The sequence below is a fragment of the Palaeococcus pacificus DY20341 genome, assembly GCF_000725425.1.
Taxonomy (GTDB): domain Archaea; phylum Methanobacteriota_B; class Thermococci; order Thermococcales; family Thermococcaceae; genus Palaeococcus; species Palaeococcus pacificus.
In genome coordinates this window covers 57,672-169,074 of the sequence record NZ_CP006019.1, presented here as the reverse complement: position 1 = coordinate 169,074, position 111,403 = coordinate 57,672, and the positions used below count along the sequence as shown (strand labels likewise).

121 protein-coding genes and 1 tRNA gene (2 of these 122 only partly in view) are annotated in these 111,403 nt (G+C 43.2%); 61 read left to right on the top strand and 61 right to left on the bottom strand.

Annotated elements, in window-relative coordinates; translation table 11 throughout:
* Positions 1-615 carry the 5' end (the start) of a metallophosphoesterase family protein gene (locus PAP_RS00910; RefSeq protein WP_048164147.1) on the bottom strand. 1,104 nt of this gene lie to the left of the window's left edge, so only the first 615 of its 1,719 coding nucleotides appear in the window; its start codon is at positions 613-615; its stop codon lies off the left edge, out of view.
* Between the two features lie 111 nt (positions 616-726).
* Here PAP_RS00910 and PAP_RS00905 point away from each other — a divergent pair, with 111 nt between their 5' ends.
* From PAP_RS00905 to PAP_RS00890, 4 genes are all read left to right on the top strand, one after another.
* Positions 727-1,119, top strand: a complete 393-nt coding sequence (locus PAP_RS00905) for a cupin domain-containing protein (protein WP_048164146.1) — start codon at positions 727-729, stop codon at positions 1,117-1,119.
* 409 nt (positions 1,120-1,528) lie between these two features.
* Positions 1,529-2,812 (top strand): uracil-xanthine permease family protein, encoded by a 1,284-nt coding sequence (locus tag PAP_RS00900; protein ID WP_048165886.1) that lies wholly within the window; start codon positions 1,529-1,531, stop codon positions 2,810-2,812.
* Positions 2,813-2,817: 5 nt separating this feature from the next.
* Complete coding sequence (upp, locus tag PAP_RS00895) at positions 2,818-3,516, top strand: uracil phosphoribosyltransferase (protein ID WP_048164145.1); 699 nt, start codon at positions 2,818-2,820, stop codon at positions 3,514-3,516.
* A gap of 62 nt (positions 3,517-3,578) precedes the next feature.
* On the top strand, positions 3,579-4,082 hold the full coding sequence (locus tag PAP_RS00890; RefSeq protein ID WP_048164144.1) for an Lrp/AsnC family transcriptional regulator: 504 nt from the start codon (positions 3,579-3,581) through the stop codon (positions 4,080-4,082).
* Here PAP_RS00890 and PAP_RS00885 read toward each other — a convergent pair.
* On the bottom strand, positions 4,079-5,155 hold the full coding sequence (locus PAP_RS00885; RefSeq protein ID WP_048164143.1) for a thiamine ABC transporter substrate-binding protein: 1,077 nt from the start codon (positions 5,153-5,155) through the stop codon (positions 4,079-4,081). The two genes, PAP_RS00890 and PAP_RS00885, sit on opposite strands and share 4 nt — an antisense overlap.
* A gap of 145 nt (positions 5,156-5,300) precedes the next feature.
* Between PAP_RS00885 and PAP_RS00880 the strand changes: the two genes are divergently transcribed.
* Both PAP_RS00880 and PAP_RS00875 read left to right on the top strand, forming a co-directional pair.
* Positions 5,301-5,672 (top strand): hypothetical protein, encoded by a 372-nt coding sequence (locus PAP_RS00880; protein ID WP_048164142.1) that lies wholly within the window; start codon positions 5,301-5,303, stop codon positions 5,670-5,672.
* A gap of 47 nt (positions 5,673-5,719) precedes the next feature.
* A complete protein-coding gene (locus PAP_RS00875) occupies positions 5,720-6,367 on the top strand; it encodes a hypothetical protein (RefSeq protein ID WP_236626997.1) in 648 nt (215 codons plus the stop codon).
* Here the strand turns inward: PAP_RS00875 and PAP_RS00870 are convergent.
* From PAP_RS00870 to PAP_RS00855, 4 genes are all read right to left on the bottom strand, one after another.
* Positions 6,364-7,122 (bottom strand): energy-coupling factor transporter transmembrane component T family protein, encoded by a 759-nt coding sequence (locus tag PAP_RS00870; protein WP_048164139.1) that lies wholly within the window; start codon positions 7,120-7,122, stop codon positions 6,364-6,366. The genes PAP_RS00875 and PAP_RS00870 overlap by 4 nt on opposite strands.
* On the bottom strand, positions 7,112-7,900 hold the full coding sequence (locus PAP_RS00865) for an energy-coupling factor ABC transporter ATP-binding protein (protein ID WP_048164138.1): 789 nt from the start codon (positions 7,898-7,900) through the stop codon (positions 7,112-7,114). The genes PAP_RS00870 and PAP_RS00865 overlap by 11 nt, the downstream gene beginning before the upstream one ends.
* 96 nt (positions 7,901-7,996) lie before the next feature.
* Positions 7,997-9,016 carry a hypothetical protein gene (locus PAP_RS00860; protein WP_048164137.1) on the bottom strand — a complete coding sequence of 340 codons (1,020 nt, stop codon included), beginning with the start codon at positions 9,014-9,016 and terminating at the stop codon, positions 7,997-7,999.
* Positions 9,017-9,239: 223 nt separating this feature from the next.
* Entirely contained in the window at positions 9,240-9,977 is a 738-nt protein-coding gene (locus PAP_RS00855; RefSeq protein ID WP_048164136.1) for a biotin--[acetyl-CoA-carboxylase] ligase, read from the bottom strand.
* Positions 9,978-10,079: 102 nt separating this feature from the next.
* On the opposite strand from PAP_RS00855, the gene PAP_RS00850 reads away from it, so the two are divergent.
* Positions 10,080-10,592, top strand: coding sequence for a biotin transporter BioY (locus PAP_RS00850; RefSeq protein ID WP_048164134.1), 513 nt, complete (start codon positions 10,080-10,082; stop codon positions 10,590-10,592).
* Positions 10,593-10,601: 9 nt separating this feature from the next.
* Here the strand turns inward: PAP_RS00850 and mobA are convergent, their stop codons facing one another.
* The gene (gene mobA / locus PAP_RS00845; protein WP_048164133.1) at positions 10,602-11,192 is read right to left on the bottom strand and encodes a molybdenum cofactor guanylyltransferase; all 591 of its coding nucleotides are present in this window, start codon (positions 11,190-11,192) and stop codon (positions 10,602-10,604) included.
* Positions 11,193-11,308: 116 nt separating this feature from the next.
* On the opposite strand from mobA, the gene ppcA reads away from it, so the two are divergent.
* The gene (gene ppcA, locus PAP_RS00840; protein ID WP_048164131.1) at positions 11,309-12,739 is read left to right on the top strand and encodes a phosphoenolpyruvate carboxylase; all 1,431 of its coding nucleotides are present in this window, start codon (positions 11,309-11,311) and stop codon (positions 12,737-12,739) included.
* A 115-nt stretch (positions 12,740-12,854) separates the two neighbouring features.
* Here the strand turns inward: ppcA and PAP_RS00835 are convergent, their stop codons facing one another.
* The 3 genes from PAP_RS00835 to PAP_RS00825 all read right to left on the bottom strand — a co-directional run bounded on the left by PAP_RS00835 (position 12,855) and on the right by PAP_RS00825 (position 16,913).
* The gene (locus PAP_RS00835) at positions 12,855-14,351 is read right to left on the bottom strand and encodes an HD domain-containing protein (RefSeq protein ID WP_048164129.1); all 1,497 of its coding nucleotides are present in this window, start codon (positions 14,349-14,351) and stop codon (positions 12,855-12,857) included.
* A 40-nt stretch (positions 14,352-14,391) separates the two neighbouring features.
* On the bottom strand, positions 14,392-14,871 hold the full coding sequence (locus tag PAP_RS00830) for a hypothetical protein (protein WP_048164127.1): 480 nt from the start codon (positions 14,869-14,871) through the stop codon (positions 14,392-14,394).
* A 128-nt stretch (positions 14,872-14,999) separates the two neighbouring features.
* Complete coding sequence (locus tag PAP_RS00825) at positions 15,000-16,913, bottom strand: S9 family peptidase (RefSeq protein ID WP_048164126.1); 1,914 nt, start codon at positions 16,911-16,913, stop codon at positions 15,000-15,002.
* Positions 16,914-17,146: 233 nt separating this feature from the next.
* Between PAP_RS00825 and PAP_RS00820 the strand changes: the two genes are divergently transcribed.
* The 12 genes from PAP_RS00820 (at position 17,147) to PAP_RS00765 (ending at position 25,441) form a co-directional block, all read left to right on the top strand.
* Entirely contained in the window at positions 17,147-19,600 is a 2,454-nt protein-coding gene (locus PAP_RS00820; RefSeq protein ID WP_048164124.1) for a tRNA(Met) cytidine acetyltransferase TmcA, read from the top strand.
* Positions 19,601-19,672: 72 nt separating this feature from the next.
* Positions 19,673-20,182: a TIGR00288 family NYN domain-containing protein gene (locus tag PAP_RS00815; RefSeq protein ID WP_048164122.1), complete on the top strand. Its 510-nt coding sequence runs from the start codon at positions 19,673-19,675 to the stop codon at positions 20,180-20,182.
* Positions 20,179-20,718 carry a TIGR00288 family NYN domain-containing protein gene (locus tag PAP_RS00810; RefSeq protein ID WP_048164120.1) on the top strand — a complete coding sequence of 180 codons (540 nt, stop codon included), beginning with the start codon at positions 20,179-20,181 and terminating at the stop codon, positions 20,716-20,718. Before PAP_RS00815 ends, PAP_RS00810 begins: the two co-directional genes overlap by 4 nt.
* Before the next feature lie 39 nt (positions 20,719-20,757).
* On the top strand, positions 20,758-21,669 hold the full coding sequence (locus tag PAP_RS00805) for a calcium/sodium antiporter (protein WP_048164118.1): 912 nt from the start codon (positions 20,758-20,760) through the stop codon (positions 21,667-21,669).
* 96 nt (positions 21,670-21,765) lie between these two features.
* On the top strand, positions 21,766-22,296 hold the full coding sequence (locus PAP_RS00800) for an inorganic diphosphatase (protein ID WP_048164116.1): 531 nt from the start codon (positions 21,766-21,768) through the stop codon (positions 22,294-22,296).
* A 33-nt stretch (positions 22,297-22,329) separates the two neighbouring features.
* Positions 22,330-22,899 (top strand): DNA-directed RNA polymerase, encoded by a 570-nt coding sequence (locus PAP_RS00795; RefSeq protein WP_048164114.1) that lies wholly within the window; start codon positions 22,330-22,332, stop codon positions 22,897-22,899.
* The gene (spt4, locus tag PAP_RS00790) at positions 22,896-23,078 is read left to right on the top strand and encodes a transcription elongation factor subunit Spt4 (RefSeq protein WP_048164113.1); all 183 of its coding nucleotides are present in this window, start codon (positions 22,896-22,898) and stop codon (positions 23,076-23,078) included. Before PAP_RS00795 ends, spt4 begins: the two co-directional genes overlap by 4 nt.
* A 44-nt stretch (positions 23,079-23,122) precedes the next feature.
* The gene (locus PAP_RS00785; protein ID WP_236626996.1) at positions 23,123-23,629 is read left to right on the top strand and encodes a GTP-dependent dephospho-CoA kinase family protein; all 507 of its coding nucleotides are present in this window, start codon (positions 23,123-23,125) and stop codon (positions 23,627-23,629) included.
* Positions 23,619-23,915, top strand: a complete 297-nt coding sequence (locus PAP_RS00780; RefSeq protein WP_048164109.1) for a 30S ribosomal protein S24e — start codon at positions 23,619-23,621, stop codon at positions 23,913-23,915. The genes PAP_RS00785 and PAP_RS00780 overlap by 11 nt, the downstream gene beginning before the upstream one ends.
* Before the next feature lie 5 nt (positions 23,916-23,920).
* Positions 23,921-24,094, top strand: a complete 174-nt coding sequence (locus PAP_RS00775) for a 30S ribosomal protein S27ae (RefSeq protein ID WP_048164107.1) — start codon at positions 23,921-23,923, stop codon at positions 24,092-24,094.
* A 212-nt stretch (positions 24,095-24,306) separates the two neighbouring features.
* Complete coding sequence (locus PAP_RS00770; protein WP_048164105.1) at positions 24,307-24,825, top strand: flavin reductase family protein; 519 nt, start codon at positions 24,307-24,309, stop codon at positions 24,823-24,825.
* Positions 24,826-24,856: 31 nt separating this feature from the next.
* A complete protein-coding gene (locus tag PAP_RS00765) occupies positions 24,857-25,441 on the top strand; it encodes a HemK2/MTQ2 family protein methyltransferase (RefSeq protein WP_048164103.1) in 585 nt (194 codons plus the stop codon).
* Here the strand turns inward: PAP_RS00765 and PAP_RS10320 are convergent.
* The gene (locus PAP_RS10320; protein WP_169738668.1) at positions 25,429-25,569 is read right to left on the bottom strand and encodes a hypothetical protein; all 141 of its coding nucleotides are present in this window, start codon (positions 25,567-25,569) and stop codon (positions 25,429-25,431) included. The genes PAP_RS00765 and PAP_RS10320 overlap by 13 nt on opposite strands.
* Positions 25,570-25,835: 266 nt before the next feature.
* On the opposite strand from PAP_RS10320, the gene twy1 reads away from it, so the two are divergent.
* The 11 genes from twy1 (at position 25,836) to PAP_RS00705 (ending at position 39,160) form a co-directional block, all read left to right on the top strand.
* Positions 25,836-26,816, top strand: coding sequence for a 4-demethylwyosine synthase TYW1 (gene twy1, locus PAP_RS00755; RefSeq protein ID WP_048164099.1), 981 nt, complete (start codon positions 25,836-25,838; stop codon positions 26,814-26,816).
* Positions 26,817-26,924: 108 nt separating this feature from the next.
* Positions 26,925-29,174 carry a prenyltransferase/squalene oxidase repeat-containing protein gene (locus PAP_RS00750; protein ID WP_052649021.1) on the top strand — a complete coding sequence of 750 codons (2,250 nt, stop codon included), beginning with the start codon at positions 26,925-26,927 and terminating at the stop codon, positions 29,172-29,174.
* A gap of 8 nt (positions 29,175-29,182) precedes the next feature.
* Positions 29,183-30,274, top strand: a complete 1,092-nt coding sequence (locus tag PAP_RS00745; RefSeq protein ID WP_048164097.1) for an FtsZ/tubulin family protein — start codon at positions 29,183-29,185, stop codon at positions 30,272-30,274.
* Positions 30,271-30,888, top strand: a complete 618-nt coding sequence (locus PAP_RS00740) for a hypothetical protein (protein WP_048164095.1) — start codon at positions 30,271-30,273, stop codon at positions 30,886-30,888. Before PAP_RS00745 ends, PAP_RS00740 begins: the two co-directional genes overlap by 4 nt.
* 49 nt (positions 30,889-30,937) lie before the next feature.
* Entirely contained in the window at positions 30,938-31,534 is a 597-nt protein-coding gene (locus PAP_RS00735; RefSeq protein ID WP_048164093.1) for a class III signal peptide-containing protein, read from the top strand.
* 1 nt (position 31,535) lies between these two features.
* Positions 31,536-31,973 (top strand): hypothetical protein, encoded by a 438-nt coding sequence (locus tag PAP_RS00730; RefSeq protein WP_048164091.1) that lies wholly within the window; start codon positions 31,536-31,538, stop codon positions 31,971-31,973.
* Positions 31,954-32,424 carry a hypothetical protein gene (locus tag PAP_RS00725; protein ID WP_048164089.1) on the top strand — a complete coding sequence of 157 codons (471 nt, stop codon included), beginning with the start codon at positions 31,954-31,956 and terminating at the stop codon, positions 32,422-32,424. The genes PAP_RS00730 and PAP_RS00725 overlap by 20 nt, the downstream gene beginning before the upstream one ends.
* Positions 32,421-33,818, top strand: a complete 1,398-nt coding sequence (locus PAP_RS00720; RefSeq protein WP_048164087.1) for a hypothetical protein — start codon at positions 32,421-32,423, stop codon at positions 33,816-33,818. Before PAP_RS00725 ends, PAP_RS00720 begins: the two co-directional genes overlap by 4 nt.
* On the top strand, positions 33,815-36,016 hold the full coding sequence (locus PAP_RS00715; RefSeq protein ID WP_048164085.1) for a hypothetical protein: 2,202 nt from the start codon (positions 33,815-33,817) through the stop codon (positions 36,014-36,016). Before PAP_RS00720 ends, PAP_RS00715 begins: the two co-directional genes overlap by 4 nt.
* Positions 36,016-38,391: a DUF2341 domain-containing protein gene (locus PAP_RS00710; RefSeq protein WP_048164083.1), complete on the top strand. Its 2,376-nt coding sequence runs from the start codon at positions 36,016-36,018 to the stop codon at positions 38,389-38,391. The genes PAP_RS00715 and PAP_RS00710 overlap by 1 nt, the downstream gene beginning before the upstream one ends.
* Positions 38,392-38,395: 4 nt before the next feature.
* Positions 38,396-39,160 carry a DUF2101 family protein gene (locus tag PAP_RS00705; protein WP_048164081.1) on the top strand — a complete coding sequence of 255 codons (765 nt, stop codon included), beginning with the start codon at positions 38,396-38,398 and terminating at the stop codon, positions 39,158-39,160.
* Here PAP_RS00705 and PAP_RS00700 read toward each other — a convergent pair.
* The 6 genes from PAP_RS00700 to pdxS all read right to left on the bottom strand — a co-directional run bounded on the left by PAP_RS00700 (position 39,085) and on the right by pdxS (position 43,698).
* Positions 39,085-39,375, bottom strand: a complete 291-nt coding sequence (locus PAP_RS00700) for a hypothetical protein (RefSeq protein ID WP_048164079.1) — start codon at positions 39,373-39,375, stop codon at positions 39,085-39,087. The two genes, PAP_RS00705 and PAP_RS00700, sit on opposite strands and share 76 nt — an antisense overlap.
* Positions 39,376-39,475: 100 nt before the next feature.
* Complete coding sequence (locus tag PAP_RS00695; RefSeq protein ID WP_048164077.1) at positions 39,476-40,045, bottom strand: GMP synthase subunit A; 570 nt, start codon at positions 40,043-40,045, stop codon at positions 39,476-39,478.
* Positions 40,046-40,055: 10 nt separating this feature from the next.
* The gene (gene guaA, locus PAP_RS00690; protein ID WP_048164075.1) at positions 40,056-40,979 is read right to left on the bottom strand and encodes a glutamine-hydrolyzing GMP synthase; all 924 of its coding nucleotides are present in this window, start codon (positions 40,977-40,979) and stop codon (positions 40,056-40,058) included.
* Positions 40,980-41,040: 61 nt separating this feature from the next.
* Entirely contained in the window at positions 41,041-42,042 is a 1,002-nt protein-coding gene (locus PAP_RS00685; protein WP_048164073.1) for a formate--phosphoribosylaminoimidazolecarboxamide ligase, read from the bottom strand.
* 67 nt (positions 42,043-42,109) lie between these two features.
* Positions 42,110-42,697, bottom strand: coding sequence for a pyridoxal 5'-phosphate synthase glutaminase subunit PdxT (pdxT, locus tag PAP_RS00680; RefSeq protein ID WP_048164072.1), 588 nt, complete (start codon positions 42,695-42,697; stop codon positions 42,110-42,112).
* Positions 42,694-43,698 carry a pyridoxal 5'-phosphate synthase lyase subunit PdxS gene (gene pdxS, locus PAP_RS00675; protein WP_048164070.1) on the bottom strand — a complete coding sequence of 335 codons (1,005 nt, stop codon included), beginning with the start codon at positions 43,696-43,698 and terminating at the stop codon, positions 42,694-42,696. The genes pdxT and pdxS overlap by 4 nt, the downstream gene beginning before the upstream one ends.
* Positions 43,699-43,823: 125 nt before the next feature.
* Between pdxS and thiC the strand changes: the two genes are divergently transcribed.
* The 4 genes from thiC to PAP_RS00655 are packed head-to-tail and all read left to right on the top strand — an operon-like array spanning position 43,824 to position 47,294.
* Entirely contained in the window at positions 43,824-45,101 is a 1,278-nt protein-coding gene (thiC, locus tag PAP_RS00670) for a phosphomethylpyrimidine synthase ThiC (RefSeq protein ID WP_048164068.1), read from the top strand.
* A gap of 5 nt (positions 45,102-45,106) precedes the next feature.
* Positions 45,107-45,763, top strand: coding sequence for a phosphoribosylaminoimidazolesuccinocarboxamide synthase (locus PAP_RS00665; RefSeq protein ID WP_048164067.1), 657 nt, complete (start codon positions 45,107-45,109; stop codon positions 45,761-45,763).
* Complete coding sequence (locus PAP_RS00660; RefSeq protein WP_048164065.1) at positions 45,760-46,689, top strand: formate--phosphoribosylaminoimidazolecarboxamide ligase; 930 nt, start codon at positions 45,760-45,762, stop codon at positions 46,687-46,689. Before PAP_RS00665 ends, PAP_RS00660 begins: the two co-directional genes overlap by 4 nt.
* Positions 46,686-47,294 (top strand): IMP cyclohydrolase, encoded by a 609-nt coding sequence (locus tag PAP_RS00655; RefSeq protein WP_048164063.1) that lies wholly within the window; start codon positions 46,686-46,688, stop codon positions 47,292-47,294. The genes PAP_RS00660 and PAP_RS00655 overlap by 4 nt, the downstream gene beginning before the upstream one ends.
* Here the strand turns inward: PAP_RS00655 and ribH are convergent.
* From ribH to ribD, 4 genes are read right to left on the bottom strand one after another with little or no spacing between them, the layout of a single operon-like run.
* Positions 47,291-47,752: a 6,7-dimethyl-8-ribityllumazine synthase gene (ribH, locus tag PAP_RS00650; protein WP_048164061.1), complete on the bottom strand. Its 462-nt coding sequence runs from the start codon at positions 47,750-47,752 to the stop codon at positions 47,291-47,293. The genes PAP_RS00655 and ribH overlap by 4 nt on opposite strands.
* Positions 47,749-48,918 carry a bifunctional 3,4-dihydroxy-2-butanone-4-phosphate synthase/GTP cyclohydrolase II gene (locus tag PAP_RS00645; protein ID WP_048164059.1) on the bottom strand — a complete coding sequence of 390 codons (1,170 nt, stop codon included), beginning with the start codon at positions 48,916-48,918 and terminating at the stop codon, positions 47,749-47,751. Before PAP_RS00645 ends, ribH begins: the two co-directional genes overlap by 4 nt.
* Positions 48,899-49,468 (bottom strand): riboflavin synthase, encoded by a 570-nt coding sequence (locus PAP_RS00640; RefSeq protein WP_048164058.1) that lies wholly within the window; start codon positions 49,466-49,468, stop codon positions 48,899-48,901. Before PAP_RS00640 ends, PAP_RS00645 begins: the two co-directional genes overlap by 20 nt.
* Positions 49,453-50,493, bottom strand: coding sequence for a bifunctional diaminohydroxyphosphoribosylaminopyrimidine deaminase/5-amino-6-(5-phosphoribosylamino)uracil reductase RibD (gene ribD / locus PAP_RS00635; protein WP_048164056.1), 1,041 nt, complete (start codon positions 50,491-50,493; stop codon positions 49,453-49,455). The genes PAP_RS00640 and ribD overlap by 16 nt, the downstream gene beginning before the upstream one ends.
* Before the next feature lie 101 nt (positions 50,494-50,594).
* Between ribD and PAP_RS00630 the strand changes: the two genes are divergently transcribed.
* Positions 50,595-51,746, top strand: coding sequence for an MFS transporter (locus PAP_RS00630; protein ID WP_048164054.1), 1,152 nt, complete (start codon positions 50,595-50,597; stop codon positions 51,744-51,746).
* Here the strand turns inward: PAP_RS00630 and nadC are convergent.
* The 4 genes from nadC to purF form a co-directional block, all read right to left on the bottom strand.
* On the bottom strand, positions 51,743-52,570 hold the full coding sequence (gene nadC, locus PAP_RS00625) for a carboxylating nicotinate-nucleotide diphosphorylase (protein ID WP_048164052.1): 828 nt from the start codon (positions 52,568-52,570) through the stop codon (positions 51,743-51,745). The two genes, PAP_RS00630 and nadC, sit on opposite strands and share 4 nt — an antisense overlap.
* 61 nt (positions 52,571-52,631) lie before the next feature.
* Positions 52,632-53,534: a quinolinate synthase NadA gene (nadA, locus tag PAP_RS00620; RefSeq protein ID WP_048164051.1), complete on the bottom strand. Its 903-nt coding sequence runs from the start codon at positions 53,532-53,534 to the stop codon at positions 52,632-52,634.
* A 79-nt stretch (positions 53,535-53,613) separates the two neighbouring features.
* Positions 53,614-55,008, bottom strand: a complete 1,395-nt coding sequence (locus PAP_RS00615) for an L-aspartate oxidase (protein WP_048164050.1) — start codon at positions 55,006-55,008, stop codon at positions 53,614-53,616.
* A 46-nt stretch (positions 55,009-55,054) separates the two neighbouring features.
* Complete coding sequence (gene purF, locus PAP_RS00610; RefSeq protein ID WP_048164049.1) at positions 55,055-56,386, bottom strand: amidophosphoribosyltransferase; 1,332 nt, start codon at positions 56,384-56,386, stop codon at positions 55,055-55,057.
* A 170-nt stretch (positions 56,387-56,556) separates the two neighbouring features.
* On the opposite strand from purF, the gene purC reads away from it, so the two are divergent.
* Entirely contained in the window at positions 56,557-57,243 is a 687-nt protein-coding gene (purC, locus tag PAP_RS00605) for a phosphoribosylaminoimidazolesuccinocarboxamide synthase (protein ID WP_048164048.1), read from the top strand.
* Here purC and PAP_RS10315 read toward each other — a convergent pair.
* The 3 genes from PAP_RS10315 to purM all read right to left on the bottom strand — a co-directional run bounded on the left by PAP_RS10315 (position 57,240) and on the right by purM (position 59,546).
* Positions 57,240-57,392 carry a hypothetical protein gene (locus PAP_RS10315; RefSeq protein WP_169738666.1) on the bottom strand — a complete coding sequence of 51 codons (153 nt, stop codon included), beginning with the start codon at positions 57,390-57,392 and terminating at the stop codon, positions 57,240-57,242. The two genes, purC and PAP_RS10315, sit on opposite strands and share 4 nt — an antisense overlap.
* Before the next feature lie 2 nt (positions 57,393-57,394).
* Positions 57,395-58,480, bottom strand: a complete 1,086-nt coding sequence (locus PAP_RS00600) for a DUF835 domain-containing protein (protein WP_158442497.1) — start codon at positions 58,478-58,480, stop codon at positions 57,395-57,397.
* A 61-nt stretch (positions 58,481-58,541) separates the two neighbouring features.
* Positions 58,542-59,546, bottom strand: coding sequence for a phosphoribosylformylglycinamidine cyclo-ligase (gene purM, locus PAP_RS00595; protein ID WP_048164047.1), 1,005 nt, complete (start codon positions 59,544-59,546; stop codon positions 58,542-58,544).
* 118 nt (positions 59,547-59,664) lie between these two features.
* Between purM and purT the strand changes: the two genes are divergently transcribed.
* Positions 59,665-60,954, top strand: coding sequence for a phosphoribosylglycinamide formyltransferase 2 (gene purT, locus PAP_RS00590; RefSeq protein WP_048164046.1), 1,290 nt, complete (start codon positions 59,665-59,667; stop codon positions 60,952-60,954).
* Between the two features lie 87 nt (positions 60,955-61,041).
* Here the strand turns inward: purT and purE are convergent, their stop codons facing one another.
* The 3 genes from purE to PAP_RS00575 form a co-directional block, all read right to left on the bottom strand.
* Positions 61,042-61,473 (bottom strand): 5-(carboxyamino)imidazole ribonucleotide mutase, encoded by a 432-nt coding sequence (gene purE, locus PAP_RS00585; protein WP_048164044.1) that lies wholly within the window; start codon positions 61,471-61,473, stop codon positions 61,042-61,044.
* Between the two features lie 69 nt (positions 61,474-61,542).
* Positions 61,543-62,298, bottom strand: a complete 756-nt coding sequence (locus PAP_RS00580; RefSeq protein WP_048164042.1) for a hypothetical protein — start codon at positions 62,296-62,298, stop codon at positions 61,543-61,545.
* 2 nt (positions 62,299-62,300) lie between these two features.
* Complete coding sequence (locus PAP_RS00575; protein ID WP_048164041.1) at positions 62,301-62,960, bottom strand: hypothetical protein; 660 nt, start codon at positions 62,958-62,960, stop codon at positions 62,301-62,303.
* A gap of 134 nt (positions 62,961-63,094) precedes the next feature.
* Between PAP_RS00575 and purD the strand changes: the two genes are divergently transcribed.
* The 5 genes from purD to purL are packed head-to-tail and all read left to right on the top strand — an operon-like array spanning position 63,095 to position 68,610.
* A complete protein-coding gene (gene purD / locus PAP_RS00570; protein WP_048164039.1) occupies positions 63,095-64,393 on the top strand; it encodes a phosphoribosylamine--glycine ligase in 1,299 nt (432 codons plus the stop codon).
* 1 nt (position 64,394) lies between these two features.
* Positions 64,395-65,534, top strand: a complete 1,140-nt coding sequence (locus tag PAP_RS00565) for a formate--phosphoribosylaminoimidazolecarboxamide ligase family protein (protein WP_048164038.1) — start codon at positions 64,395-64,397, stop codon at positions 65,532-65,534.
* A 10-nt stretch (positions 65,535-65,544) separates the two neighbouring features.
* Positions 65,545-65,790, top strand: a complete 246-nt coding sequence (gene purS / locus PAP_RS00560) for a phosphoribosylformylglycinamidine synthase subunit PurS (protein ID WP_048164036.1) — start codon at positions 65,545-65,547, stop codon at positions 65,788-65,790.
* A 1-nt stretch (position 65,791) separates the two neighbouring features.
* Entirely contained in the window at positions 65,792-66,463 is a 672-nt protein-coding gene (gene purQ, locus PAP_RS00555) for a phosphoribosylformylglycinamidine synthase I (protein ID WP_048164034.1), read from the top strand.
* 5 nt (positions 66,464-66,468) lie between these two features.
* Positions 66,469-68,610: a phosphoribosylformylglycinamidine synthase subunit PurL gene (purL, locus tag PAP_RS00550; protein ID WP_048164033.1), complete on the top strand. Its 2,142-nt coding sequence runs from the start codon at positions 66,469-66,471 to the stop codon at positions 68,608-68,610.
* A 42-nt stretch (positions 68,611-68,652) separates the two neighbouring features.
* Here the strand turns inward: purL and guaB are convergent, their stop codons facing one another.
* Positions 68,653-70,110 (bottom strand): IMP dehydrogenase, encoded by a 1,458-nt coding sequence (gene guaB / locus PAP_RS00545; RefSeq protein ID WP_048164031.1) that lies wholly within the window; start codon positions 70,108-70,110, stop codon positions 68,653-68,655.
* Between the two features lie 264 nt (positions 70,111-70,374).
* Between guaB and PAP_RS00540 the strand changes: the two genes are divergently transcribed.
* Both PAP_RS00540 and PAP_RS00535 read left to right on the top strand, forming a co-directional pair.
* Positions 70,375-70,665 carry a hypothetical protein gene (locus tag PAP_RS00540; protein WP_084177516.1) on the top strand — a complete coding sequence of 97 codons (291 nt, stop codon included), beginning with the start codon at positions 70,375-70,377 and terminating at the stop codon, positions 70,663-70,665.
* A gap of 255 nt (positions 70,666-70,920) precedes the next feature.
* Positions 70,921-71,691: an ATPase domain-containing protein gene (locus PAP_RS00535; RefSeq protein ID WP_048164029.1), complete on the top strand. Its 771-nt coding sequence runs from the start codon at positions 70,921-70,923 to the stop codon at positions 71,689-71,691.
* 248 nt (positions 71,692-71,939) lie between these two features.
* Here the strand turns inward: PAP_RS00535 and thsB are convergent, their stop codons facing one another.
* Complete coding sequence (gene thsB, locus PAP_RS00530; RefSeq protein WP_048164028.1) at positions 71,940-73,568, bottom strand: thermosome subunit beta; 1,629 nt, start codon at positions 73,566-73,568, stop codon at positions 71,940-71,942.
* 174 nt (positions 73,569-73,742) lie between these two features.
* Between thsB and PAP_RS00525 the strand changes: the two genes are divergently transcribed.
* Positions 73,743-74,762 carry a tetratricopeptide repeat protein gene (locus PAP_RS00525; RefSeq protein ID WP_048164026.1) on the top strand — a complete coding sequence of 340 codons (1,020 nt, stop codon included), beginning with the start codon at positions 73,743-73,745 and terminating at the stop codon, positions 74,760-74,762.
* Between the two features lie 42 nt (positions 74,763-74,804).
* On the opposite strand, the gene PAP_RS00520 is transcribed toward PAP_RS00525, so the two are convergent.
* The 3 genes from PAP_RS00520 to taw3 all read right to left on the bottom strand — a co-directional run bounded on the left by PAP_RS00520 (position 74,805) and on the right by taw3 (position 75,960).
* A complete protein-coding gene (locus PAP_RS00520) occupies positions 74,805-75,080 on the bottom strand; it encodes an elongation factor 1-beta (protein WP_048164024.1) in 276 nt (91 codons plus the stop codon).
* A 10-nt stretch (positions 75,081-75,090) separates the two neighbouring features.
* Positions 75,091-75,270, bottom strand: a complete 180-nt coding sequence (locus tag PAP_RS00515) for a zinc finger domain-containing protein (RefSeq protein WP_048164023.1) — start codon at positions 75,268-75,270, stop codon at positions 75,091-75,093.
* A gap of 93 nt (positions 75,271-75,363) precedes the next feature.
* The gene (gene taw3 / locus PAP_RS00510) at positions 75,364-75,960 is read right to left on the bottom strand and encodes a tRNA(Phe) 7-((3-amino-3-carboxypropyl)-4-demethylwyosine(37)-N(4))-methyltransferase Taw3 (protein ID WP_048164022.1); all 597 of its coding nucleotides are present in this window, start codon (positions 75,958-75,960) and stop codon (positions 75,364-75,366) included.
* A gap of 89 nt (positions 75,961-76,049) precedes the next feature.
* Between taw3 and PAP_RS00505 the strand changes: the two genes are divergently transcribed.
* Positions 76,050-76,137 (top strand) — tRNA-Leu (locus PAP_RS00505).
* Between the two features lie 84 nt (positions 76,138-76,221).
* On the opposite strand, the gene PAP_RS00500 is transcribed toward PAP_RS00505, so the two are convergent.
* The gene (locus PAP_RS00500) at positions 76,222-77,541 is read right to left on the bottom strand and encodes an acetate--CoA ligase family protein (RefSeq protein WP_048164021.1); all 1,320 of its coding nucleotides are present in this window, start codon (positions 77,539-77,541) and stop codon (positions 76,222-76,224) included.
* Positions 77,542-77,545: 4 nt separating this feature from the next.
* Complete coding sequence (locus tag PAP_RS00495; RefSeq protein WP_048164019.1) at positions 77,546-78,640, bottom strand: CGP-CTERM sorting domain-containing protein; 1,095 nt, start codon at positions 78,638-78,640, stop codon at positions 77,546-77,548.
* Positions 78,641-78,718: 78 nt separating this feature from the next.
* On the opposite strand from PAP_RS00495, the gene coaD reads away from it, so the two are divergent.
* Positions 78,719-79,192: a phosphopantetheine adenylyltransferase gene (gene coaD / locus PAP_RS00490; RefSeq protein WP_048164018.1), complete on the top strand. Its 474-nt coding sequence runs from the start codon at positions 78,719-78,721 to the stop codon at positions 79,190-79,192.
* Between the two features lie 57 nt (positions 79,193-79,249).
* On the top strand, positions 79,250-80,515 hold the full coding sequence (locus tag PAP_RS00485; protein ID WP_048164017.1) for a phytoene desaturase family protein: 1,266 nt from the start codon (positions 79,250-79,252) through the stop codon (positions 80,513-80,515).
* A 43-nt stretch (positions 80,516-80,558) separates the two neighbouring features.
* Here PAP_RS00485 and PAP_RS00480 read toward each other — a convergent pair whose 3' ends face one another.
* From PAP_RS00480 to PAP_RS10080, 7 genes are read right to left on the bottom strand one after another with little or no spacing between them, the layout of a single operon-like run.
* Positions 80,559-81,473: a D-2-hydroxyacid dehydrogenase gene (locus tag PAP_RS00480; RefSeq protein WP_048164015.1), complete on the bottom strand. Its 915-nt coding sequence runs from the start codon at positions 81,471-81,473 to the stop codon at positions 80,559-80,561.
* Between the two features lies 1 nt (position 81,474).
* On the bottom strand, positions 81,475-82,122 hold the full coding sequence (locus tag PAP_RS00475) for a TIGR00153 family protein (RefSeq protein ID WP_048164014.1): 648 nt from the start codon (positions 82,120-82,122) through the stop codon (positions 81,475-81,477).
* A 33-nt stretch (positions 82,123-82,155) separates the two neighbouring features.
* Positions 82,156-82,581, bottom strand: coding sequence for a hypothetical protein (locus PAP_RS00470; RefSeq protein WP_048164013.1), 426 nt, complete (start codon positions 82,579-82,581; stop codon positions 82,156-82,158).
* Positions 82,578-83,810: a DUF58 domain-containing protein gene (locus PAP_RS00465; RefSeq protein WP_144367975.1), complete on the bottom strand. Its 1,233-nt coding sequence runs from the start codon at positions 83,808-83,810 to the stop codon at positions 82,578-82,580. The genes PAP_RS00470 and PAP_RS00465 overlap by 4 nt, the downstream gene beginning before the upstream one ends.
* Before the next feature lie 5 nt (positions 83,811-83,815).
* On the bottom strand, positions 83,816-84,769 hold the full coding sequence (locus tag PAP_RS00460; RefSeq protein ID WP_048164012.1) for an AAA family ATPase: 954 nt from the start codon (positions 84,767-84,769) through the stop codon (positions 83,816-83,818).
* Positions 84,766-85,206, bottom strand: a complete 441-nt coding sequence (locus PAP_RS00455; RefSeq protein ID WP_048164010.1) for a hypothetical protein — start codon at positions 85,204-85,206, stop codon at positions 84,766-84,768. The genes PAP_RS00460 and PAP_RS00455 overlap by 4 nt, the downstream gene beginning before the upstream one ends.
* Positions 85,193-86,023: a DUF4129 domain-containing protein gene (locus PAP_RS10080; RefSeq protein WP_052649017.1), complete on the bottom strand. Its 831-nt coding sequence runs from the start codon at positions 86,021-86,023 to the stop codon at positions 85,193-85,195. Before PAP_RS10080 ends, PAP_RS00455 begins: the two co-directional genes overlap by 14 nt.
* A 180-nt stretch (positions 86,024-86,203) precedes the next feature.
* Here PAP_RS10080 and PAP_RS00445 point away from each other — a divergent pair, with 180 nt between their 5' ends.
* The gene (locus tag PAP_RS00445) at positions 86,204-86,698 is read left to right on the top strand and encodes a DUF2118 family protein (RefSeq protein ID WP_048164009.1); all 495 of its coding nucleotides are present in this window, start codon (positions 86,204-86,206) and stop codon (positions 86,696-86,698) included.
* Position 86,699: 1 nt separating this feature from the next.
* Here PAP_RS00445 and PAP_RS00440 read toward each other — a convergent pair whose 3' ends face one another.
* A complete protein-coding gene (locus PAP_RS00440) occupies positions 86,700-86,993 on the bottom strand; it encodes a hypothetical protein (protein WP_048164008.1) in 294 nt (97 codons plus the stop codon).
* Between the two features lie 130 nt (positions 86,994-87,123).
* On the opposite strand from PAP_RS00440, the gene PAP_RS00435 reads away from it, so the two are divergent.
* Positions 87,124-87,600: an FKBP-type peptidyl-prolyl cis-trans isomerase gene (locus tag PAP_RS00435; protein ID WP_048164007.1), complete on the top strand. Its 477-nt coding sequence runs from the start codon at positions 87,124-87,126 to the stop codon at positions 87,598-87,600.
* An 18-nt stretch (positions 87,601-87,618) separates the two neighbouring features.
* Here PAP_RS00435 and PAP_RS00430 read toward each other — a convergent pair whose 3' ends face one another.
* The 5 genes from PAP_RS00430 to PAP_RS00410 are packed head-to-tail and all read right to left on the bottom strand — an operon-like array spanning position 87,619 to position 93,890.
* On the bottom strand, positions 87,619-88,527 hold the full coding sequence (locus tag PAP_RS00430) for a type II secretion system F family protein (RefSeq protein WP_048164006.1): 909 nt from the start codon (positions 88,525-88,527) through the stop codon (positions 87,619-87,621).
* A 6-nt stretch (positions 88,528-88,533) separates the two neighbouring features.
* Entirely contained in the window at positions 88,534-89,598 is a 1,065-nt protein-coding gene (locus PAP_RS00425; RefSeq protein WP_048164004.1) for a type II secretion system F family protein, read from the bottom strand.
* A gap of 9 nt (positions 89,599-89,607) precedes the next feature.
* The gene (locus PAP_RS00420) at positions 89,608-91,440 is read right to left on the bottom strand and encodes a CpaF family protein (RefSeq protein WP_048164003.1); all 1,833 of its coding nucleotides are present in this window, start codon (positions 91,438-91,440) and stop codon (positions 89,608-89,610) included.
* A complete protein-coding gene (locus PAP_RS00415) occupies positions 91,379-92,443 on the bottom strand; it encodes a hypothetical protein (protein WP_048164002.1) in 1,065 nt (354 codons plus the stop codon). Before PAP_RS00415 ends, PAP_RS00420 begins: the two co-directional genes overlap by 62 nt.
* 10 nt (positions 92,444-92,453) lie before the next feature.
* The gene (locus tag PAP_RS00410; protein WP_048164000.1) at positions 92,454-93,890 is read right to left on the bottom strand and encodes a DUF515 domain-containing protein; all 1,437 of its coding nucleotides are present in this window, start codon (positions 93,888-93,890) and stop codon (positions 92,454-92,456) included.
* A 101-nt stretch (positions 93,891-93,991) separates the two neighbouring features.
* Between PAP_RS00410 and PAP_RS00405 the strand changes: the two genes are divergently transcribed.
* The 6 genes from PAP_RS00405 to trm14 all read left to right on the top strand — a co-directional run bounded on the left by PAP_RS00405 (position 93,992) and on the right by trm14 (position 99,038).
* Positions 93,992-94,333, top strand: a complete 342-nt coding sequence (locus PAP_RS00405) for a TIGR04076 family protein (protein ID WP_048163999.1) — start codon at positions 93,992-93,994, stop codon at positions 94,331-94,333.
* Positions 94,287-95,360 carry a GTPase gene (locus PAP_RS00400; protein ID WP_048163997.1) on the top strand — a complete coding sequence of 358 codons (1,074 nt, stop codon included), beginning with the start codon at positions 94,287-94,289 and terminating at the stop codon, positions 95,358-95,360. The genes PAP_RS00405 and PAP_RS00400 overlap by 47 nt, the downstream gene beginning before the upstream one ends.
* 61 nt (positions 95,361-95,421) lie before the next feature.
* The gene (locus tag PAP_RS00395) at positions 95,422-96,468 is read left to right on the top strand and encodes a substrate-binding domain-containing protein (protein ID WP_236626995.1); all 1,047 of its coding nucleotides are present in this window, start codon (positions 95,422-95,424) and stop codon (positions 96,466-96,468) included.
* Between the two features lie 38 nt (positions 96,469-96,506).
* Entirely contained in the window at positions 96,507-97,214 is a 708-nt protein-coding gene (locus PAP_RS00390; RefSeq protein WP_048163995.1) for an ABC transporter permease, read from the top strand.
* Positions 97,211-97,927 carry an ABC transporter ATP-binding protein gene (locus tag PAP_RS00385; protein WP_048163994.1) on the top strand — a complete coding sequence of 239 codons (717 nt, stop codon included), beginning with the start codon at positions 97,211-97,213 and terminating at the stop codon, positions 97,925-97,927. Before PAP_RS00390 ends, PAP_RS00385 begins: the two co-directional genes overlap by 4 nt.
* Before the next feature lie 37 nt (positions 97,928-97,964).
* A complete protein-coding gene (trm14, locus tag PAP_RS00380) occupies positions 97,965-99,038 on the top strand; it encodes a tRNA (guanine(6)-N2)-methyltransferase (protein ID WP_048163993.1) in 1,074 nt (357 codons plus the stop codon).
* On the opposite strand, the gene PAP_RS00375 is transcribed toward trm14, so the two are convergent.
* From PAP_RS00375 to PAP_RS00355, 6 genes are all read right to left on the bottom strand, one after another.
* Positions 99,035-99,712, bottom strand: a complete 678-nt coding sequence (locus PAP_RS00375) for a fumarylacetoacetate hydrolase family protein (RefSeq protein ID WP_048163991.1) — start codon at positions 99,710-99,712, stop codon at positions 99,035-99,037. The genes trm14 and PAP_RS00375 overlap by 4 nt on opposite strands.
* Positions 99,713-99,779: 67 nt before the next feature.
* Positions 99,780-100,157 (bottom strand): aromatic amino acid transport family protein, encoded by a 378-nt coding sequence (locus PAP_RS10390; protein ID WP_144367973.1) that lies wholly within the window; start codon positions 100,155-100,157, stop codon positions 99,780-99,782.
* A complete protein-coding gene (locus tag PAP_RS00370; protein WP_052649013.1) occupies positions 100,114-100,836 on the bottom strand; it encodes an aromatic amino acid transport family protein in 723 nt (240 codons plus the stop codon). Before PAP_RS00370 ends, PAP_RS10390 begins: the two co-directional genes overlap by 44 nt.
* Positions 100,837-101,017: 181 nt before the next feature.
* On the bottom strand, positions 101,018-102,403 hold the full coding sequence (locus PAP_RS00365) for a hypothetical protein (protein WP_048163990.1): 1,386 nt from the start codon (positions 102,401-102,403) through the stop codon (positions 101,018-101,020).
* A complete protein-coding gene (locus PAP_RS10070) occupies positions 102,400-103,575 on the bottom strand; it encodes a M1 family aminopeptidase (RefSeq protein WP_144367971.1) in 1,176 nt (391 codons plus the stop codon). Before PAP_RS10070 ends, PAP_RS00365 begins: the two co-directional genes overlap by 4 nt.
* A gap of 674 nt (positions 103,576-104,249) precedes the next feature.
* Positions 104,250-105,401 carry a tryptophan--tRNA ligase gene (locus tag PAP_RS00355; RefSeq protein WP_048163988.1) on the bottom strand — a complete coding sequence of 384 codons (1,152 nt, stop codon included), beginning with the start codon at positions 105,399-105,401 and terminating at the stop codon, positions 104,250-104,252.
* Positions 105,402-105,585: 184 nt separating this feature from the next.
* On the opposite strand from PAP_RS00355, the gene PAP_RS00350 reads away from it, so the two are divergent.
* Positions 105,586-106,005: a Tfx family DNA-binding protein gene (locus tag PAP_RS00350; protein WP_048163987.1), complete on the top strand. Its 420-nt coding sequence runs from the start codon at positions 105,586-105,588 to the stop codon at positions 106,003-106,005.
* Here PAP_RS00350 and PAP_RS00345 read toward each other — a convergent pair.
* The 4 genes from PAP_RS00345 to tes are packed head-to-tail and all read right to left on the bottom strand — an operon-like array spanning position 105,985 to position 109,079.
* On the bottom strand, positions 105,985-106,659 hold the full coding sequence (locus PAP_RS00345) for a CidB/LrgB family autolysis modulator (RefSeq protein WP_048163986.1): 675 nt from the start codon (positions 106,657-106,659) through the stop codon (positions 105,985-105,987). The genes PAP_RS00350 and PAP_RS00345 overlap by 21 nt on opposite strands.
* A complete protein-coding gene (locus tag PAP_RS00340) occupies positions 106,656-106,997 on the bottom strand; it encodes a CidA/LrgA family protein (RefSeq protein WP_048163985.1) in 342 nt (113 codons plus the stop codon). The genes PAP_RS00345 and PAP_RS00340 overlap by 4 nt, the downstream gene beginning before the upstream one ends.
* A 41-nt stretch (positions 106,998-107,038) precedes the next feature.
* Positions 107,039-107,317, bottom strand: coding sequence for a DUF3213 domain-containing protein (locus PAP_RS00335; protein WP_048163983.1), 279 nt, complete (start codon positions 107,315-107,317; stop codon positions 107,039-107,041).
* Positions 107,318-107,327: 10 nt separating this feature from the next.
* The gene (tes, locus tag PAP_RS00330) at positions 107,328-109,079 is read right to left on the bottom strand and encodes a tetraether lipid synthase Tes (protein ID WP_048163981.1); all 1,752 of its coding nucleotides are present in this window, start codon (positions 109,077-109,079) and stop codon (positions 107,328-107,330) included.
* A gap of 196 nt (positions 109,080-109,275) precedes the next feature.
* Between tes and PAP_RS00325 the strand changes: the two genes are divergently transcribed.
* From PAP_RS00325 to PAP_RS00315, 3 genes are all read left to right on the top strand, one after another.
* Positions 109,276-109,665: a hypothetical protein gene (locus tag PAP_RS00325; protein WP_048163980.1), complete on the top strand. Its 390-nt coding sequence runs from the start codon at positions 109,276-109,278 to the stop codon at positions 109,663-109,665.
* On the top strand, positions 109,634-110,221 hold the full coding sequence (gene udg, locus PAP_RS00320; protein ID WP_048163978.1) for a type-4 uracil-DNA glycosylase: 588 nt from the start codon (positions 109,634-109,636) through the stop codon (positions 110,219-110,221). Before PAP_RS00325 ends, udg begins: the two co-directional genes overlap by 32 nt.
* Positions 110,222-110,574: 353 nt before the next feature.
* Positions 110,575-111,403: the 5' portion of a Na+/H+ antiporter NhaC family protein gene (locus PAP_RS00315; protein ID WP_048165879.1), read on the top strand. 782 nt of this gene lie beyond the right edge of the window; 829 of the gene's 1,611 nt are visible here — the first part of the coding sequence; the start codon lies at positions 110,575-110,577; its stop codon lies off the right edge, out of view.

Here is a 111,403-nt window from a genome sequence, read left to right as displayed (position 1 = left end):
CTTTCCTTCCTTGATATCCATAGCGTATTTCAAAGCCGCTCCAATTCCAGCTTTTCCATTCCCTGTAAAGATAAGCCTATCATTCCCGTCTTCTTTGTAAGCTATAATCATTCCTATGTCTTCTCCAATGAACTTGTAGCCAACTTTGTATGCGATGTAGCCAAAGTAACTGTTGATGGTGATAAGCATGGGCTTACCCCTCAAGAGCGCCCTGGCCTCTCCGGGGCTCAAAATGGCTACACCTCCGCTGAACTCATGAGAAGGCCTTATCTCGGCGTTTGGGAAGTAGTGTTTAGCTAAATCGACCAAATCAGCGCTGACATAAATTGTACCTGTGTCAAAAAGCTCATCCCAATTCCCTACTATCTCTCCCCTCTTGGCCTTTTTGAAGTCGATAGGGGCGTAGGTTTTAGTTGGTGTTGTTGTCATGGTTGTAATTGTTGTAGTTGGCGTTGAAGTGGTCGAAGTAGTAATTTCGGTTGTGCTGGTTGATGTTTGGGAAGTTGGGGTCGTAGATTCCTCTGTTGAGGTAGGAGTTGTCTCTTGGGTTTGGCTCACACATCCCGCTGAAAGGAGAATCAACCCAATTAAAAGGAGCGCAAGAATCTTCCTCATTTGGTTCACCTAAAAGTAGTATTGTCCAACATTCTTAAAGAGCTTTTGGAATAGAAAGCAATTGAAGATACATTTAAAAATTTCTTCAACCTAAATGGTACGGTGATGAAAGTGTACGTAAACCACTACTTGGATGTTGAAGAAAAGGAAGTTATAATGGAAGGTGCTAAGGACGTCACAATAAGATGGCTTGTAACACCAAAATTTGGGGCAGAAAACTTCGCTATGCGCTATTTTGTGGTTAAAAAAGGCGGTCACACTCCACTACACACTCACAACTACGAGCACGAGATATTCGTTGTTAAGGGCGAAGGCTACTTAACGGACGGAAAGAGAAAGATCAAGCTCGTACAGGGAAGCTTTGCATATGTTAAACCAAATGAGCTCCACCAATTCGTTAACGAAGACGCAGAGACTTTCGAATTCCTGTGCTTAATCCCAAACAAAAAATACAACATACCCGAAGAGGAGAGAGGAGCCTCAGACGAAGGGCACACCTGCTGATGCTTTGCTTCTTTTTAATTTCGTTTCATACTTCTGCTGGGAGCGTTATTCTGCTTTCTTCCTAGCATCTTTCGGCCTCCCTTTTACCCTTTTACTGCAAGATGTCAGAATAGAGGTTAACGTAAGGGGCACGAAGGAACGCTGAAAACTAACAGAAAAATGCCCCTCCACTGGGAGCATTGTTCTGTTTTCTTTCTGTCATCATTCAGAGCTCTCCAAGTTCCCCTCTCACCTCACACTCTCTCAGAACAATAGGAAATAACTGGAAATATGTATTCAGAGTACCCTGAAAGAACGCTGAATATGGAGGTAACTTAGGGGGCACGAGAGATGTCAGAAAAATAACAGAACCGTGCCCCCAGATGGAAAGGTTTTTAAACCAAAGTTGACACAGCTTGAGCGGGCTTTAATGAGCAATGGAATGAGAGTTGGAATCGAAGAGAAGGTTGAAATTAAAAAAGCTGTTCTTTTAGGACTTCAACACGTTTTAGCAATGTTTGGAGCAACAGTAACAGTGCCTCTCGTTGTTGGAACTGCGATAGGACTTCAAATGCACGAGATAGCGCTTTTAATACAAGTGGTGCTTTTAGCGATGGGCATTGCGACGCTCCTGCAGACTACAATAGGCTCCCGCTATCCTATAGTCCAAGGTTCGAGCTTTGCATTCATTCCCGGTCTGATAAGCATAGGCTCAAGCTTGGGGTTAGCAGCGGTAGAAGGGGCGCTAATAGTTGGCGGAATTATTGAGGCACTAATCGGCGGGCTTGGGATAATTGGGAAGGTTAAAAAGCTCTTTTCGCCGCTAGTTACTGGGGTTACAATAATGCTCATCGGATTCAGCCTAGCACATGTGGCTGTGAAATACACGTTCAACTTCTTCGCCGACCCAAGCGGGGCCAGCATTCCAAAAGCAACGCTAATAGCACTGATAACCTTTGCAACAACAATATACGTGGCTTTAAAAGGAAAAGGGACTTTAAGGGCAATGCCTGTCGTGGTCGGAGCGTTTGTGGGTTATGTAGTAAGCTTGGCACTTGGAATGGCAGATCTAAGCTTGGTTAAGGAGTTACCTCTTTTCAACTTACCCAAGCCATTGCCATGGGGAAGACCTGTCTTCGACGCAACTGCCGTGGTGACACTCCTCTTCGCATTTATAGTGAGCATTATTGAGAGCGTTGGTGATTATCACGCGATTTCAGCGATAAGCGAAGCCCCAATAACAAACCAAAATATCAACAGGGGAATCTTTAGCGAGGGGCTTTCATGTTCGATAGCCGGCCTTTTAGGGGCATGCGGCACAACGAGCTACTCCGAGAACATTGGACTGGTAGCACTCACAAAAGTAGCCAGCAGGCAGGTGGTTCAAATAGGCGGGATAGTTTTGGTGCTCTTTTCATTAATTCCAAAGTTTTCAGGGGTGTTAGCATCCATACCCGCACCGGTTTTAGGTGGGCTCACGATAGCCTTATATGGTATGATAAGCCTCACAGGGCTTAGGCTAATAAAGGATAAGGTAGAACTAAACGACAGAAACACTTTAATAATCGCAAGCGCTCTAATCCTCGGTCTGGGAGCACCTCAGCTGCCGCCAGAGTTTTTGGCGCAATTCCCCAAAATAGTGGGAAGCATTTTGGAATCTGGAATGGCGGTTGGGGCATTAACGGCTATAATCCTGGATCAAGTTTTGAGGTGAGGGAGATGATGGAAGATAAGAGGTGGAAAGGTGTTTACTCCTTTGAGGATTCGCCATTTATTATGGAAGTCTTGACAGAGCTCAGGGATAAAGAGACGGACAGCATATCATTTAGGAAAGGCCTAGTGAAGCTTGGAAGATACATGGGTTATGAGCTCACGAAAACTATGGAAGTTGAAAAGATTAAGGTCGAGACTCCACTAGAAGAAACTGAGGGTGTCGTAGTTAAAGACAGGAGAAACGTGGTAATAATAACGGTTTTGAGGGCAGCTATTCCTTTAATGGAAGGTCTCATAAAAGTGCTCGAGCATGCGCGCGTAGGAATAATCTCTGCCTCAAGAGGAAAAGCTCCGAAGTTCGAGATCGAGATGAACTACGTTAAAGTCCCACAAGTAAAGCCAGAAGACACCGTTATAATCACGGATCCAATGATAGCCACAGGCTCAACGTTGATCAAAGTCATTGAAGAGGTCAAGAAGTACGGAAGTCCAAAGAGGCTCATAGTGCTTGGAGTCCTGGCTGCTCCAGAAGGTATCTCAAGGATTAAGGAAGCTCATCCCGAAGTGGAGATATTCGTTACAAAAATCGATAGAGAGCTCAATGAAAAGGGATACATCCTTCCAGGGCTCGGGGATGCCGGAGACAGGGCTTTTGGAGCACCAATAAAGGTTTCAACGCTCCCACAGATGCACACTCTTGAGTGATTCTTTTTATTTTTTATAGCGAAGGATTTATTAGAGTTTAAAGCTCATCTTTTTTGAAGGATATGCCGGGGATAGACGAAATCGACGAGGCAATTTTGAAGGAGCTAAGAAAAAACGGTAGAGCTACTTTAACCGAGCTAGGGCAAAAGCTAGGGCTAACCCCCGCAAGCATCAAAAATAGGATGGAAAAACTGAAGAAGCTTGGAGCTATAAAAGGCTACACTGCAATAGTTGATCCGACGTTTTTGGATGAGTTTGTTCAAGCGATTATAGAGGTTGAAGTAACGAGCGAAGCCAATTTGGACAAGGCATTGGTTTCGTTAAGCATGAAAGACAACGTTTTAAGCGTCTACAGGAAGACGGGAGAATACCAAATCCTCATAAGAGCCAACTTCAAGAGCATGAAAGAGCTCAAGAACTTCATCAACATGCTGGCCTACAACGTTTTTAGGGCTAACATGCGGCGCTATAGAGTTTCCATAGTCCTGGATCAAATCAAAGATAGCGGTGTAATGGTCAAAAGAGTTCCAATGAAAGAAGAAAGAAGATATAGGAGAAGACGCTAACCCCTGCTATTAATTATCTCCTCGGCGCTCTTGCCTTCCACCATCAAAGCGGTCCACTCTTTTATCCACCTGTCAAAGTTCTCCGCTATGTACTTTGGATCGGGGTTGGCACTCTTCTCAGGCTTTGTGGCATACTCAAAGACCTCAGGAAGCTTAACGTTTGGATTAGCGGGATACATCCACTGGTTGGTTGGAATTGCGCTTTGGAACTCCTCCGTAAGCATAAATTCGATGAACTTCTTCGCGAGCTCTTTGTGCTTTGCACCCTTAATTATTCCCGCACCCTCAATCTGCATGTAGTTGCCTTCTGAGAAAGCTAAAGCTCCAAACATGGTCTTGTTCTCATAGTAAACTGCCGCCGCTGGGCTTGTTGCATAGCTCAACACGAGTGGGAATTCTCCAGCTGTAAAGGCATTCCATGCCTCTGTCCATCCCTTAACAATCTGCACATCGTTTTGCTTAAGCTTCTCCCAATAGTAGAGATACCCATCGTCACCGTAAACGGCAATTGTCCAAAGAAGGAACGCCGCTCCTGGAGAAGAAGTTCTTGGGTCCTCTATAACGAGCTTCCCTTTCCACTCGGGCTTTGTTAAGTCCTCAAGGCTCTGCGGTGGGTTTTGAACCATGTCCTTGCGGTAGTTTATGGCTATGTAGCCGTAATCATAGGGAATCAGGTGATATGTTGGGTCAAATAAAAGCTCCTTTGGAACTAAATCGATGTTGCTCGGTTTGTATGGCTCTAAGATGTCAGCGTCTATTGCTTTGGCTAAAAGGCTGTTGTCAATACCAACAACCACATCAGCCTGTGGGTTGTCCTTCTCCAAGATTAAACGGTTTAAAACTTCTCCGGCATCGCCTATCAAAACGAGCTCGACTTTAACGCCGTACTTCTCTTCGAACTTGGGTATGACTTCTTTTGCCAGGTACTCAAAGCTGTCGTAGGAATAAACGACAAGCTCGTTTTCTTCAGCCAAAGTTGATGTTTGTGTTGGAGTTTGCTCCTTTTGAGATATGCAGCCCAAAGCAGGAACTACAAGGAGCATTAAAGCCAACAATAATGGTAACTTTTTCATGCTCTCACCTCATAACTAATTTTTAAAGTTCCAAAATTAAGTTCTACGCTGGCTTTTAAAAGTTTACTGGACAGAGCTGACCCAAAGAAGGACAACATCAAAAAATATAAGTAGTTTCTAAGTAAAAAAGAATAGGGGTGATGCTATGCCACCTGAGCCCTTTGGCATGTTTGCCGCATTTGGGGCCATGGCAATTGTGATGTTTTTAGTGATGATAGCAGTAGATGCAGTGTTTCTTTGGCTCGGCGCAAGGTTCGCAAAAATTGAAGACGCGACCTTTGGGAAGGCTTTCATCGCAACGTTAGGAGGCTTAATTATATCCGCCATATTGGGAAGCATAATTCCCATCATAGGCGGAATACTTGGCTTAGCAGCATACCTATGGATCGTCAAAACGGTGTTCAACACGGATTGGGGAAAAGCAGTGATAGCATGGCTCTTCGCAATAGTGATAGCAATAGTCCTGATGGTGATCATTGGGATTATCGTGGGAATCTCCGTAATGGCTGCCCCTTGAACTTTTCTTTTTTCGTAAATTATAAATATCAAAATGGTTAAGTTTAGATGATGCGTATGTTCTTTAAACCAGTCCCCAAAGAGGAAGTTAAAATCGGATTGGTAGATGAGCTCTCCCCCTTAGTCGGTGAGCTAGAAAGCGGGAGTTTAGCCGCTGTAATAACGACAGACCTATTTTCTCAAGCCATAATTCAATATTCATCCATCTCAAACGCCCTTTCTCTAGAAAAGCCTGCTTATTATTTGGAGCCGACGAATGGATTTTCCCTCGAGCTTTTGAATAAATTTGGGGGAAAAGGAGACGTTCTTTTGGGTAAAATCTACACATTAGATGAGCTCTTGGATGCGTTTGAAGTCGTTGAAGATGAATCCTTTGTCTTTGTGTCAAATTTTGGAGTTTTGGAAGGCTTAGAAAAGGAAAAGCTTATTGACCTGAGAAAGCTTGTGGATAGGAAAGGGCTCTACGCGGTAATATCGCACAGCACTTTGGAGATAAACGAACTCAACTTAAATGCCGAGTTTAAGCACTTATTTTTGGTTCCAGAAATTTTTGAGTATTTGCTTGTCCTGAGAACTTCATCCTACCGTGGACACCACCGCCTAAACGTGAGTGTTCTAAAAGCTCCTCCTCTCTTCATAAAGAACCTCGGAGAGCACAGCATACCGATAGATAAGAAGGCGAAGCTCATCCTCTAATAAATTTTAATGTAGCCTATACCAAACTTATACCTAAAAATTACAGCCACCGCGAAGAGTAGGAGCACTAAGAGCAGTGCGATATAGTCCTTCTTTCCCATGCGAATCTCGTAGAGAAAAGTTCTCTTTTTTCCAGCCCCAAAAGCCCGGCTTTCAAGCGCTATGCTGAGCTCATGGGCAGTTTTTATAGAAGATATTATAAGCGGAACAAGAACCGGGACTGTGTTTTTAGCACGCTTTAGGAAGCTGCCCTTCTCTAGTTCCAAACCCCTCGACTTTTGGGCATCCATTATTGTCAGCGTGAGCGCGTAAAGTGTCGGGATATACCTTAGAGCTATCGTTAAAGTCAGACCAATCTCATAGGGCATTTTAAGCTTTATGAATCCCAAAATTAAATCCCTCTGCTTTGTTGTGAGCAAGAGGGAGAAAGTTATCAGTGCAAGCGAGCCGAGCCTCAGTGCATAGCCCAAGCCCACAAAAAGGCCAAAGAGAGGAGGCTTTAAAATGAAGGGCCATATTACCATCGTTATAACCATGAGGGGTGTGAGGGGCTTTAAGACCTTCCACTGCTCATTTAGGGTTATTTTGGCCAAGAATCGAAGAGAAATAACCAAGGAAAGGAATATTACAAGCAACGCAGATGGGCTGTTAAACAAGACCACTGCTACTATCCCCAAGAGGGAGGAGAATATTTTAACCCTCGGATCGAGTCTGTGCATTAGAGAATCGCGCTCAATGTACAGGTTATACATCATCGAGAACCACCCTCAAAAATTCTTCCACGTTCCTCACAAAGCCCACCTCGAGTGGCTTTGAAATTTTAAGAAGAGATGGCGTATCGAGAGAGTACTCCCTCAAAGGAAGTTCGAAGAACTCCTGAACACTTCCATCAAAAGCCTTCTCTCCGCTGTAAAGGAGGACTACACGGTCGGCAAGCTCTAAAACGAGCTCCATTTCATGGGTAATGAGCAAAATCCCATGACCCTTTTTGTAAAGGTTATTTATAATTCGTTTAACGCTCTCCGCGCTCTTTTCGTCCAATCCAGTAGTAGGCTCATCCAAAATTAAATACTTGGGCTTCATTGCCAGCATGCACGCAATAGCCACACGTTGCTTCTCACCGCCGCTGAGAGAGTATGGATGCCTCTCATCATAACCTTCTAAGTTCACTTGTTTTAGAGCCCATCTAACCCTCTTTTCAACCTCTTCCTCACTTAAGCCCAAATTTTTTGGCCCAAAAGCGACTTCATTAAAAACATTCTCCTCAAAGAACATGTTTTCAGGATTTTGAAAAACGTAACCAACTAATCGTGAAAGTTCAGCGACGCTATGCTCTTTTGTATTTTTTCCATCAACGATTACTTCACCCTTAGTTGGCTTTAAGAGACCGTTTAAATGCTTAGCTAGTGTTGTTTTTCCAGAGCCATTAGGGCCAACTAACGCCACTATTTCATTTCCCAGGGTTAGGTTTACACCCTTAAGGGCTACTTTCCTTCCTTCGTAGATATGCCAAAGGTTCCTGACCTCTATCATCGCTTTGAACTTCAAGTTTAAGCTTTAAAAAAGTGATGGAACAAAAAAGAAAAGATGCTAAGGAGCAATTCGCACTTCATAGTTTTTTGCTATTACTCATGTTCCCTCCAATATCTTAACTGCCTGTTTCAAGTGCATAACCGATTTTCTTAGAGCCATAAAGATAGTTATTCTTTGAAGGTTCGCTATTATTGGCCCATATTGCCCCGCCTGCTCATAGTATTCCTCAGCAATCATCTTATGATGCATTGCATCTTCCAGTGTCTCGTTGCTTATCCCGAGGTTTTCTGAATCCGCGTACATGGCGTTAAATTTCTCCATCGTCTTATTGTACTGCCTGTAATAGAAGAAGTTGAGCGCTATGAAGTTAACCCCTCTTTTCTCCACTGCAGGTGCGGGCTCTGGAGTGGTGTACTCTAAGTTTTCTACCAACAGCGATATGAAAAATGCCTTCCATTCTGGCCCTCTTCTCTTGACACTGTATTCTATGGTGAGGCCCGTCGCAAGAACCCTGCCCTTTCCAAAGGCATAAGCGATTGTGCTTGGCTTATTGTAGTCTGGAGTAACACTATCGCCTTGGACTGTTATGACCTCCGCTCCGGAAGGCACATTTATGAGGTAGCCGTGGCTCGCATAGGTGCTGTACAGCCATGTGGCGTTCTTCACTATATAATCATAGGCCGAATAACTCCGAACTATCTCCACCCCTCCAGGTAGAGCAGTCTTCCAACGTCCCCCATGCCATCCCCAGTTTGCTGCATGAACCTGCAGGACTTTTCCTGCTTTAATAAACTCCTCTATCTTGGCCATCTGTGGCTCCAGCTCGTCATAGAACGTTTGATCTTGGTCACTTGCAATCAATATCATATCATACGTACTTATAAGGTCTGAAGCGCTTAAAGAGCTGAACTGAGAAGAGGTCATGACCTCATAGGGCACACCCAATTCGCTTAACACTTCCTCATTGGACGTTGAACTCCATGCATCAACATTTTTAAGGATAAGGACCTTTTTGTCGGCATAACTACTCTGAGCCGAGACGAATCCAAAATTCCCTGTTCCAATAATACTAAATAAGAACAGGGAAGTTATAAAGAGACTTAAGATTTTCTTCATTTTTTAACCTCCAATTTTCGAAAAGTGCCCTAAAATAATAAACTTACAAGTAAGGGCACCATCATGGCAGCGAATATACATCTGTCATAGATGTACTCTCTGCGTCCTGATATATAGGAAATTCTAGCTTACCTTTGAGTAATGTGAAATTACTTTGATTTTTTACCTAACAGAAACAATAAACCCAGCTAAACCTGTCGGGCCCTCCTCATAGACGTTCATATCATCCCAGCCATCTCATCAGTGCATCAAACAGCGTTTTCGAAAACTTAAGGAGGCTCACTTCTTGGTTCAGTTCATTTTTAATGGACGTCGCAGCCACTCCTTTAGGGGGCGCGTTATTAACATTAACTCCGATACCCATAATGACAAAATCAACCAAATCCAGCTCACCCTCCGCCTCAACCAGTATCCCCGCGATTTTATTTTTGCCTATAAATACATCACCACGATGTACCTCCGCAGATAAGCCATACTCTTTGAGCGTCTCAGCTATTGCCTGTGAAGCGGGCTCCAAAAGTCCCCGCACTTCACTTAAGCTTATTTCAGGCCTTAAAATCACCGAAAAATATAGACCTCCTTTTTGGGACTCCCAGGAACGCTTTAACCTTCCTCTCCCATGTGTTTGCTCTTCCGCAATTATAAAAGTCCACTCTTCCTCCCCTTTTTCAGCAAGCTCTTTAGCAACGTTCATTGTGGAGTCAACCTTCAAGAAATAGTAAGCCTTAACATTTAGTTCCCATGGATAAGGTTTGTTTGGTTCTTTTAAAAGTTTATAGCCCTTTGGTGTTGATTCTATTTCATAACCAAGCCCAATAAGCTCTTTCACATGCTTCCACACAGCAACCCTCGAAATGCTTAGCTTTGATGCTATTGCATCGCCTGAAACTACTTCTCTTTCGCGGAGGGTTTTTAGGATTTCACGCTTTACTTTGCTGTCTTTTAGTGAACCTTTCAACATGTTTCTGACTCTGACTTTTAGAGGTTAAAGCTTTTCGTTAACCACAAAAATTTTAAAGTTAACCAAACACTAACAGATGTCCAAATAACTGGAGGTGCTGAAATGAGAGCAAAAGATATAGCTTACCCAGCTTTATTTGCCGCCTTAACAGCAGTTGGTGCCCAAATAAGCATTCCAATTGGAGAAGTCCCCATAACACTGCAGGTGCTCTTCATTCTGCTTAGTGGGTTAATTTTAGGCTCTCGTTTGGGATTTTTGAGCCAGATAATTTACCTCCTGATGGGTGCTATAGGACTACCAGTGTTTGCAGGCTTTAAAGGCGGCTTTGTCTACCTTTATGGGCCTACAGGGGGCTACTTAATAGCATTTCCAATAGCGGCCTTCTTGGTGGGCCTAATAAGTGAAAAGAAAGAAAACATAACGGGCTATGCAATCGCTTCGCTCGTTGGAATCTTAGCAATCTACCTCTTAGGCTGGTTCAGGCTGGGACTGTTTATGCACGACTTTGGAAAGGCCTTTAAAGTTGGTGTTGCACCGTTTATAGTCATTGACCTCCTAAAGGCAGTAATAGCGGTAGTTGTTGCAGATAGGGTGAAGAGAGCGGTAAGGATTTAACCTTTTATTTCAAATTTTTCTCAATGACTCTTCAGCAAACCTCAAATCAAAGGAGTTTCTAACTTTAAAGAAGCTCAGCGTTACCTTTGGGTTTTTGGAAGAGAGAGCTTCAATGCTCACCTTTTCGTAGTCGAGGTGCTTTGCTATGCAGCTAAGCTTTTTCTCGTTCTCAGCCAAACAGGTTTCCAGCGCTCTCTTTAAGGGCTTTACTTCATAAAAGGCATGTGTTACTTCAAGAGTTCCGTCGCGCCACGAAGGTATGAGTGCTTCGCTATCACTCTCTAAAAATAGGGTCGAGAGGTAATTCACTAAGAAGGGCATTATTAAAGGCATGTTGCCCTCCACCAAAAAGACCTCACCAGAGCTTGGAAGAGCTTTGTAGAGGGCCTCAAGCTTGTTTTTTGCTTTAACTTCAACGGGGTTCGATATGTGAAGTGAGTATCTTTTCAGCTGGCCCTTCTTAATTATTGTGAAAACATCGTCTATACGCTTTGCTTCCAAAAGCCTCCGCTCGACTATCCTTACCATCGGCTCTTCATCTACCGGCAAGAGGTAGTTTTCCCATCTCTTCTCTGGAAAGGCTAAAATAAACGCGAACATGAACTAGCATATAACAAGGAGAATTTAAAAAGCTTTTCAAAATATATTGTCATTTGTTCAAAAATTTTTCCAAAAAATTTAAATTATGCCATTTAATTTACTCTAGATTGGGACATATGATACCAAGAACAATGAGTACTCAACATCCTGACAACGTGTTTATTCCCTTCTTCGCTCAAGAACCCACCCTTGGTGGAGAGGATGAAGTAACGGAGGCATTTTATGCCTTCAGCGTCTTGGGGATAGAGGAGCAGATGTGGGACTTTGAGGGCAAAGAGGTGGACGAGTTTGTCGTCAAAAAGCTCCTCGAGAAGCACGGCTACTTTTTCAAAGAACGCAGACTTGGAAAGAGTTTTAGACTAACGCCGAGAGTACCAAATCCAAGTGTTGAAAAAACCGAAGCAAAGCTTTTGCTTGAAACTTTGGAGAGCATTCCACGTTCAGCGGATTATGCGAAGATCTTCTATGGTGAAGAGGTAATTCCGATATTTGAAGTTATTCTGCCTATGACCACATCTTCCGAGGAGATTGAGCGGGTTTATGAGCTCTACAAGCGCTACATCGCAGGAAAGCAGTACAAGAGAGTCTACGACGTGAAGATATACGAGTGGATAGGAGAGTTTTTTCCCAAAGAGATAAGCGTGATTCCTCTTTTCGAGACGAAGGAGGCCATCTTAAACGCTCACGAAATCCTCGAGGAGTACATAACGGGAAAGGACATTGAATACCAGCGCGTTTTCCTAGCGAGGAGCGATCCGGCTATGAACTACGGCCTAATAAGTGCAGTTCTTTATGACAAATATGCTCTATTTAAGCTCCAAGAGCTTGAAGAAGAGATGGGGATTGAGATATATCCTATCATTGGAGTTGGGGGAGCACCTTTTAGGGGGCACTTCACACCCGGGAACGTTAAAGGGGTTTTGGAGGAGTATAAAAGCGCCCAGACTTTCACCGTCCAGAGCTCATTTAAGTACGACAACACTCCAAAAGATGTCATAAAAGCCGTGGAAAAAATAAAATCCTCCAAGAGAGGAAAAGCTGAGGCAATAGGTGAGGAGATGTTTGAACTCCTTCCAAAATACGAGAGGGCGTATTCAGCGGAGCTCAGAGCTTTAGCGCCGCTTATAAGGGAGGTGGCAAAATACGTTCCTTCAAGGAGAAGAAGAAAGCTCCACATCGGCCTTTTTGGATACTCAAGAGAGGTTAACGGCATGGCTCTACCTAGGGCTATAAAGTTCACCGCATCGCTCTATTCAATTGGCGTTCCACCAGAGCTCTTAGGGCTGAGTGCTTTAAGTGAAAGCGAGCTTGAGAAGGTTAGCGAGTACTATAAAGGTCTTTACAGAGACCTGAGCTCTGCCCTGATGTATTTCAACCCAAGAGCGGCAGAGAAGTTCAAGTTCTTAAAACCTATCACCGATCTTCAAAAGGAGCTTGGAGTCGAACCTATGGAAGAGCACGAGGCGATAACCACGAGGATACTAAGCGGAGAGTTCGATGAGGGCTTAATCGTCGAAGCAGCGGGTTTGAGAGGGTTTTTGGGTTGATAGCCTATCACTGAGTCCATCTACCCAGAAATTAGGAATGTCTACCTGGAGCACATCGAGGAAGCGAAGTAAGTTTGGTATTGACAATGCTATCACTAAGAACAGTTTAGTAGCATTATTGCCTAGAGAACTCACTATCTAAGTGTTCCTCAATTTCTTTTTTTAGGTTTTCGTTAGTGTTTTTTGGGGCAAATATTTCCAAATAGAAACCAGGTTCGTTGTATTTATCAAGCTCTTCATTTACATCAACATCTTCATATCCTTTGAGTAGTCGGTCTATGGAAAAACCTAGATACTCAGCTAAGGGGATCTCTTTTCCCCTTCTATTTATTACTCGAATGCTTGCTTGGACATCTTTTGTGAATACTGGAGGCAATATATCTCTAGTAATTATAAAACTTAACTCGACATTTTTATTGTGTTCAATATCTTCCAATACCTTACGTATCCGGATAATTGTTTTTTTATCAATTTTAACAATCCCAAATTGCTCTAGGAGAATTTTATGGTATCTCTTGTGGAGTTCTCTTTTAAGGAACTTCTCTATCAGGGGCTTAACATTTAAGTTAAAATCTTTGGTGAAATGTCCTTCTTCTATTTCCGTTAATATTTTGAGAAACTGGTTATCCGTCCAGAATGCAAAACGTAATAATGTCTCTTCATCTTGCAGATTTGTACCACCAAATGGCAATACCAACCGTAAATTTTCCTTATCTAATATATCAAAAGAGTTTGCGAGAATCTTAATCAACAATGCATCAGTGATATTTCTCACATGATGCTTATACACATTCTTGTACATTTTATATCTTGCAAACCTTAGACTCCATGCCTCAATAGCCCCCTTTGGAGAAACTCCCAAGGTATAATCACTAGTAATACGAACATGTCTCCACAGTCTCTCTAGACCATAATTTCCATAGGTAACTCCACAGTGATAGGAATCTCTTAGCACATAGTCTCCTTTATCTACATCTATGACATTATCAATAATTGTTCTTAATATCTTTTGGATGGGAGATAGCTCACTTAAAGATATACTTTTGTTCAAAACAGCAAGTACGGTTTTGGCGACATCTTCTCGAAATCCTTCATCTTTTCCTCGGGTTCCTTTTGTATAATTCTTTAATATATGCTCAGATATCTTAAATCCAACTATCTCGTGATTGTACTCTATATCTTTTTGAGTATATTTAGTGGCATCCTCAAGTGTGTGGCTAAATGGTGCATGCCCAACATCGTGTAATAATCCCACTAATCCAGCTACTGTAACAAAGAACTTCCCCAATTTTTTAGATGGAATATGAGTCGTATTAGCATCGTCTTTGATTGCAGAGTAAATTCTCTTCTTGGAGATACCATCCTGCAGTAACGTTATTGCAGTTAGCATTGAAAGATACATTGTACCAAGGGAATGTTCAAACCTAGAATGCTGAGCTGAGGGATATACAAGCTGTTCTAGTGGAAGCTGACTTACCCATCTCAATCTTTGAAAGAGTTTATTGTCTATTACTGGTAAGAATTCAACAGGAACTTCAATAAAGCCATATATTGGGTCTCTAACTAATTTTAACCCGTCTAATAAAGAAAAATATTTAGAGATTGTGTGCACTCAGCACGCCCCCATTTGCATGTCCCTACAGACGCTTTGATTAAGATAAATCCCTAATTTCTTTCTGTAGTGTTCTTAGTTCCTGAAGTCGGTATTCAATAAGTCCATCTTTTCTAATGAGCTCGTCCCAACCAAGAGATATACTTTTTCTTTTTACTCTTTCTATATCACCTTTTGTATTCGTTAATAGAAAGTGCACCTTAGCTAACTGTGACAAGTGCGTTGTTGTTATTTTTTCGTCGTTTATAAATCTGATTAACTTATCAATTGCTTCTTTTATCTTAGCGTCATCCATTTCTTTCTCCCATATAAGAATATAAGAAGGATTATCTTCAAGATATTGAACTACCCTTTGAATTCCAGCACTATATGGACCGTAAAGATACGGAACAAACAATTCATTTCTCATCTCATTGGGGAGTGCAAAATATAAAATCTTCTGAACAAAGGTTCTTCTGTAAAGACCAGACTCTCTCAGCTTTTTAACAGTATATGCAATTACTCCTCTTAGCCCATTCATATACGTCCCCCCTAAGGAATAGACACCAGCAATTGCATCTTAGATCAACAAAATACTGCTTTAATCTATATTTTTCATCATGTGGTTATCGTATATAATCTTTTTTCATCTTACATTATTACATTAAATCATCCCTTCAACCACCTCTCCATCCACCCTGCTATGAGCTCCAACCTCTTAACCCTGTGCTTTGGCTTTCCGCTCCTCGAGAGATCATGGTTTTCACCCGGGAACAACGCGAGCTCAACTTCTTTGCCTAAATATTTGAGTGCTGTGTAGAACTGCAGGGCCTCCGGGAGCCAGCAGCGGTAGTCTTCTATTGAGTGTATTATGAGTAAAGGCGTTTCAACATTTGGCGCGTATTTGAGGGGGCTCTTCTCCCAGTAGCCATCGAGATTGCTCCATGGGTCTTTTCCAATTTGGTCTGGCGCAAAGAAGTAGCCTATATCCGTCGTTCCAAAGAAGCTTACCCAATTGGAGATTGATCTCTGGGTTACTGCAGCTTTAAACCTCTTAGTATGCCCTACAATCCAGTTCGTCATGAAGCCCCCGTAAGAACCTCCGGTAACGCCGATTCTTTCTTCATCAATGAAATCAAACCTCTTCAAAGCTTCATCAACGACCTCCATCAGGTCCTGATAGTCCCTCTCGCCGTAGTGCTCCCTAATGTCGGCGAACTCCTCCCCATAGCCGTCGCTTCCCCTCGGGTTGGAGAATATTACCACAAAGCCCTTAGCCGTTAAAACATGGAATTCGTGCATGAATGAGTAGCCATAAGCGGTCTTAGGTCCTCCGTGAATCTCAAGGATAGCGGGATACTTCTTTCCTTCCTTGAAGTCAAGGGGTTTCATTATCCAAGCGTCAATTTCCACGCCATCGGAAGCTTTAACCTTGAAGTGCTCAGGTTTTGAGAGCTTATACTCTTTAATCCAACCGTTGAAGTCGCTAACTTTCCTCTCTTTCCCGTCCCTGAAAACGTAGAGCTCCGTTGGGGTCGTGGCATCTTGAGCTATGAAGACTAAATAACTACCAATGCCAAATGTCTCAACGCTCCTATCTCCACCAATAACGCGCTCAATCTTACCTTCGAGGTTTACTCTAAAGAGGTTCGCCCTCGGACCGTCGGTGGCTATGTAGTATACCCAGCCATCTTTGTATATGAGCGGATTCCTCGATTTTCCTCTAACGTCGCAGTTGAGAGAATTGTAAGCACTCCTATCGAGTTCTGCGGTGAGCTTTTTAATTTCCTTCGTCTCGGCGTTAAAGAGGTAGATGTGAGTGTTCGTTGGAATTCCCCTCTCAAGAGTGCTCATTCTTAAAATAAATGTTGTTTCGTCGAGGACTACAAAGTCAGAGATGCGCCATTTGGATTCGGTAAGCTTCTCAATTTTCCTACTCTTTAAGTCCAAAACGAAGAGGTCGCTTATCATGGGCTCCTTTTCCTTGTTCTCTTCAGCTATGAAGTAGATTTTATCTCCACTGGAGCTCCATTTGAGTGTTTGAACATTAAGCTTGCCCTTCGTTAATTTTCGCTTTCTACCACTCTCGAGGTTTACGAGAAAGATGTGGCTCCTTTTTCCGTAAATCCAGCCGATACCATTGAACCAGAAGGGAATCTCTTTGATTAAGTGAACGTCTTCATCTTTCTTCTTCCTTCTTTCAATCTCTACAGGGGCTATTACCACCAATTGCTTCCCATCAGGAGAAAATTCATAGTCACTAATGCCAAACTTAAACTTCCTTAAAAGCCTAGCTTCTCCACCCGTTGTTGGAATTAGGTAAAGCTCAGCTTCCTTGCTCTCCTTATCGCGCTTTGATGTAAAAGCTATTAGCTTTCCGTCGGGAGAGAACTTTGGATTTGAGTCCTTTGGGCCGGATGTAAAGGGCTTAACCTTTCGCCCATCATAGAGGTAGATCTTTGAAAAATAGTCGTCCTTCTCGAGACTTATCTCCGCAACTGTAAAGGCCGTCTTGTTTTTGTAAACATCCAACCCTCCAAGGAGTCTAAACTTGCCGAGGTCTTTAATGTCGAGCTTCTTCATGGTATCACCGAACCAATTCGGCTTTTTTCATATAAAAGCTTAGCGTTCAGATGAATGTTTTAATGCCATCAACAAAGGTTTAAGCAACTTGGTGCTTAAGGTCAATAGAACTAGATATGAGATTCACCTAGTTTTTGACTGGTGATAAATCGAAGACACCAAAGGAAATTTGATTTTCACAAGAGATGACTTTTTAAATTCTCCCCACATTTTCTCTTACAGGGGGTGGAGAGATGACCGTAAAAGTGCGATTCAGCAAAGATGTGAGAGAGTACGCAAAGGGCGAGGGGGTTAAGGATAATCTCTTAAAGCTCACAGAGAGAGCCCTAAGCGAGGCATTAGAGAGCTTCCACAGAAGGATGATTGTTCTCCAAGGAGAGGGAATGGAAAAAGCAGCGTTAGCAGGAATTTTAGGGGGTGCTTCTGCTAGCATTCTCTCCTCAATCGTGAGCAAGCTTATAGAGAAAAAACTTAGAGATGAGAGTGAAGATAAAATCGAAGTTCTCTACGCCACGGATGCTTTAGGGCCCGAAACTTTTGGGAGAAAGAGGTATGAGGAATTTAGGAAGCACTTCGATATTTTAGCGGGAGAAAATGTTAACGTCACAGCTGTTCCCTTCAAATACACCAAAGACATTCTTGGAAGGACTTTTGATATGCTCATTCTGGATTTGAGCTACGACTTCTCTCCAAACGATTTAGGAAGGATTATAGAGACCATCAGAGGCGGAGGGTTAATTTTTGTCCTGACAAACCCATTCAAAAAGTGGAAAAAGATGTGGACAGGCTTTCACAAGAGCCTTGTTACCCCTCCATACACAATCGATGACGTGAAGAAGCGCTTTAATAGACGTCTTATTAGGAAGTTTGAGGAGCATAACGGCATTTACATAATAAAAGCAGAGAATCAAAAAGTGCTTAGGAAGCCAAAAAACAGCAAAGACCAAGCAAAGCTGCCGGATAGGGAAAAAGTGATAATGCCAGAGGAAGTCAAGTTCCCTAAGGAGCTCTATGAGTTGTGCTTAACCAAGGGTCAAGCTGAGGTTTTGAAGAGCATTGAAGAGCTCGCAGATAAAGATGGGATGGTCGTTTTGACAGCAGATAGAGGAAGAGGAAAGAGTGTGAGCGTTGGAATAAGCGTTATAGGGCTCGCAAAAGTTAGTGGAAAGAAGAAGTTTAGAGTCGTGGTGACTGCTCCAGAGCTGGAAAACGTTCAAAGCCTTTTCCGCTTCGCAAAGAAGAGCCTCGAAAAGCTCGGTTATAAAGTGAAAGTGGTTGAAGAAAAGGGATTAATCAAAGAGCTCTATGCAAAGGGAATAGGTTTGAGATATTATCCGCCAACCGAAGGCTACAAAAAGAAGGCGGACGTTTATGTTTTGGATGAAGCAGCAGGAATTCACGTACCGATTCTTCACAAATACTTGAACAAGCCCAAAGTAATTTACTCCTCAACTATCCACGGTTATGAAGGAGCTGGAAGAGGATTTTCTGTCAAGTTCTTAAAGAAGGCTAAAGAGAAGAGGGAGTTTAAGGAGATACACCTTTCAACGCCGATTAGATATGCCAGCGGAGACCCTATAGAAAACTGGCTCTTTGATATCCTCCTCCTCGATGCAGAGCCCACTGACCTAACAAAAGAAGACTATGAGCTCATAAAGCGCAAGGAAGTTAAGTTTGAAGAGCCGGATTTGGATGAGTGGTTCGAAGGAAAAGGCGAAGACGAGCTAAGGAACTTCGTTGGAATTTATGTTTTAGCACACTACAAGAACAGACCGAGCGATGTAGCACTTTTAGCAGACGCTCCCCACCATGAAGCTAGAGTTTTACGCTTGAGCAACGGCAAAATCGTTACAGCGGTCCAAATAGCAAAAGAGGGCGGAATTCCAAAGAAGGTAATTGATAAAATGGCCCAAGGATACAAACCGCGTGGTAATATAATCCCGGACATGATGGTCAAACACCACTATGCCAAGGAGTTTGCTAAGCTCAAAGGTTACCGTGTCGTTAGAATAGCGACGCACCCAGATGCAATGGATCGCGGTTTGGGAAGCAAAGCACTTGAGCTTTTAATTAAAGAGGCTCAAGAAAAGGGCTACGATTGGGTTGGTTCAGGTTTTGGAGCAAGCGAGGAATTAATTAGGTTCTGGGTGAGAAATGGATTTGCTCCCGTTCACTTGAGCCCCTCAAGAAACCCGGTTAGTGGTGAGTATACCGCCATAGTGATTAAGCCCATAAGTGAAAAAGCGAAAAAAATTGTAAAAGAGGCAAATGCAGAATTTAGGATTCGTCTATTGGAGTGGCTTGGAGATACTCATAAAGATTTAGAGCCAGAAATTGCAAGGTGGCTCCTTGAAAGCCCATTTGAAGAGGCAGTTGATTATCCAATACACCTGACAAAAGTACAAAAGAAGCGCTTAGAACTATTCACTGGCAAAGTGCTAACATATGATACCGTTTTAGATGCAGTTAAACCAATAGTAAAGCTCTACTTCCTCGACGGCTGGATGAAACCATATTTAGATGAGAGGCAGATACACCTGTTGATACACCGCGTTCTTCAAGCACACACGTGGGAAGAGAGCGCTGAATATATCGGGCGTTCCTTAACATTTACGATGATAGAGGTAAGGGACATAACACGCGGCCTTTGGTACTACTACAAGCACATCCTCAACAGCAAACGCTGACTGGCGAACCTTTTTATATTTTCAAGTCAAAAACTGAATTAGGCATTTCAATGATTAACTGCGGTGGTTATCATGCCCAGTAATTGGGAGAAGATTATGTCGATGACAAAAGAAGGAGTCAAGAGTATAGCAACCATAAAAAGCAGAATGCAGAGGGGTAAAAAAATAGCCCTTCTCATAGACGGTCCGAACATACTTAGGAAAGAATTTAACATACACCTTGAAGATATCGTCGAAGCACTGGAAAAAATAGGGAATATAAGAGTAGCAAAGGTTATTTTGAACCAATACGCACCTCAAGGCCTCATAGAAGCCGTGGCAAATCAAGGTTTTGAGCCTATAATCGTGCCCGGCGAAACAGGGGTTAAATTAGTGGTTGAAGCAATGAGGGAGATATACAACCCAAATATAGATATAATAGCTCTTGCAACGAGAAATGCCGAGTTTTTGCCATTAATCTTAAAGGCTAAGGAAAAAGGAAAAGAAACCGTAGTTATAGGTGCAGAACCCGGCTTCAGCTCTGCATTAAAACATGGTGCTGACTATGTAATACTCCTAACTCCTGAAGGTGAGAACATATGAAAAGGCGGCTGTTTAAGATATTTGGCAAGGAGATAGAAAAGGAAGAAAAGAAGGTAGAAAAAGAAGAAACACGCAAAAAAGAGAAAGTAGAGAAGAAAAAATCTATTGGTTTGATTATAGACGGTCCGAACATACTTAGGAAAGAGTTTGGACTTCATTTAGAGGATATAAAAGCAGCTCTCGAAAAAATTGGAAAATTGAGGGTTGCAAAGGTCGTTTTAAATCAATACGCACCCCAAGGCCTCATAGAGGCAATAGTAAACCAAGGCTTTGAGCCCATAATCGTAGCTGGAGATACAGATGTTAGAGTTGCCATAGAGGCTATGGAACTGATTTACAATTCAGATATGGAAGTAATAGCTCTTGCAACGAGAGATGCGGATTTTCTACCAATTATAAGTGAGGCAAAGAGAGTTGGAAAAGAAATGGTAATCATTGGAGTTGATCCCGGTTTTAGCATTGCCCTCCAAAATGCCGCCGACTATGTCATAAAGATGGAAGGCAAAAAAGGAAAACAAGAAGGATATGAGGATTAGATTTTTAAAGAGAAGTCCCCAAGGCTACAAGGGATGACCATGATAATCCAGATTGCAGCGTTCGTAGTGGGACTGATACTGCTAATCAAAGGGAGCGATAAGTTCGTTGAGTCCGCTTCTAGAGTGGCTAAAGGGTTTGGAGTCAGCGAGTTTTTAATAGCTCTTGTTTTGGCAAGCATTGCCACCACGCTCCCCGAAGTTACCGTTTCTGCTCTGGCCGCATTTGAAGGAAGGAGCGATATGGCCTTAGGAAATGCCGTGGGAAGCGCTTTGGCCAACATAGCGCTTATTCTGGGGATATGCTCCTTCATAATGCCTCTGAATGTTGATAAAGTCGCATGGAGAAACTCAACCTTCATGGTTTTTGTAACCGCCTATGCCTGGCTCTTGATGAGGGATGGGGTAATATCGAGGCTCGATGGGGCTAGTTTAATCATGATATATTTCGGCTTCCTTTACTACCTCTACAAAAAGCATATGATTCTCGAAGAGCCTCCTGAGGGAGGAGGGAACCCAAAGAGAGAAATTCTTATAATGCTCGCGAGCGGCTTGATAGTTGTTTTAGGAGCCAGGCTGGTGGTTGATAGCGCTGTTAGCCTCGCAAGGACATTTGGAGTTTCCGAAGTGGTAATAGCACTAACACTGGTCTCAATAGGAACCTCACTCCCAGAGTTCGCCAATGCCCTAACGGCAACCCTCAAAAAGATACCCAACATAAGCGTCGGCAATATAATAGGCGCAAATATCCTGGACATCCTTATGGTTATTGGAGTGGCATCCCTCATAAGACCCATAAAAGTTGATACTGGCATATTCCAAACCACCATGCCATTAACGCTCTTAGTAATGTTTGTTTTAACCATTTCCCTTCGCCTGAACAACCGCGTTGGAAGAAAGACGAGCATTACGCTGCTAGCGCTTTACGCATACTTCCTCTACACCCAGATGTGAGCTGAAGAGAGCAAAACTTTAAAAAGAAACGCCTAAATTTTGATGCAGAGTTAAGTTTATATCCTTCCTTTTTAAAAAGGCTATGAGGTGATTGAGATGAATCCGTTCCACGAATTGGAGCCAGGACCAGAAGTCCCAGAGGTTGTTTACGCATTGATTGAAATACCAAAGGGAAGCAGAAACAAGTATGAGCTCGATAAAAAGAGCGGCTTGATAAAGCTCGATAGAGTATTATACAGCCCATTCTTCTATCCAGTAGACTATGGAATTATTCCACAAACCTGGTACGACGATGATGACCCCTTTGATATTATGGTGATCATGAGGGAGCCAGTATATCCCGGAGTGCTCATTGAAGCAAGGCCAATAGGCCTCTTTAAGATGGTTGACAGCGGCGACAGGGACTACAAGATTTTAGCTGTCCCAGTGGAGGACCCATACTTCGACGACGTCAAGGACATAAGCGACGTTCCAAAGGCATTCCTCGACGAGATTGCCCACTTCTTCAGGAGGTATAAGGAACTACAGGGCAAGGAAGTCACCGTTGAGGGATGGGAAGGCGCTGACGTCGCCAAGAAGGAGATTCTCAGGGCCATAGAGCTCTACAAAGAGAAGTTTAAGAAATGATTTTCCTTTTCAAAAATTTTTGGAGGTAAAGACATGTACAAGCTGTTGACGGTTAAAGACGTAGTGAGAATTCCCCCAACAAAGTTCACAATGGATCCAAAGGAAGCAGCGAGAGAAGAGCTCAAGCTCATATATGAGGGCATCTACGATAAAGATGAAGGCGTGGTTTTGGCTGTATTGGATATAAAGGAGATTAGCGAAGGGATTATCGTCCCTGGGGATGGTGCCACATACCATGAGGCCATTTTTGACGTTCTGGTGTGGAAGCCCGAGCTCCACGAGGTCGTTGAGGGAGAGGTAGTTGATATAACCCAATACGGTGCTTTCATTAGGATTGGGCCTTTAGACGGTTTAGTTCACATCTCACAGTTAATGGACGATTACGTGGTTTATGATGAGAAGAACAAACAGTTTGTTGGAAAGGAGAGCAAGAACATATTAAAGCTCGGTGATAAAGCGAGAGCCAGGATAATCGCAATAAGCGCAAAGAGCAAAGTCGTTAGAGAGAACAAGATAGGCCTAACCATGAGGCAGCCAGGCCTTGGAAAGTTCGAGTGGATAGCGAAGCAAAAGAGAAAGCAAAGTGAGGGTGAGGCTCAATGATAAGAGCATGCAGACACTGCCACCACATAACAACAGAAGACCAGTGTCCTGTGTGTGGAAGTAGGGACTTGAGCAATGAGTGGTTTGATTTAGTGATAATCCTAGATCCGGAGAAGTCTAGGATAGCTGAAAGCCTGAAAGTGAGCGTGGAAGGAAAATACGCTATTAGGGTCAGGTGAAAATGGGCAAGTGCAAAGATTTTTATCTTAAACTCCCAATTTGGATGAGAGAAGAACTTAAAGAGCCTCTTGGCGAGCTTATTAAAGGTGAGATTCCTCAACCATATTTGGAATCCCTTGAGAAGTTTAAGTCAGCTCCCTATTTAATCACAGTTGGTGATGTAGTGACGGAAAACGTTGTAAACCTCGGTTTAGAACCGAACGTGGCAATTTATGATTATAAAACCGAAAGAGAAGCATATATGCCCAAAGTTGAAGGTAAGGCCATTGCAATGACAGTTCACAATCCCCCAGCAACAATAACGAAAGCTTTATTAAATGCCATTAAAAAATCAGTTGAGCTGATTAAAAGAGGGAGAGAAGTACACATAAAAGTTTGTGGAGAAGAAGATTTGGCTACAATTCCAGCTGTAATTTACGCTCCCCTCGGTTCATTGGTGATTTATGGACAGCCCAATGAAGGGGTAGTGCTTATAAAGGTCACACCCGAAAAAAAGCTTAGGTTCGCAAAGCTGCTTAGAAGGATGGAGGTGGTTTACGATGGAGATTAGGATTATTGAAACCAAGGAAAATCCACTCTTAGGAAGAAAGGAGATATACTTTGAGGTCATTCACGAAGGAGAACCAACACCCTCAAGGAAAGACGTCAAGGGTAAGCTCGTTGCTATGCTCGACTTAAACCCAGAGACAACTGTCATACAGTACATTCGCTCATACTTCGGTAGCAAAGTTTCAAAGGGCTACGCTAAGGCCTATGAGAGCAAGGAGAGGATGATGTACATCGAGCCTGAGTACATCTTAAAGAGAGACGGCCTAATACAAGAGCAGGAGGAGTGATGTAGATGGCTGGTAAAAAGAAGGCTACCCAAAAGTGGAAGTACTATGAGGTCAAGGGCGACAAGGTCGAGAGAAAGAAGAAGTTCTGCCCAAGGTGCGGCCCCGGAATATTTATGGCCGAACACAAGGATCGCTGGAGCTGCGGACGCTGCGGCTACACAGAGTGGAAGAGGAAGTGATTAAAGGAGGCATTTTTCTGTTTTATTTCTGACATCCTTCGTGCCTCCCTTTACCCTCCTTGTTCAGCAACTGTTCTGAGTTAGGATTATCCATCCAGATTGGTTTCATTTGTTGAACCATATTTAGCAAAGCACATTTTTTAAATCAAATTTTGCTGTGCAAAGTTTGCACGCAACCCTTTTAATGAATGTCGCCTCACCAATTATTGGTGATGCTCATGCATCGCTTGATGTATCCTATGCGTACTTACCTAATTGTGTCGGGCAAGGGAGAAGAGACCAATGTTATGGCAGCCGATTGGGTTACAATACTCTCTCACGACCCGCTGATGATTGGAGTAGCTGTTTCACCAAGACGCTATACCCACCGCTTAATTACCAAGTATAATGAGTTTGTTGTAAGCGTTCCAAGCTTAGACATGCTCCGAGATGTGTGGATAGCCGGAACAAAGAGCGGTCCAGCAAAGCTAAAAGAAATGAGCATAACTCTGGTTCCTTCAATGAAAATAGAAACGCCAAGCATACACGAAGCCCTCGCAAACATAGAGTGCAGAGTTGTGGATAACAAAGAATATGGAGACCACACGTTTTTTGTTGGCGAAGTCGTTGGCTGGAGCCACAAAAGAGAAGCGTTTAAGGATGGGAAGCCCAACTTAAAGGCCAAGTTTTTGGCACATGCAGCATGGACGGATTTTGTTACGTTTGAGGACAAGATCTATAAAACTGAGTAAAGCATTTAAGCCCTCGCCTCCTTCTTTCTTTATGCCCTACATAACCTACGAAGGACTTAAGATTAAGCTTCACCCTCAAGTTTACGAGCCTTTAGAGGACAGCTTTCTGTTAGCGAGAAATTTGAAGGTAAAAGAAGGGGATTTGGCTTTAGATGTTGGCACAGGCACTGGGATAATAGCTCTCATCATGGCAAAAAAAGCAGAGTTCGTTTTAGGTGTTGATGTTAATCCAATAGCCGTTGAGCTCGCTAGGGAAAATGCTAAGCTTAATGACATAAAAAACGTTGAGTTTAGGCAGAGTGACCTCTTTGAGGAGGTTGAAGGCAAATTTAACATAATCACATTTAATGCCCCCTATTTACCAGGAGAACCAGAAGAAGCCATAGATTTGGCTTTAGTCGGGGGAGCTAGCGGGAGAGAAGTTTTGGATAGGTTCATCGAAGAGGTAAAGGAATACTTAAAGCCAAAGGGCATAGTTCAGATAGTTCAGTCCTCAATAACTGGAATCGAAGAAACGCTTGAAAAGCTCAAATCTAAAGGCTTCAATGTAGAAATAACCGCCAGAGAACATTATTTTTTTGAGGATATTGTGGTTATAAGCGGTTATGCCAAGTGAACCCGCTTAATCTCCTGGACGAAGCGAACTTTTGGTCTTTCCTCAAATTCATCTTCCTCAAATATATCAATTTCAAATTCTCTAGCCTTTGTTTTAATAATTAAAGTTGGTTTTAACTCGCTAAACATAAAGCCCAATAAAATCTCTTGGTATTTAAGTTTTTTGTTGAACCACATATCGACAATAGGCAAAACACCCATATAATGGGATAAGCTAATGCCATATTGGGACTCAGAAATATTTGAGGGTATCTAGGAGACTACAACCAATATGGAGAATTTAGGGGGATTATTAAAAATGTGAAAAGCGTTTGCATAGATATTTTATGATCACCAAATAGTCCGATGCAAAATCTTTTAAAAGCATAGCTTCAACGAGGTTTAGGTGAGCCTAAATGAGTGATGCGAGATATAATATGCCTGAGGAAATTGCTAATTTATTTAAAAAGCAGCATTACGCTCTCGTTGGAAGACACAGTGGAGTTAAGCTTTGCCATTGGTTAAAGGAGAGTATAAAGCACAACCGTGTTTGCTACAAGCAGAAGTTTTATGGGATTCAATCCCACCGCTGCCTCCAAATGACACCCGTGCTAGCCTGGTGTACTCACAACTGCATTTTCTGCTGGCGCCCTATGGAAGGCTTTTTGGGTATTGAACTCCCTGAGCCATGGGATGATCCGGCCGCCCTCATAGATGAGAGCATAAAAGCACAGAGAAAGCTCTTAAGCGGATATGGTGGAATAAAAGATCAAATAAATGCCAGAAAGCTTGATGAAGCGATGGAACCAAAACATGCTGCCATCAGCCTGTCCGGCGAGCCAATGCTCTACCCAAAGATAGGCGAATTGGTAGAGGAGTTCCACAAGAGGGGCATAACTACGTTCATAGTTACAAATGGAACTGAACCAGAGCGTTTAGAGGAGATGATCAAGGAAAACAAGCTACCAACACAGTTCTATGTCTCACTCACCGCCCCAGATGAGGAGACATACAACAAAGTGAATGTTCCGATGATCCCCGACGGATGGGAAAAGATAAACAAAACCCTCGAATTAATGAATGGCTTGCCAACAAGAACCGTCATTAGGCTTACTCTCGTTAAAGGCGAGAACATGCACAACCCAGAAGGATACGCAGAGCTGATTATGAAAGCAAGACCAATGTTCGTCGAGGCAAAAGCATACATGTTTGTGGGGTATTCAAGGAACAGACTCACTATAAACAATATGCCCAAACATGCAGAAATAAAAGCTTTTGCGGAAGAACTAGTCAAACACCTTCCAGGATATCACATAGAGGATGAATATGAGCCAAGCAGGGTAGTTTTAATAATGAGGGATGATATCAGCAAAGAAGAGCGTTTCATAAAGCTGTGACTGAGGTTTGGCCTTTTTAACCCTCTTTTGCTTTTCTAGTGTTTTCACTGCTTAGGAAAAACTTATTTATTGGGAGATACTTATTATAGAAATTAGGGAGGGTGAAAAATGAAGCGTATTTTATCATTAATGTTTATCGTTATGCTCCTGATTCCATACGCAAACGTAACAGCCAATCCAATATTAGACAAAGCCACTGATTTTATCAAAACTTCAAAAGACATATCTAGCGAAACGAGGGATATTAGTCTGGCCCTCATGGCAATAGTGGAATCTGAAGGAAAAGTTGGAGAAGACTTATCCCCCTATATCGACGAATATGTGGACTTACTTCTAAATGCCCAAAACCCAAATGGAGGATGGGGCTATAGGGAAGGACATGAGAGTGACGTTTTAAGCACAGCCTATGCTGTAATTGCACTATCCAATGCTCTTAACCATTATGAAATGGGAACCTCAAGGTTCACCACTGTCAGGAGAGCTACTGATTCAGGTGTCACGTTCATAAAAGATTCTTTTAATGGAGAGGCATGGGGATATGTTGAAGACACTCAAAGCGACTTTTACCCAAGTGTAATTGCAACTTGGGCTCTTGGGAGCAGATCATACTCATGGGAAAGCTCCTACATGTTGAAAAACGCAGTGGAATATCTGGAAAAAATAGAGAGCTATCCTGGACTTACTGAGAAAGAAATTGAAGCACTAAAGCTCATAGCATATTACAACATTGGATACACTCCAAAGGACTTAAGCGAGAGGATAGAAAAGTTGAGAGAGGCTCTCCTCAATGACTCACTCACTCAAAGAGAAAGGGCAATGGTAACGTATGTAGTGACCCTTTACGAGGGCGTGAGCTTCGATGTTGCGAAAGCTCTTCTTATTTTGGAAGATATCAAAAATGATGATCCCGTTTACTGGGCAAACCAACCTGCATTTTTAATGAAAAGCGCAGAAATCGTAGAAACCTCTTCTTATGCAACGCTGAGCTTTGCATTAGTAAGTGACAAGCTAAGCGAAACTCCGGAGAACCCCTTTGAAGAGTCATGTAAAGCTTTGAAAGCTCTGCAAAATGACGATGGGAGCTGGAGCTATATTTATGGGCTCTCATCAAATGAAAAAGCTACATATTATGCATTAAAAGCCCTAAAACTATGTTATTTTAGGGATGTAAGCATAGACAAGGGGCTAAATTGGACAGAGAACAGATTTGAAGCCCTCTCCCAAATTGCAAAGGAGAGAGGCCAGATTTATCCTGCGCACATCTATGCTCTACTGACGCTACTGGAGTTTAACCTCTTAAATGAGACTCAAAAGCAGGAGCAGATAACGCTCATCAAAAGCTTAAAGAGGAGCGACGGAAAGTGGGGAGCTTTCTTAGGACCTCAACCTTACGATACAGCTTTGGCAATTAAAGCACTACTCGCATTGGGCGTCTCTTCAGAAGACCCCGATGTGCAAAAAGCAAAAGAATGGTTGCTATCAATCTCCAGCAGTGGATGGGGAACATTCACAAAAACTAAATACTACTCTTATATGCTTTCAAAAGACGTCTCAACGACTTTAGAGGTTTTAGAAGCTCTTTACCCAATATCCAGCAGAGAGGAGCTTCAACCACATATAGAATGGCTCCTAGATCAGAGGACTGAAGATGGAGCATGGCCTATTGTGAAGGACAGCTACATAGCCAACGTGCTGATGTACCAAGGAAAACCGAGCATAGAGCTCACTATAAGAGCGACAGAACTGCTATACAAGCTAGGCTACAATTTAAGAGATGAGATATTAAAGTGGGTAGAGGATAAAGAGCCAGAGACAGTAGTAGATACATCCTTAAAAACGCTCTATTTGTCGAACTTTAAGTTTATACCTAGAACAGGTTTATACGATGTCATAAGGCTCCTTGGAGAGGAGAAGTTCACAATTAGCTATATAGATGATAGGAACGAAACAGCCTCAACAGTTAAGGATGCCGTAGATAAGCTATTCGGAGCAAATGTAAGCAGGGAAAAGTTCAAAGAGTTTAGTGATGGCAACTATATAGTCCTAGCAAACTACAGCACATTTAAGCTTGCGGACTACAACCCATATGTGAGCTTTGAAGTTGGAAGCACGGTAGTCACGATAGAAGGAAAGAGTTACCCGCTTGATAAAACGATTGTCCTAATCCCTGGAAAGTATGAAAAAGGAGTTATCCTATTTGTATTATACAAAGACGATTTGAGTGACGCCGTTAAAACACTATTCGACTCAGGATTGATTAGATATTTGAACGGAAAAGTATTGATAGTTCAATTTAATGATACAAACTACGACGGAAAGGCAAGCGTTGATGAGCTAAGCGCAGAGATAGTGAGGTGATTAAATAGATGAGAGCTCTAATCATTGGAATAGGTCAGTGCGGGACTAAGATAGCTGACCTATTCGCATTGGTCGACTTTGAGACCTTGGCTATAAACACATCCAAAGGAGATTTAGAGTACTTAAAGCACGTTCCCCATGAGAGGAGGATACTCATAGGAGACAGCATCGTTGGAGGAAAAGGAGTAAATGCAAATCCAATACTAGGCAGAGAGGCTATGAAGCGCGATTTGTCAATGATAATGCGCAAGATAGACTCAATAATGGGAAGAGAAGATATTGACATCTTCTTTTTAACTTTTGGTTTTGGAGGGGGAACGGGAGCAGGGGGAACACCCATACTAGCAGAGGCTTTAAAAAATGAGTATCCCGATTCACTGGTTGTCGCAATAGGCGCTCTGCCCTTGAAAGAAGAAGGAATAAGGCCCACAATAAACGCTGCCATAACTATAGATAAGCTCTCAAAAGTTGCAGATTCAATAGTGGCTATAGACAACAATAAGCTCAGAGAAAGCGGTGATGATATAAGTAAGGCCTATGAAAAGATAAATTATACAATTGTCGAGCGCATCGCATCACTTTTAGCGTTAATTGACATCCCAGGGGAGCAGACTCTTGATGGAAGCGACTTAAAGTTTGTGCTTAAAGCTTTTGGAAGCTTTGCAACCATCGGCTATGCAAAAGAAGATGCCTCAAAGCTAAAAAACCTATCCCGCTTAATTTTGAAGTCCTTTGAAAGCGAAGGGCTGTATTTAGAGGCAAACATAGAATCCGCTTTGTATGGGCTAATTGCCATTCATGGCCCACCAGAAGTGTTAAAGGCCAACGAAATTTTTGAGGCTTTGAACTATCTAACCCACAAGATAAAGGGAAAGCAAATCTTTAGGGGCTTTTATCCAGATCCCAGGGAAAGAGAAGTCGAAGTGGTGACACTGCTAAGCGGTATCTATGAAAGCAAGAGCATAGAGGACATAATAATTACTGCCAGGAATTATGCTCAATCATTTATGGAAGCCAAAGAAGAGGCAGAAACAAAGAAAAAAGAGCTTTTACAAGGTCTGCCAGACTTTGACGACATATACCCAGGTGAGGTGGAATGAAAGACTCAGTCGAGGTTGCTCTAGAGCTCAATGAGAAGGAGGTTTACTCCCACATCGCCCACGAGAGCGCGGAAGACATAATTAGGATAATCTCTTCACTCGATGCAGAGAGAGCAAAGAATAAAGGAGAGATTATATACTATCAAGATGACTGGGATGACTTGATAAGGCAGAGAATCCAAAAAGGGAAGAGGCATACGGCCTTTGATTTTTACAACCCGGCTCTGCTGGATATATGGGAAAGCAGAGTAAATCGGATGAAAGAAATAAGAAACAAGATAAAAATCACCACAATAGCTATTTTAAGCTTTGCTGGAATAACCGCGATTTTGAGTATCATTTACAGAGAAGCCCTGTTACTGGTCGGACTAAGCATGTTGCCCCTCCTTATATTCCTACGAGAGTACAAAAAGGAGTTCCTTGACTTTGGATACTACCAGCTGACTCAGTTTTTTATTGATGAGTTAAAAGAGCTTATAGCTAACCATCCACTCGACAAAGAGAAGTATGGTTTTAAGGTCTTTAACTATGACTATTTTGGTATAGACATCAAAAAGAGGGGAATAAACACGATTGCCACCGTAAAAGAGGAAGATGTGGCTGAAAATAAGTAACAACTGTTAAATAGTTTCGTAGTAATAGTATAGACATGGAAGTGAGAGTATGAAAAAGGGCCAAGTGTCATTAGAGTTCATGTTTGTCTTTGCAATATTCCTTGTCCTGCTAGTTTATTCTGTTAACAACATTACATTTACACAAAATTCCCAATCCGTTGATATCCTTAGGGTTCAAATTAGTTTAGAGGCTAAAAGCCTTTCTAATTCAATCTCAAACACAGTGTCTCAAGTCTATGCCCAAGGCCCAGGCTCCAAAGCAACCACGTATATTACTCTAAAGTACCTAAACGATGCTGACTTTATAGCAAAAGCGTTCAACATGAGTGGAACCCCTCAGCTGCTAATAGGATACCAAAATGGGACGTATATAGCCATTTTAGACAGCGCAAACAAGACGATATCCGCCAACGAGACCAGCACTGCAAAGAAAAACCTATTTTGGAGTCGAGCGATGTATGCAAAAAGCGTTACATCTTATTCACCTGCAGCTTCAGGTACATCACTTCCCGGGATTCTTATAAACGCCGGAAGCCTTCCTACAAGCATTAAAATTATTGTAGAGTGGAACCCAGATAGCACAGAGAGCTGGACACTTGATGCGAGCAAAGGTGAATTGAGAATAAATATCAATCCTGGTGGGTGAGATGAGGGGCCAGGTGAGCTTGGACATACTTTTTGCAATTTTGCTTATCACGCTAACCGTGGTGAACTTAACGTATTTAGCCACCAGTGAAGTGGGACATGCAGAGACTTTTGATACACTAGCGAGTGTTAAAACGCTCTCTATAACCATCAGAGACCATATAACAAAAGTTTATGCTGTGGGAGAGGGATTTAAAAAGAAGGAAGTTCTCCCATTTGAGCTCGACACTGGAGACAGCGTAAGAATACAGCTCGATGGGACTTCAAATCTGATTATCATAAACGTCACTATTGAAGGAAAGAGCTATACAATTACACAAAACTCAACAGTACCACTCACAACATCAAACGTGACCTTGACGAGCTCAAAAAGAGAGTTTTGGATAGTGGCGAATTATAACTCTACCGAGGAGATGCTATATGTTAAGGTTGAGCCGTAGAGGGCAGACCGCTCTCGAAACACTCTTCATAGTCGCTATCATAATGGCAGGAATAGCTTTTGTAGTGCCTAGCTATCTAAATGAAAATAGGAACATTTCCGTAATAGCTTATGTTAGAACATCTGCCTCCCATGCATGCGACTACTTAAATATGGGCGTTGAAATAAGCGAGAGCCCATATTCGCTCTTAAATCCTGCACTGGAGTCATTAAATGGTGAGAACTATCATTTTAGAGTGATGAACATAACCCAGGTCGATACAAACACTACAACAAGGATTCTAGTCACAATAAACACTCCTTTCCAAGTGGACAATACGACTATTGCAAACGGCATAAAGTCATTTATCATTGAAGACATAGCCAAAAACACGAACTTAGCAAAGAATAGTACGAATTTAGTGTATTCAGGTAGAATAATAGAGATTAGTGTGAGAGTGGTGAAAGGATGAAGAGGCGAGGTCAAATTTTATCTTTAGATGCCATGCTTTCACTTGTGATCATCATAATGATAGTAGGGGTAGTTGTAAATACCAATGACATAATAAAAGCGGAAGTTACAAATTTAATTGATTGGTATGATAGAGCAAACATCGCTGACAACATGCTTGACGTTCTAACTAAAAGTCCAGGCTATCCAAAGGGATGGGAGAACAATCCAAGTAGTGTTAAAGTTGTAGGCATAAGAAGTGAGGACTACTTCTTTGCTCTTGATTATGACAAGATTTTAGCTTTAAACTCTTCTATAATCAGTACAGTTACGAGGAACAGCTTGTTGAACCTAAGTAAATGGAAAGATTTTCAAATAGAACTCTATCTAACGACCAAAAATCTCAGTATCGCTGGAGATTTTCCGGGCCCACTTATAACATGGGACCTTTCCCAAGATAGCGGAAACTTTAGGATTTCTGACAAGGGAAATAGCCCGTTTGATGTTGAATGTGATAGTGTACTGCTCAATGGAGCGCCTGCACCTTTTGGAAATAACATTCAACTAGACTCCGGAGATGTCCTTGAATTCATTCCTTTGGAGGATATCGACGTGTACAGACAGGACACATATTATGGAAGTATCCCCTCAAACAGCTACGTTATAGTAGAAACCATCAATGCTATCTCAAACTTCAAATACTCCTTTAGTTCAGGAACTCCGTGCACACTTCACATTACCGGAATTGGCCAAGTTAGGGTTACTGTGGAAAGCTATGATAGAGGGAGTCTAAGCATCACGGCCACTTCTGTTTACCCAACCAACCTCACCACCCCAACTTATAGCTTTGCTATAATCAACGGTAGCTTAACTACAGATAGTGCCACAATCAACGCGTCGAAAGTTCGTTCGCCATGGATAGAGTATCAAGCGAGAAATTTCGTCGTTGCAAAGCTAATCTACAACGGGACTATTACCCTCACTCAAAATCAAAAAGAGGCAATCATTGTAGGCAACCTCAAGCAGAACCTTCCTGGCTATTCATATCTAGAGATTAGCGTGCCCCAAAACGAAGCTGGAAACTTAACATTTGCTATATTAGATGGAACATTATTAAAAGGCATTTTTATTGAGAAAGACGCTGCGGATTCAAATATTAAAGCCGTTGTGGCATGGCAAAACGACACAATGCAGCCAAAGTTTTATGAGGGAAACACTACTACTGTAAGGATACCCTGGAGTATGATTTTTGAAGAATTCACATCAGAAAACGGAGCAAAACCCGTAGAATTTTGGCTTTATGAAAAGAACTTCAGCGGAGATGTAGTTTTGAGAGACTTAGATAATCTGGGGATGTTATTAGAGCCAAAGTTTGAACCTGTTTTAATAAAACTTTGGGTGTGGGATGACAGATGAAGAGGAGAGGATTCGTCTTCACGCTCGATGCCTTGCTCTCACTCCTCTTAGTTACGATATTTGTGACAAGCATAATTGTAATGGAGAGCAACACTCAGGTTTACTCAACTTACATGAGGGGCCAAAATAAATACAAAGCCGAGGACACGCTCACGACCCTGAGAACCGTCGCATTGAAGGAGCTAGTTCCCCAAAACATAATCGAACAGTGGAAAAGCGATGGAACGCTTAATTTGAACTTAGTAGATGAAAATATGCCTCCCCTAGAAATAGCTGCAACTTATTGGGCTACCGAACCTCTTTACCCCTCAGAGAACCTAAAACATAAAGCGGAGATAATTTTAGGATACATATTAAACAGAACACTCAAAGACTACAATTATGAGTTCCTTATAAACAACTACACAAGCCCATATTTGAGGAAACTTGGCGCCAACTACTCAAAAGCTCAAGATGTTTCCCCAGCAACATTAGTTTTGAGCGGCTATGCATTCAATCAAACGCCGAGAGGATATATGGCGAGGGCATATTTGACCAAAGCGGAAGTTACAAGGGAAGATCTATACGGATGGATGAGAGTTTTGGCCGGAGCATTCTCAAGTGATGGCTACAGCAATACCCTCATTTTAACACGAAATATAACCTTACCGAACGATGCGAGTATCATAGAGGCAAATGGTAATTTTATTAAGAGGCTCAGCGAAACCCAAGACGTATATATAAACGGAAATTATGTCTCCCTACAAAACTCCTTGCCAAACGCCCCCGATATTTCAGGATACCTACAGCCTGGCACTAATACTTTTAGAATAGTGTATCACGACGCGTATTATTCATATAGGTACGTACAAGATGGAATAGGCGCAGGAAGCGGAACCACAGTATACATCAAGTACAGGAGCAGCAGCCTAAGCACTAAAAATCCGGGAGTAATAAAGATATACAATATCAATTCTCAGTATACTGGATTCTTTTACCTGCTTGAGAACTTCGTCCCAGGGAACATCACTTCGATTAACATGAGATTTAAAGTGAAAAATGTAAAGTACGTCCGCCTTTATTATGGTCTTGGGGGTGATTTAACACTTCTTCTTACAAAAAATGCCAGTGAATCGGGAGTAACGACTGTAGAGTTTACAGACAATGAGATTAAAACTGCATTGCAGAATATAGGGGTATCCTATGACAACCTAAGCAAGATGGTCTTTGATTTTGTAGTTGCCTTTGATGCAGTATTTGTGGACACAGGAGACGCGGGATATTTCACATATGGTGGCGCAGGTTATGGTTATGGATGTTCTGTTTCTGAATGTGGTGGGGTAGCCAACAGAATTTTATATGGCTATCCTGATTCGGAGGTAAGAATTAACTACATATCTAAAACACTAATAACCCAATACAGCATCCCGCTCTCGATATATATCGACTACCAAGACCCAAAAATCAGCTACAGCGGTGATTATACTTACGCATGTGGTGTCGACACTTATTCACAGATGAGTGTGAACTATGACCTGCCGCCGGAGAGTGATCCGTGGTATGCTGACTACTGGGTAGGTTACTGCTTTAGCTCTTCAACTACCCAAAGACTGAATGAGAATTTGAATAATGGGGGAGGACAGTTCTATGCAGGCCCCAATGGTCTTTATGCTATAAGGGTTTCATATTCAAAGCTTTATAACTGGATGATGGTACCAGGTCAGGCAAATACATTTCTGGCACAGCTTGATACAAGTGTAGGCAATGGAGGAACATCATACAGATATCAACAGACGAGGGGTATCATAAAATACTTCATCCAAGGCTACGCAGGTTATGGAGATGTGTTTCCCAGACTACTCCAAGACTATCCAACATACAAGGGATACAACTTAACATACTACTACAATGATGGCTCAACTACCTACACGCGCTCGATTTTAGTTGGAGATGCTCCCTACAAGGCAATAAGTATAGACAACCTAGATCCCACCACTTATGCCGTTGATGACGCAATTTTGAGGCTCTTTGATAAGTTAAACTATGAAAATGATGCTAATCCTGAAGAATGGGAAGATAGTCCCTACGATGGAGCACAAACCAATCCAATTGATGTGGATTTACCAGCTGGAGTTCAAATAGTGTTTGCAAACATGGGCAACATTCCCGGATTATTTGAGCCCATAACAATAACCCTCAGAGTGTGGAGGGAAGACTGATGAGGAGAAGAGGATTTCTATTAAACTCACTCGTTCTCGTACTTTTAATCCCTCTGCTGCTGCTCTTAGCGACTTATGAGGACGTGTCTTCTCAAATAGTCCAAGCGCAGAGCGAGAGAACCCAAGTTGAGAGAAGCTATAGGACTATTTCATACTTAGACTTGGACTTTCAAAAGGCGTTAGAGATTTCTGGAAAAAGAGCTATAGTGGCTGTAGTCGATTATGTTTCTGTTACTGGCAACTTCATAACATCCAAAATGGCAAACGAGACCATAAAAGACCTAATCCTCACAGGTAGCTCTCCAGCTATAAGTGGATATGATGTTAACAGAATAATGCAAGGACAAACAATCCAAAAGTGGCTCACAAATATTAGCCAAGACTTAAGAGAACAAGGATTTGAGATTTCCCCAAACGTAAGTGTGATAGCAAACAGTATGGAACTCACTGTAGCGCCTTTAGATTCTTTTAGAATCGTTATAAAAGCTAGAATCCCAAACATAACGATTACAGACATGTCCGGAAAAATAGTTTACAGTGGCTCAATACCAAAAAGCGGAAATTACACTTACTCAATAGTGGATATACGCAACTTAGAAGACCCAATATTCTCGGCAATTACCGGGGGTAGGTACTACCGTTCAATAAAAGCCTGTGATTACACATTCCCAGAGCTTATTGAGAAGCCAATAAAAGTTCTGGCAGGTAATGGAAGTAGCAGTGAGTCTCACGTCATTGAAAAACTATCTAAGGGCGTAGATACTGATAAGATACACTTTGGAGATGTCTATCCTGGAGACGGAGCAAAAGGTTACGTCCTGCTAAACGGCTCAATAAATATCACTGCTCCAATTATCGTCAACACGACTTTAAGTGGAGTAAGAACCTCCCCAAGAGATGTTTTCAATGAAGGAGACATGGGTGTTATGGTGTTTGATAATATAAATGGTGGTAGTGGCTGGTGTTCCCTCTTAAAATACAGATTAAACATGACAATACAAAACAATATGGCTCAGGATTTAACGAATTTCCAAGTTCCAATTACTATTGACAGCACAACTCTCCCAAATCCCACCTTGACAACATTTTTCAACACTGCAGACAACGATGATGACAATGTACCAGTTATTGAAATCTACGATGAAAATTGTAATCCTGTCAACTTTTGGGTTGAAAGCTGGGATACCACTAACAAACAAGCTCTAATTTGGGTAAATATTACAATTCCAGCAAATTCTCAAATAAAACTTAGTATACAATTTGATTCAAGTGGCACAGAAACATTAGGAAATCCAAATGAAGTGTTTGACTTCTATGATGATTTTAATGAGATCACATTGAATAGTACCAAGTGGGAGCAGTATAATGCCCAAGTATCCCTTATTAACGGAGTACTAAGAATTACCAATGATTACGCAGGCATATACACAAAAAAGACTTTTACTCCCCCAGTTATAATTGAGTTCTACCAGAATATTAAGAACAGCTGGGCGGAACTTTATATTGCCGTTAGACAAACTTCCTATCCCTGGGGTCCTTTATGGTGGGTAAGAAGTAATCAGGTACAGCCCGGAGAATGGTCTTATTTAGATGACTATGCTTGGGGGAATTATCATAATGAATATCCAAATCTTCCTGCAGGGTGGCATAAAGGAACAATATATTGGTTTACGTATAATTCAAGATTAGAATGGGATACCGGAGCAATAATATACAATACATATAATGCCTACCAAAATTACAATGGAGCAATTGCATTGGGGACATGGGATAAAAATCAAGAATGGGATTGGATACGCGTCCGCAAATATGCATCGACTTCTCCAACAGTCTCAATATCTAATCAAATAGAACAAAAGCCAGCACCAACCATACAAACAACAACAGCGAGAGTCTACGACATCCAACCGTTCCGAGAGTGTATCAATGAACAAGAGGGGGATATCATGTACTTTGGGCTATCTAGTGGATGGTCCTTCTTCGAGCGTCTCGAAGGGAGCAATACGAACCATGATGCATACGTGAACCTGGCTCATCAAATGCAAGATGAGCTTGGAGTTAAATTTGGAAACCAGTATTATCCAATCGGTCTGGTAAGCTTCATGGTGCCTCATAAACCCTATGATGAAAAACTCTCCAACCTCTTCGATACATTGGGAATAGTACCAGAGGAAGGACAATCCAGTGTGGATTATTACTTCTTAAACTACTACTTTAAAGGAGGTTCAAAAACCTCGGGATACAGGGTATGGGGAATTTCTTATGGAAACGCATCAAGCGGAGATTTAAGCAGCATTCCCTTCTTCCTTGATAATCAAACGGCTGTGGCACTCTTTGGTACCCAAGGGGCCCAAGATTTACTGAACACGGGGTGAAATCATGAACGTTGAGGAAGCTTTATACAAAGTGGGCGAGTTAGTAGAATCAGCTGGAAGAGCATTAAAGAAATCGCTCAATCCTCAGCCTCAAGAAAATCCCCCAACTTTCAAATTTTTGAAGAAACTCGTCAGGAGAAAAGTCACCATACACGAGATGCTAAGCCTAAAGCTTCAGCTTTCTTTTATAGCCTACCTCATCCTAGCTCTGCTGATAGTGGTATTCACCCAAAGTGAGGTCTATTTATTGAGTATAACTGTGATTTTTGCTCTGTATTTAAGAGCTCTCCTAATAAGAAATCAAAGCTTTTTCATTGAGTATGAACCCTACAGGACATTCTACTACGGCCTAACATCCATAGCATTTGTTTCCTTTTTAGGTTACCTAATATTGAGGAAGATAGCGGTGAACATCTACTACCTCTACGCATACCTAATCGCAATCTTTGCTTTAGTTCTAGCATTCAGGCACCTCTTTAGGGCCAAGTACAAGAGAGATTGGACTTACGGAGTTGTCGAAGAAGTAAGGGGAGAGCTCGTTAAAGTGAGCGTCCATGACGATATAAGGGCAAATATTAAGCCAGGGGAGTACTGGATTGACAAAAGTGAGGAAGTAGAGGTAGGAAGCGTTGTTAAGGTATTGGTCGAGGAGAGGACTCTAAAAGGAGCTGTGCCGAAAAAGATAATGGAGGTCTACAAAACAAAACCCTCATCATCGAACAGTTCCACAGAGCCAAAAGAAGAGAGCGAGAGCAATATCAGCTTGTAGAGAGAAGTGTAAGGCTCTTTTTTATATGTTTTTGAAAAACTCCACTCCCCACTTTTAATTATTAGCGGCTCGATACAAGTGCACTTGGGGATTATTACAATAGCACTGCCTTTCTTTTCAATTTGAAGCCCAAGTCCAGTACACACTTCTTCCAGCACTCTTAAGGCTTTCTTCTCGTCAACGAACACTACTCTGTAGTATATAGTGTAACCCATAAGCGCACCCCTTTATACTCTAAAGATTAGTAATATACAAAACGTTAAAAAGTTTTCCATTTTACACTTCGAGATTGTAAAAATGAGAAGTAGAAAAAGATTACTCAAGCTCGCCGCAGAGCCTTGCAAAGTTTTTATAGATCTCGCTTCCCCTTTCGGTGTGTGCAACTTCCGGATGGAATTGCACCCCATAAATTGGCAATTCCTTATGTTTCATAGCTTCAATGGGGCAGAAATCACTCCTAGCTAAAAGCTCAAAGTCCTCGGGGAGCGCTTTAACCTCATCCATGTGACTCTCCCAGACTTTGAGACGCTTTGGAAGGCCCTTAAATATGTCATCTTCGTCTAAGATTTCCACCTCAACGAGGCTGTACTCCGCCTTCTCACCACGCCCAACCTTGCCCCCAAAGTGCTTAGCTATGAGCTGGTGACCGAGGCAGATGCCCAAAATAGGCACGTTGAACTCATCATAGCGCTCTAAAATTGCGCCGCAGTTTCCAGTTCTCTCAATATCTGGCCCACCTGAGAAGATTATGCCCTTTGGCTCCATGGCTTTAATTTCCTCTAAGGGGATAGTGTTTGGAACTATCTTTGCCTCAACTCCCAAATACCTCAAAGTGCGCCAAATCCTGTGCACATATTGCCCGTGGTTGTCCATTATGATTATCATTTTTGATCCCTCACTCAAACTCAATCGTCGCTGGAGGCTTGTTTGTTATGTCGTAGAGCACTCTCCCCACTTGAGGAACCTCGCTCGTTATCCTAAAGGCTATCCTTTGGAGAACATCAAAAGGCACATTCATAGCGTTGGCTGTCATTCCATCGAGGCTCTCCACTACACGGACGGCTATTGTTTCTTTGTAAGCCCTTATGTCTCCCTGCACGCCAACGGTCTTAACTCCCAAGAGGACGGCAAAGGCCTGCCACGGCTTTAGCTTAGCCTTCTCAATTTCTTCCTCCACTATTGCGTTGGCCTCTCTAACGATTGCAACCTTCTCGGGCGTGACTTCACCCAACACGCGGACGGCTAAGCCCGGCCCAGGGAATGGCATTCTATTGTATATCCTCTCTGGAAGACCAAGCTCTTTAGCGACTTCCCTAACCTCATCTTTGTATAAATCCCTCAGCGGCTCGATTAGCTCTAAGTTGAGCCTCTCAGGCAAACCACCGACATTGTGGTGGCTCTTTATCTTTCCTTGGCTTTCAATCCAATCCGGAGCTATGGTGCCTTGAATTAAGAAGTCAGCATTTATTTCATTGGCAACCTCTTCAAAGACGTCTATGAAAACTTTCCCGATTATCTTGCGTTTCTCCTCTGGATCTGTCACTCCCTTCAACGCTTCAAAGAAGCGCTCCTGAGCGTCGATGTAGATGAGGTTTAAGCCAAACTCGTCCCTAAATGTCTTTATGACGAACTCTGGCTCTCCCTTCCTCAAGAAGCCAGTATTAACGAAGACGGCATAGAGCTTATCACCGATAGCTTTGTGCGCTAAAATTGCACATGTTGAGCTGTCAACTCCTCCTGAGAGTGCTATAATAGCTTTTCCATCCCCAACCTTTTCCCTAACTTCATTTACCTTTTCATCTATGAAGCTCTCCCACATGCCAATCACCTTTACTTTCTTCTGCATAAAATTTAACCATTTATAAGGCTATTTATCATGTTTATGTCAAAATATCATCTAACCTATCTTCTTCTATAGCCTGCTTTATTTCCCTCGCAATTCTCCGCCCCGTGCTCATGGGGAAATCATAGCGGAGCCAAGTGTATGGCGAACCGTTAACGAATGGATTCGTCCCCGCGACTATTCTAGCGGAAATCTCAAAGACGATAAACTCCATTTCGTCTGTGAGTATGGTTTCCAAGCAAAATGGACCCCAAAGGCCGCCCATAATCTCTTCAGCTGCTTTAACAGTCCTCTCTCCCATCTCTATAACTTCCATAAGAAGGCTCTCTCTCAGGACTATGGGAATGTTGCCAACTACAACGTACGAGTTTTCAAAGTCAAGCTCGAGCTGGTCTTTAGCTGAGATTCTCCCGATGCCATCTACATTGGTCTCATATCGCCTATCAATACTCATCAGCTCAAGCTCGCCATTAAGCTTTGAATAGAAGTAGTGCGGATAGACCGGAACTCCAAGAATATACTCCTGAATCTGCACACCTTTAAGGTCATCCTTACTATTAATGCCCACCTTTTGAGCCTTCCTCCAAAAGTCTCTCGAATCTTTGGCCAAGAAGTAGCCCTTACCACCTTTAGCACCGTGAAACTTCACGATGACGGGCTTATCTATGTCGTCTGGGTCTTCATAAACTTGTGGAACCTTAAGATTGGCCTTTTGGAGCCATTTTCTCTCTAAACTCCTATCGCTCTCCCACCTAAGGACAGCTTTGTTACCGTAGTACGGGACTTTCATGGATTCAACCCTTTCAACACCCAAATGGGCTACAAATGAGCCATGTGGGACTATTATGACTTTCTTTTCTAAAAGCTCTCTCTCAGGATATTCACCAACTAAAAACTCATCGGCAACTGGAAAGTATTTTGTGTAGAGCGGCTTAACTCTCTCCTTTCCAAAGATCACAGTCTGAAAGCCTTCATCCTTAGCTCCTTTGAGAATCTGAAGGGCAGAGTGAGAAGCATAAGTGCCTATTTTCCACTCCATTTCATCACCAAGAAAATGTTAAAAATTAGAATTTAAAAGTTTTGTTTTTACAAAAAAATGTAAAAAATCAGAGGGCTTTTCTCAGGAAGTATTCGTGCAGCCTCGTGTCGTCTGTAAGCTCAGGGTGAAAAGTTAAGCCAATTAAGCCGTCCTGCTCGACTCCAACGACCTCATTCCTGCAATAAGCCAAAGGTTTTGCCTTTCCAAAGACTTCAACGATGCGCGGGGCCCTTATGAAAACGCCCAAAAATGGCTCTTCATCGAAGGTTAGTCTTAGTGGAGCCTCGAAGGAGTCCACCTGACGACCGTAGGCGTTCCTGTTAACCTTAATGTCCAAAAGCTCAAGGAATCTCTGTTCCTCAATGGCCCCATCAACTTCCTTGGCAAGCATTATCAACCCTGCACATGTCCCTATTATTGGAAGCCCACTTTCGCCAAGCTCCCTGACTTTATCAAGGAGGCCGTTCTTCACCATGAGCCTTGAAATTGTTGTGCTCTCTCCACCAGGAATTATTATTGCGTCAATGCTCTCAAGCTGCTCTGGCTTTTTAAGCCAAAAGACCTTCCCGCTAACGCCGAGCTTTTCCATCGCTTTCTTAGCGGCTTCAATGTGCTCACTTACAGCTCCTTGAACCCCAATAACGCCGACCTTCATACTCCCCTCTCCTCTAAGCGAACCTCGAGCTTCTCGAGCTCAAGTCCATGCATTGGCTCACCTAAGTCCTTGCTTATTTCCGCCACTACATCGGGCTCATCGTAGTGGTTTACAGCCTCAACTATTGCCTTCGCCATCATTGCTGGGTTTGAGCTCTTGAATATCCCACTACCAACGAATACTCCGTCCATTCCCATTTGCATCATTAAAGCAGCATCAGCAGGTGTTGCAACACCTCCAGCGGCGAAATTGACCACCGGAAGTCTTCCTAAGTCCTTAATCTCGAGGAGAATCTTATACAGGCCATTTACTATATCCTGGTAAGTGTATTCTTCGTAAATTGGCTCGTTCTCCAATATTCTTGGATCGAGACCGCTTATTTCCCTAATCTCCTTGGCGAGCCTCAAGTATGGCTCAGCAAACTTCTTAGCTATTCCATAAATCTGCTCATCCCCTAAGCGCTTGAGGAGCTTTATATTGTCATCAACGAGGCGAACATGCCTAACCGCTTCAATAATGTTCCCAGTTCCCGCTTCACCCTTGGTTCTAATCATTGCGGAGCCTTCCCAAATTCTCCTAACTGCCTCTCCAAGGTTTCTTGCGCCGCAAACAAATGGCACTTTGAATTTGCGCTTATCTACATGGAAGTACGGATCGGCTGGTGTTAGAACCTCGCTCTCGTCTATCATATCAACGCCCAAAGCCTCCAAAGCAAGAGCTTCGGCATAGTGACCTATCCTAATCTTTGCCATCACGGGAATAGTAACGGCATCCATAATCTCTTCAATCTTTTTGGGATCGGCCATTCTTGCAACACCGCCCGCTTTTCTTATATCGGCGGGCACCTTTTCCAAAGCCATGACTGCAACAGCTCCAGCTTCTTCGGCTATTTGAGCCTGCTCAGCGTTTGTAACGTCCATTATAACGCCGCCCTTAACCATCTTGGCAAATCCTCTCTTCAGTCTTTCAGTTCCCTTTTGTTCGATAACCTTCAGCTTCATTTCCAACACCTCAAGGATAACTTTCAATTTATCTCAAGCTAAAACTTGAATATAAATATTTCCCAAAACCCTTTTAACCACTATGTTAAAACATAGTTTTGTAAATTAATAACTTGGTGATAAAAATGACCCAAATGGAAGACGCCAAAAAAGGAATAATAACGGAAGAGATGAAGTTCATCGCTGAAAGAGAAGGGATAAAAGCAGAAGAGCTTAGAAAAAACGTTGCTAAAGGTTATACTGTCATTTTTAGAAACCTCGTTCATGATTGGGTAAAGCCAGTCGCCGTAGGTAGAGGAGTGAGGGTAAAGATTAATGCAAACATCGGAACCTCAAGGGACATAGTGAACGTTGAAGAAGAGATTGAGAAGGCCAAGATAGCCATGAAGTACGGGGCCGACACGATAATGGACTTGTCAACGGGCGGTGATTTGGACAAGATAAGGAAGAAAATCATGAGGGCTGTTGATGTGCCCATTGGAACGGTGCCCATATATCAAGCTGCTGAGGAAATGCTCGTCAACGGGAAGGCCATCATCGAGATGAGCGAAGATGACATGTGGAACGCTGTTGAGAAACACTTTAAGGATGGTATTGATTATGCAACTATTCACGTCGGCGTTACTAAAGAGGTTGTCGAAAAGATGAAGCGCACTACGAGACTCGTGGGAATGGTCTCGAGGGGAGGCACATTCTTGGCGGCTTGGATACTCCATTGGGAAAAAGAGAACCCGTTCTACAAAGACTACGACTACCTTTTGGAGCTTGCCAAGGAATATGACGTGGTTTTGAGCTTAGGCGATGGTCTTAGACCCGGCGGTCTGCCAGACGCTGGAGACGAGCTCCAAATGAGTGAGCTCTATACATTAGGGCGCTTGGTAAGAAGGGCGAGAGAATTTGGAGTTCAAACGATGGTTGAAGGGCCCGGGCATGTGCCAATAGACCAAATCCCAATGCAGATAAAAATAGCAAAGGTCGCGACGGACAACGCTCCCTTCTACGTACTTGGTCCCTTAGTTACGGACATTTTCCCAGGCTACGACCACATAGCTGGGGCTATTGGGGGAGCAATAGCCGCTTTGAATGGAGCGGACTTCCTTTGTTATGTTACACCAGCCGAGCACTTAGGTTTGCCGACTAAGGAGCACGTTCGCCTCGGCGTGATAGCTACAAAGCTGGCAGCCCATGCCGTAAACCTAACGCGCTTCGAGGAAGACTACAAAAAAGACTACAGAATGAGCCTAGCAAGAGGAGGCCTCAACTGGAGGAAGCAGTTTGAGCTCGCAATGGACAAAGAGCGCTTTGATGAGATAAGAGAAGATAGGCCAACCTCAACCGAGGCCTGCTCAATGTGTGGAGATCTGTGTGCGATACGCCTCATAAACGACATGCTCAAACGGTGAGAGATATGAGGCTGATTTATAGAGGAAAGACCAAGGATGTCTATGAAGACGGCGAACACTTGATTTTTCACTTCAAGGACAGCATTTTAGGGTTCAAAGGTAAAGAGGACACGGGAGGCAACGAAGTAATAGGTGCGAGGAAAGGCAAGGGAAATACTGTTCTTCAGCAGACAGCGTTCTTCTTTTCTCTTCTTGAGGAGCATGGAATAAAAACGCACTTCGTTGAGCGGATTGATGAGAGAAATGCCAAATTCCTCAAAGCAGAGAAAATTCCTCTCGAGGTTATCTACCGCTTCAAAGCCTACGGGAGTTTTTTGAGGCGCTATGGGGAACATAGGGCGCTCCAAGAGCTCAATATTGTGGAGTTCACGCTTAAAGATGATGCCCTTGGGGACCCCCTAATCTGCGATGAAGCTGTGGAAAAGCTTGGCATAGCCTCAAAGGGAGAAATCGAAGAAATGAAGAGGATAACAAGAAAAGTTGCCCAAATTTTGAAGGAATTCTTTGAGAGTAGGGGGCTTGAAATAATCGACTTTAAACTTGAGTTTGGGAGAAAGAACGGAGAACTTTTGGTAATTGATGAGATAAGCGGCGACACGATGAGAGTTATGAAAGACGGGCAAGTTTTGAAGCAGGAAGAGATTTTGGAGGTGATTGAATGATAATCTCAACCATAGCCTCCCATTCCTCACTCCAAATCATTTTAGGGGCTAATAGAGAAGGATTCAAAACTCGCCTTTATGCCTCTCCAAAGCGGAAAAACTTTTACGCTTCGCTTCCGGTTGTCGATGAGCTCATAGTAGCGGACGACCTGAAGGAGATCCTAAGCGATGAGGGAATCATCATCCCGCACGGCTCCTTCGTTGCATACTTAGGCCTTGATGCAATAGAAAACAGCGAAGCAAGGTTCTTTGGCAATAAGCGCTTCCTCAAGTGGGAAACAAAGTTCGAGCTTGTGGATAAAGCGCTCGAAAAGGCGGGAATTCCACAAGTGGAGAGCGTTGATTTGAGCGAGGTTAGGGATGATGAGCTATACTTCGTTAGAATGGAAGGCCCAAAAGGGGGAAGCGGTCACTTCATAGCCTACGGAAGAGAGCTCGAGGATAAACTCAAAAGTGTTAGCGAGCCTTATAGAATTGAGCGTTTCATTGATGGTGCCTACATCTACGTCCACTTCTTCTACTCACCGATTTTAAACCGCTTGGAGCTCCTCGGAGTCGATGAACGCTTAGTAATAGCAGACTCAAACAAGAGAAGGCCGTTCAAAGCCCTACCCTATACCATAGTTGGAAACAAGGCCGTTGCTCTTAGGGAATCCCTCCTCCCAAGGCTTTACGACTACGGTTTGGCCTTTGTTGAGGCAATGAGAAAGCTCGAGCCGCCTTTCATAGGGCCTTTCGCGCTCCACTTCGCCTACGATGGCGACTTCCACTGCATAGGCTTTGCCTCGAGAATTGACGGTGGGAGCAACGCGAAGCACTGGTATTCCGCCCTATACTGGGGCGAGGAGATGCTTATGGGTGAGAGGATTGCGCGTGAGATTAAACTTGCCCTTCAGGAGGACCGCTTAGAGGAGGTGGTAACATGAAAGGAGTTTACGTCGGGAGAATGGTTGGGGTAGGCCTGAACGACGGAAAGCCCTTCGCCTTCTACCGCTTAAGCTCTCGCTCATTCCCAAACAGGAAGGCCGTAATAAAGGGAGATGAAGTGTATATAGTCAACCTAACTGAAACGGACAACCCCTACGTGAGCTATCCTGTGGTTAAGCTCCTCCGTGAGTACGCGGTTGTGAGCAATGGGTCTCATACACCATTTATAGCCCAAGCCCTCGGGGAGGAGAGTCCTAAAAAAGCGCTGATTCACGTTTTAGACGCTATGGGGTACGAGCGCGATGATTATAACACGCCAAGAATTGCTGCGGTAGTTCAAAAGGAGGGCAATAAAGCTTGGCTCGGCTTCGTGGGGAAGGATGAGCTTTGGGTAAAAGAGGTGAAGCTTGAGGAAGGGAAAGCATTCTTCACCGCGACGTACAATGTTGATGGTGTTGAAACGCTAAGCTTAGACTTTAAAGATGAAAATGACCTAGCAGAGAGAGCTTTGAATCTTAGCTTTGCACATCCAGTGCTGGCTATTGGAGTTGTTGATTTTGGGGATAAATTTAAAATAGGAATAAGAGGAGTGAAGAACCTCTAAGGCACCTTCTTTAGTTTTTTCTTTAAATTCGCCATCTCTAAAGTCGCTAAAGCATATTCAAAGCCTTTATTTGACTTTATTCCAGCTCTGTCCAGCCCTTGAATTTCGTCATCAACGGTTATAACACCAAATATTACCGGAGTTTCGTATGTTAAGTTTATATGGGCTACTCCTTTAGCAACCTCATTGGCAACGAGTTCAAAGTGGTATGTTTCGCCCTTAACAACGGCTCCTAACGCTAAAATTGCGTCGTAGTTTTCCTTCTTCGCCAATTCTTTTGCGATAAATGGAATTTCAAAAGCTCCTGGAACTTTGAAGATGTCTATGTTCTCAACGCCATGTCGTTTAAAACAGTCTAATGCACCATCTAAAAGCTCCTTAGTGAGTAAATCGTTAAATCTACTTACAACTATTCCTATTTTTAGACCTTCGCCCTTATAATCCCCTTCGTAAATCATTCTTCTCCCTCCAAAAGCGGTTTTAAATTGTGTCCAAGCTTGAGCATCTTAGCCTCTAAATAAGGCCTGTTAACCTTGTTAACTTCTCCAAAAATCGGAATAACCTCAACAACCTCTATCCCAAACTCTTCCAAAGCTTTAACCTTCCCTGGATTGTTCGTCAAGAGCTTAACTTTTGAGACTCCTAAAGCTTTGAGCAGTTGATAGGCAACACTGAAATCCCTCTCATCTTCATTAAAGCCAAGCATTTTATTCGCTTCAACGGTGTCAAAGCCTTTATCTTGGAGTTCATAGGCTTTGATCTTGTTTTTTAATCCGATTCCTCTCCCTTCTTGCCTTAAATAAAGTAAAATTCCTCCCTCCTGGGCAATCATTTTTAATGCATTGGCTAATTGACTTCCACAGTCGCACTTTAGAGAAGCCAAGGTATCTCCTGTTAAGCACTCCGAGTGTATTCTAACCAAAGGCACATCATAGGGCTCTTTTATTATGGCTATATGCTCTTTAAAGTCAAGCTGGTTCTCAAAGGCGACTATCTTAAAGGCCCCGTATTTACTGGGTAGATTTGCTTCAGCAAAAACTCTAACGAAGTTCTTTCTCTTCACAACTTCTTTAAGCACTTCTTTAATTGTGATCACTGGTAACTCATGCTTTTCTGCAAAGTTCTGTATAAATTCAAAGTTGTGGGAGTTTCCTTCTTCATCTAAGAGCTCAATTATTAGGGCATATCTCTTAAACCCGAGCATTTCCATAAGCTCAAGGGAAGCTTCCGTGTGACCTTTCCTTCTATTTATGCCAACTCCCCCTAAAAGATGCAGATGACCTGGATAGCGAAAGTGCTCAATGCTTAGTCCTTCGGCAATCTTTTTAGCAGTTAAAGCCCTCTCTTCCGCGCTAATTCCTGTAAACGTTTCTTTATAATCAACGCTTATTAAAAAGTTCGTCTCATTGTCTTTTGAGGGAAGCTTAAAGAAGCCTCTCCTTAAAGCTTCTTCTTCATCCATAGCCAGACAGAGCATCCCTTTAGCTTGGAGCATGAAGTTTAATGTTTGGGGAGTTATTGTTTCAGCGGGATAAACCAAATCCGCTTCAACTTCCCTATCTTCGTCAATTAGAACTATTGGTTTACCCTCAAGAATGCTTTTCCTAAGCTTTTCCAAGTCCATATCTATCACCCAAAATACCCTTCAAATATCTCGCAACAACGTCTATCTCGTAGTTTACTTCCTCCCCAACCTTTAGGAACTTCAAGTTGGTGTTTTCCCAGGTGTAGGGGATTACCTGAACCCAGAATTGGCTCTTCTCAACTTTGGCAATCGTTAGGCTTATCCCATTCAGGGCTATGCTTCCCTTTTCCACTATGCCAAACCTTTCCTTGGGCATTTCAAAGGCCAGCCAGTAAGTATTTCCTCTCTTTAGAACTCTCCTCAGCTTTAGGGTTCCATCGACATGTCCAGTAACCAAATGTCCGTCAATTCTATCTCCAAACTTTAGGGCGCTTTCAAGGTTAACGAGCTTTGCTTTCGCTAAGTTAGTCCTCTTTAGCGTTTCCTCACCAACGTCAAAGACTATTTGATCCCTAATTTCACTCACCGTTAAGCATGCTCCATTAACGGCAACGCTGTCTCCTAAATTCACATCTAGAACCTTCTCCACGTAGAGCTTTCCCCTTGAGTAGCGTGCCTTTGCAACCTTCTCTATTATCCCTGAGAACATGGCCTTGCCTCCACGTAAAAGCTGTCCCCAAAGCTTTCAAACTTGAGAAACTCGACTTTAAGGGCATCACTAACTTTATCAACGTTTAAGCACTCAAATGGGGAAATTCCCTTCCCAAAGAGCTTGTTCCCATAAAATAAATGTAGCCTATCTGCAAAGGGTAAGAACTGGCATGCTATTCTTCCTCCCTCAATTAAAACGCTGTCTATTCCTTTTTCGCCAAGGATTTTTAGTATTCTCTCGGGATTTGTTTCCCTAATGACTTCTGCATTATCCCACTCTTTTTCGCTCTCAGTGAAGACTATCACTCTTCCGTCCTTAAAAGCCCTAAAATTTCCATTAGCAGTTAATCCATGCCTATCAAGGATTACTTTCACCTTTTCACTGCACCCTTCTATTCTGCAAGTCAGCCTTGGATTGTCTTTGAGAATTGTATTGGCCCCAACCATTATTGCCATATACTTTTTCCTAAGCTCTTGCACTTTTCTCCTTGCTTTTTCGCCGGTTATCCATTTTGAAGAGAAGCTTCTTGTTGCTATGAAACCATCCAAGGTCAAAGCAAGCTTTATGGCGACGAAAGGTGTTTTCGTGGTTATGTATTTTACAAAAACTTCATTGAGTGTTTTTGCCTCCTCCTCTAAGAGACCTACTTCAACCTTAACGCCCGCTTTTCTGAGCTTTTCTATTCCCCTTCCTCTTACGAACAGATTTGGATCCTCCACTGCAATGACAACTTTAGAAATGCCTTCTTCTATTATTCTATCTGCACAGGGTGGCTGCTTGCCCCAGTGAGAGCAGGGCTCCAAAGTGACATACATCGTCGCGCCTTCAACCGAGTAGCCTTTTCTCTTGGCATCCTCTATGGCGTTTACTTCAGCGTGCTTTTCCCCAAAGCGCTCGTGATAGCCTGTGCCAATGACTCTGCCGTCCTTAACTAATACCGCCCCCACCATAGGGTTTGGGTTAGTCTTTCCTTCCCCTTTCTTAGCGAGTTCTAAGGCAAGCCTCATGTACTCTTCGTCCATATGTCATCATAAACAATAGATGTTCCAAATTTAAAAAATTTTGTTCTAAATATGGAACAAATGCTTTTTAATCACACCCTTCAAGAATACTCGATGAGCCCATGCAGAAGCAAACTTTAGGCATAGCTCTACTCATAGCATCGGCATTCACAGGTACAATCGGCTTTAGACTAGCCACTCCAGCTGTAGCGTTTTATACACGCGATGTATTGAATGCTTCAATGATTTCAATCTCATTAATTTCCATAGCTTTTGTGCTCTCTCGAGCCTTTTCCTCCGTAGTTGGCGGCTCGCTCCTCGAGAAAAAGAAAAAGCTGGTCTTTTTAGGGGCTTTAGCGATGTTTGGGAACGCGTTCGTAATGCCCCTCTACGCCCTGACGAATTCCTGGGTGCAGGTCGTTGGAATTAAGCTTTTGAACGGTGTTTTTAACGGCCTCTCTTGGCCCATAGCTCAGTTTGTAATAGTCATCTCTTCACCCAAAGAGCTCAAAGGAAGAGTAACCGCTTTATACTTCCTCTTTGGGAACTTTGCCGCGTTCCTCGGAAACTACACCTACGCCCTCACCATAGGCTTGGGCATAAAAGCTCAAATGCTCCTTGCATCGCTGTCCTTCGTTGTAACCTCCCTGCTGATGCTCACAGCATATTATGCCCTTTATGAGTGGATTGTGCCTAAAAGAACCCAAAAGACCTCTGGCTCATTTGATGCAAAGAAAATCTTAGCTTTGAGCGGACTTTTCTTCTTCACGATAGCCTTCTCCTCCGGCGACATAACATACGTCTACGTTGCCGAGGCTTTGGGCATAGAAAAGGGAAGTGCCGCCACACTCATTGGGTTATCCTCGTTAATTGGTGCTCTCTTAGCATATGCTCCTTCATGGCTCGCCGATATTGGAAAAGAGGAGAGAGTGCTTAGATTTGCAGTGATTTTGGCAGCGCTTTCCCCAATTTTAGCCGCAATTAAAACTCCATATACTGTATTTCCAGCTCTGGTCATGGCCCTATTTGCTATACACACGTTTAGGCCTCTCGTAAGAAAGCTCTTAGCCATGAAGGCCTCAAGGGTCTCTGCATCCATTGGCGGGCTGAACGCTATCTCAAACTTAGGAACTACCCTCGGCCAGCTCCTCTTTGGCTTTGCCTATGGAATCCTTGGAGATGTGAAGATTGGAGAAATCTCAGTTAGACTGTCCCTCCTAATCTTTGCCCCATTCTCAGCGCTTTTGATTTTGCTGGAAAAGAAAAAGGACTAATGAAGAATCTCCAAGCTGACATCGAAGTTCTTCACGCTGTGCGTTAAAGCTCCGAGGCTTATAACATCAATGTCAAGCTTAGCATAATCCCCTATGTTCTCCTCAGTTATACCGCCGCTCACTTCAATCTTAACTCTATCCCTAAGCCCTTCACGCTTTAAAGCCTCAAGGACTTCTTCGATTTGCTCTGGCGTCATGTTATCGAGCATTATCACATCTGCACCAGCATTAGCGGCTTTTAGAGCATCTTCCAAGCTCTCCACCTCGACCTCAACAACCTTATAGACGCTGAAGGCCTTTGCACGCTTAATTGCCTCTTCAAGCGGAACGAGAGCAAGGTGATTGTCCTTTATGAGTATGGCGTCGCTCAAGGAAAAGCGGTGCATTTCTCCGCCGCCGAGCAGGAGGGCTTTCTTATCGAGGGGCTTTAACAGCGTCTTCCTCGTTCCGGCAACCCTTACATTTGGGTTAACAGCTCTAACTTTCTCCATAAGTCTTCTCACTTGAGTAGCTATGCCGCTCATCCTCCCCATGATGTTGAGAGCTGTCCTCTCCACCAGCAAAATTTTTCGTGCGTTGCCCTCGAGCTTTATAACTACTGCTCCCTTCTTCACTTCATCGCCGTCCTTAGCTTTAAGCTCAACTTTAACGCCGAAGTGCTCAAAAAGGGCTTTCGCCTCTTCCAGGCCCGCTATAATCCCATCTTGCTTTGCTATAATCACCGCTTCAGCTTCTAAATCCTCGGGAATAACAGCTTCGCTCGTGACATCGCCGAATGGGGCGTCTTCCTCCAGAAAGCGGAGAAGGTATGTAAGGGAAATCATATCATCACCACCTTGTCCAGTTAAGAAGTAAAGAAAATGGAAAGTTTACCTCTCTACTTAACTACTTGCTCATCTCCAGCATCCTCTCGATGGCCTTTTTGGCTTTTTCAGCAATTTCTTTGGGCACTTCAATTTCGTATTTCTCTTCTTTGAGGGACTCATAAATGTGCTTGAGCGTAATTGATTTCATTCCAATGCAGAAGGCTTCCTCCTTTGCAGGATAGAACTTTTTGTCAGGATAGAGCTTTTGCAAGCGGTAGCACATTTCCTTCTCCGTAAAGACAACCCACTCGTCGTGCTGACAAGCATTTCTAACCATTCCACCGGTTGAGACTATTAAATCGGCCTTCTCTTGGACTTCGGGATTGCACTCGGGGTGAACCATTAGCTTTGCATTTGGATACTCTTTCCTTGCTCTTTCAACGTCCTCAAGGGTGAACTTCTTGTGAACATAGCAGTGCCCGCCTTCTGGGATTGGTATAATCCTCTTGCCGGTTTTCTTTGCTACATAGTACGCTAAATTGTTATCAGGCCCAAAAATTATCGTATCGGCGTCAAGCTTTTCCACAATCTTGGCAGCATTTGCTGATGTAACGGTCACATCGGCGTAGGCTTTGGTTTCGGCGGTTGTGTTTACATAGAGAACGACGGGAGCATCGGGATACTTCTTTTTGGCTTCAAGGATGTGCTCGACCTTTAGCATGTTAGCCATCACGCACGTTGCTCTTCTTGTTGGAAGAAGCACTTTTTTAGTGGGATTTAGGATTTTGGCAGTCTCTGCCATGAAATCAACGCCTGCAAAGAGGATAATGTCAGCATCAACATCAACGGCTTTCCTCGCTAGTTCGAGGCTGTCTCCAAGGAAGTCAGCTATATCTTGAATTTCCGGAAGCTGGTAGTTGTGAGCCAAGATTATCGCGTTTTTCTCATCTTTCAACTTTAAAATCTCCTCAATGATATCCATATGAACACCTCACTTAATTTCATGCTTGAAAAATACTCCCAACTATATGCTTAAAAGTTTACGCCATAAAAGTGGGAAGCTAAAGATGGCAGGTTCCGTCAAATATGCTAAATCTCTCATACTCCTTCCTCATGAATGGATAGTCCCTGCGAAAGTGTGCGCCTCGGCTTTCTTTCCTAGCTAGGGCACACTCCAATATGCCCCTTGCTAAGAGCTTAATTCTACTGTCTGCTTCGATGCTCTCAATCTTTTTCAGGCCTTCTTTAAGTCCCTCTTGAGTCCTCACTATTCCAGCATGACTCCAAAGGATTTCCTTAATACCCCCAATCTCGCCGAGCTCTTGGGTAGTATCCTCTGGCTCTTTTTCTTCTTTAAACTTCGGCATATCTCTAAAAATCGTCCTTGCAACCTCCAGACCGCTCACAATGCACTCTAAAAGGGAGTTGCTCGCCAACCTATTAGCGCCGTGGAAGCCGTTATCCGCGGCCTCTCCTATGGCGTAGAGATGTTTAATGCTAGTTCTGTAGTGTAGATCAACCCTAAGCCCCCCTATTGAGTAGTGGGCTATTGGGGCTATTGGAATCAGATCCTCCTTTGGTGATATGCCCTCTTTAGTTAAAAAAGCATAAATTTGTGGGAATTTAGACTTAAAGTCTTCTATCCTTGTTGCATCTAGATAAACATCTTCCCCTTTCTCCATTTGGGCATAGATGGCTCTCGCAACAACGTCCCTCGGCTCGAGCTCGTTTACAAATCTTTCCCCACTTGAATTAACCAGCTTAGCCCCATGTCCCCTAACAGCCTCACTTATTAGTCCAACTCCCTTCTTTCCAATAAAGCCCGTGGGATGAAACTGAACAAACTCCAAATTGCTTGCCAAAGCTCCTTTCATAATGGCGTCCCCTACTAAGATCCCCAAATTCAAAGGAGAGCCCGAAGAGTACTTAAAGAGAGAGGTGTACCCTCCAACAGCTAAGATTGTGGCATCGAACTTTAAAAGCTCACCATCAATGAAAACACCGTAGCATTTGTTGTTTTTAATCGCCAAAGAGCCTGCAGTTTTCTCTACAAAGTGAACTCCCAGCTCCTTGGCCCTTAAGTAAAGAAGACTTGTCATGTGTTTTCCTGTCTCGTTCTTAATGGTGAAGACTCTCGGGAACGAATGTCCTCCTTCAATTTCATTCGCCTCAAATTCCAAGCCGAGAGATGTTAAGAAGTCGTAAGCTTCACTGCCCTTCGAGATGACACTCCAAACAGATTCCTCATCGTTTAGGTAGCGTCCTGCTTTAATTGTATCTAAAACGTGAGCTTTTATTGAATCCCCTTCAAGAACAGGAAAAGCAACTCCAGCCTGAGCTAAATAGGAGTTTGTGTTCTTTATTCCAGCGTGGATGAGCGTAACTTCAAACCCTCTCCTTGCTAAGGCTATTGAAGCCGTTAGGCCAGCGATTCCTCCGCCGATAATTCCTATCATCTACTCACCAAAGTTTGGTGAGAGAAAAGCCGTATAAAGTTTTTGCTTAAAAGTCGAAGGCATCTTTTGGATAAACCCCATTTAAACAAGCCAAGCATAAATCGTTCAATCCAACAGCCTTGACCAATCCATCTATGCTTAAATACCTCAAAGAATCAGCCCCAATTTCCTTCTCAATGCTTTTAACGCTCTTCCAAGAAGCTATAAGTTCATGCCTGCTCGGAATGTCTATTCCCATATAGCAAGGGTGTCTTATAGGTGGAGAGGCTATCCTAACGTGCACCTCTCTGGCACCCGCTTTTTTGAGCATAGCTACGATGCGCCTCATAGTTGTGCCCCTGACGATTGAATCATCGATTAAGATAACCCTCTTGCCTTTAATCACTCCCTCAACAGGGCTCAGCTTTAGCTGAACGTTTAAATCCCTTAGCTCCTGCTTCGGCATTATAAACGTTCTCCCTATGTAACGGTTTTTTATAAGCCCCTCTTCATAAGGAACGCCGCTCTCTGAAGAGTATCCTATCGCCGCCGCCCTTCCAGAGTCAGGCACCGCTATCACGACATCGGCCTCAACGTTATCCTCCCTCGCCAATTGACGCCCCATCTCAAGCCTGGCCTTGTAAATGCCTCTCCCTTCTATTACACTGTCTGGTCTCGCAAAGTAGATGTACTCAAAAACGCAGTGGGCATGTGGCTTTACACTTAAAACTTTGCTTTCAACATTTTCACCCACCACAAAAACTTCCCCTGGTTTTACATCCCTGATCTCAAGGTCAAACATCCTCAATGAGGAGCTTTCAGATGCAAAGTAATGACCGTCACCAAAGCCATAGCTCAAAGGCCTAAACCCTATTGGATCCCTAGCAACGAGTATTTTACCTTCAAAGAGAAAAGCAACAGAATATGCCCCTTTAACTTCCTCAAAAACCCTACTCATTGCATCAAACTCGTCTTTGCTCTCATAATAATGCCTCAAGAATGCGATCCCTAAAATCTCACTGTCAACAGATGTATTGAACTTAAAGCCTTCCCTTTCATATTTCTTGCGCAAAAGTGTGTAGTTGGTCAAAGTTCCATTGTGAACCAGAGCCAATCTAAGGCCGCAGCACTCAACTTCCAAAGGCTGTGCTTCGTTTAATCCGCCAAAAGTGGAATATCTAACGTGTCCAATTGCCAAGTTGGAGTTAAACTTATTCAGAACACCGTTTTTAAAAACTTCAGATACCAGGCCAAGCCCTTTGTGCGTCTTTAGTCCTTCTTGCCATGTGCTTATTCCTGCGCTTTCTTGACCTCTGTGCTGCAGCGCCAACAAAGAGTAATAAGCTTTTTTGCTGGCACTTCTTGTTTTTGCTGCAAATATGCCACACTTCTCCCTCATGCTATCACCCGTTGATAAGCATCAATATTAACACCAAAATGCTAAAATCCTCAGAGGTTTCGAGTAAAATTTTACATCATTAAGCTTAAAAGCTTTGCCCTTTAATTAACAAAATTTTGTTAAGAAAAGCCTTATAAATTAAAAATTTTAACATTTTTATGGTGAAGGTTATGGAGATCTATGAAGGAAAAGCCAAAAAGGTTATCCCGCTTGACGATGGAAAAGTGATTATGGAGTTTAAAGATGATGCTACTGCATTTAACGGTGGGAAGAAAGCACAGTTTAAGGGAAAAGGCTGGCTCAATGCCCAAATATCCGCAAAGCTCTTCCGCCTCCTTGAGGAAAACGGCATAAAGACCCACTTCATAGGAATAGCCGGAGAAAATAAGCTCATAGTCGAGCACTTAAAGATGTACCCACTCGAAGTCGTGGTTAGAAACGTCGTGGCAGGAAGCTTAAAGAAGAGGTTGCCCTTTAACGAAGGCACTCAGCTAAAAGAGCCAATAGTAGAGCTCTACTACAAAGAAGATGCCCTCAGCGACCCAATGATAAACTACTATCATGCGAGAGCCTTGGGAGTAAGTGAAGCCGAAATTAAGGAGATGGAGAACATTGCTCTAAAGGTGAACGAGATATTAAAAGAGTATTTTGAGAAGAAAGGCATTATTCTCGTTGATTTCAAGCTTGAATTTGGAAAGAATGCCAATGGAGAGATAGTCCTAGCGGACGAGATAAGCCCGGACACATGCCGCTTCTGGGATGCTGAGACCAAAGAGAGCCTTGACAAAGATGTCTTTAGGTTCAACAAAGGAGATTTAATTTCCGCTTACGAAGAACTCTACAACCGCTTAACTTAGCGCTCATATGTTGCACGAACAGTGTAGCAGCCTTTTTTGTCTTCTTCTATTTCTATCCTCTTCAATTCAATCCCGTACTCCCCAATAAGCTCTTCAACAACCTTTGGAAGCTCTTCAAGGAATGCTTTTCTCTTTAGTGTTATCTCCATCTCTACACCTCAACTCCCAAAACCCTCTTAAGCATACCCATCTCTTTTTCATCCCACGCAGTGCTGTCTATTACAAGGACAAGTGTACCCCCATAGACTGTTATATAGTCCTTGAGCGCACTTAAAAACTTTGCAATCGAAATAAACTCGTTATAAGCTCGTAAATATTCGATGCAGTCGAGAAGGATTACGCCGCTAATTCCCTTTTTCTTTGCTTCTATTAAGTACCTGCATGATAGTTCTACAATCTTCTCCGGCTCTGTGGGAGAAATGCTCCTATAGCCCGCCACTTTGGTTATAAAATAAACCTCCCAGTTCTCAGGAGCCTCTTTTACTTTTCTAAGAAAAGCTAAGACAGGGGCATCTCTTAAATGCTCTTTAATCTTTGGGTACTCTCTTGGACTTATTATCATGACCCCCTCTTTAAAATCCACTTGAGAGACTGGCCTGTTTAAATTCCGGAACTCATCTGAAGAGACCACAACAAGTACCAGAACTACCTCAAAAAGGGTAAACAGTGCACCTAAAATAAAACCTATAGGAGCAAACCATTCCACAGGCCTCAAAAATGGATAATCCATCTTATGTATACCATAAATCATAAATGCGGCAGCTAAATAAGTCCCTCTTTTCATGTATACGCCGTGAAGGCCGAAGAGCAGAGCTCCAGTGAAGAAGTGGAAAAAGCCTGCAATTCCATACATCAGCGCCAGCTCATCAAAACTAGGATTTGCACCTTCCTTGAGGGCATAATACGTAATTATATACAGAGTCAAGATTAAGGGAGCTAATCCAGCGATGTTCTTAATGTATGGCTGAGATGGGGACATGCCCTCTTCTTCAAGGAGAATAAACGCACCATAGAACAGTAGAGACACCGCAAGGGCCTGAAATATAGCAAGGCCATACTGTTCGCTAACAATATCTGAAACTATGGATAGGGCATCTACTAAAAATGCAAGAGACCAGAATAATGCAGATTTCCGTTTATAGCTTACATATGCATGGAGAAGGAGAACGAAAGCTGATAATTTTAAGAGAGTATTTATCCCCTGTCCCACAGCCAGTACAAGCGAATTCACGGTCATCCCTATTAAAACTATATCTATACACATATAAGAATATTTCTCCTTAAAAAGAGTAAAGGGGTCAGAGTGTTATCCCGTAATTCTCGACATTGACAGCAGGTGCGTTAACAACCATCCCAATTTCATGAGCGGGATAGTATCTATTAAGCACGTCAAGTGCTCCTTCCTTCTCCTCCTGAGCAACAACAACCACAAAACCTATACCCATGTTGAAAACGCGGAACATCTCCTCAAGAGGGACACCGCTCTCGTGAATTAGCTTAAATATTCCTTTTATCTCAGGCATCTCGAGGGAAAAGCCATATTCTGTAATCCTCTTGAGGTTCAAGAGCCCACCCCCCGTTATATGGGCTAATCCTTTTACCTCAACGCTCTCCAAAAGCTCCAAAATTGGCTTTACGTAGATCCTCGTAGGTTCGAGCAAGTGCTCCCAGAGCTCTCTCCCATCATATTCATAATGAAGGCCATATTTTGGAATCAAGAGCTTCCTAGCTAAAGTCAGCCCGTTTGAGTGTATCCCAGAGCTTTCAATGCCTATTACCGCATCTCCCGGTTTTATTTTCTTCCCAGTTATTACCTTCTCTTTCTCAACAACACCAATAGCAGTTCCCGCCAAGTCGAAGCCGTTTACAAGCTCAGGGAGGACAGCTGTCTCCCCTCCTACAATAGCTATACCACTTTGCTTTGCTCCTTCGTATATCCCTTTGGCGATTTCGGCAAAAACTTCATCATTGGGCTCTTTCACCGCTAAATAGTCCACTAGAGCTATCGGTTCGGCTCCAACGCAAATTAGGTCGTTAACGTTCATCGCTATCATGTCAATACCTATAGTGTCGTACTTTCCAACTGCCTCGGCCACCAAAATTTTCGTGCCTACCCCATCAGTCGTCATCGCGAGGTAGAATTCCTTGAAATCCATCAAAGCGGCATAGTGACCTATGTCCTCTTTAGGCTCGCCGAGCTTTCCTTTTCTAAACTCAAAAGATGCTTTTGCAAGAGAGATAATTCCCCTTAGGGCTTTCTGGGTTTTTTCATCATCAACACCAGCTTGAGCGTAAGTGAGCATAGCCATCACCAAAGTGGAGTCGCAGTAAGGCTTTAAAAATTTTGCCATTTTTATGTTCAAAAACGCTTAAATATTTGCAAATTTTAACATGATAATGTCAATCAATTGGGTGGTCAATATGGTCGGGATAAGAAATGAGATAGGAACTCCCTTAACGGATTCTGCTGTTAAGATCCTCCTCCTTGGAAGCGGCGAATTGGGAAAGGAGATAGCCATAGAGGCTCAAAGACTTGGTGTTGAGGTTATTGCAGTCGACAGATATCCAAATGCTCCAGCCATGCAGGTTGCTCATAAAAGCTATGTCGGCAATATGAAGGACAAAGACTTCCTTTGGAGCGTCGTTGAGAGGGAGCAACCCAATGCAATAGTTCCGGAGATTGAGGCCATAAACCTAGATGCACTCTTTGAGATTGAAAAAGAAGGCTACTTCGTTGTGCCGAACGCTAAAGCCACTTGGATAGCCATGCACAGAGAGAGGACTAGGGAAACACTGGCGAAAGAGGCAAAAGTCCCCACATCGAGATACGCATATGCTACAACCCTAGATGAGCTCTACGAGGCGTGCGAAAAGATTGGCTATCCCTGCCATACGAAAGCGATAATGAGCTCGAGCGGAAAGGGCTCTTACTTCGTTAAAGGCCCTGAAGACATTCCAAAGGCATGGGAGATAGCAAAGAAGAAAGCTCGCGGTAGTGCGGATAAAATAATCGTTGAAGAGCATATTGACTTTGATATTGAGATCACAGAGCTAGCTGTTAGGCACCTCGATGAGAACGGTAAAATAGTTACAACTTTTCCAAAGCCTGTCGGCCATTACCAAATTGACGGAGATTATCACTCAAGCTGGCAGCCTGCGGAGATAAGCGAAAAAGCTGAGCGCGAGGTTTACAGGATAGCAAAGAAAATTACCGATGCGCTTGGGGGGCTAGGACTTTTTGGAGTTGAGATGTTTGTTAAAGGCGACAAAGTCTGGGCAAATGAGGTTTCCCCGAGGCCCCACGACACAGGAATGGTAACCATGGCATCCCATCCAACGGGCTTCTCTGAGATGGGACTCCACGTTAGAGCGATTTTAGGGCTCCCGATACCCGCAATTGAAGAGAACGGTGTTAGGATGTTCCCACTTTTAACCCCTGCAGCAACCCACGTTATTCTATCGAATCAAGAGGGCTACGCTCCAAGGTTTAGGAACGTTTTCAATGCATTGAGCGTTCCGAACACAACAATTAGGTTCTTTGGAAAGCCTTCAGCATACAAGGGAAGACGCTTGGGCGTTGCTCTTGCTTGGGACAATGATGTGCAGAAAGCAAAGAAGAAGGCGGAGAAAGTTGCCCACATGATAGAGCTCAAAGCTAGGAGCGGAGAGTGGCAGAGTCAAGAGTTTATTAAAAAGAGGCACCTGCTCTGATTTTTTCTTCTCCAATTTTAAGAATTAAAAAATCAGTTCCATTTTGAAAAAGAAAGGATGGTAAACCAGCCTCTGAAGAGAGAACAGTTATGTTCGCATCTTCTCCCTGTATTCTTCAAGTTTTTTCTTTAAGTTTTCATCTTTTAAAGCCAAGATTTCTATGGCAAGCAATGCTGCATTTTTTCCATTGTCTATTCCCACTGTAGCAACGGGAATTCCAGGCGGCATTTGAGCAATGCTTAATAGGGAATCCAACCCGCCAAGCTTAGCCGAAACTGGAACTCCTATCACAGGCTTAGTTGTGTGAGAAGCTATAACCCCCGGCAGAGCAGCGCTTAAGCCCGCTATGGCTATGAAAACGTCGTAGTCTTTCTTTGCTAATTCCTCAACTTTTTTCGGGTTTCTGTGTGCAGAAGCAACTTCCACTTCGTGTTCAACACCAAACTCCTCTAAAACTTTAGTAACCTTCTCAGCGATGTGAGAATCACTCTTGCTCCCCATAACGACGAGTACCTTCACATCTACCACCAACTTAACAAAAGAATGTAAAAATTAATAAGCTTTTCGGAAAATTTAGACAAAAAATTGCTAATCAACGGACCATATTTCAATGCCCTTTTTGGTAAATTTGTATTCAAACCGCTTTACTTCGCCAAACTCTGGTGTTTTTATTACTAAAAGCTCTCTTCTAATTCCTCCATCAGTAATCTCACTCATTGTCCTTAAAACGTAATTGGACCTTCTGTAAATAGAGGGAAGCACTTTGCTTCCTTTTCCTGAGTATACCCATATATTGGTTCCTTTTGGGAATTTAATATAAGCTTCATGTCTCCGCCTAACGTCCGCTGAGACTTCAAGGTACCTCAATGTCTCATCTTTACTAAAGATTCTCTCATATTCTGACAGATCCATGACAACTCCCCAAAGCTCTCTCCCATCAAAGAGTCCAAGTTGAGCCCACTCCTCTTTTAGTGCTTTAACAACTTGTGCATACTTTACTGAGAGTAGTTCAAGCGAAACTGCCCCTTCTAAATACCAAACGTTCTCACAATTGTGTTTTAAACCGTAGATGCTCCCAAAAGTGTCTATTATTGAAAATCTTCTGCTCTCTAAATACTTTTTGAAGTCTATCCCATGCTTTTTGAATATTTTAAAGAGTACTGGGATGGGGTAGCTTATGTTGAAGAAGCCTACGAGGTTATCTTTCTCGAGCTTCCTCTTAATAAGTTCGAAGAGTAACTCCCTGCCTCTAGAGCGGGCATCCACTTCATGGAGAAGGATGTATGAAGTAGGTCTTATTTTGCCAATTTCCTTATCGAGAACTTCAAACTCCCAAGAATACATCGCTAGTCACCTCCGAATAAATCAAAAATAATCTCTTCGCCCCCTTTTGTAATTATTCCAACCTTCTGACCGTCCTTAAAGAACGTCTCAATAACAATGTCAGAATATGAGTAAATAATTCCCTCAAGCTCCGGGCATTCCCAACTGTTGTAAATTGCCACCGCCCGTATATCTTCAACACAATGCTTGCTCTCATACTTAGCCGACAATATAAGTTTATAGGTCTTTATAGGCTTTGAGAAAAGTTTACAGACACTTGAAGACAAATATGTAAAGAACCAGAGCTCTTTGGCATCATTTCTACCCTTCATGACATTAAGGAGCAACTCTCTAAACTTACTCACGAATACAGAATCATCTATGTATCCTTTGACTTGATAGACACCATCAAAATCACGCTCTATCCTGTGTATGCTTCCAAAAACATCAAAAACAAACAAATTCTTACCCAATACTCCCTCAAAGTCAACTCCGAGTATCTCCAAATTTTCCTTAAACACAAGAATAGGATCATATACAATTACAAAAACAGTTTTTCCCTCTTCTAAAAGTTTTTTAAGAAGCAAAAGACCAAACAGTTCTCCGTTAGATTCAAGGTCTCTCTCAATTATACTCAAAACACCATTTCTAGGTATTGACTTAAGCAGTTCATTGATGTTCATGCTTCTCCCCCCATGATAAAATTGTAACTTTGCAGTTTAAATAATTGCTGGAAGTGATAGGAAACGAATTTAACAAATTTTTGTTAAAACAAAACTTAAAAATATCAAATTTTAACAAAAATTTGGTGATGGTCATGAAAGTCCTTTTAGTAGGTGGTGGTGGAAGAGAAAATGCTATCGCTGAGGCACTGGTTAAAAGTGGTGCCGAGCTTTATGTGGTTGCTAAGCATGTTAATCCAGGCATTAAAAGGCTCTGTAAAAATTATGGGCTCGTAAAGGAAACCGACGTTCCTAAAGTGCTTGAACATGCTCTCAAGTGGGGCGTCGAGCTGGCGTTTATAGGTCCCGAAGCACCTTTGGAAAGAGGTATTGTAGACATTTTGGAGGGAAAAGGAATCCCAACAGTTGGCCCTTCAAAGGAAGCAGCTCAACTTGAGACCAATAAAGCATTTGCAAGACAGATAATGGAAAAATATGAAATCCCTGGAAGAAAAATGTTTAAAGTTTTCACCAATGTCGGAGAAATGAGAGAGTGGATAGACAATTTTGGAAAGCCCGTTGTTGTAAAGCCCCTAGGACTGACAGGCGGGAAAGGTGTTAAGGTTGTAGGCTATCAACTTAAGGATAATGAAGAGGCAAAGGAGTACGCAAAGGCGCTCATCGAAAAGGATGGGAGAGTTTTAGTCGAAGAAAGAACAGATGGGGTAGAGTTTACATTTCAAGTTTTCACGGATGGAAAGAAAGTAATACCCATGCCATTAGCCCAAGATTATCCTCATGCTTATGAAGGTGATGTTGGACCAATAACTGGAGGAATGGGGTCATATTCTTGTGAAAACCACCTATTACCATTTGTTAACAAGGAAGATTACGAAAAGGCCTTTGAAACTCTCAAAAAGATCATCGACGCGATGCGTAAAGAAGGGATTCCCTATAAAGGCATTCTCTACGGTCAGTTTATGCTTGCCAAAGATGAGCCAAAGATAATTGAGTTCAACGCCCGCTTTGGAGACCCAGAAGCAATGAACGTTCTTCCGATTCTAAAAACTTCTCTCCTTGAAATTACAGAGGGAATAGTTGATGGAGCACTCAAAAAAGCCGAATTTGAGAAGAAAGCCACCGTTGTGAAGTATCTCGCGCCAAAAGGCTATCCCACTGATCCAATAAAGGGAGTAAACGTTGAAATCAGCGAGGATAAAATCAGAGAAGAAGGAGCTAAAGTTTACTATGCATCAATAGACGAGAACTTCAGGATGCTCGGTTCGAGAGCTCTGGCAGTCGTTGGAATTGCCAATTCTTTGGAAGAGGCGGAAAAGATTGCATCCGCAGGAATAAAGCACGTCAGGGGCGAGATTTTCTACCGCGCTGATGTGGGAACCAAAGAAAGCGTCGAGAAGAGAGTTAGGATTATGAATGAGATTAGAGGTGAATGAAATGATTGAAAGAGAGCAAATTTTGGAAGTTTTGAAGAATTACGATAAGGGAAACATAATTATTGGAGCAATAGGGAGCCACTCTGCTCTGGATATAGCAGATGGTGCTAAAGAAGAGGGTTTTAAGACGCTCATCGTGTCTCAGAAAGGCAGGCACAAAACTTATGCAGAATACTTCAAGCTTAAGAAGACGAAGGACAGCCTAACAAAAGGCTTCATCGATGAGGTAATAATTTTGGAGAAGTTCGGCAAAATCATCGATATTCAAGAAGAGCTGAGGAAGAAAAACGTTATCTTCATTCCCAACCGCTCCTTTGTAGTTTATACTGGCACTGATAAAGTTGAAAACGACTTTTTGGTGCCGCTCTTTGGGAGCAGAAATCTCTTGAGGAGCGAGGAAAGGAGTGAGGAAAAGAGCTATTACTGGCTTTTGGAGAAAGCCGGCTTACCTTATCCAGAGCCAGTTGAAGACCCAAAGGACATAAACGAGCTTGTAATTGTTAAACTCCCTCACGCAAAGAAAAGGCTTGAGCGCGGCTTCTTCACCGCTGCGAGCTACAAAGAGTTTCGGGAAAAAGCGGAGAAGCTAATAAAGCATGGCGTAATCACGGAGGAAGACCTGACTAAAGCGAGGATTGAAAAGTACATCATCGGACCAGTCTTCAACTTTGACTTCTTCTACTCACCCATTGATGAAGAGATTGAGCTTTTGGGAATTGACTGGCGCTTTGAGACGAGCTTGGATGGACATGTTAGATTGCCCGCCTCTCAGCAATTAACTCTACAAGAGCACCAGTTTGAGCCTGAATACACCGTTTGCGGCCACGCGAGCTCCACTTTGAGGGAGTCCCTCCTTGAGAAGGTCTTCGACATGGCCGAGCGCTATGTGGAGGCTGCAAAGAAGTACTACTCGCCCGGTGTTATTGGACCATTCACACTCCAAACGGCTGTTGACAAAGATCTCAACTTCTACATCTACGACGTCGCTCCAAGGACGGGAGGAGGAACGAACATTCACATGGCGATGGGACACCCATATGGCAACGTCCTCTGGAGAAAGCCAATGAGCACTGGAAGGAGGATCGCTCTTGAAATTAAGAGGGCTATTGAGTTAGATGAGCTTGAGAAGGTTGTTACATGAGGTGATGCTCATGAAGTGGAAGGCTAGAATTATCGTTCGCTTAAAGGAAGGATTGAACGATCCTGAAGGGAGAGTTATTGGAAAGGCACTCAAAAATTTGGGCTATAAAATTGACGAGCTAAAAGTTCCAAAGTACTTCGAGGTTGTCTTTGAGAGCGATGAGCCGGAAAAGGAAGTGGAAGAGATGTGCAAACGCCTGCTCGCGAACCCTGTGATACATACATATGAATACGAGATAGAGTCTTTGGGTGAGTGACATGCCCAAATTCGCTGTTATAGTGTTTCCTGGAACAAACTGCGACTTTGAGACCGTCAGCGCCATAAAAAAAGCAGGAGGTAAAGCGGAGCGTGTTTGGTACAAACAAGGCCTCAAAGACTTTGACGGCGTTGTTTTGCCCGGTGGTTTCAGCTATGCCGATTATTTGAGAGCAGGGGCAATAAGCGCGAGGGCAGAGATAATGGAAGAGGTCAAAGCTCTCGCCGGTGAAGGCAAACCGGTTTTAGGAATTTGTAATGGCTTTCAAGTTTTAACCGAGAGCGGGCTTTTGTCCGGAGCACTGAGACCTAACAAAATCCCAAGATTCCTGTGCAGGTGGGTTTACCTTAAAGTCAGCGACACTCAAACCACGTTTACCAAATTCTATGAAGAAGGGGAAGTCATTAGAATGCCAATAGCCCATGCTGAAGGCAATTACTACGCTGATGACTTGGGTAAAGTAAAGATAGCCTTCCAGTACAGCGATGAAAAGGGCAACATAATTGAAGAAGCAAATCCAAACGGCTCGCTCTTGCACATAGCGGGAATAAGCAATGAAAAGGGTAACGTCTTGGGAATGATGCCCCATCCGGAGAGGGCGAGCGATAAATGGCTTGGAAGTGAGGATGGGCTAAAGGTGTTCAAATCGATGGTGGAGTATGCCAAGAGGTGATTCTCATGTTTCCTCACGAAGAAAAGCTCATTAGAGAAAGGCTCGGCAGAGAGCCGAACGAAGTTGAAAAGGCCATGCTTGAGGTAATGTGGAGTGAGCATGCATCATACAAATCAAGTAGAAAATGGCTTAAGCTTCTACCTACCAAGAACGAGCACGTGATTTTGGGCCCCGGAGAAGACGCTGGTGTTGTAAAGTTTGATGAGAACACCGCTATAGTTGTTGGAATAGAGAGTCACAACCATCCCTCGGCTGTTGAGCCTTATGGTGGAGCAGCCACAGGCGTTGGCGGAATTGTGAGGGATATACTTTGTATGGGCGCTCGCCCAATAGCGCTCCTCGACCCTATACGCTTCGGGCCCCTTGAGAAGGAGCGCAACCGCTATCTCTTCGAGTATGTTGTTAAGGGAATAGCTGATTATGGAAACAGAATCGGTGTCCCAACAGTTGGTGGGGAAACGGAATTTGATGAAAGCCTTGACAACTACACACTTGTGAATGTAGCATGCATAGGCCTAATGAGTCCCGAGGAACTGGTGCACAGCTATGTTGAGGAGAGTGGACTTCTCCTGGTTTTGGTGGGAAACAAAACGGGAAGAGATGGAATCCACGGCGTAACTTTTGCGAGCGAAGAGTTAAGCGAGAATGCAGAAGAGGAAGACCGCTCCGCGGTGCAAATTCCCGACCCGTTCACGGAGAAGCTTTTAATTGAGGCAACCCTTGAGGCACTGAAGACGGGCAAAGTTAAGGCACTTAAAGACCTTGGCGGCGGTGGATTGACGTGCGCTTCATCGGAGATGGCCGGGAAGAAAGGCTTCGGTGCAATAATTTACGCCGATAGAGTACCACAAAGAGAGCCAAACATGAATGCCATGGAAGTCATGATTTCAGAGAGCCAGGAGAGAATGCTCTTTGCAGTGAGGAAGGAGGACTTAAATGAAATCACAAAAATTTTTGAGAAGTATGAGCTTGAATGGGTTGTGGTTGGAGAGACTATCGAAGAACCGCGCTACATCGTCTATTGGGGCGATGAGAAGATAGCGGATTTGCCAATAGGCCTTCTGGCAGATGTTCCCATAATAGAGTGGGAAGCTAATCCCTATAGCATTGAAAAAGATGTAGAAACGCCGGAAATAAGCGTTGAAGAAGCTCTCATTAGGGTTCTCTCAAGTCCAAATGTAATAGACAAGGAGTGGGTGTATAGACAGTATGACCACGAAGTTCAGGGGAGGACTGTTCTAAAGCCCGGTTTAGATGCAGCAGTTTTAAAGATAAACGATGAGTATGGACTGGCTTTTGTGAGCGATGGAAATCCCTCCTACTCGTACCTAAACCCATACCACGGAGCCATGAGTGCCGTAGTTGAGGCCGTGAGGAACCTAGTGAGTGTGGGAGCAAGGCCTTTAGCTTTAGTGGATAACTTAAACTTCGCCTCTCCAGAAAGGCCCGAAGTTTACTGGAGCTTCATAGAGACTATTAAAGGCTTGAGGGATGCCGCTAAAGCCTTTAGCTTAGCTTATGTAAGTGGGAACGTGAGTTTTTACAACGAAGTCGGCAACAAACCGATAAAGCCAACCCCCGTTGTAGCTGCTCTCGGTAGAGTGAAGCTCGAGAACATCACTACAATGAACTTCAAGAGCGAAGGTGAGATGATAGGGATAGTTGGAATAACGAAGAAAGAGCTCGGCGGAAGTGAGCTCTACCGCGTTCTTGGCATTGATGGAGGAGTTGCTCCAAAGGTTGAGCTCGAGAGGGAGAAGAAGAACGCAGAGGGCATTTTAAAGGCAATAGAACTCGGTTTGGTGAAAGCGGTTCACGATGTGAGCAAAGGTGGAATAGCGGTGGCATTGACGGAGATGGCTCTCGCTGGGGGAGTGGGCTTTGAAGTTGACATAAGTAAAGTTCCAGTGGAAAGAGAACTCTCCCCGGTGGAAGTGCTCTTTTCAGAAAGCCAAGCTCGCTTTATAGTCAGCTTTAACAAGGAAAGCCTCGAAAAGCTCAGAGAGCTGTTTGACGAATTTGCTGTGATAGGGGAAGTGAAAGGAGAAGCACTGCTCTTTAAGAACAAGGAAGAAGAATTGACAAGGTTAAGCTTGGAGAAAGCTCAAGAAGTTTACAATTCACTCCCAAAGCTTTTGGGAGAGTAATTTTCTCTTCTTTTTAATCCAAAGAATGAAGAGAAAAAGGGCTCACTTGCCGACTGGGTAGTTTGGGGCTTCATTTGTGATGAATATATCGTGCGGGTGGCTCTCCTGATAGCCCGCTTGCGTGATTATAACGAATTCTCCCTTTTCTTTGAGCTCCTCTATATTTCTAGCCCCAACATAGCCCATTCCTGCCCTAAGGCCACCTATGAGCTGATATAAAACTTCTCCAAGGCTTCCCTTGTATGGAACAACGCCTTCAACGCCCTCAGGCACGAACTTCCTCGTTTTCATATGCCCTTTTTGATAGTATCTCTCTGCACCTCCTTTCATCATCGCCCCAAGGGAGCCCATTCCCCTGTACTGCTTGTACCTTCTTCCGTTTATGACAACTTCCTTGCCCGGCGCTTCTTTAGTTCCCGCCAAGAGTCCACCGAGCATTACAGCGTCAGCACCAGCTGCTATGGCCTTAACTATATCTCCGGAATACCTTATTCCTCCATCCGCTATGACTTTCATTCCATACTCTTGAGCTTTATCGGCAACCATTGATATGGCAGTTATTTGAGGAACACCAACTCCTGCCACCACCCTCGTTGTACAAATGCTTCCCGGCCCGATTCCCACTTTAACCGCATCTGCGAAAGTTAAATCATCAACAGCCTTTGGATTCGCAATATTTCCAACTATTAAATCTGCATCAACGTGCATCCTTATCTTCTTCATGGCTCTTATAGCCTTGAGATTGTGGGCGTGGGCTGTATCAATGACGATGACGTCAACGCCTGCTTTGTCGAGAGCTTTTGCTCTCTCGAGATCAAAGGGGCCTACAGCAGCAGCGACTATTAAATCACCGTTTTTGTCCCTAACGGCGTTTTTGTACTTCCTGCGCATCATAAGGTCGCTCATAGTTATGAGGCCTATAAGCCTGCCTTCTTTATCGACTACAGGCAATCTGTCAATCTTATTTTCAACCATTATGTGCATAGCCTCTTCAACGCTTATATCCTCGCCAACGGTGATTACCTCTTTGGTCATTATCTCGCTGACCTTTTGGCCTTCCTTTGCTGCTATGTCCTTTTTGGAGATAACTCCCACAACTCTACCCTCTTCAACGACTGGCAGACCATCGATGCCCTCGCGCTCCATTATGAACAATGCGTAGTCCACTGTTTCTTCAGGCCCTATGGTTATGACATCCTCCACTATCAAGCGCTCTGCCCTCTTTACGCGCTTTACCATCTCAACTTGTTCCTGAATGCCCATGTTCCTGTGTATAACACCTAAGCCTCCTTCGCGAGCCATAGCTACTGCCATCTCCCATTCTGTAACTGTGTCCATAGCTGCGCTTAAAATTGGAATGTTCAGCTTTATTTTGGGTGTAATCTGTGTAGAAACGTCCACATCCTTGGGCTCAACTTCAGTTGCCTGAGGCACCAACAAAACATCATCAAACGTGTATCCCCTAATTGCATTGACAAGTTTTTGCTCAAATTTTCCCATGATTCCTCTGCCTCCTCACCCTTTTTAACATAAACATGACAAGAGGTTTTTAAGGTTTGTGCTGGCAAACACCGAAGGTGGTTATAATGACAAGTGAATCCCACTTTTCCCAGATTTTTTAGTATCTATACAAATTTTGGCGAAGAATTCGCCATATCGACAAAAAAAGTTGAACAAAATTAATAAAGGTTAACACCTGCCTAGTACTGGTGATTGCTATGAGGAGGGAGTGGGAAACCAATCTCTAGGGAAAAATTTGAAAGAGTGGACTATTCTAAAGAAGGAGCTATTTTGGAAGAAATTTTGAAAGAAGGTGTTTACTGGGCTTTTATGGGAAGGCCTTTTGAAGTGCTGCCGTTTTTGAGGGGCAAGCTTTTGAGCGAAGTAGAAAAGCTCAATGGGAAAAGCAAAAACGCAGGAGCTGAGGTAGAACATCTTTTAAAAGAGCTTGAGGAACTCTACAAATCAATAAGTGCTTCAAGCAAAATACATGACGAGCAGGTTAAGCTTGTGCTCTCCTACAGAGGAAAGCTTTTGAAGTGCCTCAAATCATAGAGGAGTTTTATAAACTTCTTCTCCTTTCTTTTAGAAAAGAAATCTGTCTTAACGGCCAAAGGTAGAGAATACAATACCAACAGAAACTCATAGAAACGTATTAATAACTATCAAAAAGTACTAGAACAAGTCTATAGCCTTTAAAGGTTTCATGAAAAATTGCATAAACATTAAAAATGGTTAGGATATTTTTGCATAATGCCCAAAAAAGTTATATAAAAGTTAAGTTTAATATTTACTATTGAGGGGTGTCCTATGGACGTCATCCCCACAGGAGTTTCCGAAGTGGATGACGTTTTGGGAGGAGGCATAATAAATGGAGGCTTAGTGACCCTGATGTATAATGAGAACTCAATGGGCTGGGTGATAGGCATAAAAATTCTCAAAAAGCTTCTTGAAGAGGGAGGATTTGGAGTACTAATCAACACAAGCCTGCCATTAACAAAAACGTTCATAAGGCTGGAATATGTCGGATTAAATGCTGAAAAATACGCTGAAGAAGGTAAATTAATCATAATAGATCTCTTTGCTTCAAAATACAATATTAAAAGCGACAAATCCTACGTATACACAATAGAATGGAGGGAAGAAACTACCATATACAAGTTTATCGAACTCCTCACTAAGCTATATGAAAATGTTATTCCAAAGAATAAGGTCGTTGGAATATTTCTCGCTACCCTCGAAGGAGCTTATTACCATTTTGGTCCAAAAATTGGGGATAAAATAATTAAAACATTCCTTGTGGGACATAGTAGACTTATCAAGAGAAATCCCACCTCAAAATGGTTTATTATGATAATGCTAAACAAAGATGGTCTTGACAAGCGGGAAATATCCATTCTAAAGAGTTTCAGCGAGCAGATTATTGAAATTTCAACAGAGGTTACAAAAGAAGGTGTGGTGCAGGTTATCGCCGTTCCAAAATCATTGGTTAATGGATTTGTACCGAAGGCTAAATTGCTTAAAGTCTCCAATGTTGAACTTCTCGGTGTGTGGGACTATCTAGCAAGCATTGGCAAATGAAAGCAATTCTCAAAGCAACTTTTTGTATATGCTTCATAGACTTTTATTTTTGCACTTAAGAAGCAATACTTTAAAAACAGATAAAACAAGTTTTAAGTGGGATGATGACGGAGATTTCGACCGATAGATGAGGAAACTCGCATGGTCTGACCGCCCTCCAAAAGATTTTTTTACGCATAGAAAAGCCGAAGAATACAATTTTAGAAGTTCAACGTATAAACAGAATCAAAAGAAGGAAGAAAAAGGCTTCACTCAAAGTCTTCTCCACCGCCCATGTCGCCGCCCTTGTCTTTCTCGAGCTTGCTTGCAGCGATGACATCGTCGATTCTAAGTATCATTATTGCAGCTTCGCTGGCGCTCTTAATGGCCTGCTTCTTGACCCTAACTGGCTCAATGACGCCGCGCTCCATCATGTCGGCGTGGCCGCCCTCGAAGACGTCGACACCGACTGTTGGTCCCGTCTCCTTGTGTGCTGCTGTTACTTTAACGAGGGTCTCAATTGGGTCGAGACCGGCGTTCTCTGCAAGTGTCCTTGGGATTACCTTCAAGGCCTCGGCGAAGGCCTCGATGGCGAGTTGCTCCTTACCGCCAACTTCCTTAGCGAACTCGTCGAGCTTGATAGCCAATTCGATTTCAGTGGCACCGCCGCCTGCAATAATCTTGCCGTCCTCAACGATGTCCTTAACGACCTTGACAGCATCCTCTAAAGCTCTCTCGACCTCATCAATAACGTGCTCCGTTCCACCCCTAATGAGGATTGTCACAGCCTTGGGGTTCTTGCAGCCCTCAACGAAGATCATGTTCTCGCCGGCAATCTTCCTCTCCTCGACGAGCTCTGCCTCACCGAGGTCCTCGCTTGTGAGGTCCCTTATGTTGGTGACAATCTTTGCACCTGTGGCCTTTGCGAGCTTCTCCATGTCGCTCTTCTTAACTCTTCTAACGGCTAAGATGCCGGCCTTGGCAAGGTAGTGTTGAGCCAAGTCATCAATACCCTTTTGAACGAAGACGACGTTTGCACCGGTAGCAACAATCTTGTCAACCATTTCCTTGAGCATTCTCTCCTCTTGCTCGAGGAAGGCTTGGAGTTGCTCTGGGCTTGTAATTCTAATCTCAGCGTCTGTCTCAGTCTCCTTAACTTCGAGGGCCTCGTTTATGAGAGCGATCTTAGCTCCCTCGACCCTCTTTGGCATTCCTGGGTGGACTCTCTCTTTGTCAATGACAACGCCTTTGATTAGTTGGGTGTCCTTAACGCTTCCGCCCTCCTTCTTCTCGAACTTGATGTTATCGATGTCGACGTGCCACTTACCGTCAATCTTCTCGGCAACTTGCTTAACGGCATCAACAGCAACCTTTGCTAAGTATTCCCTCTCCTCCTCGGCGCTCTTTCCAGTGATTGAGGTTATGGCAGCCTTCAAGAGAGTTGCCTCGTCATCAACCTCAACGTCCTTGGCAATGCTGTCGATGATTTCTTGGGCCTTCTCAGCGGCCATTGTGTAACCCTTAACAATGATGCTTGGATGAATGTTTTGATCAAGCAATTCTTCAGCCTTTCTTAAGAGCTCCCCAGCAATAACGACAGCTGTTGTTGTACCATCACCAGCTTCCTTGTCCTGGGTCTTGGCGACCTCGACCATCATCTTAGCAGCTGGGTGTTGAATGTCCATCTCATCTAAGATTGTGGCACCATCGTTTGTGATGACGATGTCTCCGAGGCTGTCTACGAGCATTTTGTCCATTCCTTTTGGTCCGAGAGTTGTTCTAACTGTTTCAGCAATTATTCTTGCAGCAAGAATGTTCAACCTTTGGGCATCCCTACCAACATACCTTTGGGTTCCCTCTGGAAGAATAACAACTGGTTGTCCTGCGAGTTGGGCCATCTCGACCCACCTCCCTTTATTTTTTAAAATACATTATGAGGGGTTTTAGTTACTCTTTGTGTATCCATCAATAAGTTCCTTTGAATTATTTATAAATTTTACGCAAATAGATGCGTTTAACAAAAATCCATAGGTTTTTAACAGAGAGGATAAACTTTGAAGTGGTGAGAATAAATGGAAGAGTTTTCAAAAGCTTTGGAAGTAAAGGACTGTGAAAAGATACTCGAACTCCTGGATGATTATCTCCACACAGTGGAAAGAGAAGATCAGATTATAGAACTCCTCGAGAAACTTGAAGATGCTGCGGTAGAGTGTGAGAGCTATGATTTGGCGCATGAGATAGCTCACATCTACGCCCACTTAAACAAAGAGGAAAAGATAATCGAGCCGTATAAGCGCATTTTAGAAAAAGTCAAGGAGAATGAAGAGAAGTACATCCAAGCACTCTATCACTTGGCAGATGCTTACGAGCATTTTGGTTTCCTTGAGGAGGCCATAAACGCTTATGAGGAGCTTTTAAACCTTGAGAGAAAGAGAGGGGATGAAACAGAAGAGGCCCTAACACTAGCCCACTTGGCGCTTGCGCATGAAGAGCTCGAAGACTTGGAAAAAGCTATTGAGTTTATGGAACAAGCAAGGGAGAAGTTTCAGAAGCTTAACGATGAGCTCAATTACTTGATAAGCCTAGTGGATTTGGCCCACTTCTACTATGAGGCTGGAAAGGATGAAAAAGCCGAAGAACTCATCAGAGAGGTTCTCAAAAAGCCAAGGAGCGATGAGATTGAGGTCAACGCTCTCCTCGTGAAGTCTGAGATAGAGGCCGAGAGGGAGAACTACAGGGAAGCATTTAAAGATATAAGCAAGGCCATGCTCAAAGCATTGGAAACGGACGAAAATCTGTTTCTCTTTGCCTTTGAAACGCTCCAAAACTTTCTAGAGGCACTGTTCAATGAAAAGCTCTTCGAGGAGGTCTATGAAAACGTTGATGTCCTTGTGAATGCCTTCGATGATGTCAACAAGGACTACGCGAACTTTTTCAACGCTCTTGGAGAGCTTGCCAAGCTCAAAGAGGGCCAAGAAAAGGCCAAAGCTAGGTTTGAAGAGCTCTACACTTCAATAGAAAACGAAGAGCTTAGAGAAATTCTCAATGACTTCAAGGAAAAGGGAGTTAAGTTCCTAAACATAGGGCTTTAAGCCCTTTCTATTTTAAACCAAAACAAATTAAAAAGAAAGAGTTCAGATTCTTGAAACTGTTGTAACCTGAGCGCTCTCCACTTCTTCAATCTTCTCGAGTTCTTCGGCGACAGCATCGAAGGAATAGCCCTCAGCATCCTTTCCGAGGAGGTAAACGTTCAAAGCGACTAAACCAAAAGCTATTGGCTCCCTCTCAATCTTTTGGAAGCCGAACTTCTCTGGGATTGCACTCTTGATCTTCTCCTCAAGCTCGTCTAAGTTCACATCTGGGTCGGTTGGCATTACCTTAATAATTCCAACTAAGTTGAAATCGCTCATCTACACCACCTCAAGGTCCTTCCCATCCGCACTTGGGGCACTTGTAAGTGACGCCTAAAACGCGGCAGCTTTCACATCTCCAAATTACTTCCTCACCACAGTTGGGGCAGAGGAAGTGTGTGCTCTTTTCTCTTGGTGTTATCTCCTTTCCGCATGATGTGCACACAGGTACTTTAATTTCCATCTCCATTCCAAACCACCTCCAAGAAATGCGGTTCTTCAATTATCGTGAGATTCTTATTTGGGTTAAAGGCAATCGTTTATAAATCTTACCGTTGTGCATTTAAACGCTCAACTTCCCAATTTCATCCTCAAGCGTTCTAAGCTTTCTTTTGCTCCTCCTCAGCTGCCTATTGGCCATATCTACCACGCGTTCTAAGTAGTCTTCACTTACCCACATCTCGCCCTTTTCTCCAAGGGGGACATCGATGCGCTCTGTGGAGTAGATCTCAACGAGGAGCTTCTTATGGCTCACGCTCTTAATGTTGGAGTTCTTAAATCCACTCATAATGGCTAAGTTTAAGAGTGCAACTGCGTCTTCAAGCGTTTTGGATGCAACATGCAGAATCGGACTGTGGAGCATGAACCAGAGCATGCCATCATTGTGCTTAGCTATCGCTTCCTTGACTTCCTCGAGAGATACTTCACGGTGCCATTTGCCGAGCCATTTAGCATTTAATTTATCCCCAAAGTCCGGCATCTCCATAACAACTATTCTCCCGGAGCAGGAGGATGTTGTAAAATAGCTCTCGAGGGAGTTTATCTTCTCAAGGAGACTTATAATGTCTCTATCAACTAACCCTCTGTTTAAAGCTTCGTTTAACTTTTCCATCGCAAGCCTCTTCTGAAGTTCAAAGTTTTGGGTATACAGGTAGGGCATGATAGATGGGAGGAAAGCGGATTTAAAAAAGTTTGGGCGTAAGGTTTTTAAGGCATAGCCCTCTCATAGTTAGATGACCGCTCTTTAGAGCGGGGGTTGCCGAGCCTGGTCAAAGGCGGTGGACTCAAGATCCACTCCCGCAGGGGTTCGAGGGTTCAAATCCCTCCCCCCGCACCATAGATTTCCCAAAACTCTTTTATGAATGTATTTTTGTGGGATCTCTCTATGGAATTCTAAAGGATGTGTAAATTAAAAAAGAAACTATTCCCTAAGGGTGAGCCATTTCAAAGCTTTTGCAGCCCTTTCCGGTGTTGGAAAGTTCTTTATGCCGTGCTTCTCTAATAGTTCCACCCCACCTTTAACGAGCTCTCCGGCCATGAAGTTAACTATGATCGGCTTCTCGCACTCCGCGTCCATCACAGCTTTAGCTATCTCCTCACTTGGAATGAATATCGGCGGCACGCAGATTACCAGTATAGAATCCACATTCTCATCCTTTGCAACGACCTCTATAGTTCTCTTATAGCGCTCGTAATCAGCATCGGCAATTAAGTCTATTGGATTTTTAGTCGAACATTGAGGTGGCAAAAACGAGCGGAGTTCTTCTATTGTCCCTTTACTCAGCTCTGCAATCTCCAAGCCAAGCTTTTCTGCTTTATCCGTGGCTAAAACGCCAGGACCGCCAGAGTTGGTGATTATAGCCACCCTTTTACCTGCCTTAGCATACATTTCAAAAACTTTCGCCGCATCGAAGAGTTCTTCCATCTCTTCTACTTCTATTGCCCCGCTTTGAGTAAACGCAGCTTTATAAATTTCATAACTTCCCGCCAAAGAGCCGGTGTGGCTTTGCGCAGCTTTGCTTCCGCTTTTACTTTTACCCGCTTTCAAGATTATTACTGGCTTTTTCTGGGCAGCATACTTTAAAGCATCCATAAAGCGGCGTCCATCCCTAACGCCTTCAATGTAAAGAGCTATAGCCTTTGTGTTAGCATCATCAGCGAAGTATCTCAAAAAGTCGCTCTCATTTAGATCAGCGGCATTTCCATAGGAAACGAAGGCCGAAAAGCCTATTCCCTCCTCATTGCCCATCGCTAAAGCTGCCCCTCCAAAGGCACCGCTCTGTGAGATTAAAGCTAAACCCCCTTTATTAACACGAACCTCAAAGGAGCCGAAAAAGCTAGCATGAACTCCAAAGATGCCGGCACAGTTGGGGCCTATGATTCTAACCCCTTTTTCTTTTGCCTTCTCGAGGAGTTCCTTCTCAAGCTCAGCGTTGCCGACTTCAGAAAAACCAGCACTTATAACAACTGCACCTTTGATTTTATCCCCAATCTCCTCTATGAGTGGAGGAACAAAACGAGCGGGGATAGCTATTATCGCAACATCAACGCTTTTTTCCAGTGTTTTAAATATATCAATCCTATTTCCAGCGATCTCAACTTCGCCGCCCTTTGGATTTACCGGGATTATTTCACCCTCAAAGCCGCCTTCAAGGATGTTTCTCAAAATTTCGTAGGCTATCGCTCCTCTTTTGAATGAGCCAAATACTGCAACCGAAGAAGGATAAAAGAAAAAGTGCATAAATTCACCTCCTTCTCCTATAGAGTAGCAGAGGTATTAACGATATCCCTAAAATAGCTCCCGGGCCACATATGCTCTTCTTTTCGACGTAGAGGATGCTCACGCTTTTGCCATCGCTGCTCATAGCCGCGAAGGGGCCGCTTACGTGAACGCTGTCAAAGCGGAAAGGCAGTTCAACCGTCACGTTCCAGCTCTTCTTTGTGAAGCTCTCCTCGTATTTTATACTAGGTTTTGCCTCTCCCCAGATTACAAGCTTATTTCCATCCCTCTTTGAGCTTATGCTGTTGATGTCCATCGCCTTCTCAAACTCCTCCAGAACTTTCTTTTCGTGATATTCGCTCGGTTCTATCCCTTCAAACGTGGCGTTAAACTTTAGGAAGCCGCTCCAAGTGTCGTAGCTTAATGTTATGCTTTTCGTTGTGTTTGCTAAAAACTCTTCGAAAGGAACAAACGTTGTTTTGTTTTGAGTCTCCATCGTCTTGTTCATAGCCTGCTCGTAAACTGCAGAATCAAATGTTATAATTACAATCGGGAGGTAATCGCCGTTCTCCCATTTAGCCACGTTTTCTTCAAATTCTTCAGGAGCTGGGGCCAAATTCAGTACGTAAGCCTCTTTGGGGAGCACGAGGTAGAGGTTGTTCCACTTATAGCTAAGAACCCTATTTTTGTATATGAACCTCAATGGACCATAAAAGCCAGATTTTAGGGTTTTATTATCTTCCACAAGATAGTTGTACCACTTGAACTGAACCACAGCACTCCAGTTTTTTCCTACTTTGACAAGTCCATCAGCAGGGATTACTATTTGAGCATCTGGATACTTCTTTTTCACATCATCAACAAAGTTCCTGTAGATTAAAGAATAAAGCAGGTTTTCAAAGGCCTGATTTGCCTTTTCTTCTCCATCTTTTTTCAAAATGCTCTCAAGCTCAGCAATTTCGGTTGGGTCTTTCAACTTTGCATTTATCCTAAAAAGTGCCGAGCCTGATTCGGAAACGGTTATATACACGTTTAAGTCGAACAAGTGCTGCTCTTCATAAGCGAAAGCAAAGTTTGAGAATATAAGCATCCCCACAATTAAGAACAAGAGCCTCTTCATTCTCTCACCCCCAAGGTTTTTCTAATAAAAGATAAAAAAAGTTATTGGTTCCCATGTCTAAATTAGGTGGGGAAGGAAATGAAGAAATACAAAAAAGTAGTCGTTGGAGGAACGTTCGACAGGCTTCACCTTGGGCATAAGGCACTCTTAAGAAAAGCCTTTGAGGTGGGAAAATACGTTTATATAGGCTTAACAGCTGATGAAATGACAAAGAAGAAACCCTACGCTGAAAAAATACTTCCCTACAGGATTAGACTCAATGACTTGTTAAAGTTCTTTGAGGTTAACGGTTATAAAAATTACCGTATTATAAAAATTCACTCAGCTATAGGATTCACCGCAGAAATGAAGGAATTGGATGCCATTGTTGTGAGTGAAGAAACCTACAAAGGCGCCCTCTTGGTTAACAAAGCCCGGAGAGAAAAAGGGCTGAAGCCTCTAGAGATAGTAAAAATTGGAATCGTGAAAAGCAAGCTTGGAAATAAAATAAGCTCCTCACTCATAAGGGCAGGCTTGATAGACCCTTTTGGAAATCCCAGACACAGAAGGTGAAGCTAACCTTCGACAAATTTAATAAATTCCTCATGCACTCTTAATTTGGTGGAAAAGATGAAGAAAAAAGTGGTGACCGTTGGCGCTGGCCTTGGCGGACTACTAACAAGTGCATTCCTAGCGAAAGAAGGTTACGATGTTGTGGTCTTGGAAAAGGCCCCATACGTCGGAGGCCGCTTCACAAATCTCTCATACAAAGGCTTTCAGCTCTCAACAGGCGCTCTTCATATGGTTCCTCACGGAGCGGACGGACCTCTAGCTCATCTCCTCAAGCTCTTAAATGCTAAAGTTGAGATAGTGAACTCGAATCCAAAGGGTAAAATCTTCTATAATAGAGAGCTCTTCCACTACCGCGAAGGATGGAAGCGCTTAAGCCTCAAGGAGAAAGCAAAAGCAATGAAACTCCTTGCTGAGATTAAGGCAAATCGCCTCCCCAAGAAAAATGAGTATGAGAACGCAAAAGTTTGGATTGAGGATAAAATAGGAGAGAACGAGTTCGTTTTTGCTTTCTTAGAGAGCTTCGTTGGCTGGGCAATCAGCTTAACCCTTGAAGAAGTGCCGGCTTTAGAACTCGCAAAAGAGATAAAAGCGACCTTAAAGTGGGGAGGACCGGGGCTGATAAAAGGAGGATGTAAAGCTGTAACAGACGAACTTGCGAGAATAGTTCAAGAAAACGGAGGAAAAGTGCTTACTAGGAAGAGGGTTGTTGAAGTCGATGAGAACAAAATTATCACATCCGACGGGGAGGAATTTACCTACGATATCTTAATCTCGAACATTGGAATAAAAGAGACTGTAGAGCTTTTTGGAAGAGACAACTTCGATAGAGAATTTCTAAGAGAAATAGATGCTCTAAAACCTGCGGAAGGGATAAAATACAACATTGCTCTAAAAGGCGGCCCTAGAATAGGAAACACCGTTATTTTCACTCTCGACACAAAGAGAATAAACGGCTACAATGAGCCTTCCGCAATATCACCCGAGCTTACAAAAGAGGGCTACACACTTATAATGGCCCACCAGGCCATTAGGAGCAAGGACTTGAAGAGGGAGCGCGAGCTTGGAATTGAAGACTTATACACTCTCTTTCCAGAGCTGGATGAAGAAGGAGAAATTTTAATGGTGCAGAGCTACATGGAGAGCAACCCAGTAAATAGAGTCGCGTCCGGACAAAATCATCCAGACTTCCCAATGGAAAACGTCTACATAGTTGGGGATGCCAACAAAGGTGAGGGAGGAATCGAAGTAGAAGGAATCGCTCTGGGAGTTATGCAAACTCTCCAAAAGCTCGGATTAAGAGATTTCAGCTCCTGGTATTTGTAATTACTCCTCTTTTTCATAAAATCTAAGAATAAGAAAATGGGCATCAGCCCTTCAAAACTTTAACGACCTTTTCAGCGACCTCAACGCCAGCTCTCATTTGAGCCTCCACAGTGCTGGCTCCTATGTGTGGTGTAAGCACAACATTGTCGAGCTTCGTTAGCTCATGTCCGACTGGGAGGGGCTCTTCCTCAAAGACGTCCAAGCCAGCGCCGGCAATCCAGCCTTCCTTGAGTGCTTTAACGAGAGCATTCGTATCAATTATAGGGCCGCGGGCGGCGTTTATAAGGATGGCAGTTGGCTTCATGAGCTTCAATCTTTCCTCATTGATTAAGTGGTATGTGCTGTCTAAGAGCGGGACGTGGAGCGTAACGACATCACTTTCCTTTAAGAGTTCCTCAAGCTCAACAAACTTTCCTCCTACTTCTTTAGCCCTCTCCTCGTTTGGATATGGGTCGTAGAGGAGAATGCTCATGCCCATAGCTTTGGCTATCTTTGCGATATTATAACCAATCCTTCCAAAGCCTACTATTCCCAAGGTTTTACCCTCAAGTTCAAAGCCCATACACTGCTTCTTGGCCCAAACGCCTTCCCTCATCTTTCTATCGGCAAATGCTATTTTCCTTGCGACGTTGAACATTAGAGCTAAAGCAAGCTCGGCAACGCTTCTGCTTGAGGCACCAGGAGAGTTGACGACTTCAATGCCCCTCTCCTTTGCAGCATCCAAATCAATGTTATCAAGGCCAACACCAGCCCTTCCAATAACCTTGAGGTTTGGAGCGTTTTCTATGACTTTGCGCGTTACTTTGGGCTTGCTTCTAACGATTATAGCGTCAACATCCTTAGCTAGCTCCAAAAGCCTCTCCTCATTGGGATACTCTTCGTAAACTACCTCAAAACCAGCGTTCTTCAAAACATCAAACGCTTTTTCGTGCAGTGGTGCGGCAATCAAAACCTTCATGTCAACCCCTCCTTTTTATTGCTATGAGCATAACTTGGTCAGAGGCATCTTCAGCCCTATCGGCTATGTCGCCGATTTTGGTTATTATCTGATCCCAAATAAGCTTTGCATATGTGCTAATTTCTTCACTCTCGAATATTTTGCCCAATAGGTCATGTTCATATTTGTCCGACTCTTCTTCAAGCTCCTCAGTCTTCTTAGTGTACTCCAGCGCTTTATCAACATCCCTGTCTAAGAACACGACAGATTCTTCAAGCATGCGGTAAGTTTCTAAAGAGGCTTGGACTACTCTCACTATCTCATCAGCCAACTCCTTTGGAACCTTTGGCTTTGCGAGTATTAAAATGTGAGAAGCACTTTCAGCTGCATCAGCAACATTGTCTATACGCTCAACCAAGCGTGCATAATCTCCCCGGTTTACAGGTAAAAAAGCTCCTCTGTAGAGCATAGTTTCGATTCCTCTCCTCAGCCCATCCGCTTCCCTTTCAAATAGCTCAACTTCTTTTACTAGACTCTCAGCTTTTTCTAAATCTTCGTCGAGATAGGCTTCAACGAGCTCTTTAAACTTCTCCAATGTCTTCTCAACAGCTTTTAGGTGATCGTGCAAAACTTCAAAGACATTATTTTCTTTTCCACCGAATAGCCCCATGCCACTCCCCATCGATTATATCCGAAGACCCCTTTATTTAGTTTGCCCATGTTCTATCAGGAGTGAGATACCATAGAGCACCAAGAGCATAAGAGCTGCTATCATGGTAACCTCTAAGGGAGGCATTATAGGTGCTAGGAGCACAATCAACGCATAAGCCGGAAAAGTCAAAGATATCGCCAACGTAAGAATCAAGTAGTGTTCTTTTGGAGCACTGTGCCTATCCATTTGGGCACTCTCTATAAGGAGTAATGCTAAAGAAACAAGAGCAACACCATAAAAACCGCCTATGCGATAGTAAATCAAGAGGATAATAAACGGAATCAAAAACAGGACACCCAAAGTGTACGATAGAAAACTCCCAAATGAGAAAAGAGCTAGCTTGAAGAGAGGAGTGCCGTATGTCAGGAACAGCAGCAGAAAGAAAGGGATTATCGAGAACTTAACTTTGAATTTCATACTTTAATCACCTCTGAGACTGCGCTTTTCAAAGGCTTGTGAATATCCCAATCAACTATCAACGCATAGGCAGCCAGCTTGCTGAGCTTAACTTTTCTATTGAGAAGAAGAATTCTTTTAGCGAGCTCTTCCTCCTTGGTTTTTGGCTTTATGGTGGAGTAGGGGTTGGGGCTTATTACTATAACATTGTAGCCATAATGATAGAGCAGCTTGACTGCTTCCATACCTTCCTCAGTTATTAGAGGTGAAAAGTATAGTATTTGAGCCCTCGCCGGGAAGCGGGTCTTTATGATGTGCTCTACTTGATAGGCTATCATGTTGTTCTTGTCAGGCTTAGCTATGCTCAAGAAGTCTATGCACTTAAAAAAGTGCCTCTTTCCGTAGTCTATTCTTATCCACATAGGCACTTCCTCAGATATCAAAAGCCCAAAGCTCGTACCGTTGTTTAAAGCATCCAGCATAAAGGAAGCAGCGGCTCTCACCAAATGGTCAAAGACTTCTTTGCCCTTGTAGGTTGCATCAACGATTAAAACAACATCAATTTTCCTCTCACTCTCATACTCGTTGCTCATTATTTTACTCATCTTTGCGCTTGCCTTCCAGTTTATAATTTTTAGTGGGTCTCCAGGCTGATATTCGCGGATGGCGTGGAACTCAACGCCTTCGCCAACCCTTGGGGATGGGAGCGGCCCAACCGTTACCTTAGTTCCTTTGGTGGAGTAGGGAGTCACCACTTCCTCAAGCTTTGGAACACCCACGATTTCGTTGAAGTGCTCTATTGTTTTGGATATGAAAAAGAAGCCAAATGGGTCTTGATACTCAATCCTAACCTTTCCAAACTTGTGGATTCCTCTCTTTATCCTAACCTTGTAAGACAGCTCTTTTTCTTCACCTCTTCTCAATGAAACCACAAACTCTCGATTCCCTTCAACAAGCTCAAGGTCGTTAGGGATGTCCTCTATTATTCTCAAACTGGGTATCCTCTCTTTTGCTTTTAGTTTAAGCTTTATCTCAACTATATCCCCTTCAAGTATGCGCTCATTAGGAACCGTTCTCACCACTTCCACATCAAGGGAAGGTTTGAAGAAGATAACTGCCACAAAAAACAGCGTTATTATAGGGAGCGTTAAATAGGCCATCTCCCACCGAACAAGTCCAAAAGCAGCGATTATGCTAACCCAAAGTGCAAAAAGCAGGAGTGCAGCTTTAGACGTCGCCATAGGCTTCATATGCATCACTCAAACTTAGGCACTGGAACTTTTTCCAAAATCCTCTCCATGACTTTCTCTTGGGAAACGTGGAGGTACCAAAGCTCTCTCTTAAGTATAAGTCTGTGGCTTAATGCTGGAATCGCAACGGCTTTAACATCATCGGGGATAACATAGTCCCTGCCGTTCAGCGCAGCATATGCCCTAGAAAGCTTCATCAAAGCTAAGCTCCCTCTCGGAGAAGCCCCTATCTCCACGTTCTTCTTATCGCTCCGTGTGGCTTCTATTATATCAACTATGTAGTCCAAAATAGCGTCACTTATGTATACTTCCTCAATCCCCCTCCTCATCTCCACAACATCTTGGGGGGAAACCACAGGGTTTATCTCAACTTCATCCCTCTTTCTTTCAATTCTTCTCTTTAAAATCTCAATCTCCTGGCCTTTCGTTGGATAGCCCACTCTAAGCCTCACTAAGAACCTGTCCAGCTGGGCCTCGGGGAGGGGATAAGTTCCCTCTTGCTCTATGGGATTTTGCGTTGCTATAACTACAAAAGGAGCTTTTAGTGGATATGTTCTACCCTCGATTGTCACTTGTCTTTCCTGCATTGCCTCTAGCAAAGCACTCTGTGTTTTTGGAGGAGCACGGTTAATTTCATCCGCTAAAAGGATGTTTGTAAAAATCGGCCCCTTCTTGAACTCAAACTCGAGGGTCTTTTGGTTGAAGACGCTAACACCTAGTATATCCGAGGGGAGCAGATCTGGCGTAAATTGCACTCTCTTAAACTCCACTCCCAAAGCCTTAGCAAAGCTTTTCGCCATCAAAGTTTTTGCTAATCCAGGCAAGTCTTCAAGGAGTATATGGCCATCAGCTAGGATTGTTGTCAATATCAACCTCAAAACTTCCTCTTTTCCGACTATAGCCTTTTTAACCTCGTTTAGTATAAGATTGCCTTTCTCAGATACTTCTTCAACCCTCATTCAAATTCACCCCTAATCCTCTTTAAATCCTCCTCAATGAAGTCCAAGGCCTTCTCAAGGTTCTGCAAAAAGTCTCCTTCAGAGCGAAGAACTTCCAGAGCCCTGTTGGGACTCTTCCTAATATCTTGGAGGCTTTTCTCCTCTGCCAGTGCATATATCTCCACAATTTTATTTTCAATCAAGTTTTGAGCCGTTTTGCCCTTTTTAGCGAGCTTTACTAAATCGGTAAGCCTCTGAAACTCGCTCTTTCCTATCTGAACAAATTCTTTCTTTTTCTTTCTTTCCCCATAGTATACCTCCGCTTCGACTAGGAACGCAGTGAGCAGGATCAGAGATGCTATTAGCACGGAAAGCCATCTAAGGGGATAAGAACCCGCTACTCCAGCTACAATTAAAAAAGGAACCGCTAGCACCCAAAGGCTCCTAAACCTCAACATTTTCACCTCGAATTATCCTATAAAGATTATATGCCGTTTCAGCATCTTTCATTGTGACTCTCTCTGGAGCATATTTTGCTTTCTCAAAAAGTGAAGTTAGGTTTTTGAATGCTTCTCTCTTGTGCTTAACAAAACTATAGTGCTCCCAGTGAGTCCAACTAGCTTTGTATGGGACCCCCAAAACCTCAAGCCAAAGAACTGCTTTTTTATAAAGCTCAACTACAATATCCTCAGGCTTCCCTATGAATTTTATCCCCTCTTCTTCAATTTTCCTGTCAAAATTCTCCAGCTCCCTCTTCATTCGCTTTATCCTCATCGCTTTGTGGAGTCTGACTATCATTATTCCTGAAAAGACAATTATTGTCCCAAAGAGGAGAAATAAAGTGATGAGGCTTACCAAAGAGTCGCTCATAAAGGCCCTTTTAACCAACGGGGAATAGTTCACAGCTTTATTTGGGATGTAGCTCCCACTGAACGAGGAGGTTCCATTGAGGGCGGTTGCATTTTGAATGGGACGGAGCTTGGGCCTGCCGATTAAGAAGATGACCAAACCAAAGCCAAACACGACGGCGTAAGCTAGGAGGGTTAGCCAGGCGGAGCGGTCTTCTTTTGGCTTTTGTTGGAAGGGGTCACGCATAATCAGGAAGAGAAGCACCAAGAATATAGCGGCCAATATTACTGTTATAAGAAAAGCTGTTGTGCTTATAGTGCTGAAATCCCTGTGAACGCCCTCCTCTCCATAGCCAACTGTATGAGATGTTAAAGCCGACATAAGGATTATGAGTGCAATGAAGTAAAGTACTGCCTTAGTTCCCATTTTAATCCAGAGTCAATAGGCAGTCGAAACCTTAAATAGTTTTCGGAAATCAAATATCCTTTTTTCAGTTTATTTTAGGTATTTTTACGTCCTTTTCCAGCCCCAAAGTTTTGCCTAAAGTTTGAGCATTTATCTAAAAAGCTAAATACCCTCGGGATGTAGTTAAGGTGGGTGAGAAAGATGGAGAAGATGCCAATGCTATTTGTGGAAAAAAGCTACGATGAATGTTTTGAAGAAGAAAAGGCAAAAAACGAGTGCATTATTATTCAAGACAACATTGAAGTCAAGCTCTCAAAAGGGGATAAGCTACCAAATTTCATAGACAAGAACAAAGCAAAATTTTTAACAAAGGAGGTTTATGACAGGTTTCATTTATACGTAGACAAAAACGAAATGAAAATGCTTAGAGATGCAATAATTGTCTTACCAGGCAGGAGAACCCAAATCAAGCTCAAAAAAGGCGACAAATTAATGATACTCCCTGTTGAAGGCTTTGTGTCTACTCTCATAGCTGGCGTAGGAAACAGAGTCAGAAAGAGCGATGCTTTTGCAGCCGTAACAACAAAAAAAGGAGAAGTACACTATTTAAAACCACCTAAAAGCGGCGTAGTTGTCTACATAGATGAGTTCACAAACAGGCCCCACTATCTATACTACCTGCTTCCAGAGGAGTAAATCACTCTGTAAGCCCTTCTATCATTGATTTTATGTTGTCCCTTATCCTAAGCTTTAGTGTATCCATCCTATCCATTCCCTGTATCGTTCTCGTGTTTTTAGGGCTCGTAATTATGAGTGACCACAGGTAAACTCCACCCTTCTTCTCTTCACTTTGAAACATCGCTAGAAATCTCCAGTTTTCTGCTGAAACTTCCAAAATTTCCACACTTCTATTGCCAAGCTGGGTGGAGTAAATCTCATTCACCTTCAGATCCTTAAACTCCTCCCTAAGCATATCCAAAAAATATCCCATGTTTATATCACCAATTAAATATATTTTACTCCTCCTTTATATTCCTTTCCCAAAAATGTGTACTATTGACCAAAACCGTTATAAGGCTAAGCGCCAACTAAAGTTGAATATTTAAGTTGTGGTGAAAGAAATGAAAGTTGAGAAAGGAGATTTTGTAGTTTTTAACTACATTGGAAAGTTTGAAAACGGGGAAATTTTTGATACAAGTTACGAGGACATTGCCAAGGAAGCTGGCATCTTTTTAGAGGATAGGACGTACGGTCCACTTGGCGCTAACATTGGTGTTGGGGAGCTGATTCCCGGCCTAGATCAAGCTTTACTCGGAATGGAAATTGGTGAAAAGAAGACCGTTACAGTGCCACCGGAACTCGGATATGGCATGCCAAGGGAAGACTTAATCGTGGATGTCGCAAAGGGAGAGTTCGAACAAGTTGGACTGACTCCCGAAGTCGGCATGTATGTAATGACAGACAGTGGGATTGCGAAGATTAGTGAAATTAAAGAAGAGAGTGTTTCGCTCGACTTCAACCACCCATTAGCAGGGAAAACACTCATCTTCGAAGTTGAGATAGTCGATATCCAAAAAGAAAAAGCTGAAGAGGAGTGATTCCTCTTTTTAACTTTTCTACAGCCCTATATTTACCATGCCGACTAGCTCAAAGAAAAGAACCCCCATAACAGCTAAGCCCGCACTATACTTTAAACCAGCTGAGAATTTGCCCTCTCTTATTACCCCTATTCCCAGCCCCGATACTATTGCTTGAAGAGCTACAAAACCCATCAAGATGAGTTTTATTGAGTCTAAAGGCAATGTGAAAGTGTTTGCTGCTATCATTGCCTCTATAATCTGTGGAACAATACCTAGAATTATCGGACCTACCACCCCACTTGCCACCATAAAGAACATAGTCTGCATTCCTGTAGAGGATTTCCTCTCTCTTTGTATTCTTAATATTTCACGAACATCGTTAGCGACAGAAACGAGAACATCCGCCATTGGGGCACCTCTCTCAAAGGCTTCAATGACAATCATCATAGACCTGTAAAGAACTTTTGACTTCCGATTACGGAAAGCAAAAGCTTTCAAAGCATCTATAGTGGGCCTACCCTTTTTAATCTCCGAGACGGTTTTCTTAAATTCTTCAGTCAAGGCCCCAAATCTTGCAGTTGTCAACTCTTCTAAAGCTTCGCTAAATGAAATTCCTGCCCTCAGCGAGCTAGCCAAATAGAAAAAAGCATCAGGGATCATTTGTTCCATCTCTTCTATCCTCTTGGCAGTTCTCCAATAGGGATAGAAAAATCCTATTCCTCCAAACACTGCTACAAAAGCTCCAACCCCATACAGGGGATTAAATATGGCTAGAACTATTCCAGCTAGGATAGCGATCAAAATTGTAACTGTTAGATACTCCGCAGCCAAAAATCTAATGCCAGCAGCGTATAAATAGGCATCGTATTTTTTAATCCATTTCTCTGGAATTACTCTTCTCGTTACTTTAACTAAAGACAATAAAATTGATACTTTACGTGCCATAACCTATCACCTTGGCTCCCTACGCTTTATCATAATAACCATGAGCAGAGACATTGAGGGAAATCCAAAGAGTAAGAGCACTGCCATTCCTTGAACTGGGATTACTAGTGTTTTAGCCATCGCTGAAGCTGCCATTATTGCTACGATGAAAAGGGTAGGCATAACAACACTCAAGAACATGTAAATAAATGCAAATCCATTTATTTTTTGAACATAATCAAGAAGCTTCATCCGATATTCAAAGGAAAAGTCTTCAGCAAGTTTGTATAGGATGTCCGAGAGGTTTCCACCAAATTTAATTGCCCTAAGGATTTGTTTGACAACTCTACTTACACTCTCTGAAGCCATTTTTTGCTCAAATCTCGTCAATGCATCCTCAAAAGAAGCACCTGAGCGCATATCTCTTATAATAAGCTCAAACTCCTCTGAAATTGGGCCATAATCTGCTACCGACACGGAAAGCATAGCCTCAGCAATACCAACACCAGCACTCAGCAGAGAAGCCATGTGCCTCAATACATAAGGCAGAGCTTTTTCTACTTCATAGAGTCTAGCTCTAAAGACAAGCTTTGGGTAGTTCCTCATGTACAGAAATCCAAAGATAAAACCAAGTAATCCAATTAAAATCGATATATCAAGCGGCATCTCCATTAATATGGCAAAAATAAATGCAAAAATAGTCATTACAATTGATACAACTATCATTTGGGCCACAAATTTCTCCTGAGTTGTCCTAATATTAGCTCTGTATAAATCATAGTCAAGACCCTTAATATACTGGGTAAGAGACTCAACAGGGCCTCTAAAGTACTTTAAAAGCCCCTCCGCAAGTCTTGCACTAAATGGTTCTTGAACTTCCGTTTTTCTCCACTCTAATATTTTTTCAATTTCCTTCTCAGCTTTGCTCTCTTTTTCCTTCTCTACCTCCTTCTGCATTTGCTTAAGCAACTTTAGCCTCTCTTGTATAGTGGCTCGTTCTGGAATACGCCGCAATACCCTAGTCTCACTCACTTCTAGAGTCCTTTCTCCAATTTTCTCCAAAAAATGAATAAATTTATCGCCAAGTCCCATTTGATCACCCTAACTTAACTTTTGGGCCCTTTGAGCGAGCTCTACAGTACTATCTCTCTCTATCTTCTTTATTAGGTCTTCAGGACTTATGTAGAACTCTTTTATGTAATAGCCCACTTCCTCTATGTCCCTAATTCCTCTTTCAATCATCCAATCAAGAACCAGTTTTCTCTTCTCTTTTTCAATCTCAAGCTCAAGTGGCGTCATTCCTGTGTGCTGGGATAATATATTCATGAACCTGCTTGGGACGCCCGTAGGAACGAGTTCATCTTTAGCAGGATCGTACTTGTAGAGCTTGTTTAACTGGACGCTTTCTCCCTCAATTCCAGAAACTTCAGCAATCTCCGTAATCCTTCTAATGGTTCCCTTCTTTCTGCTGTGGAATCTAACTAGCATAAGTATAATGTCCAACGCGGGTATCATAATCCTAGGAACGTTCATCGGTGGGCTTTCAAGCCTAACGATGGTCTCTCTTGCGGAGTTTGCGTGGATAGTACCCATACAACCGTCATGCCCTGTGTTCATGGCTGTAAACATCGTTCTTGCCTCGGGACCTCTAACCTCACCCACTATAATTCTATCGGGACGCATACGCAAAGTGTTCTTAACTAGATCATCCATTGTGACTTCTCCCTTTCCTTCAATGTTTGGAGGTCTTGTCTCAAGCCTTACCCAGTGCTCGATTGGAAGTTGAAGCTCCGCCGTATCCTCTATACTTATAACTCTTTCACTTGGTGGGATAAACATTGCCAAGGAGTTGAGGAGTGTAGTTTTACCCGAACCAGTTCCACCAGAAACCAAAACGTTTGCTGGCTTTACTCCAAGCCCATCCACCATTATCCACAGCATAGCTGCTATATCCGTGTTCAGCGTACCGTATTTTATAAGGTCTATTACCGTCAAAGGATCTTTTTTGAATTTTCTAATTGTTATTGTGGGACCCTCTAAGCTTATTGGGGGAATAGTCGCGTTAACACGAGAGCCATCTGGTAAACGGGCATCTAAAAGCGGGCTCTGTTGGTCAATTCTCCTTCCAATTTCCCTTGCAATACGCTCTATTATGTTTAATATCTCCTTATCATCCTTGAAAACAATGTTCGTCTTACACATGTTAAATCTTCTATGCCACACGTAGACAGGTTTGTTAGTACCAATTACCATAACTTCCTCAAGGTTGTCGTCCCTAATTAGTGGATCCAATCTCCCATAACCAATCATGTTTTGGACAATAAGCTCGGTAATAACCTCTATTCTACCCTCCGAGAAAGTTGGAGCCATTTCTTTTACCATGGCCCTTACAGCCTTTAGAAAAATCCTTCTTCTTTCCTCCACATTTGGAATACTTTCAGGGTCAAGTTGGATCTCAACAATGGCCCTATCCCTTGCCATTTTAAGGAGCCTTTGTTCCTCGCTGCTTAGTTCTGGAATCCGAATTTCATAAATAGGTACAGGCTCTCCTTTAATTCTGATAATACGAACGTTTCCATACGCATCCAATACTTTAACTTCACCGGTAGTAGCAGAAGGTAGTTGAAAAGATTCAGTCTCTGGCTTTCCCAATAGTTCTTGTAAACTTAAGCCTCCCCTTTTAGTGGGAGAGGGTAGGGGAGGACCTGCTTTTGAAACATCAGTTTTTGCTTTTTTAGTTAATAATACTTCCTCTTTGCCGGGTTTTTCACTGCTTAATATATCAAATAAGCTGGAGGGTTTAGGTGGGAGCTCCTCTTTACTAACTTTAGGTTCCTCTCTTTTAATTAGCGTGTCTAAGGGAGTATTCTCACTACCTAATATCTCTTCTATCCAAGATAAACCAGATTTCTTTTTCTTTTTGTCCTCCAACAGGACTCACCTTCCCGCGGTTATTCCATTTAACACGATAGCTTATTTCAACTTTATCTCCTCCCAACCAAACGATCCATATGGGATAGTCAAAAGAAGGTACAGAACTTTGCTTAATTTGTGGAGGTTCATTCTTAACCGTTTTTCCAACTAATAAAGTGTTAGTTAAGGAATACATTTTGAATTTTTGGGCGGGTTTTTTCTGCTCTGTATCCATTTTCTGAGTAATCGGCTTCATATTGAAGTATTCCGGTAGGAAATCGTTTATATACTCTTTAAACATCATTGTGTAGTCTGGAGTAAAGTCATAGGTCTTTGCACCCTCAAATATTACAGGCATTCCAACGGCAAAGTACGTTCTAAAGATACTGCCATCCTCATTGGGAACATTTTTCAAAACTAGCGTGATTTTCCCCTCAAACTTAACTACATTTATGTATGCATCAATTTTGAAGATTTTATCTAACGTGTAGTATTTTTGTGGATAAACGATTATCTGCGGATATATTGTTTCATAGAAGATGCTCTCTTCGGGGCTTTGAAATAAAGCACTAAATACTGGAGTTTTATTATAGTAACCAGCAGAACGGTTACTATAAGCTATATCAGCAAAGTTTTGATAGTCTTCAACAGTTAAGTTAACTGGCCAAGCTTCAACAGCTTTAATATTCACCTTAACTGTTTCGTACGGTTCCATCCAAAATCCTAGATAATAATTAAGCATGTTTTTACTTAAGTTATAATCAATTAGTATCGAATCCCCAACAGAGCCAATTATTGCTAATGAGTCTCCTTCTTCTCGCATTATAGTGTAATTATAAGCAGGATTGACCAAAACAAACTTATCAAAAGGCCCTCTATTAATTAAAGTTACATTTAAATCCATCAGCACATAAGCTTGAATACCAATATTATTATACTGCCCTGGATTAGGAAGAGGATATACATCAGCAACTACAAATGGAGAGAGAAGTAAAAACACAAAAAAGAAAGAAAGTTTTTTCATTTTTCTCACCTCACCCAATCACTTTTGCTATGTACAGCTTATCCTTGTAGGTAAGTATATCTGAGACAAACTCTGAAGGAACTTCTATTATCACTAGCACGGGTGTACTTGGGTCTAATGCCAACATCTTCGTTGCTTGTTCTAGCTCCATAATCTTCCATCCATACATATCCAAGGATTCCTTAACTTCATCAGGTGCTACTATCTTATTAGCTGCAATGGCTTTTAGAATTTCCCCAAGATTTACGTTGTAGTTGTATGAAGCACTTGAGGATTCTGAAGATGTCTGCCCACTTGAATACTCTTCATTCTCCTCTGTCGATTGAGAATTTGATATAGTTGATGTTCCCGGTTTGTATGTGGTAGACTCTGAGGTGGTCTGGCTGTACTTAGTTGTAGACTGGCTCGTATAGGCGTTGGACTCAGATTGAGCCTCGCTCACAGAAATTGTACCGGCCTGTGTGGGTAGGAGCACAAGATCCACAAAACCCTCATCAACGATTTTCATATATATATTACTAGTGTTCTTTGCAAACACCTGTATTTTCTCACCCGGCTGGAGGTAGCCGCCCACAACGCTTTCTCTCGTAAGAACCAGAGCAATTTTAACCATCTCAGCTTTCTCAATTGTGTACTTTAAAAGCTCACTATAGTCAGTAATCTTGCTTATCTCATATTTTGCTTCGACTTTTGTGTATATACGCTTTTCTCCATTCCTTTTCAAGATAACTTTTTGAGATGGAGTAGAATCTATGATGTAGTAATAGTACTTCCTCCAAAGATCTACAAGATACGGAGTAGGATCAACTTCGCTTATCTCTTCTTTAGATTGAGCTTTATTTATACTGTCTTTTAAGGAGTTTAAAGTGGTTATAACTTCATTTTTCAAATCTTCTGGTAAAGGCTGGTTCAGTAGGGGACTAAATTCCAATTCCACTTCAGCAAGCTTCTCACTCTTGGCTTTATTAATCTCCTCCTGTGCTTTTCTTTGAGCTTCCAATTCTTGTTCTCTTTTGATTTCTGCAACTCTAGCTTCATATGCAGCTTTTACATCGATTTGAGCCAGCTCGTCTATACTTTGGGCAGCCTTAATCTTAACAATCAATTGGTTTTTCACAGGGTCATCACTCAAATTTCCTTTGAAGTAGGCATTAACCTCATTAAGCTTAGCATTTTTAGCAGCCTCTAACTCCCTAGCTGCCTTCCCTTGCATATACATATAAGCAGCGGCAATAGATATCAACAAGATTATAGTAACCACTGCGGCTCCTATCAAAATTCTCTTTCTTCTCTCCCTCTCTCTCAGGCTCCCAATCCTAGAAGGCTTTTTAGGGGGCCTTTTAGGTATCCTAGTAGGTTTTAAGGGGGGAGCTGAAGATTCAGGTTCCGCGGCAGCTTTACCTAGCTCCCTCAACCTTTTAATTTTTTCTTCTATATTCTCAGACACGTTACGCACCACCATGAGAGTTATCCCTAAATCAAAAATATTTGTACCAATCCTAAATTATTAATACTCCTACAAACCTTATTTAAGTTTCGGTGAATATCGTGGAAAAATTAATAATTAGGGTAGTAGAGATTAGAGGAAAATGCCCAGTTTTTAAAGTAGGGCATAAAATAGTTATAAAAGGTCCAACAATCATTTTAAAAGAGACCGATGCAGTATGCACTCATGCTTTTGCATCACTGCTACCATATATAGTGGCACTGCGTAAAGGTATTAATCCCCCCGAAATAGGGCTTGGAACGGGAGAGAAAGCTTATGTTCAATGTCTCGATCCTGGGCCGCCATACACAGAAGGTGGGACTGTGATATTTGAGATAACGCGAGAGAGTGATGGGGATGAAGCAGAAGAAAGCGTGGGGAGTAGTAAAGGAAGTAATAAATGAAGCTGACATTGTTATTGAAGTTGTTGACGCGAGAGATCCTATTGGAACGAGAAACGAAAAAGTGGAACGCTTAGTTAAAGAGAGCGGGAAAGAACTCTTAATAGTTATGAATAAAGCAGATTTAGTGCCCAAGGCGTGGGCGGAAGAGTACAAGAGAAAGCATAAAGATGTCTCAATAGTTTTCATAAGTGCAAGAGAACATCTCGGAACAGGAATACTGCGGAGAGAACTTAAAAAACTAGCTAAAAAACTTCCAAAAGGAGAAGAGGAGAGAGTGAAAGTTGCATTGGTGGGCTACCCAAACGTCGGGAAAAGCACAATAATAAACGTCCTAAAAGGGAAGAGAGCTGTAGGGACAGCACCGATCCCCGGCTACACCAAGGGCAAGCAGCTCATAAAGCTCTCAAAAAAGATTTGGTTAATAGATTCACCCGGTGTCGTGCCCATAGATGACTTTGACGAACTCGTTATTAGAGGGGGATTTCCAGCGGATAAGATAGAAAACCCCGTGAAGCCCGCATTAAAACTCATTAGAAGAATTTTAGAGACGAGAAAAGAAGCTCTAACTGAGAGATATGGAATAAAGGAGTTTAAGAGCGAAGAAGAGATTTTAGAAGGCATAGGGCGGAGAAAGGGCATAATAAGAACAGGTGGGGAAGTAGATTTAGAGGAAACAGCACGCTACTTCTTAAGAGAATGGCAAACGGGAAGATTCAACCTATTTGGGGGCGATGAGAGGAAAAAAGACGATATCATATACGACTTCGAGGATATATTGGATGAAGTAGAGAGGGAGCTTTTACTCGACCCAAGAAGAATCATTTGGAAGTTTAAGAATGAATTGGAGCCGAGTAAAGTTAAGAAAGTCGGTTTTAGAGAGGTAGAGGAGTTCATTGTGGGTATTGCAACAGGATTTAAGAAGTGCCACGGAGGAGTAAAGCTTTTGGAGGAGCTTACGGGTAAGAAGGTCATAGCGAGCGAGTGCTTTGGAGGAAAGTGGAAGGGAGTGGTGGCGATTCTGGGATGATGTTGTTAAATAAAAGCGTTTACATTTGTACAAAATGTTTATAAATCTTTTTTCCCACCTAGTGAGAGGTGAGCACGTTATGAATAAGAAGGTTGCAGTTTTTGCTGTCCTTTTGATTATTGGCGTGACGTTCGGGTGCATTGGGAGCTCTCCTCAGGAGACAGACACTTCCGAGAAGCCAAAAGTCTTAACAATTTCGACGACAACAAGCTTGTACGACACTGGAATCCTAGAGAATATTGTTGCACCGGCGTTTAAGGAAAAATACAACATCGAGCTGCGTTTCATACCTAAAGGGACAGGTGGAGCAATAATGGATGCAAAGAACGGGGCAAGTGATGCGATTTTAGTCCACGCGCTTTCCAAGGAGCAGGCGTTTATGGAAGAAGGTTACGGGGTCAACAGAAAGGTCTTCGCGTACAACTTCTTCGTAATCGTCGGGCCAAAGGACGACCCGGCAGGAATCAGGGGATTGAGCGTTACCGAGGCCCTTAAGAAGATAGCGGAGTATGGAAAAGCCCACCCAGACCAGCCCGTGTGGGTCTCAAGGGACGACGGTTCGGGTACCAATACAAAGGAGATAGCCCTGTGGAAAGCAGCAGGCTTTGACTTTGAGGAGCTCAAGAACGAGAAGTGGTTCGGAACAACAGGGTCAGGAATGGGGAACACCCTCCTCTACACCAGCGAGAGAAAGGCCTACACCCTCTCGGACATTGGAACATACCTCAAATATCAGAAAGAGGGCAAAATAGATCTGGACGTGCTCGTTGACAAAGGGGAGCAGCTCATAAACGTGTACGCCATAATCATAATAAACCCCGAGAAGATTGAAAGCAAGGACTTTGATGGTGCAATGCTCCTGGCCAAGTGGCTCACCTCCGAAGAGGGACAGAAAGCAATAGCTGAATACGGAAAGAAGGAGTTTGGAAGGGCCCTCTTTTACCCCGCGATTCCCGTGCTGGAGAAGAAGGAGGGAAACGTCTTTAAGTGGATGCTCAAATACGGCTTCATGAAGGACGGGGACAGCTACACGGAGTGCCCATCAAAGTTCCGCCACAACGCCGCATACGACTTCTTTGAGTTCCCGGCTACAGTGGTGGAGGGTTAATATTTTTATTTCCCCCATATTTATTGGGAGGACGCGGAATGGCATGGGACTACATACTTCAGGGATTTTCAGAGGCCCTCGGGCTTATAACCGAGCCTTACGTGGTAGAGATAGCCCTTAGGTCAATAAAGGTCTCGGGGATAGCCACAATAATGGCCGTTGCATGGTCACTTCCCCTCTCCATGCTGATAGGCCTTAAAAACTTCCGCGGAAAGTGGCTTGTTAAGACCTTTGTTAACGGACTTATGGGGGTACCTACTGTTATCTGGGGCTTGATACTCTATCTTTTCCTTGTGCCAAAGGGGCCTCTCGGGGGACTAGGGCTCCTCTACACCGAGATGGGAATAAGCTTCGGGCAGGCTTTACTCATAACCCCCATAATCATAAGCATAGTCGTGAACTCACTGGAGACCATTGAGGAGGAAATAAGGGAGCTCGCTCTGACCCTCGGCGCGGACGAGATAAGAGCGTCCCTCCAAGTGGTCTTTGAGAGTGCCGGAGGAATAATACTCGCGGTGATAGCCGGGTTCAACAGGGCTATTGCTGAACTCGGAATAGCACTGATGATAGGGGGAAACATCTACGTAAGGGGAGGCTACTACAACACGCGCGTCCTTACGACCGCAATCCAGATGTACACAGTGAGGGCTGAGATGAGCATAGCCATAGCCCTCGGAATAATCCTCATGGGCATAGTCTTGGGGGTGAACCTTCTCTCAAACCTCATCAGGAAGTGGCTGTCATGAGCTTCGTTAAGGTTGTTGGACTGACAAAGAGCTATAACAACTCAAAGGCCCTCGATAACGTGAGTCTGGAAATCGAGAGGGGCGAAATATTCTGCATAATGGGGCACAGCGGGGCCGGAAAGACCACACTTCTCAGAGTTCTCGCACTTCTGGAAAAGCCAGATTCCGGAGAGTATTATTTTGACGGGGAAGAGGTTGACTGGAACGACAGCCTCAGAAAGAGCATCACCATGGTCTTCCAGATACCCGTGATGTTCAACACAACGGTCTTTAAGAACGTCGCCTACGGGCTTAGGATAAGGGGATACCCAAAATTGGAAATAGAAAAGAAGGTGAGGGACGTCCTCAGGCTTGTTGGGCTTGAGGGCTATGAAAACCGGAAGGCAAAGTCCCTCTCCGGCGGAGAAAAACAGCGCGTGGCCATAGCGAGAGCGATAGTCCTTGAGCCCAAGCTACTGCTCATGGACGAGCCAACGGCAAACCTTGACCCCACAAACTCGGCAATAATCGAGGAGATAGTGAAGGAAATTGTTAGGGAAAATGAGACAACGATAGTCTTCTCCACACACAACCTCTTTCAGGCAAAGCGGCTGGCCCACAGAGTGGCCCACATCCACAGGGGTAGAGTTGTGGAGGTCGGAAACACAGAGGAAGTCTTTGAGAAACCAAAGAATGAGATAACGAGAAAGTTCATCAGCGGTGAGCTTTTCTGAGCTAAAGCTTATAACCCCTTACCCGGTATTCTGAAGCATGAAGCTCATGCTCACGACATCCAGAGGTATTGAAGATCTCGCCAGAAAGGAGGTCGAGGGACTGTTAAGGAAGAGGGGCGTTAAAGTCACAGTTAAGGAAAAGCCCCTCGAGGTAGAAGGAAGATTGTTGGCAGAGGTAGAGGAAAGCTTTTATATCGATGAAAAAGGAAAGAAGCGGACACTCGAGGTTGCGACACTTTTGAACGAGAGATCACGGCTTTTGCATAGAGTTATTATTCATATCGCTTCAGCTAAGCTGAAAACGCTCGAAGAGATTTATGATTTCGTCTACAACCTTCCTATCGAGAAGTATGTTAAGGTGAGCGAGAGTTTTGCCGTCAGAGGCTTTAGGAAAGGAGAGCATGAATTTACGAGCCTTGATATTGCGAGAAGTGTTGGGAGTGCAATCCATGATAGACTTTCAAGGTATGGAACGCCCAAAGTTAACTTGAACCACCCAAGCGTTATTTTTAGGGCTGAACTCGTGGGAGATGCCTTTTTCTTGGGAATTGACACTACAGGGGATTCTTCGCTCCACAAGAGGCCTTGGCGCGTTTATGATCACCCAGCGCATCTAAAAGCTTCTATAGCAAATGCAATGATTGAGCTTGCCGAGATTGATGAGAACGCTTCAGTGATTGACCCTATGTGCGGCAGTGGAACGATACTAATTGAACTCGCGCTTAAGGGGCATGAAGGGGCAATCATTGGAATCGATAAATACATGAAGCACTTGAAAGGAGCGGAAATGAACGCCCTAGCTGCTGGGATTCTTGACAAAATTAGGTTCATCCACGGCGACGCGACAAGGCTGAGTAAATATGTGGAGAGTGTTGACTTTGCGTTGAGCAATTTACCCTACGGCCTTAAAATTGGGCGCAAGAACCTAATTCCAGAGCTCTACATGGACTTCTTCGCCGAGCTCTCAAAGGTTTTGGAAAAGCGGGGGGTATTCTTAACTACCGAGAAAAAAGCGATAGAGGAAGCTTTTGAAGAGAACGGCTTTAAAGTAGAGCACCACCGCTTGGTCGGACATGGCGGCTTGAGAGTTCACCTCTATGTTATTAGTTAGCACAAAATGGAGCGCTCATTTAGCACCTCCTCTTTTAAAACGCCAATTCCCTCAATCCAGGCCTCCACAACATCGCCGTGCCTAAGAGGACCTACGCCTTCAGGAGTTCCCGTTGCTATTATATCTCCTTTTTCAAGCGTCATTATGCTCGAGACGTAGCTTATTATTTCGTCGATTTTGAAAATCATCTTGCTCGTCCTCGATAGTTGCCTGACCTCGCCGTTAACTTTTAGCCCAATCTCCAAATCGCTCACATCTATTTCGCGTTTATCCACTATTCTAGGTCCAATTGGGGCAAATGTGTCAAAACCCTTAGCCAAAGTCCAAGGAAGACCTTTCTTCTTCGCTTCCCACTGCAGGTCTCGAGCAGTTATGTCCATAAAAACTGTGTAGCCCAAAACGTAGTCCATTGCTTTGGTTTTTGGAATGTTTTTGCCCCTCTTGCCAATGATTACTGCTAATTCAACCTCATGATGAACCTCTTTGCTTTTTCTTGGGAGTATAATGGTCTTGTCTGGCCCAATTAGCGAAGAAGGTGGCTTTAAAAAAATTACGGGCTCTTGTGGCACTTCATGACCCAACTCTTTAGCATGCTCCTCATAGTTTCTTCCGAGACAGATTACCTTGCTCGGCCTGAGTTCATAAAAACCGTCCCTAAAGGGTAAGCGTATCATGCCATCACCAAAGGAAGAAAGGAAGGAAAGAATAAATGGTTTGCCCTCAGCTGACCTCCACTTCTCTCTACCTAAAGAACGCAGGCCTAAGCTTATAAGTTATGTAAAGTACCACAGGCATTATTATGAAGGCCATGAAATCGCCTGTGCTTCCCGCAGCTCCTAAAACCTCAACGAAGTCTCTAATTCCACCCATGTAGAGTGCCAATGGTGGAAGGACTGTTATGGCCCATGCGAGCTTTCTATTCATCTTTAAGTACTCTTCCATGTTGTCCAATTGAGCCAAGCCAAGGCCTATGTAGCTCGTTAGGATAGCAAAGATTGGGATTAAACTTCCAATGAGCATTCCTGTTCTTCCATAGAGCTGCTCGAGGGCTTGAGTCGCTATTTGGGGAGTATTCTCACCAAAGACTAAGAGGAATGAGGCCACGAAGAGTGAATACATTATGGCGGGAACTAAGGAGTGAATACATTATGGCGGGAACTAAGAAAGCCAAGAGCAACACTTTTTTGGCCTCTCTATAGTTCCCAAGCCCTTTGTAGATGTCTGGAACTATTGTGTGGCATCCGAATGCAAATATAGCAACTCCAAAGAGCGTTACGAGCCCTTCGCTCCCCATATAGAATGCATTTTCCACCTTTGCGTGGGGTATGGCCATTGCTGCAACTATCATGAAGAGAATCATTAAAACACCGCTCAAAATTAGCTCGCTCCTTCCTGACATCTCCAATCCTCTATAAATTATGAGGCTCGCAAAGGCCCAAAAGATTAATGCACCTATCTCCTCGTTTATGCCAAAGAGGTTCGCGAAAACACCTCCTCCACCAGAGATATAAGCTAATAGAGCACCATAGCTCATTAGAGAAACGCTTGCAAACATTATTACTCCTCCAGGCCTGCCAAGTATTTCCTTAGCTAACGTGGACATCTGCTTTCCGCCGTTCTTTGCTGAAAGCTCAAGGACAAAGAGAGCAGTTACGTACATGACGAGAGCGACAATGAACATGACACCTATGCTTGGGATTAGACCTATTTTTCTCGCCGCATAGGGCAAACCTAAAACACCAGCCCCGATTTGAGTTCCTATTGCTAACGCAAGTGCCTCGTTCCTACTCAACGCCATTTTACCACCTCCAGAAACATGAAAGCTTTTCGGAGGTAATAAGCCTTGCTCTATGTAAAGACAAGCCTTTAATGAAATAAAACAAACGTCCATCTGCACGCATGTACACAGGTGACAAAAAGGGGGGATCGAGGCATGAAAGAATTTTCAGAGAAAAGTCAAAAAAGCCGAAAATTGCATTCTACGCTTTTTTACCCCGTGACACAGCTTCAAACCCAAATACTAGGACATAGAGGAGCACGGAAACTATTACCGTCACAATGACAAAGACTAGGGAGACAAATAGGGCATAGCTCAGGCTCACAAGCCCCGCAATGCCCGCAAATATCACCATCAGAAATGGCAGCATGAGCAATAAGAACAGATAGCGCATCTTTTGGAGTGTTAAAGAGGATAGAAGCGCAAGGGCCCACAAAATAATTATCTTAGCAGACACTTGAAGTGAAGAGGGCCCGTCCTCAGAGATAAGAGCAAGAGGAATAAATACAACAAGAGACGCTGTTAGGCTCAAAGCTACGTCTCTACGCCTTATCCTTTTGAAGTTCAATGCAGGTATTAGAGCGTAAACCAAGAGCAGGAGAGGAAATATCCCGTCTTGGGTCACGATGCTGTCCCACAGGCTTACAGGGTTGAGTACACCGTAATAAATTTTTGCGGCCAGAAATATACCTCCCAAAGTGCCCGGCTTTTCACCGGAAGGAAGATAAATATGACCGTTCACTTCTGGAAAAAGATATTTAAAGATCCCTGCCTCTAAAATAGAAACCTCTGTAAACCTCTTTTCACTCGAAAACTTTAGGGCGGGGTCACCAAAGAGTACCACCTTTGGGCTAACTCCAATCTTCATGAAGTAGGCATTGTTTATCTGGACGAGCTTGCCGAGGGAGTAATTTGAGAGCCAGAGTTCTTGTGGTAGGTATGATACACCACCCATGTCTGTTGAAGCAACTACCGCCAAAGAGCCGCCCGCGAGTAAGTCCAAAACTAAGGGTTTGCCTGTTTTCCAAACTTCTCCAACACTGCACGACTCAAAAATAAATGCCTTTCCCTTTGGATTGCCCATGTGCTCCCTATCAAAGCGCCATGTGATTAAGTCCACACCGAGAGGGTCGCCGTGCCCATATATCCAGATAAGAGATGCATTTTGAGAGCGTGTTAGATACTCTCCATAACTCATTCCATCCCTCCTGACAAAGAGCGCCGCACCGGACATGGGGGAGGTTAAGCTCTTAACCCATGATTTGAATCCATCTTCACTATTTACGGGATAAAAACCTAAGATAGGGTTGTAAATTCCATCTCCATCAAAATCGAGGCTGTCATAAAGAGAATAGACAAAATCAGCGCTGAACTTTGAGTAATCCACTACAAATAAAGCGTAATCACCGTCTTGGAGAAAGCTCAGGTTTGAGAAGTCAGAGACTATTAGAGTGCCGTTGTGAAAGTCGGCAATTTTCTGAGCGTAAGGTTCTAAAGTGGCCAAATCTTCGTCCAAGATTACATAGTAGCCGGCTGAAGTGAGAGGGGAGAGAAGAAGGAGAGTTAAGAGAACCAAAACCCTCCTCATTCAACTATCACCTTTATCCCATTCACATCATATTCTTTGTTCTCATTCACCATCCATTCGTTTGGGTCGAGAATAATCCTCATAGGCTTGGCATCGAGCTTAAAGCTGACTTCAGCGCTTCCGTTAACCCATACAGTTTTGTCTATGAATCTGCCGTCCTCTGTGACGGTTCTTATCTCAAGAGGCATTATAAAGTTGCTGGTGTCGGTTATAGTGAACGTGAGGCTGTAGCTTCCGCTCTCGCTACTCAGCGTGAGGTTTTCAATCTTGTAGTCTGGCAACTTTGTGGAGTTGAACCACTCCTCAAAGAACCAGCCAAGATCTTGACCGCTGACGTTCTCGAAGACTACCTGAACAGTCGTGAGATCACAGTAAGTTCCTTGGCAATCTCTAAGCAGGTCTTCAAGGGCACGATCGAAGGTTTCCCTGCCCATAACCAGTTCCAACGAACGAAAGGCGAAGGCCGCCTTGTTGTAGATCATCGCAGTAACAGCCGGGTCAGAGTAACCCCTCGAACGCAAATCGAGGGCACTAGCTATGTTTATCCGGGAGTGATATCTAATAACCTCCTCTTCCACCTTTTGAAAGAAGTATTTTCTGTGGCCAAATACATCAAGCATTCTCCACTCAAGGTAAGTCGCAAATCCCTCATTCAGTCTGCCGAAGTTTGCGTAACCACCGAACCAGAGATGGGCGAGTTCGTGGTAGAATATGTTGATGTCAGAATTGACGAGCTTTGACATTCCTCCAACACAGTCGATAACAATCAGGCCATAGCGTCCCCAGGTAAGCCCTTTGAAGTCCCTCCCCACCGAACCAAGCCTAAGGAGTATATACACATCATTCACTAGCGTCACGTTGAGCCACTTGTAATAGTAGGTCAGCGTGCCAGTGATGTACATCTCTGCCGTGGGCCAGTAGAGGTCGCGATAACAGGCTTTGGGAATGAAAACATGAACGCTTATGTTGCTTGCAGTGAGATCTTTTCTCACGTAGAGACCACCGATGAAGAAAATATAGTTAGAGCGGGAGAAGTTGACGTTCTCAAGGCTAACTGAAGAGTTAAAGACACCTTCGTAGGGGACAAAGACCATACTTCCATTCGGGACATACAAAGTGACATTCAAAACATCGTCCAGTGGGGAAATGAACCACTGAGTAATCGGGCTCATTATATACTGGATTATTCCATTCGAGACGAAGTAACCGTAGTCGAGTTTATAAGCGAGCCTTCCGCGGAGAGTCTCCTTAGAACTCGTGAAGTTAAGGAAGTAAACCCGGTAGGCCCAACCTGTTCCGGAAAGGGTTCTCACGTAGTAGTGAGCCCTACTGAGATTAACTAAAACATCTTCAATCGTGAGGTTAAGCCAAAGGACACGACGATTGTTAGGGTAGGCAACAAAGACAAAGAGGGGGTTCTGTCTGGAGACGTTGCGCACAACAAAAGAGAAGTTTCCGGTAACGTAGTGCTCACCATCAAAGCTCACGCTAAGATTCCCGTCAATGCTGTAAGACGGGCGATATTTCTGGGTGATAAGGGTGTAGAGCTGTTCGATGGTTATCTCAAAGGCTCTCGGTTTTTCAGGATAGAGAAACTCCACAGATCCTTCATGTCCTTCCATGTAAGAGGAAGTAACGGACGTGATACTACTTTCTGTTGGAGAGCTTGATGTCACTGAAGTCGTTGAACTTGCCGGCGTATTGCCTTCACCCAAACAGGCACTCACAAGAACCACAGCGATCAGCATGAGAGCCAGAATTGGGGCTTTCTTCATTTTTACCCCCTGCAAGAATAAAACGTGCACAAATATAAAAAGTTTTCGAAAAGGGAGCAGAGGCCCGGAAATTAATCCCTCAAAGCCTCGGGAATGGATTTGTTCCACTGCTCCTGCGCGAGCTCGCCGGTGTACTTGAACTTCTCTATCTCCTCTTTGGCCTTTTCACGCCTTTTTTGGTGCTCCCTTAGGAAGTTTTGAACCCTTTCTATGAGATAGCGTTTGCACTGACCGCATAAAAGCTCTCCGCCCTTACAAGCATGGTAGCGCTCAATTAGTGCTTTGTCATCACTTTCAAAGAATATCTCGAGCCACTTAAAGACGACACACTTGTCTGGATTTCCTCCTTTTTCACGCTGCTCCTTTAAGGTGGGCTGACCCCCTGTTAAGGCGTACTTCCAAATCTTTTTTCCTGCTTCCTCTGGAGTATCCGTTAGATAAATAGCCGTTTCTGGCTTTGAAGCACTCATCTTTCCTTCCACACCCATTAAACCAGGCACGAATTTGGAGTGGATGGCAGCGGCTTTATAATAGCCGAGACTCTCGGCAAAATCCCTTTGAATCCTCCAATAGGGATCTTGATCTATTGCAGCTGGTATCAATGAACGTCTCTTCTCAAAGAACGTTGGTGCTGCTTGAATCGCGGGATAGAATATCATTCCAATTTTGCTCTGGTCTGTGAAGCCAAAGACCGCTTTGGCCATTGAGTAGTTAACTTTCTTGGCTATTGGGATGGCCATCTCATATATCTTCGTGAATTCGCTGTCTTGGAAGATGAACGTCTTATCTGGATCAAAGCCGACCGCTATTATGTCAAGTATATTTTCGTAAGCCCACCTCTTGGTCTCCTCAAATGTGAGCTTAGGCTTGAAGAGGAACTTCTCATCGTCTGTGATTTGAACGTAAAGGTTAACACCAAACTTCTCTTGGAGCCACTTTGTGGCGAAGAAAGGAATTATGTGACCTATGTGCATAGGACCCGAAGGACCTCTTCCTGTATAGAGGAAAAAGCCCTTGCCTTCTTCGTAGTCTTTGAGCACCAAGTTATAGTCTCTGTGGGAGAAAAAGAACTTCCTCCTGAAGTAGAGGGGAAGCTCACTCTTCGTAAGTTCCTTGGTTTTCTCTAAAAGTTCGTTCGTTAATGGAGTCGTCCCAAATTCCACTATTAGCTTGTCGTAGTCTACTAAACCCTCAACGTCCCATGGCGTAACTTTAAAATCCATTCAAAACACCTCCAAAGCCAATAAACACTAACCAAAAGAGAACAGCATTCAATTTACCAGAGCCAAAAACAATCACCGCACATGGGTTTAGGATGGGGGAAAGAACATTTAAAGTTTTCTATCGAAAAAGTTTTTAATAGTCACATCAATGTTAAATTAAGATGTTTAAATGCAGGTGTTTGCTATGAAGAGCTTCTTAACTGAACAGCAGATTAGAATTTTGCGCTTGAGGGCAAAAGGGTTGAAGCAGAGTGAGATAGCCGAGCTCTTAGGCACTACTAGGGCAAATGTAAGCATATTAGAACACAGAGCCCTCGAAAAAATTGAAAAAGCCAAAAATACGCTTCTCCTTTGGGAGCAGATAAACTCCAAAATAAGCGTTGACATAAAGAAGGGCGAGGACATATTTGACATCCCTCAAAAGCTCTTCAAAAAAGCCGATGATATGAAAGTCCACGTGCCCTACAGCACTGCAGAGATAATAGCTTTTCTGGTCGAGCACGCCCCCATAGATGATAGAATAGCAAAGAGAGATTTCACACTTTTCCTCGACAACCAAGACAAGCTCAAGGTGAGTGAGTGGCTACTTGAGGAGTTCGATTAAATAGGGAAGCACGAGAGATGTGAAGATACCATTTAAAGCCATTCCAAGACCGCTAACAGCACCGCTAAGCTCATCATCGAGTATTATGCGCGCGGTGCCAAGACCATGGGACGTGATTCCCATGGCTAATCCCCTCGCGACCCTATCTTTAATTCTTGCAAGATTTAAGAGCTCAACTCCCACAGCGTTGCCCAGGATTCCCGTCAAAATAACCAAAACCGCAGTTAAAGCCGGAATACCACCTATTTTCTCACTAACTCCTATCGCTATCGCTGTTGTGATGCTCTTGGGAGCTATGCTCAAGAGAACGTCCAAATTTGCACCAAGCCATTTGGCGATATAAAATGCGCTTGCTATAGCCAAAAGTCCTCCAAAGACGACTCCAACAGAGATTTCTTTTGCATATGTTTTCACGATATGCCGCTGCTTGTAGAGGGGAACAGCCAGACTAACAACAGCTGGGCCGAGTAGGAAGCTTATAAAGCGAGCACTCTCCATATAAGAGTCGTAGCTTATTTTAAAACCCTTCAAGATGAGTGATATCACAATTATCGACAGGAGAACCGGATTTAGGTAAAAAACTTTTCTCTTCTCGTAGAACTTTGAAAAAAGGTAAAACACAGCCAGCGTTAAAAAGATGCCAAAGCTGTTCATTTTTTCTCCCCCCGTAGAAGTTCAACGAATTTGGCCGTTAAGAGCAGAGTCAAGAGGAAGCTGACTATCAAAGCTCCAAAAATCGGAATTGCTTGGCTCTTAATTAGGCCCCAATACAAAACAATGCCCACGCCTGGAGGAATGAACATTACACTCATATTTCTAACAAAGAACTCCGCTTCCCTCTCCACATCCTCAAGCTTAACGATATTGGTTAAAAGTGCTAAAGTGAGGAGCATCATGCCTATGACGTTGCCTGGCACTGAAAGCTCAAAGATTTCCGCTATCGCCTCACCCATGAAGAGAAATCCAAAGATTATAGCCAGTCCCTTGTACATGGAAGAAGTTTAGAAAAAGAAAGTTATAAAAGGTTATCCTATCAGGGATTCACGTTCTTCCAGCTCATGCTGTTTTCTATGAGCTCTTCAAGAGTTAAGCGCTCCATACCTATCATATTCGCTCCATAAGGCTCGAAGAGCTTTAAAAGCTCCTCCTTTGAGAGTTTTTTCTCATCAAATACTATAACAGCGCTTTTGGCATATGGGTTTATGGACACCCTGTATGTGGCGAGGTTCTTTGAGAGCTCATACTGCAGAGTTTGCGCCTTCTCTGGAGGGATACTATTAAGATTGAGTTCTATTTTAACTAACTCTTTCATTTCTCTCACCTCACTCGAAGTAGTTCTTGAGCTCAAGATACGTCTTCCTGTAGAGCTCACTTCCCTTCATCTCCTCTATGAACTCCTTGGTTCTAATGTACTTGTCTTTCTTGTATTCCCAATTGGGGTGCAGCTTAAGCCACTCATCCCATGAGTAGCTGAACTGGGCCTGTGCCTTATCCCTATAAAGCTCTGGAATAACATTAAAGGCACAGAACGGAACGATTCTTCCATCTGGCATTGCGTAGTGGATTACGCACCTTTCTACCCTCTGCACATCATAGTTGTACTCATCCTGGAAGTGCATCATTCCAAGGAAAAGCGTTTTATAATGGAATTCTCCCAATGCATCGTAGGTTCCCTTAGCAAAGGCGTTCTTCATTATTTTGAGCACGTCAAAGCTCTTTGGAGCGTATTCCTCATCGTAGAAGCTCTTGAACTTAAGGAATATCTCTGCTCCAACCTTAAGCTTCTCAAGTTTCGGCAGGTGCTTCCACTTGTTGAGCTCCTCCGCCTTTTCTTCAAGGAATTCAACGAAGCCTTCAACGTCGAGGAATCTTGAGATTGGGATTACTCTATCCTCATCAAGGAAAACGTAGGTTGCAGCACCACAGCCAAAGTGAGAGGTCATGTAATATTTTCTATCGGTGAACTCCTCAAAGAATTTCGCTATGTGTCCGGCTATAGGTATCGGATACCAATCTTCTTTAGCTATCGCTCCATTGGTTTGCTCCTCAATTTTTGCTATTGCTCCGGGGATTGTTATTCTAAACATCTGCCTCTCCTTCTTTGGAACCCTCCCCACCATTGAGATGGGCTGGAAGTTGACTCCCCTAATTACATCAAGGTGGTTTAGTCCAAAGTTTATAATTGCCCCAAGCTCATGGTCGTTTACGTTCCTAATAGTTGTGGGCACGAGAACTACTCCTGGGCCGTCTGCTCTCCTAACGTTCTCCAAAATTAGAGGAATCTCCCAGTGGTTCTTCCAATTAGTCTGTGGAGTCATCCCATCGTAGCTTAGGTAGAGGGTGTTTACTCCAGCTTTTCTGATTCTCTTGACGAGTTCCGGCTCAAATGCAAGTCTAATACCATCCGTGTTTAGTTGGATGTGATCATACCCCTCCTCTCTGGCAATTTTAATTATTTCAATGAGATCATCCCTTATTGTTGGCTCTCCACCCGTGAACTGCACCGCATTGGCCCCCACGGGCTGCTCCTTCTTGGCGTTGCGGAGCATCATTCTAATCTGCTCTAAAGTTGGTTCGTAGATTGGTTGACCTTCTTTGGCGTAGAAGAAACAATACCAGCACGATAAGTTACATCTATTTGTCAAAACTATGTTCAAAAGGTTTGTATGTGAGCGATGTCTTGAGCACAAACCACAATCGAGAGGACAGTTAACACCAGTATTCTCAACGTTAAACGTGGTGAGCTTGAAGTCATAGCTCCACTTCATAAAGCGCTCAAACATCTCAACATCTTCATAATAAACATCGGTGAGCATTCCTTCAGGACACTTTTTAGTTATCCAAACTTTACCATCATTTTCCCAGACAAGAGCTTGAACTATGCTCCTCGTTTCTGGGCAAATTGAATATGTCTTGTAAGGTAATCCTTTCCCATAACCAAAAGGAGCATTTTTGAGAAGTTCTTTAAATTCTTCTTCAGTTATTTCAGGATATTCTATAAGTTCACGAATACGCTTAGTTGATTTGGCGAATTCCTTCTCGCCGCTTGGTGTCTCACCCACACTCTCCTCCATACTTATCACCTCTGGTAGATTATTACAAGTAGAAGGTATAAAAAGTTTTGCGTAAATATGCAGATTTAACTTCATAGATATGACCCAATTATATCTCAGTCCTGATTGTGATCATCATGATGCAACTTGTTGCAGTCTTAGGACTATTCCCGAACAAGTTAAATACCCTGAGGAAGTATGTAAAAGGGGTGAAAAGATGCCAGCGCGGGAAATGAGGATGGAAATGTTTGTGCGCTCTCTTCTCAGAAGAGACTTCAGCAGAGCCAAAACACACTTAGAAAAGCTTGAAAAAATTGTTGGAGAAGATGAATGGGGAAAGGGATACAGTAGAGCAATAGAAGGCTTTGTAAGTGCTCTAAAAGACAATGAGAGCGATGCATTGATATTCAAGCTCATAAATGAGTTCGACAGAGAGAAAGCTAAGGAGCTTTTAAAAAACTTTGAGAATATAGTCTCTCATGAGTTTAGAGATGACTATGAGAGAGGATATTACACAGCTTGGAAAGAACTCCTAACCGCATATTTAGCACAGCAAACTTTGGAGAGTGTGAGTCGTGGCAAAGGAAGAACAACTAAGAAAGCTTGAAGAAAAAATAAGGACATGCAAAAAGTGCCCTCTTGGTGAACTTAGAACGAATGCAGTTCCAGGAGCGGGGAGCTACAAAACCAAAGTGATGTTTGTTGGAGAAGCTCCAGGTTACTGGGAAGATCAAAAGGGCCTGCCTTTCGTTGGAAGAGCAGGAAAAGTGCTGGACGAACTTTTAGAGAGCATTGGCTTAAGAAGAGATGAGGTATATATAACGAACATAGTTAAGTGTAGGCCCCCAAACAACAGAGATCCAACTGATGATGAAATTAAAGCCTGCTCTCCTTACTTGGACATTCAAGTAGACATTATAAGACCCAAAGTTATAGTGCCTTTGGGAAGACACTCAATGAGCTACATCCTAAAGAAATTTGGATTTACTCCAGAGCCTATAAGCAAGATACACGGAAAAACATTTGAAGCTAGAACTCTCTTTGGCAAGATTGTCATAATGCCAATGTACCATCCAGCGGTAGCATTGTACCGACCGGTGCTAAAAGAAGAGCTCAAAAAAGATTTTCAGAAAATGAAGGAGATTATAAATAACGTTGTGTAACATTTTCCCACTTAAAATATTTATTGAATATGCATTCATCATCCGAATACTTTTTTGTGTTTAATCTCTATTCCACTACCTTTTTCTAGGATTTTAGGCTTGAAAACATAAGCTTTTTTGGGAAAGGTTTTTATGAAATAAAAGCGCATTAATGGACTTGATAGTACTATAAATAGCAAATACGTTCAAAAACACCAACTACAATACAGTAGCGATATTCGGTATATTGCCATGTTTGTAGAATAATCTTCAAAAATTGTCAGCATAACAAGAAAATCTCCGAAAGATTTATATAAATACCGAAGAAATGCGATTTGCAAAATTCATTCCCAAAAAGTTGGAGGTGTTAAATGATGGGTGATTTTGGTGTGCTCTCGTTGCTGCCGCCATTGGTAGCCATTATATTAGCTATCTGGACAAAGAGGGTTATACTAGCGCTATTTGCAGGTGTTTGGATTGGAGGAGTAATGGCTTCAGGATGGAACCCATTAGGCGGAACCACTCAGAGCTTGGAGTGGATTGTGGCTAATGCCACCGACGACTGGAACGCGAGAATTTTATTATTTGACTTCCTCATTGGAGCTGGTGTTGGACTTATCTACAAGTCCGGCGGTGCAATGGCAATTGGTAAAGCTCTAACAAAGAGGGTAAAAACCAGCAGGGCCGCTTCACTCATGGGCTGGCTCTTGGGTGTTTTGGTGTTCTTCGATGACTACACAAACACAATCATCGTTGGTAACACAATGAGGCCCATAACAGACAGAACAAGAGTTTCAAGAGAAATGCTCGCTTACATAGACGACTCCACAGCCGCTCCAGTAGCAGGTTTGGCCTTAGTCTCAACGTGGATAGGCTATGAGATTGGCCTTATTGGTGATTCATTCAAAGACTTGGGCGTTAACTATGGTGCGTATGCTGCATGGATGTCAAGCGTCCCCTACAGGTTCTACTCAATACTCGCGATAATTCTCGTGTTTATTATCGCTTACACCCAAAGGCACTATGGAGCCATGCTCCACGCCGAGTACAGAACGAGAACAGAAGGAAAAGTCCTCCGCGACGGTGCTAAGCCAATGATGACCACAGAGATTGACTTGGGAGCTCCAAAGGAAGGAGGAACCGTCCACTTCTTCATATGGCCAATCCTAGCCCTCGTGTTCATTACACTCTATGGAATGTGGT

Excerpts from the sequence above, each read along its gene's own strand:
- ribD (WP_048164056.1), bottom strand. The coding sequence starts at position 50,493 with ATGGACGAAGAGTACATGAGGCTTGCCTTAGAACTCGCTAAGAAAGGG.
- PAP_RS00370 (WP_052649013.1), bottom strand. The coding sequence starts at position 100,836 with ATGGCGTTGAGTAGGAACGAGGCACTTGCGTTAGCAATAGGAACTCAA.
- PAP_RS00515 (WP_048164023.1), bottom strand. The coding sequence starts at position 75,270 with ATGGAGATGGAAATTAAAGTACCTGTGTGCACATCATGCGGAAAGGAG.
- PAP_RS00350 (WP_048163987.1), top strand. The coding sequence starts at position 105,586 with ATGAAGAGCTTCTTAACTGAACAGCAGATTAGAATTTTGCGCTTGAGG.
- PAP_RS00710 (WP_048164083.1), top strand. The coding sequence starts at position 36,016 with ATGAGGAGAAGAGGATTTCTATTAAACTCACTCGTTCTCGTACTTTTA.
- PAP_RS00820 (WP_048164124.1), top strand. The coding sequence starts at position 17,147 with ATGACCGTAAAAGTGCGATTCAGCAAAGATGTGAGAGAGTACGCAAAG.
- PAP_RS00890 (WP_048164144.1), top strand. The coding sequence starts at position 3,579 with ATGCCGGGGATAGACGAAATCGACGAGGCAATTTTGAAGGAGCTAAGA.
- PAP_RS00600 (WP_158442497.1), bottom strand. The coding sequence starts at position 58,480 with ATGACCGTGAATTCGCTTGTACTGGCTGTGGGACAGGGGATAAATACT.
- PAP_RS00415 (WP_048164002.1), bottom strand. The coding sequence starts at position 92,443 with ATGAAAAAACTTTCTTTCTTTTTTGTGTTTTTACTTCTCTCTCCATTT.
- PAP_RS00445 (WP_048164009.1), top strand. The coding sequence starts at position 86,204 with ATGGAGAAGATGCCAATGCTATTTGTGGAAAAAAGCTACGATGAATGT.
- thiC (WP_048164068.1), top strand. The coding sequence starts at position 43,824 with ATGACCCAAATGGAAGACGCCAAAAAAGGAATAATAACGGAAGAGATG.
- guaA (WP_048164075.1), bottom strand. The coding sequence starts at position 40,979 with ATGTGGGAGAGCTTCATAGATGAAAAGGTAAATGAAGTTAGGGAAAAG.
- PAP_RS00425 (WP_048164004.1), bottom strand. The coding sequence starts at position 89,598 with ATGGGACTTGGCGATAAATTTATTCATTTTTTGGAGAAAATTGGAGAA.
- PAP_RS00870 (WP_048164139.1), bottom strand. The coding sequence starts at position 7,122 with ATGATGTATAACCTGTACATTGAGCGCGATTCTCTAATGCACAGACTC.
- PAP_RS10390 (WP_144367973.1), bottom strand. The coding sequence starts at position 100,157 with ATGTATTCACTCTTCGTGGCCTCATTCCTCTTAGTCTTTGGTGAGAAT.
- pdxS (WP_048164070.1), bottom strand. The coding sequence starts at position 43,698 with ATGAAGCTGAAGGTTATCGAACAAAAGGGAACTGAAAGACTGAAGAGA.
- purQ (WP_048164034.1), top strand. The coding sequence starts at position 65,792 with ATGCCCAAATTCGCTGTTATAGTGTTTCCTGGAACAAACTGCGACTTT.
- PAP_RS00720 (WP_048164087.1), top strand. The coding sequence starts at position 32,421 with ATGAAGAGGCGAGGTCAAATTTTATCTTTAGATGCCATGCTTTCACTT.
- PAP_RS10070 (WP_144367971.1), bottom strand. The coding sequence starts at position 103,575 with ATGAGCCCGATTACTCAGTGGTTCATTTCCCCACTGGACGATGTTTTG.
- PAP_RS00765 (WP_048164103.1), top strand. The coding sequence starts at position 24,857 with ATGCCCTACATAACCTACGAAGGACTTAAGATTAAGCTTCACCCTCAA.
- PAP_RS00385 (WP_048163994.1), top strand. The coding sequence starts at position 97,211 with ATGAGCTTCGTTAAGGTTGTTGGACTGACAAAGAGCTATAACAACTCA.
- purM (WP_048164047.1), bottom strand. The coding sequence starts at position 59,546 with ATGCTCACTTACGCTCAAGCTGGTGTTGATGATGAAAAAACCCAGAAA.
- PAP_RS10080 (WP_052649017.1), bottom strand. The coding sequence starts at position 86,023 with ATGGGAACTAAGGCAGTACTTTACTTCATTGCACTCATAATCCTTATG.
- thsB (WP_048164028.1), bottom strand. The coding sequence starts at position 73,568 with ATGGCCCAACTCGCAGGACAACCAGTTGTTATTCTTCCAGAGGGAACC.
- PAP_RS00565 (WP_048164038.1), top strand. The coding sequence starts at position 64,395 with ATGATTGAAAGAGAGCAAATTTTGGAAGTTTTGAAGAATTACGATAAG.
- purC (WP_048164048.1), top strand. The coding sequence starts at position 56,557 with ATGGAGATCTATGAAGGAAAAGCCAAAAAGGTTATCCCGCTTGACGAT.
- twy1 (WP_048164099.1), top strand. The coding sequence starts at position 25,836 with ATGAGTGATGCGAGATATAATATGCCTGAGGAAATTGCTAATTTATTT.
- PAP_RS00725 (WP_048164089.1), top strand. The coding sequence starts at position 31,954 with ATGTTAAGGTTGAGCCGTAGAGGGCAGACCGCTCTCGAAACACTCTTC.
- PAP_RS00900 (WP_048165886.1), top strand. The coding sequence starts at position 1,529 with ATGAGCAATGGAATGAGAGTTGGAATCGAAGAGAAGGTTGAAATTAAA.
- PAP_RS00630 (WP_048164054.1), top strand. The coding sequence starts at position 50,595 with ATGCAGAAGCAAACTTTAGGCATAGCTCTACTCATAGCATCGGCATTC.
- purD (WP_048164039.1), top strand. The coding sequence starts at position 63,095 with ATGAAAGTCCTTTTAGTAGGTGGTGGTGGAAGAGAAAATGCTATCGCT.
- PAP_RS00575 (WP_048164041.1), bottom strand. The coding sequence starts at position 62,960 with ATGAACATCAATGAACTGCTTAAGTCAATACCTAGAAATGGTGTTTTG.
- PAP_RS00885 (WP_048164143.1), bottom strand. The coding sequence starts at position 5,155 with ATGAAAAAGTTACCATTATTGTTGGCTTTAATGCTCCTTGTAGTTCCT.
- PAP_RS00685 (WP_048164073.1), bottom strand. The coding sequence starts at position 42,042 with ATGGAGTGGAAAATAGGCACTTATGCTTCTCACTCTGCCCTTCAGATT.
- PAP_RS00805 (WP_048164118.1), top strand. The coding sequence starts at position 20,758 with ATGATAATCCAGATTGCAGCGTTCGTAGTGGGACTGATACTGCTAATC.
- PAP_RS00325 (WP_048163980.1), top strand. The coding sequence starts at position 109,276 with ATGCCAGCGCGGGAAATGAGGATGGAAATGTTTGTGCGCTCTCTTCTC.
- PAP_RS00700 (WP_048164079.1), bottom strand. The coding sequence starts at position 39,375 with ATGGGTTACACTATATACTACAGAGTAGTGTTCGTTGACGAGAAGAAA.
- pdxT (WP_048164072.1), bottom strand. The coding sequence starts at position 42,697 with ATGAAGGTCGGCGTTATTGGGGTTCAAGGAGCTGTAAGTGAGCACATT.
- mobA (WP_048164133.1), bottom strand. The coding sequence starts at position 11,192 with ATGTTCGCGTTTATTTTAGCCTTTCCAGAGAAGAGATGGGAAAACTAC.
- PAP_RS00715 (WP_048164085.1), top strand. The coding sequence starts at position 33,815 with ATGAAGAGGAGAGGATTCGTCTTCACGCTCGATGCCTTGCTCTCACTC.
- PAP_RS00665 (WP_048164067.1), top strand. The coding sequence starts at position 45,107 with ATGAGGCTGATTTATAGAGGAAAGACCAAGGATGTCTATGAAGACGGC.
- taw3 (WP_048164022.1), bottom strand. The coding sequence starts at position 75,960 with ATGCCCTACCTGTATACCCAAAACTTTGAACTTCAGAAGAGGCTTGCG.
- PAP_RS00740 (WP_048164095.1), top strand. The coding sequence starts at position 30,271 with ATGAAAGACTCAGTCGAGGTTGCTCTAGAGCTCAATGAGAAGGAGGTT.
- PAP_RS00470 (WP_048164013.1), bottom strand. The coding sequence starts at position 82,581 with ATGAAATTCAAAGTTAAGTTCTCGATAATCCCTTTCTTTCTGCTGCTG.
- PAP_RS00640 (WP_048164058.1), bottom strand. The coding sequence starts at position 49,468 with ATGTTCTCAGGGATAATAGAGAAGGTTGCAAAGGCACGCTACTCAAGG.
- PAP_RS00735 (WP_048164093.1), top strand. The coding sequence starts at position 30,938 with ATGAAAAAGGGCCAAGTGTCATTAGAGTTCATGTTTGTCTTTGCAATA.
- PAP_RS00365 (WP_048163990.1), bottom strand. The coding sequence starts at position 102,403 with ATGAGGAGGGTTTTGGTTCTCTTAACTCTCCTTCTTCTCTCCCCTCTC.
- PAP_RS00580 (WP_048164042.1), bottom strand. The coding sequence starts at position 62,298 with ATGTATTCTTGGGAGTTTGAAGTTCTCGATAAGGAAATTGGCAAAATA.
- PAP_RS00435 (WP_048164007.1), top strand. The coding sequence starts at position 87,124 with ATGAAAGTTGAGAAAGGAGATTTTGTAGTTTTTAACTACATTGGAAAG.
- PAP_RS00400 (WP_048163997.1), top strand. The coding sequence starts at position 94,287 with ATGAAGCAGAAGAAAGCGTGGGGAGTAGTAAAGGAAGTAATAAATGAA.
- PAP_RS00800 (WP_048164116.1), top strand. The coding sequence starts at position 21,766 with ATGAATCCGTTCCACGAATTGGAGCCAGGACCAGAAGTCCCAGAGGTT.
- upp (WP_048164145.1), top strand. The coding sequence starts at position 2,818 with ATGATGGAAGATAAGAGGTGGAAAGGTGTTTACTCCTTTGAGGATTCG.
- PAP_RS00695 (WP_048164077.1), bottom strand. The coding sequence starts at position 40,045 with ATGATAATCATAATGGACAACCACGGGCAATATGTGCACAGGATTTGG.
- trm14 (WP_048163993.1), top strand. The coding sequence starts at position 97,965 with ATGAAGCTCATGCTCACGACATCCAGAGGTATTGAAGATCTCGCCAGA.
- PAP_RS00780 (WP_048164109.1), top strand. The coding sequence starts at position 23,619 with ATGGAGATTAGGATTATTGAAACCAAGGAAAATCCACTCTTAGGAAGA.
- PAP_RS00535 (WP_048164029.1), top strand. The coding sequence starts at position 70,921 with ATGGACGTCATCCCCACAGGAGTTTCCGAAGTGGATGACGTTTTGGGA.
- purF (WP_048164049.1), bottom strand. The coding sequence starts at position 56,386 with ATGAGGGAGAAGTGTGGCATATTTGCAGCAAAAACAAGAAGTGCCAGC.
- PAP_RS00810 (WP_048164120.1), top strand. The coding sequence starts at position 20,179 with ATGAAAAGGCGGCTGTTTAAGATATTTGGCAAGGAGATAGAAAAGGAA.
- PAP_RS00615 (WP_048164050.1), bottom strand. The coding sequence starts at position 55,008 with ATGATAGGAATTATCGGCGGAGGAATCGCTGGCCTAACGGCTTCAATA.
- PAP_RS00520 (WP_048164024.1), bottom strand. The coding sequence starts at position 75,080 with ATGAGCGATTTCAACTTAGTTGGAATTATTAAGGTAATGCCAACCGAC.
- PAP_RS00455 (WP_048164010.1), bottom strand. The coding sequence starts at position 85,206 with ATGTTGAGGTTTAGGAGCCTTTGGGTGCTAGCGGTTCCTTTTTTAATT.
- PAP_RS00495 (WP_048164019.1), bottom strand. The coding sequence starts at position 78,640 with ATGAAGAGGCTCTTGTTCTTAATTGTGGGGATGCTTATATTCTCAAAC.
- PAP_RS00850 (WP_048164134.1), top strand. The coding sequence starts at position 10,080 with ATGAGAGCAAAAGATATAGCTTACCCAGCTTTATTTGCCGCCTTAACA.
- PAP_RS00750 (WP_052649021.1), top strand. The coding sequence starts at position 26,925 with ATGAAGCGTATTTTATCATTAATGTTTATCGTTATGCTCCTGATTCCA.
- PAP_RS00340 (WP_048163985.1), bottom strand. The coding sequence starts at position 106,997 with ATGTACAAGGGACTGGCTATAATCTTTGGATTTCTCTTCATGGGTGAG.
- PAP_RS00860 (WP_048164137.1), bottom strand. The coding sequence starts at position 9,016 with ATGAAGAAAATCTTAAGTCTCTTTATAACTTCCCTGTTCTTATTTAGT.
- PAP_RS00500 (WP_048164021.1), bottom strand. The coding sequence starts at position 77,541 with ATGCACTTTTTCTTTTATCCTTCTTCGGTTGCAGTATTTGGCTCATTC.
- PAP_RS00855 (WP_048164136.1), bottom strand. The coding sequence starts at position 9,977 with ATGTTGAAAGGTTCACTAAAAGACAGCAAAGTAAAGCGTGAAATCCTA.
- PAP_RS00745 (WP_048164097.1), top strand. The coding sequence starts at position 29,183 with ATGAGAGCTCTAATCATTGGAATAGGTCAGTGCGGGACTAAGATAGCT.
- PAP_RS00645 (WP_048164059.1), bottom strand. The coding sequence starts at position 48,918 with ATGGACTTGGAAAAGCTTAGGAAAAGCATTCTTGAGGGTAAACCAATA.
- nadA (WP_048164051.1), bottom strand. The coding sequence starts at position 53,534 with ATGGATATCATTGAGGAGATTTTAAAGTTGAAAGATGAGAAAAACGCG.
- guaB (WP_048164031.1), bottom strand. The coding sequence starts at position 70,110 with ATGGGAAAATTTGAGCAAAAACTTGTCAATGCAATTAGGGGATACACG.
- PAP_RS00705 (WP_048164081.1), top strand. The coding sequence starts at position 38,396 with ATGAACGTTGAGGAAGCTTTATACAAAGTGGGCGAGTTAGTAGAATCA.
- ribH (WP_048164061.1), bottom strand. The coding sequence starts at position 47,752 with ATGATTTACGAAGGGGATTATAAGGGCGAAGGTCTAAAAATAGGAATA.
- PAP_RS00525 (WP_048164026.1), top strand. The coding sequence starts at position 73,743 with ATGGAAGAGTTTTCAAAAGCTTTGGAAGTAAAGGACTGTGAAAAGATA.
- tes (WP_048163981.1), bottom strand. The coding sequence starts at position 109,079 with ATGGAGGAGAGTGTGGGTGAGACACCAAGCGGCGAGAAGGAATTCGCC.
- PAP_RS00875 (WP_236626997.1), top strand. The coding sequence starts at position 5,720 with ATGATGCGTATGTTCTTTAAACCAGTCCCCAAAGAGGAAGTTAAAATC.
- PAP_RS00480 (WP_048164015.1), bottom strand. The coding sequence starts at position 81,473 with ATGAAGGTTTTGATTGCCGCACCACTGCACGAAAAAGCGTTTGATGTT.
- PAP_RS00345 (WP_048163986.1), bottom strand. The coding sequence starts at position 106,659 with ATGAACAGCTTTGGCATCTTTTTAACGCTGGCTGTGTTTTACCTTTTT.
- PAP_RS00430 (WP_048164006.1), bottom strand. The coding sequence starts at position 88,527 with ATGGCACGTAAAGTATCAATTTTATTGTCTTTAGTTAAAGTAACGAGA.
- PAP_RS00475 (WP_048164014.1), bottom strand. The coding sequence starts at position 82,122 with ATGGGGCTATTCGGTGGAAAAGAAAATAATGTCTTTGAAGTTTTGCAC.
- PAP_RS00785 (WP_236626996.1), top strand. The coding sequence starts at position 23,123 with ATGAGAGAAGAACTTAAAGAGCCTCTTGGCGAGCTTATTAAAGGTGAG.
- nadC (WP_048164052.1), bottom strand. The coding sequence starts at position 52,570 with ATGATTTCCCTTACATACCTTCTCCGCTTTCTGGAGGAAGACGCCCCA.
- PAP_RS00355 (WP_048163988.1), bottom strand. The coding sequence starts at position 105,401 with ATGGATTTTAAAGTTACGCCATGGGACGTTGAGGGTTTAGTAGACTAC.
- PAP_RS00465 (WP_144367975.1), bottom strand. The coding sequence starts at position 83,810 with ATGAAGCCTATGGCGACGTCTAAAGCTGCACTCCTGCTTTTTGCACTT.
- PAP_RS00775 (WP_048164107.1), top strand. The coding sequence starts at position 23,921 with ATGGCTGGTAAAAAGAAGGCTACCCAAAAGTGGAAGTACTATGAGGTC.
- PAP_RS00730 (WP_048164091.1), top strand. The coding sequence starts at position 31,536 with ATGAGGGGCCAGGTGAGCTTGGACATACTTTTTGCAATTTTGCTTATC.
- ppcA (WP_048164131.1), top strand. The coding sequence starts at position 11,309 with ATGATACCAAGAACAATGAGTACTCAACATCCTGACAACGTGTTTATT.
- PAP_RS00880 (WP_048164142.1), top strand. The coding sequence starts at position 5,301 with ATGCCACCTGAGCCCTTTGGCATGTTTGCCGCATTTGGGGCCATGGCA.
- purL (WP_048164033.1), top strand. The coding sequence starts at position 66,469 with ATGTTTCCTCACGAAGAAAAGCTCATTAGAGAAAGGCTCGGCAGAGAG.
- PAP_RS00830 (WP_048164127.1), bottom strand. The coding sequence starts at position 14,871 with ATGAATGGGCTAAGAGGAGTAATTGCATATACTGTTAAAAAGCTGAGA.
- PAP_RS00485 (WP_048164017.1), top strand. The coding sequence starts at position 79,250 with ATGAAGAAAAAAGTGGTGACCGTTGGCGCTGGCCTTGGCGGACTACTA.
- coaD (WP_048164018.1), top strand. The coding sequence starts at position 78,719 with ATGAAGAAATACAAAAAAGTAGTCGTTGGAGGAACGTTCGACAGGCTT.
- PAP_RS00770 (WP_048164105.1), top strand. The coding sequence starts at position 24,307 with ATGCTCATGCATCGCTTGATGTATCCTATGCGTACTTACCTAATTGTG.
- PAP_RS00375 (WP_048163991.1), bottom strand. The coding sequence starts at position 99,712 with ATGATACGCTTACCCTTTAGGGACGGTTTTTATGAACTCAGGCCGAGC.
- PAP_RS10315 (WP_169738666.1), bottom strand. The coding sequence starts at position 57,392 with ATGGAGATAACACTAAAGAGAAAAGCATTCCTTGAAGAGCTTCCAAAG.
- PAP_RS00440 (WP_048164008.1), bottom strand. The coding sequence starts at position 86,993 with ATGGGATATTTTTTGGATATGCTTAGGGAGGAGTTTAAGGATCTGAAG.
- PAP_RS00660 (WP_048164065.1), top strand. The coding sequence starts at position 45,760 with ATGATAATCTCAACCATAGCCTCCCATTCCTCACTCCAAATCATTTTA.
- PAP_RS00865 (WP_048164138.1), bottom strand. The coding sequence starts at position 7,900 with ATGATAGAGGTCAGGAACCTTTGGCATATCTACGAAGGAAGGAAAGTA.
- PAP_RS00655 (WP_048164063.1), top strand. The coding sequence starts at position 46,686 with ATGAAAGGAGTTTACGTCGGGAGAATGGTTGGGGTAGGCCTGAACGAC.
- PAP_RS00815 (WP_048164122.1), top strand. The coding sequence starts at position 19,673 with ATGCCCAGTAATTGGGAGAAGATTATGTCGATGACAAAAGAAGGAGTC.
- spt4 (WP_048164113.1), top strand. The coding sequence starts at position 22,896 with ATGATAAGAGCATGCAGACACTGCCACCACATAACAACAGAAGACCAG.
- purS (WP_048164036.1), top strand. The coding sequence starts at position 65,545 with ATGAAGTGGAAGGCTAGAATTATCGTTCGCTTAAAGGAAGGATTGAAC.
- PAP_RS10320 (WP_169738668.1), bottom strand. The coding sequence starts at position 25,569 with ATGTTTAGCGAGTTAAAACCAACTTTAATTATTAAAACAAAGGCTAGA.
- PAP_RS00390 (WP_048163995.1), top strand. The coding sequence starts at position 96,507 with ATGGCATGGGACTACATACTTCAGGGATTTTCAGAGGCCCTCGGGCTT.
- PAP_RS00335 (WP_048163983.1), bottom strand. The coding sequence starts at position 107,317 with ATGAAAGAGTTAGTTAAAATAGAACTCAATCTTAATAGTATCCCTCCA.
- PAP_RS00460 (WP_048164012.1), bottom strand. The coding sequence starts at position 84,769 with ATGAGGGTTGAAGAAGTATCTGAGAAAGGCAATCTTATACTAAACGAG.
- purT (WP_048164046.1), top strand. The coding sequence starts at position 59,665 with ATGGTCGGGATAAGAAATGAGATAGGAACTCCCTTAACGGATTCTGCT.
- PAP_RS00795 (WP_048164114.1), top strand. The coding sequence starts at position 22,330 with ATGTACAAGCTGTTGACGGTTAAAGACGTAGTGAGAATTCCCCCAACA.
- PAP_RS00825 (WP_048164126.1), bottom strand. The coding sequence starts at position 16,913 with ATGAAGAAGCTCGACATTAAAGACCTCGGCAAGTTTAGACTCCTTGGA.